This window comes from Paracoccus sp. MC1854 (assembly GCF_014164635.1).
Taxonomy (GTDB): Bacteria; Pseudomonadota; Alphaproteobacteria; order Rhodobacterales; family Rhodobacteraceae; genus Paracoccus.
Genome location: NZ_JACJFU010000006.1, coordinates 1 through 113,152, shown reverse-complemented (window position 1 = coordinate 113,152; position 113,152 = coordinate 1). Strand labels below are relative to the sequence as shown.

Below are 113,152 nucleotides of genomic sequence, written 5' to 3'. Positions count from 1 at the left end.
CGGCTCGACCTGCGCCTCGAGGGCGTCGCGGTCGCGGCCGAAAGCGGGCGCGTGCTGCTGCGCGTGCCGAAGCTGACGCTGCCGGCCGGACAGGCGGTGGCGATCCGCGGCCCTTCGGGCGCCGGAAAGTCCACGCTGCTGATGGTCATGGCCGGGCTGATCCGGCCACGCGCCGGCAGCGCGAGCTGGGGCGCGACCGACCTCGGGCGCCTGGCCGACGCCGCCCGTGGCCGCTTCCGCCGCCGCCATTTCGGCCTGATCTTCCAGGACTTCCACCTGTTCGAGGAACTGACCGCCCTCGACAACGCCGCCGTCTCGGCGGGCTTCGCGCCGCCCGCTCAGCGCGATGCGCTTCGCGCAGGCGCCGCCCGGTGGCTCGACCGGCTCGGCCTCGGCGGCGCGGGCGGGCGGCGCGTGGACAGCTTCTCCGGCGGCGAGCGGCAGCGGATCGCGGTCGCCCGCGCGCTTGCGGCCGACCCGGAGGTGATCCTCGCCGACGAGCCGACCGCCGCGCTCGACCGCGCCAATGCCGACCGGCTGGCCGAGGACCTCATGCGCCTCGCGTGCGAGGACGGGCGCACGCTGGTCGTCGTCACCCATGACCCGGCGCTGTCGGCACAAGTGGACCGCGTCCTGACGCTGGCGGACGGGGAGATCACCGATGACCGCGCTCCATGACCTCTGGGCCGGGCTGCCGGCGGGCGTTCAGGACGCGCTGATCGTCCTGGCGCTGCTGTTGCCCGGGCTTGTCGCCGGCATCATCGTCCTGCGCGGCTTCGCGCCCGGCGGCCTCGTGCGCGCCATGCTGCGCCGCTTCGCCGGGACCAACGCCGCCTTCGTGGCGCTGATCGCGCTGTCGGTCGGCCTCGGCGCCGCGTTGACGGCGCAGGAGCGCGGGTTGCGCGAGGGCAGCGCCCGCGCCGCCGCGCCCTTCGACGTGATCGTGGCCGCTCCCGGCAGCGAGATTACCATGCTGATGGCCGCGGTCTATCTGCAACCGTCGGACGTGCCGCTGCTGACCGGCGCGCAATATGCCGAGGTCTCGCAGGCGCCGGGAGTGGAGCTTGCCGCGCCGCTTGCCTTCGGCGACAGCTACGAGGGCGCGCCGCTGGTCGGGACCACGGCGGATTTCGTGACCCATCTCGCGGGCGACCTCGCCGAGGGCCGCCTGTTCGAGGCGGTGGACGAGGCGGTCGCCGGCGCCTTCGCCCCGGTCGAGGTCGGCGCCAGCTTCACCCCGGTCCACGGCCACGGCCCCGAGGCCGAGAGCCACGAGGGCAGCGCCTATGTCGTCACCGGCCGGATGCGCCCCTCCGGCAGCCCCTGGGATCGCGCTGTCCTCGTGCCGGTCGAGGGCGTCTGGCAGGTCCACGGCCTCCCGGACGGTCATGCCGAGCCCGCGGCCGCTGCCCACGATCACCACGACCATGACCACGCCCATGAAGGCCAGCCGATCGGCCCGCCCTTCGATCCGGCGCTTTTCCCGGGCACTCCCGCCCTGCTCCTCAAGGCCGACAGCGTCGCCGCGGCCTACGCGCTGCAATCGCAGTTCAACCGCCCGGACATGATGGCCTTCTTCCCCGGCACGGTGCTGGCGCAGATGCACGGCCTGATGCGCGATGTGCGCGAGGCGATGTCGCTGATGGCCGGGCTGACGCAGATCCTCGTCACCGTAGCGGTGCTGGCAGGGCTGATGATCCTCGCCCGCGTCTTCGCCCGTGGCTTCGCGCTGCTGCAGGCGATCGGCGCCCCGCGGCGCTTTGTCTTCGCGGTGATGTGGGGCTATTCGGCGGCGCTGATCGTGACGGGGGCGGTGCTTGGCCTCGGCGTCGGTTGGCTCGCCGCCCGCGGACTCTCCGCGGTGGTAACGGCCCGGACCGACATCCTCGTGACCGCCGGCCTCGGCTGGACCGAGGCGAAGCTGGTCGCGGGCTTTGTCAGCGCCACGCTGGTGCTGGCGCTGCTGCCCGCCGCCGCGATTACGCGGCGGCTGAAGCTATCCGACCTGCGCGCCTGACGCTTACGCCCCCGTCGCCGTGTCGCTCTGTGTCAAGCTGATGTGCGTGCCGACACGTCAGCGAGAAGATCCGTTGCACTGCAGCGTCGAAATCCAGCCGTTTCCTCGTTGCGCCTGCACTTCCTGCCTCGACGCCGGGTGAAGTCCTGGGCTCGAAGCCGGTGAAGCAGGAGTTCGCCGCAACAGCATCGTGACCTGAAAAACATGTCCACTGCCCGCGAAACCATCCTCGCCGCGATTCATACGCGGCTCTCGGCGCTGCCGGCCGCCGCGCTGCGCGGGGAAGTGCTGCCCGAGCGCGTTCCGGCCGATGGCCTGCTGATCCTGCGCGACGGTGAGCCCGAGGTCACGTTATCGCCGCTACGCTACCACTACCAGCACCGGGCCGAGATCGAAGCGGTCGTGCAGGACCCGGCGCGGGACAAAGCCGTCGACACGCTCTGCGCCAGCATCGGCGCGGCGCTCGCCACCGACCGGACGCTGGGCAGTCTCTGCGACTGGGCCGAGGCGGAAGCGCCGCGGCCGGTCGATCTGCCGGTCGACGGCGCGGCGAGCCTGAAGGCGGCCGTGATCCCGATCGTCCTGCATTACACCACAGCTGGCCCGCTGGCCTGACCCGACAATCCGAGGAGACCTCCATGGCACGAGCCAAGGGGGCGCGGGAGCTGATGGCGCTTGCCTTCGATACCGTCTATGGCACGCCGCCGGTGAGCGGCTTCACCGGGATTCCCTTTGCCAGCACCACCCTCGGAGCCGAACAGCCGCTGCTGAACTCCGAGCTCCTGGGCTACGGCCGCGATCCGCTGGCGCCCATCAAGGATGCGGTCACGGCACATGGCGATGTCGTCGTGCCGCTCGACGCCGAGGCCTTCTTCTGGCTGAAGGCGGCCTTCGGAACGCCGACGGCCACCGGCATGGAAGCGCCGTACAGCCATGAGTTCCAGTCGGGCGCATGGAGCCTGCCCGGCATGTCGATCGAGACCGGCATGCCGGAGGCACCACGCCACGCCGTGTACTCGGGCTGTGTCCTCGACCAGTTCAGCTGGCAGATGCAACGCTCGGGCCTGCTCACAGCTACCGCGCGACTGGTGGCGCAGGGCGAGACGGTTGCCAGGACCAGCGGCGCGGGAACGCCGGCCGAGCTGAAACTGAAGCGCTTCGGGCATTTCAACGGGGCGATCACGCGCAACGGCTCGGCGCTTGGCAACGTGGTCTCGGCCGAGATCACCTACGCCAACAACCTCGACCGGATAGAGGCCATCCGCTCGGACGGCCGCATCGATGGCGCGGACCCGTCCATGGCGGCGCTGACCGGCCGGATCGAGGTGCGCTTCGCCGACCAGACGCTGGTGACGCAGGCGATGAATGGCGAGGCCTGCGAGTTGGAATTCGCCTACAGCCTGCTCTCGGGCGAGAGTTTCACCTTCACTGTCCACGCCGTCTATCTGCCGCCCCCGCGGATCGAGATTTCCGGACCGCAGCGCATTCAGGCCAGCTTCGACTGGCAGGCCGCCCGCGACGCCACGCTGGGGAGGATGTGCACCGCCGTTCTCGTCAACGACATCGAGGACTACTGACCATGATCCGTCTCGATCTTTTCAGCGCGCCGAAATGGCTCGATCTTGGGGCTGGCCTGCGCCGGCACGTCTTGCCCGTCATCACCGCCACCATGGTCGCCCCGCCGGGCGGCAATCCTGTATCCGGTCCTGAGGGCGGGCCGCGGGCTGGCGCTGAGGCTTCTGAACCGGCGCGGCCTGCGCTGACGAGGGGCAGGCGTGCCGTCGCCCGCCCGGCACGTCTGCGAAGCACCGGATCAATCGTCGTCATCCCCGCGCAGGCCGCGGATGCGACGGCGCCCGTCGTCATCGTCATCATCCCGCCAGACACGGCCCCCGCGGCGGCGGCCATCGTTGTCATCGTCACCGCGGCCGTGGTAAAGACGATGGCGCAGGCGACTGTCATCATCGTCGTCGTCATGGACCTAGCCGGTCTGGGACAGGATGAGGCGGTTCAGGCTCCGTTCGGCCGGATCGGCAAGGGCGGTGGCAGGGACGACAGCGCTTGCCAGCAGCGCGGCAACAATTGCGACTTTCATGATCTGCATGATCTGCATGATCTGCTCCTGTTCCAAGGCGGTGGCTTCGGCGCTGCAGAAGTATCACGCGGCAGGACGGCGGTTATTCCCGGCCCCCGGCCCCTGCCTGCGGAAAGCACGCCGATAGGGCGCCAAGGCAGGACGGCAGGACGGCAGGGATTTCAGCGCCGCTGCGTCAGCAGCGCCGCCTCTTCTTCGGGGCCAAGCGGCGTGCCCGCGCCGCTTTCGGCCAGGAAGGCGTCAAGCGCCTTGATCCCGCCCGAGGCCGGGACATAGCTATCCGCTCCGGTCATGCTCATGGCGAAACGCTGCGACCAGCCGTCGTCTTCGCGGCTGGCGGCCATCGGGGTCGCGGTTCCGCCGGAATGGGTCTCATATTCACGGCAGAACGCGTCGCGCGCCATCATGAACGAGGCGATCATCACGACGCTTTCCCCCCGGCAACTCGCGGCTCTCCCCCAAGGCAAGGTCGTCGAGCGCGGCAAGCTGCGCTTCGGACAGCCCGGGCGCCGGGCCGCCCCACTGCCACAAGCCAAGCCCGATAACCGCCGATGCAAGTGCCGCGGCGGTCTCGCCCAGCGGGCGGCGGTCGAGATTGGTCGGCACGGGGGCGGACCGGGCTTGGGGAAAAGGCGTGGCGGCGGGTACGGTCCCGGCGGCCCGAATGCGCGCGATCGGGGCCGTGTCGTTGGCCGGGGGATGTGGCGCGGCCGCCGCCTCCCGCAGAACGCGCCGGCTTTCGATGAAGACCCGCAGCTGCGCCTGCAACCGGGGGTCCCTTGCCAGCGCGGCCTCGACCTCGCGCGAATAATCGGCTTCCAGTTCATCATCGGCGAAGGCCATAAGGATCTCGACAGTGATCTGCATCCGCGGCTCCTCGGCAAACACTGGGGTCAAATGGGCATACGCATGGGCGCTCATCTTATTCACAGCTTTTCGGCCAGGGGCAGTCGGGCACGGGACAGGCGGCTCATCACCGTGCCGCGCGGGATGCCCGGAACCTCGGCCGCCTCGGCAGAGCTGAGTTCATGGATACCCACGAGTTCCAGCACCTCGCACTGCTCGACCGGCAGTTCCTGCATCGCGGCTGTCCGTCGCCTGCAGCATCAGCCGCCCCTCGATGCCGCTGTCGCCCTGGACGGGCAGGGCCTCGGGGATCTCGAAAACATCGACCTCGGCGCCGCGCGTCCGCCGCCGGCGCGTCAGGTCTGTGAAGGCGTTGCGCATGATGCGGAACAGTCATGGCCCCAGCCGCGCGGCGGGGTCGTAGCGGTCGGCTGCCAGGATCGCGCGCTCGACGGTGGTCTGCACCAGATCGTCGGCTACATCCGCGCGCCGGGCCAGCGACAGTGCATAGAGGGTCGCAGCGGGGGCCGCAGCCGGATCAGCGCTTCGCCGAACGCCGCATCCATCACACTCTCCGAACCGGCCGCTTGAACATCGGGAAGATTTGCCGTCCCCAGCCGTAGTTGCCCGTGAATGCGAGCAAAGAGGCAAGTTCATGCGCATGCTCCTGTTGATGCTGCTGGCCGCGACCATGGCGCTGACGGTTCAGCCGCGTGTGGATGCAGAAGGGCTATGGCTGGTGGCCCCGGCCTTCGCGGACGACGACGACGGGCCGCGCCGGCGTTCGGCGGCACCCGCGCGTCCAATCCCGCTGCCGCAGCGCGCCGAGAACGAAATCCTCGCCCGCGGCCTCTCCGATCAGGGCCTCGCGGCGCTGCAGCATGGGGATTTCGCCCTTCTGGAACAAGGCGTCCTTGGGGGTGGCGACAGTATCGCCCGCCTTCGCAAGCCCACGCGCCTGACCATGGACGAGGCGCTGGCCGCCGTCCGCCAGCTTGTGCCCGCGGGGCGCAGCGACTTCAATCATTTCTACCGCACGGAACAGGCGGAAGCCTGCAAGGGGATCGACTGCCCCGCGCGGCGGGCCGCTGCCGCGCATCGGCATGGTCGATACCGGGCTGAACCCCGGGCACGAGGCGCTGTCGGAGGCCCGCATCCACCTGCACCGGGTCGAGGACGAGAACCCGCCCTCGGACCTGCTGCACGGGCACGGCAGTCGCCTCGCTGCTGATGGGCGACCCGGACAGCCGGACGCCGGGCCTTGTCCCGCAGGTCGAGCTGGCCGCCGTGGACAGCTTTCATCGCGCCGGACAGGACCAGCGCACCGACGCCTTCGCGCTGATCCGGGCGCAGGACTACCTTGAGCAGCAGGAGGCCCGGATCGTCAACCTGTCGCTGGCCGGCCCTGCAAACGCGGCGCTTGAGGCGCAGGTCGCAGGCATGGCGCAGGCTGGCATGGTCCTGATCGCGGCGGCAGGCAACATGGGTCCCTCCGCGCCGCCGATCTATCCCGCGGCCTACCCCCAGGTCATCGCGGTGACGGCCGTGGACCGCGACCGCGGGGTTTGTCGCCGCGCCGACCGCAGCCCGTATATCGACTTTGCCGCGCCCGGCGTGGATGTCTGGACCGCCGCCTCGGTCCGGGGGGCGCACGAAGATCGGCACGTCCTAGGCCGCGCCCTTTGTCAGCGCCGCCGCCGCGCTGCTGCTGCAGGCCGAGCGTTCTCTGACGCGGGCCGAGGTCCGGGCGCGTCTGGTCGGGCAGGCCCGCAACCTGGGCGCCGAGGAACGCGGCGACATCTTCGGCTGGGGCCTGCTCGCGCCGCCGGGGGATGCCCGTGAGGACACCCCCTGCCCCGGATTGGCGGGTAGGCACGGCCCGCCGCCGCGGCTATCGTTCCCTCATCGGCAGGATGAACAGCACAGGAAAGGTCAGGCCATGAGCAAGCGCGCCGTTGTGGTGATCGATATCCAGAACGACTATTTTCCGGACGGGAAATACGAACTCGTCGGTATCGAGAAGGCCGCGTCGAACGCCGCCCGGGTGATCGACGCGGCCCGCAAAAAGGGCGACCGCGTCATCCATGTCCGGCACATCTTCCCCAGCGACGATGCGCCCTTCTTCACCCCCGATTCCGAGGGCAGCGAGATCAACCCCGCAGTCTCGCCGCAGGAGGGCGAGACCGTGGTCGTGAAGAACCATCCCAACCCCTTTCTCAAGACCGATCTCAAGAAGATCCTTGACGACGGCGGGATCGAGGAGGTCGTGGTCGTCGGCGCGATGAGCCATATGTGCATCGACGCCACCACGCGGGCGGCCAGCGACTATGGCTACAGGACAACGGTGGTGCAGGACGCCTGCGCGACGCGGGATCTCGAATTCGGCGATGTGTCGGTCCCGGCGGCCTCGGTCCATGCCGCGATGATGTCCGCGCTCGGCTTCGCCTATGCGACGATCACCGATACCGACAGCTACGTCCGCCAGTAGCTGCGAGGTTGCGGCCGGGTCGAAGGACACCGGAAGCGGCGCAACAGCCGTTCAAGGCCCGGCTCAGGAACCGGCACCCCACGGGCGCAGGTTCCTGACCCTGACCGCGCGAAGGCACGGGCCAGTCCGCCGTTGTCCCGGCGACAGTTGACGGGCAGGCCCGTGCGCAAGGGCTGCGGCCTGCCGCTCAGCGGGCAGCGCGCCGGGCCGCCCGTTCCAGCGCATCAAGGAAGCGCGACCTGTCGGCCTTGGTGAACCCTCGCCCATGCCCCTGCCTGAAGGGATCGGCGGCGCGCAGATCGGCCATCAGGTCGCGCGTGGCAAGGGCATTGCCGATGTTTCCGGAATTCAGCGCCTCTCCATCATGCCTGAGGACCTCTGCCCCCGCGGCCACGCATCTTGACGCCAGCGGGATGTCGCCGGTGATGACCACATCTCCCGGACCGGCACGTTCGGCGATCCACTTGTCGGCCTCGTCCGGGCCTTCCGGCACGATCACGGTTTCCACAAGAGGGTTGGCCGAGGGCCTGATGCCGCCGTTCGAGACGATCAGGACGCGCAGCCTGTGCCGGGTGGCGACACGCTCGATCTCGGCCTTCACCGGGCAGGCGTCGGCATCCACGTAGATCGGCATGGGGAATGACCTTTCCTGAGCTGAGCAGATTCCGGCGTCGCCGGTTCGCGCCCTGATGATGGCAGATGGACCGGGATCCTGCCTGCCGCAAGCGGCGCCACGGCGATCAGGCGATCCGTAGGAGGCTGGGGATGGACTGCTCTGCCATCAGAAACAGGACGGCGTCTTCCATCCGGCTCTGTTCCTTATCCGTTTGATGCAAGTCGCTGCAGAGAAATCCAGCAAGACCGTTCGGCGAATCGTCCTCACGATGCCGTTCCCGCCGGCAGTCGGAATCTCCACGCTGACGGGATGCCAGGCATCCTGACCCGGCGCCTGATAAGGCAAGGGAAGATTGATCTTCGACGGCCTGTTCGCCGTCACGGGCCATCCTGCGGCGCACTCGGCAACCCCCGGAACAAGGATGGCCGCCTGCTTCGCACCGCCCGCTGGCCGCAGCAGGAAATCGCATCCGGCACAGGGCCGCCACCGGATCGCGAGTCCTGTCGCTGGACGGTGGCGTGACCGCACACACCCGCCGTTCCCTGCACCCCCGCGCGGCCAGCGTTCTTCCACCAGCCTGTCGGCTCTGGCAGGCTGGTCATGGGGTTGGCACCCATGGTTCTGTGGCCTTTCTTCGTCATGCCGCCGGGTCGATCCCGCGTCCCGGCCCCCAAAGGAGGATGTGGTGATCAAGACCGAGCCTGCACGCCCGTCGCGCTCTGCCTTTCTGGGCGAGCTGTTCGAGCAGTTGACCGAACGCGGCCGGCGCCTGCTCGGCCGGCGCGATGGGGATCGCGTGGTCGAGGCCCTCGACCTTTCCGAACTGGCCGAACTGCTGCTGTCGCGGCGCGGCGAGGCCTCGGGGGTGGCGCTGGCGCGGGCGCTGCTGTCGGCCTTCGAGCAGGCGGACGAAAACGCGCGGCTTGCCTTCCTGCAGACCCTCGCCCACCGCTTCGGGCCGGACCTGGACGCGGTTCAGGCGGCGCTGGCCGCGGTGCAGGCCGAACCCGCGTCCGCCGAGGCCGTTGAGGCGTTGCATATCGTGGCCGAACCGCGCCGGCAGGAACTGCTGCGGCGGCTGAACCTCGCGCCCGGCGGCACCGCCGCGCTGGTCCGCATGCGCGAGGAACTGCTGCGCCATCTCCGCGACCATCCCGAACTGCGCCGGGTGGACAGCGACTTCGCGCATCTTTTCGCCTCGTGGTTCAACCGCGGCTTCCTGGTGCTGCGCCATATCGACTGGACCACGCCTGCCAATATCCTGGCGAAGATCATCCGCTACGAGGCCGTCCACGAGATCCGCAACTGGGACGACTTGCGCAACCGCCTGGAACCCACCGACCGGCGCTGCTACGCGTTCTTTCACCCGCAACTGGCGGACGAGCCGCTGATCTTCGTCGAGGTGGCGCTGACCGAGGCGATCCCCGACAACGTGGCATCGCTGCTGGCGCTCGACCGCCAACCGATCGAGGCGGAACGGGCCACCACGGCGGTGTTCTATTCGATCTCGAACACCCAGCGGGGCTTGGCGGGCGTGTCCTTCGGCAACCTCCTGATCAAGCAGGTGGTCGAGGACCTCAAGGCCGAGCTGCCCGACATCCGCAGCTTCGTCACCCTGTCGCCTGTTCCGGGCTTTGCGGCTTGGCTCGCGCAGCAGCGCGACGACGCGGCCTCCGACCTGCTGACCCCGGCCCAGCGCGAGGCCTTCGCCCTTCTGAACAGGCCCGGCTGGCATGGGGACGCGCAGGCGGTGGAAAGCCTGCGTGCGCCGCTTCTGGCCGCCGCCGCCACCTATTTCCTGAGCGCGCGCGATGCGAAGGGCCGGATGATCGACCCGGTGGCGCGCTTCCACCTCGGGAATGGGGCGCGGCTGGAACGGCTGAACTTCCTGGGGGACCTTTCCCCCAATGGTCTGCGGCAATCGCACGGGCTGATGGTCAACTACCTTTACGACCTCGACCGGATCGAGGCGAACCACGAGGCCTTTGCCGAACGCAGCACCGTCGCCGCCTCGGGCGCGGTGCAACGCGCCCTGCCCGCCCCATCATCCTGACATCACCTGCCGGAGCCTGCCATGAACCTGTTCGAGACGATCACCCAGCGCGTGGCTGACCCCGCCGCCACCGCCATCGAGACCCCTTCGGGCGAGCACATCGCCTATGCCGACCTGATCGACCGCATCGGACGCATGGCGGATGCGCTGGTCGATCTGGGCGTCGCCCCCGGCGACCGTGTGGCCGTGCAGGTGGAAAAGTCGGTCGAGGCGATCATCCTTTATCTCGCCACCGTGCGGGCGGGCGCGGTCTTCCTGCCGCTGAACACCGGCTACACCCCGGCCGAGGTGGACTACTTCCTGACCGACGCCGAGCCGCGGATCTTCGTCTGCGATCCTGTCCGGGAAGAGGCGCTGCGGCCGCTGGCCGAGACCGCCGGCGCCCGCGTCCTGACGCTGGACGCCGCGGGCCGGGGCAGCCTGGCCGACGCGGCTGCCGGCATGGCCGGGGATTTCGCCACCGTGCCCCGCGCGGACGACGACCTTGCGGCGCTGCTTTACACTTCGGGCACCACGGGGCGGTCCAAGGGGGCGATGCTCAGCCACGGCAACCTCGCCTCGAACTCGCTGGCGCTGGTCGAGGCCTGGCGCTTTTCGGCCAGCGACGTGCTGATCCACGCGCTGCCGATCTTCCACACCCACGGTCTGTTCGTGGCCACCAACGTGGTGCTGCTGTCCGGCGCCTCGATGATCTTCCTGCCGAAGTTCGACCCCGACCGGATCTTCGCGGCGATGCCGCGGGCGACCGTGCTGATGGGGGTGCCGACCTTCTACACCCGCCTTCTGGAAGACCGGCGGCTGGACAGGGAAACGACGCAGGGGATGCGGCTGTTCATTTCCGGCTCGGCTCCCCTGCTGGCCGACACCCACCGCGCATGGCAGGCGCGGATCGGCCACGCCATCCTCGAACGCTACGGCATGACCGAAACGAACATGAACAGCTCGAACCCTTACAACGGCGAGCGGATCGCCGGCACCGTGGGCCAGCCGCTACCGGGGGTCGAGATCATCGTCACCGACCCGGAAACCGGCGCGGAACTGCCGGGGGGCGAGATCGGCATGATCGAGGTGCGCGGCCCCAATGTCTTCCAAGGCTACTGGCGGATGCCTGAAAAGACGGCGGCCGAGTTGCGCCTGAACGGCTTCTTCATCACCGGCGACCTCGGCCGCTTCGACGAGCGCGGCTACCTGCACATCGTCGGGCGCGGCAAGGACCTGATCATCACCGGCGGCTACAACGTCTATCCCAAGGAGATCGAGACCGAGATCGACGCCCTGCCCGGCGTGACCGAATCGGCCGTCATCGGCCTGCCGCACCGCGACTTCGGCGAAGGCGTCACCGCGGTCGTCGTTCCGGCCGGCCTCCCGGCGCTGACCGAGGCCGATGTCCTGCACCCGCTGGAATCGCGGCTGGCGAAGTTCAAGCTGCCCAAGCGCGTGGTCTTTGTCGAGGAACTGCCCCGCAACACCATGGGCAAGGTCCAGAAGAACCTGCTGCGCGACCGCTTCGCGGACCTTTACCGCCCGTGACCGGCGCATCCTGCAACGGCAAGGCAGCGCCCCTGCCTTGCCGCCGCCGTGGCATGGCTTCGCGGGGATTGCAGTATCGCTTTCGGGCGGCAGTCCCCGCGTTCCCCGGCGCGACGCCGCCACGCGCGGATGAAGCCTGCGGAACCTTCGGCCACCTTGCCGCTTTCCGTCCGTGCATCCTTGCCGCATATTCTGGATCAGATGTGCGACAGCAAAAACGGCGACGGTTGGATGGATGAAGAGTTCATGCGGGACGCGGCGAAGCCCATCGACTGGCGCAGCGCCGTCGATCTGCGGCTGGCAGAGATTGCCCGAGGGTTCGGGCGCGCCTCGCCCGATCTGGGGCGGGCGATGTCGGATGCGGTGCTTGCACCCGGCAAGCGCTTCCGCGCGATGGTCCTGCTGATCGCGGGCGAGGCGACCGGCGGCGTCAGGCCAGCGCTGATCGACGCGGCCTGTGCGATCGAGCTGGTGCATACCGCCTCTCTCGTCTTCGACGACCTGCCCTGCATGGATGACGCGCAGGCGCGGCGGGGCCGTCCGACCACGCATCTGGTGCATGGCGAATGCCGTGCGATCCTTGCCGGCATCGCGCTGGTGACCGAGGCGATGCGGCTGCTTGCCACCGCCCGCGATGCCGACGCCGACACGCGCGCCCGCCTTGTGGCGGTGCTTGCCGGCGCGGTCGGCCCGCAGGGGCTTTGCGCCGGGCAGGACCTCGACATCCATGCGTCCAAGGACGTGGCGGGCATCCAGAAGGAACAGGACCTCAAGACCGGGGCACTGTTCGTTGCCGGGTTCGAGATGTTCGGCCTGCTGCAGCGCTTGGGTGCAAGGGACATGGAGACGCTGTCGGCGTTGGGCCGGACCCTTGGTCGCGCCTTCCAGTCCTACGACGATCTTCTTGACGTCCAGGCCGAGGCCGGGGCGCTTGGCAAGGACACCGGCCGCGATGCGCATGGCCATGGACCCGCGCGCGGGGTGCTGGCGGTCCGCAGCCCGGCGCAGGCGCAGGCGCATTACGACGCGCTGCGCGCGGAACTGGACCTGCTGCTGGGAAACTGCGGCTTCAACAGCCTGCCGCTGGCCCGGCATGTCGGGCGCGTCCTGCCGCGCCGCGCCATCCGCGCCGCCTGAGGATCACGCGCGCGGGCGGGTCCACAACCCCTCGCGCAAAGGCTTCGGCGGAAGGACGCGCGATCGGCCCGCATCCCCCAGCGCGCGCAAGGCCAGCCCCGCCTTGGCCGCACCCGAGGTGCCGATGCGCTGGCGGTAGGCTTCCGGCCCGCCCTTGCGGATGCGGGCGCCGATCGCCCGATAGATCCGCGCCGCCGCCGCGATCGACCAGGCGCAGCGGGCGGGCAGCGCCGGAAGGCCCGCGAAGGCCGAGGCATAGTAAGGTTCGGCCGCGTCCAGCAGGCGCAGGATGACGGCGTAAAGCTGGGGTGAGGGAATGTCGCCCTCGATGGTGGCGCCTGCCTCGTCCAGCCAGTCGCCGGGCAGATAGACTCGCCCGATCCGGGCGTCATCGATGACGTCGCGGGCGATGTTGGTCAGTTGGAACGCCAGCCCCAGGTCGCAGGCGCGGTCCAGCACCGCCTGATCCCGCACCCCCATGACGCGGGCCATCATCACACCGACGACCCCCGCGACATGGTAGCTGTAGTCCAGCGTGTCGTTCAGTGTCCGATACGCGCGCCCTTCGACGTCCATGGCGAAGCCGTCGATCAGGTCCATGGGCCAGCGGTCGGGAAAGTCGTGCCGCCGCGCCACCGCCTGCAGCGCAGCGAACGGCGGGGTCATCGGCCCCGTGCCGTGCAGCGCCTCCAGCGTCTCGGCCTTGAGCCGCGCGAGCCGCTCCTCAGGATCGCCGCCCGCCTGAGGCGCGCTGCCAAGCTCCTGCCCGTCCACCACGTCGTCGGCATGGCGGCACCAGGCGTAAAGCATGATCGTATCCTCGCGGATGCCCCTAGGCATCAGCTTCGCGGCCGCCGCGAAGCTTTGCGAGCCAGCCGCGATGGCGGCCTGCGATTCGGCGACCGGCGCCGTCATGCCGCGCCCGCGTCGGCCAGCATCACGCCTGCGGTGGCCTTGGCGGAGCCCACGACCCCGGGGATGCCCGCGCCGGGATGGGTGCCCGCGCCCACGATATAGAAGTTGCGGATGCTGCGGTCGCGATTGTGGGGCCGGAACCACGCGGACTGCCGCAGGATCGGTTCGACCGAGAAGGCGCTGCCGTGATGGGCGTTCAGTTCCGACGCGAAGTCGGCGGGCGAGAAAATGCGCTTCACCCGCAGGTTCGCCCGCAGGTTCGGGATCAGCCGCTCCTCGACGCTGGCAAGGATGCGGTCGGCATAAGCCTCGCCCTCGGCGGCCCAGTCGATCGCCGCGCGGCCGAGATGCGGGACGGGGGCGAGGACGTAATGCGTGGACATCCCCGGCGGCGCAAGGCTGTCGTCGGTCACACTGGGCGAATGGAGGTAGAGCGAGAAATCCTCGGCGAGCTTCGGTCCGCGGAAGATCTCGTTCACCAGCTCGCGGTAGCGGGGGCCGAAGAGGATGGTGTGATGCGCCAGCCCCTCGGGGCGCTGCGACAGGCCGAAGTGGATCACGAACAGCGACATGGACCAGCGCTGGCGTTTCAGCAGCGCGGCCTTGGTCCGCCCGCGCCGGGTGCCGCCCAGAAGATCGCGATAGCTGTGCATCACGTCGGCATTGCTGGCGACCATGTCGGCGGTCAGGCGGGTGCCATCCGCCAGCGTCACGCCGGTGGCGCGAGCGCCTTCGGTCTCGATCCGCGCCACCTTGGCGTTCAGGCGCAGCGTGCCGCCAAGGCGCTGGAACAGCGTGGCCATGCCGGACACCAGCGCATTGGTACCGCCTTGCGCGAACCACACGCCGCCGCGCCGTTCCAGCGCGTGGATCAGCGCGTAAATCGAACTGGTCGAGAATGGATTGCCGCCCACCAGCAGCGTGTGAAAGGAAAACGCCTGCCGCAGATGGGGGTCCTTGATGAAGCGCGCGACGACGCTGTGAACCGAGCGATAGGCCTCCAGCCGCACCAGCGCGGGGGCGGCCTGAAGCATCTGGCCCAGCTTGAGGAAGGGCACGGTGCCGAGCCGCAGGTAGCCTTCCTGATAGACCTGTTCCGCATAATCGTGGAACCGGCGGTAGCCGTCGAGGTCGGCGGGGTTGAAGGCAGCGATCTCGCGCTCCAGCGCGTTGCCGTCGTTGACGTAGTCGAAGCGTTTCCCGTCCGGCCAGAGCAGCCGGTAGAAGGGGTTGACCGGCAGCAGGGTCACGTCGCGGGCCATCTCCTGCCCAGACAGCGCCCAAAGCTCGCGCAGGGAATCGGGATCAGTGATGACGGTGGGACCGGCGTCGAAGACATGGCCTTCCTCGCGCCAGACATAGGCGCGGCCGCCGGGCTTGTCGCGGGCTTCCAGCAGCGTCGTGGCGATGCCCGCCGATTGCAGGCGGATGGCAAGCGCCAGCCCGCCGAAGCCAGCGCCGATGACGATGGCGGTGCGAGGAGAGGTCACGCGGTTTCCTTCAGCAGCGGCGCTTCGCGCAGGCAGGGCAGCGCATCGCGGATGGGAATGGGGGGCTTGCCGCTGACGATCCGCAGCCGGTCCAGCCGGGTCAGCTTTCCGGCGTAGAAGCGTTCGATCAGCGGCTCGGGCAGGCGATAGAAGCGGGACAGGACGCGGTGGCGGCGGTCCGGCGGGCAGCCGCGGAACAGCATCCGATTGAGCAGGCGCAGGAAGCGGTCATCGCCCGCGCGGTCCAGCGCATGGGCGCAGACAGCGGAGAAGACCTCGGCCGTGGTCGGCCCCGCCGCCGCGACCACATCCGCCACCTGCGCGGCGACGGGCAGGGAATAGCCGGTGACGGGATGGAACAGGCCCGCGCGCAGACCCACGGGAGCTGGGCCGCCCTGCGCCTCCGCCCACAGCGCGGCGGCGTCATGGGCCAGCGCGATGGGCAGGACGCCGCGCTCGCGGCGGACCTCGCGGCCGGTCCAGCCCTTGTCGCTGGCATAATCGGCGATGGCGCAGACGATGGCCTCCTCGTCCAGCGTGGCGCCATCGCTGTAGCGAGTGTCCTCAATCAGCAGGCGCGTGGGGGAAAAGGGCAGCAGGTAGACGAAGCGGTAGCCGTCCTGCTGGGGCACCGTCGCGTCCATGATCAGCGGGCGGGTGACGCCATGGGGGGTGTTCATCTCGAACTCCAGCCCCACGAACTTCTGGTAGCCGGTGACGAGATGGCGCGAGGACCGCGCGCCGCGCCCGTCAATGACGCAGGGCGCCTCGATCCGTTCGGATCCGAGGGTCGCGCCGGTAGCGTCCAGCGCCGTGATCCCGGCATTCCAGCGAAGGGTGACGCCGGGCGTGTCCGCCAGCAGCCGCGCCAGCCCTGCGCCGTCAAGCGAGGCATAACCAGCCCGCAACACGCGGGAATGGTCGGGAAAGCGGACCTCCTGCCCCGGCCAGCGGCAGCGGATCGCGGGGGAAAGGCGGCGGTGCCAGGGCAGCCGCAGATCCGGGTCGTGGAAGGACCAGGTATGCGCATCCGACGGACCCGGCGCGCGGTCGAGCATCAGGATGCGCGCGCCGGGCCGCGCCTCGGCCACGGCAAGCGCGATCAGCGCATTGGCAAGGCCCGCACCGGCAAGGATGAGGTCCGGCGTCATGCGGCAAGCCTGCGCTGAAGCTGCGCCTCGACCAGATCGGCGGCCCCAGTGGCACCGCCTGCCGCGCGGATTTCAGCGGCGGGCCGGGCAAGGGCCAAGCGGTGGGACGGGTCGGACAACACCGCCCCCAGCGCCTCGCGGATTGCGGCACGGGTGGCGCGGCGCAGGGGCACCACTCGGGCCGCGCCATGAAAGGCCAGCCGCGCGGCGGTCGCGGGCTGCTCGAATGCCAGGGGGATCGCGACCATCGGCACCTCGGCCCCCGCGCAGTCCAGCACCGTGTTCAGCCCGGCATGGGTCACGCAGGCATCCGCGCGGGCCAGCACTGCCCGCTGCGGAAAGAAGTCGCGCACCAGCGGCGCACCGGGCAACGCCCGCGCCTCGGCCTCGGTCAGCCCGCCGCAATGGGCAAGAACAAGGAACACGCCCAGATCCTCGGCCGCCCCGGCGATGGCAGCCAGAAGTCCCCGCCGGTTCCCTTGCAGCGTGCCGAGCGAGGCGAAAACAAGGGGCCGGCCGCCGGTGTCGATCTCGAACTCGCCTGCCGCATCGTCCCGCAGCGGACCGACCGCCCGTGCGCCCCGCCCCGGCGCATGGGGGAAGTCCAGCGAGGGCACCAATTGCCGCAGGTCCAGATCGGGCGAGATCCATTCGTCGATGCGCCGCCGCAGCGGCAGGCCATGCGCGCGGCAGCCCGCGGCCAGGGCGCGGGACTGCAGCATCATCAACGCGTCGGCCACGCGCCAGCCACCCCGGTTGCGCTTGCGGCCCGCCTTTCCCGCAAGAAAGGGCCAGTCCACGAAGGGCGGCGGGATCGCCTCGTCGCGGTCCAGCGGCAGGGCCGAGGCGAGGGTCACGCGCGGGATGCCCGCCGCTTCGGCGGCAAGGCTGGCGCCCGGTTCGGCCTGATCGGCGACGACCAGATCGGGGGAAAGCCGCCCCAGCGCCTGCGGCCCGCGCCGGACGAAGCTGCGGGTCGCCGCGGCGGTGGCCAGCAGCGTGCGGACCAGCCCCGCGCCGCGCAGGTCAGGGTCGCAGAGCCCGAGGCTGTCAAACCCAAGACCCTCGCGCGCCGCCAGCGGGCCAAGCCCCTCGCCCCCCACCATCCGGCAATCATGTCCCTGCGCCGCCAGCCTGCGGGCCAGCGCGCCATGGACGGCGGCGTGGCTTGACAGGGCGGGAAGGCAGAAGGCGATGCGGGCCATGCAGGCTCAGTCTTCGCCGCGATCCGGGCGCCAGGCGTCCCGGTGCCGGGACTGCCGCCGTGCCAGCACGCCCGAGGTCTTCAGCCGCGCCTTGAGATCGTCCACCGGCGGCGCATAGACAAAGCCGAAGGACACGCAGTCGTCGCGCCCCTCGACCGCGTGATGCAGCCGATGCGCCTGGTAAAGCCTGCGGAAATAGCCGCGCCGGGGAATATAGCGGAATGGCCAGCGCTGATGCACGAGGCCATCGTGGACGACGAAATAGATCACGCCATAGACGCTCATCCCCACGGCGACCCACCACATCCACGGCCACCAGCGGCTGCCGATGACGAACAGCAGGATCGAGAGCGCGGCGAAGATAACGGCGTAAAGGTCGTTCTTCTCGAAGGGGCCGTGGGTTTCCTCGTGGTGCGACTTGTGCCAGCCCCAGCCCAAAGGACCGTGCATGATCCAGCGGTGGACGGAATAGGCCACGCCCTCCATCACCGCGACGGTCAGGACGACGATCAGGATCGGGCCAATGACGCTCATGCCCCGTCCCTTCGAGTCGAGGGCAGCCGCCACCATGGCACTGCGGGGTGCAGGTGGTGTTCATGGTGATAGCCGCCAAAGTGGAAACAGGTCAGCAGCGACACAGGGTCGCTGACAATGGTGGACCGCGCGTTGTGGCGGTCGGGAAAGTCGCCATGGCCCGGCCGGTGCGGCAGCCAGGTTCCGAAAACGAAAAGCTGCATCGACGCAAGGATCGAGGGCACCGACCAGAAGGCCACATAGGGCCAGCGGCTTCCAAGGATCAGGGCGTAAAGCATTACCGTCCCTCCCAGAACCCAGAACTCGCGCCAGCCGAAATAGGTGCGGACAAAATCGGCATACCAGCGGACCGGCCCGCCATAGCCAAAGTCGGGGTCGTCGTCGGTGCCCGCATGACGGTGGTGGGCCATGTGCTTGACGATCAGCTTGCGCCAGGAAAACCCGGCGTAAAGCATCAGCGCCAGCCCGCCGACAGCGGCGTTGAGGCTCGGGCGGCCGGGTGCCACCGCGCCGTGCATGGCGTCATGGGCGACGATGAACAGACCCACGGAAAGCCAGGTCAGTCCGATCAGGCACAAACCCGCCAGCAGCGGGTGGGCCATGGCGTCCAGATGCCAGACGGCAAAGATGTGCAGCGCCAGCCACGCGCCGATCACCCCCGCCGCAAGCGTCAGGCTGACGAGGCTGGTGGCAAGGGGTCGTCGCAACGCCTGTGGCAAGCCGGCTCTTCCTTCTTCATCCTGTAACGCCTGTGCCAAGATATAGCAGCACGAGGGCCGCTTCCACTAGTCACCTGCCGCAGGTCTCACGCAAGGGGCGCGTGGCGCAGTTCCTCAAGATCGCGCGAGCCGGTGCAGAACATGGCAATGCGAAGCTGCTCGATGACCTCGGACAGATGTGCGGCCAGCGCCTCGGCCCCCTGCTGCGCGGCGGGCAGCGCGCCCGCCGCCTGCCCCGCCAGATCCGCGCCCAAGCGGATCGCGCGGGCCACGTCCAGCCCGTGGCGGATGCCGCCCGAGGCGATCAGCACCGTGCCCGGCCACATGATCGGGGCCATCGCTGAAACCGCCTCGGCCGTCGGGATGCCCCAGTCGAAGAAGGGCGCGGCGATGCGGCGCAGGCGGTCGCCGCCGCGCTCGGCCTCGACCCGCGCCCAGCTTGTGCCGCCGACCCCCGCCACGTCGAGGATCGTGACGCCTGCATCCATGAGCCGCCGTCCGACATCGGCCGACAGGCCGGCGCCCACCTCCTTGACGCCAAGGGGCACGGGCAGGGCGCGGGCCAGCGCCTCGATCCTCGGCAGCAGGTCCGAAAAGTCCCGATCGCCGCCGGGCTGGATCGCCTCCTGCAACGGGTTGAGATGCAGCATCAGGGCATCCGCTTCCAGCATCTCGACCGCGCGGCGCGCCTCGTCCGCGCCCATCCCGCGCCGCAGTTGCACCGCCCCCAGATTGCCGAGGATCGGCACATCCGGCGCCCGAGCCCGCAACTCGGGGCCAAGCCCGCCCGCCCCGCGTCCCTCGATGGCGATGCGCTGCGATCCGACCGCAAGCGCCAAGCCCAAGGCGCCGCAGGCCTCGGCGATGGACAGGTTGATGCGGGCGGCCCCGGGCGTGCCGCCGGTCATGGCCGACACCATCAGCGGCGCGGACAGGCGGCGGCCGAGAAAGCGCGTGGCGGTGTCGATGGCGTCATAGTCCAGTTCCGGCAACGCATTGTGCAGGAAATGCACGTTGTCGAAGCCGGTTGCGCGCGAAAGCTGGATACCCTTTCCCGCGCCGACGATCGCCAGATGCTCGGACTTGCGGCCCTTGATCTCGTTCATGGTCCCCCAGCGCCGGCTAGCCTGCGCGATAGGCGCGCAGGAAACCCTCCACCACATGGTTCAGGAACGCCTCGCCGTCCAGCGGATAGTCCCGCGCGCCGCCAAGCTGCCCCTGGTGCAGCGCCCCCAGCAGCAGGGGTGAGGCAAGCGCAAGCGCCGCCATGCGGGTGTCGACCGCACGCATCTGGCCGCGGGCGACATGGGCATCCAGCCGCTCGGTGAGGGCAAGGACGAAAGGCTCGAACATGCTGTGGATGAAGGCGGGGCCGAGCAGATCGTTCCGCATCCCCTCGACCATGCCCATCGCCAGCGCATCCGCCACCCCGTGTTGCGTCAGCGCCCGCCAGGCCATGGCCGCCGCGTCGCGGACCGAGGCGTCAAGCTGGGGCCCCGCCTGCCGGGTAGCCGTGAACTGCCCCTGCCCGCGCCGGCCCGAATCGGCAAAGACCGCCACCACGATGTCGTCGCGCTTGCCGAAGTAATGGTTCAGGGTGGACACGCTGCAGCCTGCAGCCGTCGCGAGTTCGCGCAGCGTTGGCCGGCCCGCGCCGCGCAGCAGCAGGCGTCCCCGCAACCGCGCCAGCAGCTCGCCGCGCCGTTCGTCGAAGCGTGCGTTGCGGACGCCCTTGGACCTCACGTCCCCTCGCTTCCTGCCGCGGATCGCGGCGGTCTTCCATCGGCCCTCAGCGCAATATCATCCTGGCCGTGCCAAGCACAAATCCGTCGTGGATCATCAGGGCGACGGCGATCTCGGCCAGTCCGCCGCCCGCGATGACCAGCCAGCGCGGGAAGTTATGCGCCGCAAGAAAGCCCAAGGCAACAAAGCCCGTGTCGCTCAGGGCGTTCACGATGCTGTCGCCCTGATAGACATCGATACCATCGGGGTCGTTGAACAGTGAAATGACCCAAGGGGTGTTCTCGACGATCTCCCACAGGCCGCTGCAGGCGATCACCAGCAGCAGGCGGGTTCCGACCGGCCAGCCGGGCCGCAGCCGCCGTGCAAGAAAGAACAGCGCCGCCCCCGAGATCGCGTGAAGCGCCGAATAGAAGTCGGTCAGATGCTGCGAGTTGTGGGACAGGGCGGTGCTGGGATTCCACCAGTAGAGCGGCACGTTTTCCGGCAGAAATTCGCGGCCCAGGAACAGCAGCCACAGCACCACTGCGGCATTGATCAGCAGGATGCCCAGTGCCAGCGTCAGCAGCGGCTGCCCGCCACGAAACGCAAGCGAGCCCCCCACGGGCCGGGGCGGGATCATGTCCGCGGGGCGGTTCATGTCATCGAAGTGCAAAGGGGAACGCTCTCCTTGCTGGCTGCGGGGGCTGCGCCTGCCTGTTACTCGGACCGCAGGATCGCGGCGGGTTTGACCGTCAACGCCCGCAGCGCGAAGGCCAGTTCCGCCGCAAGCGTCGCAATCACGCCACCGGCGACCAGAATGACGGCGCTGGACCAGATCACCCGGTGGTCGGTGTCCAGCACAAAATGCGCCACCGCCCATCCCCCCACGGCCCCGGCCGCGATCGCGGCGATGCCGGCGATCAGCCCCAGCAACGCCGCTCGCAGCGCAAAGCTGCGCAGGATCAGCCCCCGGCTGGCCCCCAGCGTCTTGAGGATCGCGGCCTCGTAGCGGCGCGCCCGCGCGGCGGCCAGCGCCGTGCCGATCAGCACGGCGAAGCCGGTGACCAGCGTAGCCGCCGCACCCCAGCGCACGGCCGCGCCGATGCCGGCCAGCAGCCCCGCGACCCGCTCGATGGCCTCGCCCACGGGGATGGCGGTGACATTGGGCCAGCGGTCGCCGATCTCGCGCAGGATGGCGGTCTCGGCCTCCGGCCCGGCATAGACGGTGGCGATCCAGGTGTGCGGCGCGCCCTGCAGCGCGGCGGGGTTCATCGACATGACGAAGCCGATACCCGCGTTCCTGAAATCCACCTGCCGGAACGAGGCGATGGTGCCGGTGATGTCGCGCCCCAGGACATTGACGGTCAGGGTGTCGCCCAGCGACAGGCCGATCTCGGCGGCTTCTTCGGCGGAAAAGCTGATAAGGGGCGGGCCGTCGTAACCGGCGGGCCACCACTCGCCTGCCGTGATCGTCGTGCGCGAGGGCGGGTTGTCGGAATAGGTCAGGCCGCGGTCCCCCCGGACGACCCAGTGATCGCCCGCCACCTCGGTCGCCGGGCGGCCGTTGATCCGGGTGACGACGCCCCGCAGCATCGGCGCGGCCTCGACGCGGCTGACGCCGGGATTGCCGCGGGCAAGGGTGAGGAAGTCCCCGATCTGGTCGGGCTGCACATCGACGAAGAAGAAGGACGGCGCGACGCCCGGCATTTCCGATTCGATCGCGCGGCGCAGGGTGCCGTCGATCTGGCCCACCACCGCCAGCACCGCGAGGCCAAGTCCAAGCGACAGCACGACGCCCGTGGCATCCCCCCGACGCGTCCTGAGCGCCCCCAGCGCCAGCCGCAGGGCCGGGCGCCGGCGGGCAAGCGGCATCAGTCCGCCTGCCAGCGGCGCCGCCAGCAGCGCGACAACCGCCAGCAGCGCCAGCGTGCCGGCAACCCCGCCCAGCGTCCAGAGCGTCAGCCGCCAGTTGCCCGAGAAAGCCGCCGCCGCCAGCAGGAACAGCCCCGCAAGGGCGGTGATCATTGCCAGATACCTGGGCCGCGGCACCCTGCGACCCGCGTCCACAGCCGAGCGGAACAAGACCGCCGCGCGGGTGTCGGCCGCCAGGGCCAGCGGCCACAGCGCAAAGGCAAGGGCGGCCAATGCGCCGTAAAGCGCAGCCTCGGCCAGCGGTCCGGGAAAGACGCCGAAGGTCGCCGGCATCGGCAGGCGCGCTTCGATCACCGGGGCCAGCAGCAGCGGCAGCGCGGCGCCCAGCGCCAGCCCCAGCATGATCCCGAGTGCGGTCATCAACCCAATCTGGATCAGGTAGGTCAGGAATATCACGCGGCGGCTGGCGCCCAGGGACTTGAGCGTGGCGATCACCGGCAGCTTCGCGTCCAGCCATGCGCGGACGGCGGCCGAGACGCCGACCCCGCCAACCGCAAGGCCCGACAGACCGATCAGGATCAGGAAGGCCCCCAGCCGGTCCACGAAGCCCGAAAGCCCCGGCGCCCCGTCCCGCGCATCGCGCCAGCGGGCGCCCGCGCCCTCCAGCGCAGCCATCGCCTGCCCCCGGGCGGTGCCGAGGTCGGTGCCGGGAGGCAGCAGCAGCCGGTATTGCGCCTCGAACAGCGTCCCCGGCCCCAGCAGTCCGCTTTGCGCCAAATCCGACGTGCGGACGATGGTGATGGGACCAAGCGCGAGGCTTTCCCCCGCATTGTCGGGGAAGCTGTCGAGGATCGCCGTCAGCGTGAACGCCTGTTCGCCCAGCCGGAAGCCGTCGCCGGGGGAAAGGCCGAGGCGCTCGGCCAGCACCCGTTCCATCACCGCGCCGGGATCGCCGCCTGAAGAAAGCGCCTGATCCCAAGAGATCGGCGGGGACAGCCGGACAGCGCCGACCAGCGGATAGGCGTCGTCCACCGCCTTCACCTGCGTCAGGGCGCGCTCGCTCTGCCCGTGGCGCAGGACGGTCGCCATGGACCGGAACTCGGCTGTCTCGGACACCGCCGAGGCGATCCGGTCCAGCGCCGCGCGCTCGGCACCGGTGGCGAAGCGGTAGGTCAGCTCGACCTCGGCATCGCCTCCCAGCAGCGCGGCGCCGTTGCGCGCCAGCCCCGCCTCGATCGAGGCGCGCACGGTTCCGACCGCCCCCAGCGCCGCCACCGCCAGCGCAAGGCAGGTCAGGAAGATGCGGAAGCCGGCAAGCCCGCCCCGCATCTCGCGGCGTGCAAGGGTCCAGGCGAGGCGCAGGGTCATGCCGCCTGCTCCAGCCGGCCGTCGCGCAGGCGGATGATGCGGGCGCAGCGCGCGGCGATTTCCGGCGCGTGCGTCACCATCACCAGCGTCGTGCCGCTGTCCCGCACCATCCCGAACAGGAGGTCCGCGATCTGCGCGCCGGTCGTCTCGTCGAGGTTGCCCGTCGGCTCGTCCGCCAGCAGGATCGCGGGACGCGGGGCCAGGGCGCGGGCCAGCGCGACCCGCTGCTGCTCGCCCCCGGAAAGCTGCGAGGGATAATGATGCGCGCGCCCGGCAAGACCCACGGCTGCAAGCCCTTCGCGCGCCCGCGCTGCGGCATCGGGCGCATGGGCAAGCTCAAGCGGGACAGCCACGTTTTCCAGCGCGGTCATGGTCGGGATCAGGTGAAAGCTCTGGAAGACGATGCCCATGTGGTCGCGGCGGAAGCGGGCCAGCGCGTCCTCGCCCATCGCGGTCAGGTCGTGGCCCAGCGCGCGGACCCGCCCGCCCGTCGCCTGTTCCAGCCCGCCCATCAGCATCAGCAGCGACGACTTGCCCGACCCGGACGGCCCGACCAGCCCGACCGTCTCACCCTTTTCCACGGCAAGGGTGATGCCGTGCAGGATCTCGACCGGACCGGCGCTGGAACGCAGGGTCAGGCGCACATCATCAAGGGACAGGACCGGGTCCGGCATCGCGCGTCTCCATTCAAGGGTCCGCGCTGGGGCGGCGAATGTGCAACGTTGTGACCGGCGTGCCGGTGCCATCGCCTCACGGCGACATTATGTCCGGGCGAAACGGAGGACTGCAATGCTTGCACGCATGATCGGGATCACGCTTCTGTCTGCCCTGCCCGCCGCGGCAGAGCCGGTGACGGTAGCCGCCTTGGGGGACAGCCTGACGCAGGGCTACGGCCTGCCGCAACAGGAAGGGCTGGTCCCGCAACTGCAGGCGTGGCTACGGGAACGGGGGGCCGAGGTCACACTGGTCAACGCGGGCGTGTCGGGCGACACCACGGCGGGCGGGCTGTCTCGCGTGGACTGGACGCTGACGCCCGAGGTGGGGGGCATGATCGTGGCGCTGGGCGGCAACGACCTGCTGCGCGGGATCGATCCGGCGGTGAGCCGGAAGAACCTTTCCGGCATCCTCGACGCCGCGCGGAAGGCCGAGGTGCCCGCGATGCTGATCGGCATCGGCGCGCCCGCGAATTACGGGGCCGAGTTCCAGACGGCGTTCAACGGCGTTTATACCGATCTCGCGCAAAGCTACGAGGTGCCGCTGATCCCGTCGATGCTGGACGCCATCGTGGCGGCGCGCGACCCGCTGTCGCTGATGCAGCCGGACGGCATCCACCCGAACGCCGAGGGCGTCCGGGTGATCGTCGAAGGCATCGGCCCGCAGGTGCTGCAGTTCGTGGCCGCCCTTGGCGCCTGCGAACAGGGCTGCACGGACGGCTAGGCCGTCAGAACGGGCTGTCGGGGAAGTAGAAGGCTTCCGCGTTCTCGGGCGTGATGAGCTGGCTGCCGATGATGTAGCGGCCCGCCATCGGCGCGTTCGATACGAAATGCAGCGCCGTCATCTCGATCGCCGAGGAGATCAGCGCCGGAGGATAGGTCACGTTCACCGGCAGTTGCGGGTCCTTGTCCATGATCCGCTTGACGATGTCCTTCATGCCCGCGCCGCCGACGACGACCATCTGGTCCCCACGCCCCGCCTGGGCGATGGCCTCCAGCACGCCCACGGCCATGTCGTCGTCCGCCGCCCAGACCGCGTTGATTTCAGAATATTTGGCCAGGTAGTCCTGCATCACGTTGAAGGCGTCGTCGCGGTTCCAGTTGCCGTGCTGCATGTCGAGGATTTCCTTGTCGGACCCCTCGAGCGCCGCCTGGAAGGCCTCGACCCGCTCGTTGTCGAGCGTGGTCGGGATGCCCCGCAGCACGACGATCTTGGCGCCGGCGGGCAGGTTGTCGCGGAAATATTCGCCCGCGACGCGGCCGAAGGCGGTGTTGTCGCCGGCGACATACAGGTCCTCGATGCCTTCCTCGGACAGCCCCCGGTCCACGACGGTCACGAACTTGCCCGCCGCCTTCACCTGCCGGACCGGGTCGGTCAGCGGCTCGGATTCGAAGGGCAGCACCACCAGCCCGTCGATGTTGCGGGTGGCCAGCATGTCCTCGATGTCGGACACCTGCTTGGCGGCGTCGCCGGCCGTCGCCAGCACGAATTCGAGGTTCGGATAGACCTCGCCCAGCCGCTTGATCGTGTCCTGAGCGTGCCAGTTCAGCCCGCCCATGAAGCCGTGGGTGGCCGAGGGGATCGACACGCCGATCACCCGTTTCTCGGCCTCTTGCGCGAAGGCGGCGCCTGCCGCCAACGACAGCGCCGCGGCCGCCAGCGGCAGTTTCAGCAGATTGCGACGGATCATTCTTTCCTCCCCAGGATGGCCGCTATTCGGCGGACCGTTTCTCTCGCTGCAAGACGACGGCGAGCACGATGATGACGCCTTGGATCGCCCCGTTCAGATAGGGGCTGACCAGGTCCGCCAGATTCAGGATGTTGTCGATGAGCGACAGGATCAGGACGCCGACCACCGTGCCCCAGACCCGGCCGCGCCCGCCCTTCAGCGCGGTGCCGCCGATGATGACGGCAGCGATGGCCTCAAGCTCCCACAGCGTTCCGGTGGACCCCGAGGCCGAGCCGAGGCGCGGGATGTAGAGGATCGTGGCCAGCCCGACCAGCGCGCCCAGCAGGACGTAGGTGGCAAGCCGGACCCGTTCCACGTTGACGTTGGAATAGCGGGCCACCCGGTCGTTCGAGCCGATGGCCTCGACATGGCGGCCGAAGCGGGTGTGGCGCATCGTCCATTCGCCCAGCACCGCGGCGATGGCGAATACGATGATCGGCCATGTCACCCAACCGATGCCGCCGAAATAGACCGGCCGGTACAGCGCCCGCAGGTCCGAGCCGAGGCTGAGCGTGCCTCCGTCCGCAAGCCATGTGACAAGGCTGCGGAAGATGCCCATGGTGCCCAGCGTGACGATGAAGGCCTCGATCCCCCAGCGGGTGACAAGCGTGCCGTTCAGCATCCCCGCCAACACGCCCCCGCCCAGCGCCACGCCCATGCCCATCAGGACCGTGCCCCAGTTCGCCTCGGTGATCGGCACCAGCGCATTCATCGCCATGATCGCGATGCCGGCAAGGAAAGCCGCCATGGACCCCACCGACAGGTCCAGCCCGCCCTGCGTAATCACGAAGGTCATGCCGATGGCGATCAGCCCAGTGAAGGCCGAGCGCGCTGCCACGTTCGACAGGTTCGCGGGCGCAAGGAAGGCCGGGTTCAGCAGCGCGCCGAGGATGAACAGCGCCACCAGCGCCAGAAGCGGCCCGAGGACATGCAGGTCGATGCGTCTCATGCGGCCTTTCCTTCGGCGCCGACGCCCATGGCGAGGCGGACGATGTTTTCCTCGGTGATGGCCTCGCCCGCGACTTCCCCGGCTAGGCGGCCCTGCCGCATGACCAGCACGCGGTCGGCAAGGCCCATGACCTCGGGCAGTTCCGACGAGATCACGATGACGCCCTTTCCCGCCCGCGCGAGTTCGCGGACGAAGCGGTAGATCTGCTGCTTGGTGCCGACGTCGATGCCGCGGGTGGGTTCGTCGATGATGACGATCTCGGGCTCTGTCAGCATGGTCTTGGCGAGCAGCAGCTTTTGCTGGTTGCCTCCTGACAGCGCCCCTGCGGGCATGGCGGCCGAGGCCGCGCGGATATCGAAGCGGCGCGTGGCTTCCTCCATCGCAACCGCCTCGCGCCTGCGGTCGATGCGGAAGCCGAAGCGGTTGAGGGCCGAAAGCGTCAGGTTCTCAGTCAAAGGCTTGTCGAGCAGCAGCCCGGCTTCCTTCCGGTCCTCGGTCAGATAGGCGATGCCTGCCGCCGTGGCGTCCTGCGGGTGGCGGATGGCGACCGGCTGGCCCGCGACATGGATCGTGCCCGTCGAGGCGCGCAGCCCTGCGATTCCCTCGGCCAGTTCGGTGCGGCCCGAGCCGACGAGACCCGCGATCCCCAGCACCTCGCCCCGGCGCAGGGTCAGGCTGGCGTCATGGACAGAGACGGTGCCCGGAACAGACAGGCGTTCCACCCGTAGCAGTTCCTCGCCATGCGCGGTGTCCTTCGGCGGGAAGATGCCGGACAGCTCGCGCCCGACCATCGCATTCGCCATGCCTTCCTCGGTCAGTTCGCCCCGCAGCGCCCGGCGCACCACGCTGCCGTCGCGCAGCACGGTGATGCGATCGGCCAGCCGCGCGACCTCGTCCAGACGGTGCGAGCAGAACATCAGCGCCACGCCTTCCACCCGCAGGCGGTCCACTTGGGCATAAAGCGCATCCACCTCGCGGTGGGTCAGCGCGGCCGAGGGTTCGTCCATGATGAGGACGCGGGCCTGCCGGGACAGCGCCTTCGCGATCTCGACCATCTGCCGGTCTGGAACGGACAGGGTGCGGATCGGCGCGTCGGGGCTGATCGTGGTGTCCAGCCGAACCAGTAGTTCCGCCGCCCGCTCGCGCATCGCCGCGTGGTCAAGCCGAACGCCGCGAGTCAGTTCGCGGCCGAGGAAGATGTTGGCGGCCACCGACAGGTCGGGAACGAGATTGAATTCCTGATGGATCACGACGATGCCCGCGGCCTCGGCCTCGGGTCCGCTGCGGTAGCGGGCGGGTTGGCCGTCCAGAAGCACCTGCCCCGAGGTCGGCGCAAGGAAGCCGCCGAGGATCTTCATGATCGTGGACTTGCCGGCGCCGTTTTCCCCGATCAGGGCGTGGACCTCGCCCGTGCTCAGCGCCAGATCGATGCCGTGCAGAACCTCGACGGGGCCGAAGCTTTTGGTGACGGCTTCAAGCGCAAGGACGGGCGTCACGGCTGCACCCTGATCCATGCGCCGTCCTGAGCGGCAGATTCCTGCGCGGCGGCAATGAAAGCCATGCCGGACAGCCCGTCCGAAAGGCCGGGGATACGGTCCAGATGCGTATCGTCGCCCCGGATCACGGCGGCGATGTCGGTATAAAGATTGGCAAAGGCTTCCAGATAGCCCTCGGGATGTCCCGGCGGCGTGCGGAAGGACCCCGAGCGGTCCCGTGCCCGCGTCAGCACATGGGCCACGCCGTCTGCCGTGGTCATCACCAGCCGCTCGGAGTCGTCCAGCCGCCATTCCAGCGAAGCGTCGGTTCCGAAGACACGCAGCGACAGACCGCCCTCCTGCCCCACGGCGACCTGGCTGCACCACAGCCCGCCCTTGGCGCCCGAGGCATAGCGCAGCGCCACCCGCGCATCGTCATCGACGCGCCGGCCCGGCACCATGCTGGACAGGTCCGCCGAGATGCTGTCCGGCACCTGCCCCGTCACGAAAGCCGCAAGCTGCCAGGCATGGGTGCCGATGTCGCCCAGCGCCCCCGCCCCCGCCTGCGCGGGATCGGTGCGCCAGTCGGCCTGCTTGGAACGCACGTTCTCGGAAAGCCAGCCCTGCAGGAATTCGGCCTGCACCAGCCGCAGCGTGCCGATGCCACCTTCGGCCACGATGGCGCGGGCCTCGCGCACCATCGGATGGGCGCAGTAGTTGTGGGTCAGGAAGAACCGCGCCCGGCTGCGGGCCACTGCCTCGGCGATCTGCCACGCCTGATCCTGCGTGGCGGCCACGGGCTTGTCGCAGATGACGTGGATGCCTGCGTCGAGGAAGGCCACGGCCACCGCCGCGTGCAGGTGGTTGGGCGTGACGATGGCGACGGCATCGATCCCGTCAGGGCGCGCCGCTTCCTCGGCCGCCATCCGCCGGAAATCGGCATAGCTGCGTTCCACCCCAAGCGCCCGCGCCGAAGCTTCGGCCCGCGCGGGATCGGATGACAACGTCCCGGCCACCAGCCGGAACTGCCCGTCCATCCGCGCGGCGATGCGGTGGATGGCGCCGATGAAGGCGCCCTCGCCGCCGCCGACCATGCCGAGGCGGATCGGCTGGCTCATGACAGTCCCAGTGCGGCGGCAATGGCCGCGCGGTCCGTCCCCTGCGCGGCGAAGTCGTCGAAAGCCTGTGGCGTGGTTCGGATGATGTGGCGGCGGACGAACTCCGCCCCTTCCCGCGCCCCGTCCTCGGGGTGCTTCAGCGCGCATTCCCACTCGACCACCGCCCAGCCGGGGAAGTCGTGTTGCGCGAGCTTGGAAAACACCTGCGCAAAATCCACCTGCCCGTCGCCGGGGCTGCGGAAGCGGCCCGCGCGGTCCACCCAAGACTGGTAGCCGCCATAGACGCCCTGCCGGCCGGTCGGGCGGAACTCGGCGTCCTTGACGTGGAACATGCGGATGCGGTCGTGGTAGATGTCGATGTTCTGCAGGTAGTCGAGCTGCTGCAGCACGTAATGCGACGGGTCATAAAGCATGTTCGCCCGAGGATGCTGACCGACCCGGTCAAGGAACATCTCGAACGTCACGCCGTCGTGCAGGTCCTCGCCGGGATGGATCTCGTAGCAGACATCGACGCCGTTTTCCTCGGCGAGGTCCAGCAGGGGTCGCCAGCGCTCGGCCAGCGTGTCGAAGGCGGTTTCCACCAGCCCCGGTGCCCGCTGCGGCCACGGATAGAGATAGGGCCACGCCAGAGCGCCCGAGAAGGTCGCCATTGCATCCAGCCCCAGCAGGCGGCTGGCGCGGATGGTCTTTCCGACCTGATCCACAGCCCATTCCTGCCGCGCCTTGAGGTTGCCGCGCAGCGCCTCGGGCGCGAAGGCGTCGAAAGCGGCGTCATAGGCCGGATGGACGGCGACAAGCTGGCCCTGCGTGTGGCAGGAAAGCTCGGTCACTTCGACGCCGTTCTCGCGGGCGATGCCAAGGAACTCGTCGCGCCAGTCCTGCGATTCGACCGCGCGATCCAGATCGAACAGCCGCATGTCGCCCGAGGGCACCTGCACGCCCTTGTAGCCCAGCGAACCCGCCCAGGCGGTGATGGACCTCCAGTCGTTGAAGGGAGCCTTGTCCGACACGAATTGCGCCAGAAACAGGCCGGGGCCCTTGATCGTCCGCATTCTTCCTCCTCCACCCGAGGGAAAGGCAAGCACGGGATGAAATCGTTTTCAAGAACTATCTGATGGACTTGCGAGACATGGTGAACAGGCCCTAGCCTGCGCTCATGACACAAGATACGCACTCTCAGGTCCGCCTGACTGACGTGGCCCGCCGCGCCGGAGTTTCGCCCGCGACGGTCAGCCGGGTATTGTCGCGCCCGGAACTCGTGTCCCCCGCCATGCGCGAGGCGGTGATGCAGGCCGTCACCGCCACCGGCTACCGGATGAACCAGGCGGCGCGGAACCTTCGCAAGCAGCGGACGGGGGCAGTGGTGGCGCTGGTCCCGAACCTCGGCAATCCGTTCTTCGCCAAGATCCTTGCCGGCATGGGGCAGGAGTTGAACGCGGCGGGATTCGACCTGCTGGTGGGCGACACGATGGACGAGGGCGGGCGGCACCGGGCGCTGGACCGCTTCCTCGACCCCTCGCGGGCCGACGGGATCATCCTGCTGGACGGGCAGGTGACGCAGGCCGACCTTGCCGCGCTGCCGCAGGCGCCGCCGCTGGTCATGGCCTGCGAATGGATCGAGGGCAGCGCGGTGCCCTGCGTCGTGCTGGACAACGCGCTGGGGACGGAACTCGCCGCCCGGCACCTGCGTGAGCTTGGGCACCAGCGGATCGGCTGGATCGGCGGCCCGCCCGGCAATGTGCTGCACAAGGCGCGGCTGGAGGGGCTGGCCCGCGTGCTGGGGAAGGTGCCGCCGGGCTATCCCGGCGACTTCTCTCTGCAATCGGGGACTCGGGCGGCGCAGATCTGGCTTGCAGGGGCCTCTGCCCTGCGCCCCACCGCCATCGTCGCCTTCAGCGACGAATTGGCGGCGGGCTTCATGGGCGAGGTGCAGCGCCACGGGGTCGTGGTGCCGCGCGACGTGTCGGTGATCGGCTTCGATGGGATCGAGTGGGTGGCTCACCTGCCGACCCCCCTGACCACCATCCGCCAGCCCAAGCGCGACCTCGGCCGCACCGCCGCCCGCACCCTGATCCGCCGGATCAACGGGGAGCCCATCGCCGCCCGCGAGGTGCTGAGGCCGGAACTGGTCCTGCGCGCCTCGACCGCGCCGCCGGCCTAGGGCGTCAGCCGCAGCAGCCGCCCGCCGCGTCCGTCCTCGATCAGCCAGACCGCGCCCTCCGGGGACACCGCCACGTCGCGGATGCGGGCGCCCATGTTCCAGCGTTCCGCCTCGGCCGCGCGTCCGTCACGGCCCACGACCGCCCGCACAAGCGCCTGCCCGGACATCGCGCCGATCAGCGCCGAGCCGTTCCAGCCCGGGAACATCGCGCCCTGATGGAAGACCAACCCGGCCGGCGAGATCACGGGCGCCCACGACAGGGACGGCCCCGCGAAGTCGGGCCGCGTCGCATGGTCCGGGATCGGCCGCCCGTCATAATGGTTGCCGTTCGACACAACCGGCCAGCCGTAGTTCGCACCGGGACGGATCAGGTTCAACTCGTCGCCGCCCCGAGGTCCCATCTCGTGCGACCACAGCCTCCCGTCCGGCGCGAAGGCCAGCCCATAGGGATTGCGGTGCCCCGTGGTCCATGTCTGCCCCCGGATGCCGCCCTGTCGCGCCCAAGGATTGTCACGGGGCGTCGAGCCGTCGAGGTTCAGCCGCAGGATCTTGCCACGGCCCTGATCCGGGTCCTGCGCGCTGGCGGGCTGCATCCGGTCGCCCACGGTCAGGAACAGGTGCCGCCCCCGCGGGTCGAAGGCGATGATGCCGCCGGGCTGGCCGCCGCCTCCTCCCGGCGCCTGCCGCCACACCGCGCCGAGATCGGCCAGCGCCGCGCGGTTTCCCGAGACCGTCAGCCGCGCACGTGCCAGCACCAGCCGGCCGCCCTGCGCGGGCTCGACATAGGTGAAGAAGACGCGGGCCGAGCGGCTGAAATCGGGGCTTGCCGCGATGTCCAGCAACCCGTTCTGGCCGGATGCGAGCACGCGCGGGACATTCGCCACCGGAACCTTCTCGCCGCGCTGGCTGACAAGGAAGACGCGGCCGGGCTTTTCCGTCACCAGCATCCAGCCGCCGGGCAGGAAGCCTATGGCCCAAGGACGGTCGAAACGGGCAACCGCCTGCACGGTGAAGGGCTGCCGCGCCTGCGCCATGGCAGGCATGACTCCCATCGCCGCGGGCAGGGTCAGGGCAAGGAAGCTGCGACGGTCCATATCGCCTCCGGTCACGGGGTGCCGTGTGGCCAGGGAAGCCACCCGTGCCACAGGCCAGTGTGACACGGGCCGGCACGGGTGGCGAGGTTTTCGCCCTTCCCGTATGTTCGGCCTCCGATCCGCGAGAGAGCAACAGCGCGGGATGTTCGCGGCTGGCCTGCCGACACGTTGCACGCGCCTTTACAGGAAAGCACCCCGCGGTGCCCCTCTTGTGGTCTGGCGCCAAGCTGGTTGATCCTCGCGGACATGATACCGACCGACCAACCCTCGAGCTTCCCTCCGACCGCTTTGCCGGTGTTGGCATGACCACTCCCGACTGGCCGAGAATCGCGCTGACCGGCATCGACGGAATTGCCGTCACCTTCGCCGCGCGGCTGACCGAGCCCGCGAACCGTGCAGCGCTGGCCCTGCGCGCCGCCGTCGAGGCGGCAGGCTGGCCCGAGGTGCAGGAAACGGCGGCCTCGCTCGTCTCGGCCTACCTGCGGGTCGATCCGCTTTGCGACATGACTCCGCTGGTGGCACGGCTGCGGGCGCTGGTCGCCTCACGCGACTGGACCGCCGCGCCGCTGCCCGAGGACCGCAAGCTTATCCGCATCCCCACCTGCTATGACAGCCTCCATGCCCCGCAGCTTGACGAAGCGGCCGAGCTTGCCGGGCTGACCCGCCCGCAGGCGATCGAGGCGCTGGCGACCTCGTCCCTGCGGGTGCTGACCATCGGCTTCGCCCCGGGCCAGCCCTATATCGGCGAACTGCCGCCCGAATGGGACATCCCCCGCCTGCGCGAACTGACCCCACGGGTTCCGGTAGGGGCGCTGACAGTCGCGATCCGGCAACTGGTGCTGTTCGCGGTCGAGGCGCAGACCGGCTGGCGCCATGTCGGGCAGACCGCCGCGCGGCCTTTCGATCCTGCCGCCCCGCAGCCCTTCCTGCTGCGCCCGGGCGATGCGCTGGCCTTCCCTCCGGTGGATGCCGACCGGCTGGAGGCCCTGATGCGCGATCCGACCGGCGGCATCACCATCGAGACCGCGCCATGAGCCTGCTCGTCCTGTCCTCGAACCCCGGCGTCACCATCCAGGACCGGGGCCGTCCCGGCTGGCTGGCGCAGGGGCTGTCGCGCGGGGGCGCGGCCGACCCGGTGGCGCTGGCCGAGGGCGCGGCGCTGCTGGGGCAGCCGGATAATCTTGCAGTGGTCGAGCTTGCCGGGGCACCCGCCCGCTTCCGCGTGACTGCGCCGGCAAGGTTGGCACTGACGGGCGCTCCCTTCCGCGCCATTCTGAGGGATGGCGAGGAACGCCCGCTTGACTGGAACGCGATCCATCTGCTGCCCGCCGGATCGGAACTGGCGCTGTATCCCATCGAAGGCGGCTTTGCCTATCTTGCGCTTGGCGGGGGGATCGAGACGCCGCTGATCCTCGGCGCGCGTTCGGCGCATCTGGCGGCGGAGATCGGAGGGCCTCTTTCGGTCGGCGGGGAACTGCCGCTCGGCCCCGATTCGGGCGAAGCGGCCGATCTGGCGCTGGACCCCCTGCCCCGCTTCGGCGGCGGCGAGATCCGGGTGGTGGAAAGCCTGCAGACCGCGCTTTACCCGCCCGCCGAGATCGCGCGGTTCCAGCGCAGCACCTTCCGCCGCGACGCACGCGGCAACCGCATGGGCGTGCGGCTGACCCCCGAGGGCGGCGGCTTCGAGCTTGCGGGCGGGCTTTCGGTCGTCTCCGAGATCGTCCAGCCGGGCGACATCCAGATCACCGGCGACGGCACGCCCTTCGTCCTGCTGAGCGAGTGCCAGACGACCGGCGGCTATCCCCGCATCGCCACCGTCCTGCCCTGCGACCTGCCGCGCGTGGCGCAGGCCCCGCCCGGCGCGGCGCTGACCATCCGCTTCGTCACGCGGAACGAAGCCCGCAAGGCAATGGCGGATCACGCGCAGGCGCTGGCGTCGTTGCGCGGGCGGGTGCGGCCGAGGTTGCGAGACCCATGGGCGGTGCCCGACCTGCTGGGCTACAACCTGATCGGCGGCGTCGTCAGCGCCCATGAAGGAGACGGACCATGACCCTTCACGTCGATCTGAATGCCGACATGGGCGAAAGCTTCGGCCCTTGGACGATGGGCGATGACGCGGCGCTGCTGGAGGTGATCTCGTCCGCCAATGTCGCCTGCGGGGTCCATGCGGGCGACTGGGACGTGATGGCGCGGACGATGGAACTGGCCGTCAGGAACGGCGTCGGCATCGGCGCGCATCCGGGCTTTCCCGACCTGCAGGGCTTCGGCCGGCGCGAGATGCAGATGCCTTTGCCCAGTGCCGCAAACCTGATCCGCTGGCAGCTTGGCGCGGCGCAGGCAATGGCGCGGGCGGCGGGCGGAGAAGTCCGTCACCTCAAGCTGCATGGGGCGCTGGCGAACATGGCTTCGCGCGACGAGGCGCTTGCCACGGCCTGTTTCGAGGGCGCGCTGTCGGTGGACCCCGGCATCATTTTGATGGTGCTGGCGGGCACCGCGCAGCAGGCGGCGGCGCAGCGGCTGGGCGCTCGGGTCGCGTGCGAGATCTTCGCCGACCGGGCCTATAGCGCCGATGCGACCCTGCTGGACAGGCGGCTGCCGGGGGCGGTGATCCATGATGCCGCCGAGGCGGCCGCGCGGGTGGTGCGGATGGTCAAGGCGGGCGCGATCCTGCCGGAAGCGGGCGTGTCGATCCCGACCCGCATCGACACGATCTGCCTGCATGGCGACACGCCCGGCGCGATCCACATCGCGCGCAGGGTTCGCGGGGCGCTGGAGGAAGCAGGCATCAGGGTCGCGAGGTTCGAGGGAACTCCACTGCGGTAAGGCTGTTTTTGCGGCTCGGCCGGACCGGGGGCTGTCTGCCCCCATCGTCGCACAGGACGATCCCCGAGGATATCTGCACGAAGAAGATGGGGCTAAGAGGACAGGCGTTCAGCTTTTCCTGATCCGTCGGGCGCGGATCAGGGTGTGCTGGCTGACGATTTCGAAGCCCAGGCGCTCCAGCATCTCGCGGCGCAGGCGGGCGATCTCGTCGCTGGCGATCTCGATGACCTCGCCGGTGTCGATGTCCACCACATGGTCGTGTTCGGCGGCGGGCGTGATCTCGTAGCGCGATGGCTCGCTTTCCAGCGTCAGCTTGCGGATCAGCCCAGCCTCCTCGAGCGCCGACAGGGTGCGATAGACGGTGGCGAGCGAGACCGAATCGTCCACTGCCCGCGCCCGCGCCAGCAACTCGTCGGCATTGGGGTGGTCGGCGGAATCCATCAGGATCGCCAACAGCACCATCCGCTGCTGCGTCACGCGAAGCCCCGCATCGCGCAGCGCCTGGGCGAAGTCTGTCGTATGCGCGCTCATCCCGCCTTTCCTGCAGATGGGCCGAGGTTAGCCCCATCCGGCGATGCCGGCAACAAATGAGAATCGCTCTCATCTGCTTGACAGATGCGAATGCGTTGCATTTACATGGAGGGAGAAAGCGGAAAGGAAGTGGCATGGCTTCGCGCAAGGCACGTCTTCTGGCTGCAACGATGGCGCTGGCGCTGACCGCAGGGGCGGCGCAGGCGCAGGAGCGGATGAAGGTCGCGACCACCTTCACCGTCATCGCCGACATGGCCCGCAACGTCGCGGGCGATGCAGCCGAAGTGGTGTCCATCACCAAGCCCGGCGCCGAGGTCCATGGATACGAGCCGACGCCGCAGGACATCGTGGGGGCACAGGACGCCGACCTGATCCTGTGGAACGGGCTGAACCTCGAACGCTGGTTCGAGCAGTTCCTGGGAAACCTCAGGGACGTGCCCTCGGCCACGGTCAGCGATGGGATCGCGCCGATGCCCATCTCGAGCGGCGACTACGAGGGCAGGCCCAACCCCCATGCCTGGATGAGCCCCGCCAACGCGCTGATCTACGTGGACAACATCGCCGCCGCCATGGCCGGGGTCGATCCGGCGAATGCAACGACCTATGCGGCCAATGCCGAAGGCTACAAGGCCGAACTGACCGCCGCGCTGGAACCCCTGAAGGCGCAGATCGCGGCGATCCCGGAACCGCGGCGGTGGCTGGTGACTTGCGAGGGGGCGTTCAGTTACCTCGCGCGGGACTTCGGGATGAAGGAATTGTATCTCTGGCCGATCAACGCCGACCAGATGGGCACGCCCCGTCAGGTCCGGCAGGTGATCGACGGCGTGCGCGAGAACGACATCCCGGCCGTCTTCTGCGAAAGCACCGTCAGCCAGGCGCCGGCCGAGCAGGTCGCCCGCGAGACCGGCGCCCGGTACGGCGGCGTGCTTTACGTGGACAGCCTGTCGGAACCGGATGGGCCGGTGCCGAGCTATCTGGACCTGATGCGCGTCACCGCGCAGACCATCGCGGACGGGCTGACCGCCGGGATCGCGGAACAGGACTGACAGATGCCCCCCATGTCGCCTGCGAAAGACCCCGGCATCGTCGCGCGTGACGTGACGGTGACCTATCGCAACGGCCACACGGCGCTGCGCCATGCGTCCTTCGAGATCCCGCAGGGGACGGTCACGGCGCTGGTCGGCGTGAACGGCGCCGGCAAATCCACGCTGTTCAAGGCGATCATGGGTTTTGTCCCCGTCGCGTCGGGCGAGATCCGGCTGCTGGGGCTGACCGTGCGCGAGGCGCTGCGGCGCAACCTCGTGGCCTATGTCCCGCAGGCCGAGGAGGTGGACTGGACCTTCCCGGTGCTGGTCGAGGACGTGGTGATGATGGGCCGCTATGGTCACATGGGCTTCCTGCGACGCCCCTCTGCCAAGGACCGCGCGGCGGTGGATGAGGCGCTGGCCCGCGTCGGCATGGCGGACCTGCGCCATCGCCAGATCGGAGAATTGTCGGGCGGGCAGCGGAAGCGCGTCTTCCTTGCCCGCGCACTGGCGCAGGACGGGCGGGTGATCCTGCTGGACGAACCCTTCACCGGCGTGGACGTGGGCACCGAGGACCGGATTATCCAGCTTCTGGGCGAGTTGCGGGACGAGGGGCGCGTGATGCTGGTCTCGACCCACAATCTCGGCTCGGTGCCCGAGTTCTGCGACCGCGTGGTGCTGGTCAAGGGCACCGTGCTGGCGCATGGCCCGACCGAGACGACCTTCACGCGGGAAAACCTCGAACGCGCCTTCGGCGGCGTGCTGCGGCATTTCACGCTGGGCGGCGAGGCGCTGCATGACGACGACGATCCGCGCCACGTCACCATCCTGACGGACGACGAACGCCCGCTGGTGCGCTATGACAACCGCACCCAGATACGCGAAAGGGCCGAGGACGCATGATCCTGCTGGAGCCCTTTGCCTACGGCTACATGACCAACGCCATGTGGGTTTCGGCGCTGGTCGGCGGAGTCTGCGCCTTCCTGTCGGCCTACCTGATGCTGAAAGGCTGGTCGCTGATCGGGGATGCGCTGTCCCATTCCGTCGTGCCGGGAGTCGCCGGGGCCTACATGCTGGGGCTGCCCTTTGCACTTGGGGCGTTCATCTCGGGCGGGCTGGCGGCTGCGGCGATGCTGTTCCTGTCGGACCGCTCGGGGCTGAAGCCCGACGTGGTGATCGGGCTGATCTTCACCGGCTTCTTCGGGCTGGGGCTGTTCATGGTCTCGCTGAACCCTGTCGCGATCTCGGTCCAGACGATCACCATGGGCAATATCCTCGCGATCACGCCCGGCGATACGGTGCAGCTTGCCATCATCGGCTTCGTCTCGCTGGCGGTGCTGCTGGCGAAGTGGAAGGACCTGATGGTGGTCTTCTTCGACGAGGCCCATGCCCGGTCCATCGGCCTGCGTCCCGGTCTGCTGAAGGGCGTGTTCTTCGTGCTGCTGTCGGCCTGCGTGGTGGCGGCGATGCAGACGGTCGGCGCCTTCCTCGTCATCGCCATGGTGGTGACGCCCGGCGCGACCGCCTATCTGCTGACCGACCGCTTTCCGCGCCTGATCGCGCTGTCGGTCGCCATCGGCACGGCCACGAGCTTCCTGGGCGCCTATCTCAGCTATTTCCTTGACGGCGCGACCGGGGGAATCATCGTCTGCCTGCAGACGCTGGTGTTCCTTGCCGCCTTCGTCTGGGCGCCCAAGCACGGGCTGCTGGCCGCCCGCGCCCGCGCAAGGGGCGCATCGTGATCGAGACGCTGCTTGCCCCCTTTCAGTTCGGCTTCATGCAGAACGCCTTCCTGATCGCGCTGATCGTCTCGGTCCCGACGGCGCTGCTGTCCTGCTTTCTGGTGCTGAAGGGCTGGGCGCTGATGGGGGATGCCGTCAGCCATGCGGTGCTGCCGGGGATCGTGCTGGCCTATGTCCTTGGCCTGCCGCTGATCTTGGGCGCCTTCGCGGCGGGAATGCTCACCTCGGTGGCGACCGGCTACTTGGCCGAGAACAGCCGGGTGAAGCAGGACACGGTGATGGGCGTCGTCTTTTCCGGCATGTTCGGACTGGGGATCGTGCTTTACACGGCGATCACCTCGGACGTGCATCTGGATCATATCCTGTTCGGCAACATGCTGGGGGTGCAGCCGGGCGACCTGTGGACGGCGGGGCTGATATCGGTCTTCGTCACGGCGGCGCTGGCGCTGAAGTGGAAGGACCTGATGCTGCACGCCTTCGACCCGGCGCAGGCGAGGGCCTCGGGGCTGAGGGTCGGGCTGCTGCACTACGGGCTGCTCACGATCCTGTCGCTGACCATCGTGGCGACGCTGACGGCGACTGGCCTGATCCTCGCCGTCGGTCTGCTGATCGCGCCGGGGGCCATCGCCTTCCTGCTGGCCCGCAGCTTCGGGCGGATGCTGGTCGTGGCAGTGGCGGTCTGCATGAGCGGGATGCTGGCGGGGGTCTACGCCAGCTTCTTCCTCGACAGCGCCCCCGCCCCGACGATCATCCTGGTCCTGACGGCGGGTTTCATCACGGCCTTCCTGCGCCGGCAATGGCAGATGCGGCGGGCGCAGAACGCTGGCTGAGCGGCTTGTGCCGCTGTCGCCACAGGTCGATGGTGCCTGCCGACAATCACGGACAAGCGGATCATGGCGACGACATCACCCCCGCGTCGGCCGGGCGGTATCCCGCGAGGGCTGGCCGATACCGGGCCGGTGCTGTTCTCCTACGGGTTCCGGCCGTTCTTCCTGGGAGCCGGGCTGTGGGCCGTTGCGGCGATGGCGCTGTGGATCGCGGCCTTGGACGGGGTTGCGGAACCGGGCGGAGCCTACGGGGCCGCGAACTGGCACATGCACGAGATGCTCTTCGGCTTCGCCTCGGCGGTGCTGGCGGGATACCTGATGACGGCGGTGCCGAACTGGACAGGGCGGATGCCGGTTTCGGGTCCGCCGCTGATGGCGCTCGCGGCGCTGTGGCTGGCGGGAAGGCTGATGCTGACCTTTCCGCTGGATGCGCTGTGGCTTTCGGTTGCGGTCGAGGCGCTGTTCCTGCCGGTCATGGCGGCCGTCTTCCTGAGAGAGATCGTCGCAGGTCGCAAATGGCGCGACCTCAAGATCGTCGGGCTGGTGGCGCTGATCGCCCTTGCCAACATCGGCTTTCACGCGGCCGTGCTTGGAGGCGGCGACCCGAGACTTGCCGCAAGGGCCGCGGTGGCGGGCTTCATCGCCCTGATCCTGATCGTCGGCGGGCGGATCACGCCGAGCTTCACCCGCAACTGGCTTGCCCGGATGAAGCGGGCGGCACGGCCCGCGCCCGCCGACCGCTTCGATACGGTGACGGTTGCGGTTTCGCTGGCGGCATTGGTCCTGTGGGTTGGCTGGCCTGAAAACCAGGTCCTCATGCTGGCAGCCCTTGCTGGCGCCGCGCTGAACCTTATGCGGCTTCTCCGCTGGAGGGGCTGGCACGTCACCGAGCCGATGGTTCTGGCGCTGCACGGCGGCTACCTGATGGTCGCCCTAGGCTTTGCCGCCATCAGCGCAGCCGCAGCGGGCTGGATGAGCCATGCCGCAGCCCTGCATGTCTTCGCCATCGGCGCCATCGGGGGCGAGATGCTGGCTGTGATGACCCGCGCCAGCCGCAGCCACACCGGCGCGGAGACCGACGCCGACCTGACTGCCACCCTCAGCTTCATCGCCATCATGCTGGCGGCCGTGGCGCGGGCGGCGGCGGATTTTGCAGCCTACGATGCCCTTGTCATACTGTCGGGCCTGTCATGGATCGCGGCTTTCGGGCTGTTCACCCTCGGCCATGCCCGCCTGCTGGCGGCCACCCGCCGCAGCCGCTAACGCGGCATCCGCCGGTATTCGAAGGCAGGCGCCGGGGCGCTCGTCTCGGCCTCGATCAGCGCGTCGAGTGCCGCGCGATGGGGCGAGCGGCGGCACACAGGGTCCGTCGCCCGCGCGTCGCCGGCAATCGCCATCGCCTGACAGCGGCAGCCGCCGAAGTCGATGTCGCGGCGCTCGCAGGTCTGGCAGAGGTCCGGCATCCAGTCGGTGCCGCGGAAGGCGTTGAAGGCGGGGCCGTCGTTCCAGATCTCGGCCAGCGGAGTCGTCAGGACGTTCTGGAAGGTCAGCCCCAGAATGATCTCGGCCGCGTGGCAGGGCAGCACCTTGCCCTCGGGCGTGACGTTCAGCCCGGTCGAGCCCCAGCCGTTCATGCAGGCCTTTGGGAAATCCGCGAAGTAATCCGGTGGCACGAAGTCGATGGCGAGCCTGCCCGCATAATCCACCCTCGCCTGCGCGACCACGCGCTTGGCCTCGTCCACCTGTTCCCGCGTGGGCTGCAGGGCCGAGCGGTTCTTCAGCGCCCAGCCCTGGAACTGGACGCAGGCGATCTCGATCCGCCGGGCGCCAAGATCATGCGCCAGCGCGATGGTCTGCGGCAGGTCGCCAAGGTTATGACGATGCATCACTGCGTTGATCGTCAGCGGAAAGCCGATCCGGGCGATTTCCGCCGCGACCATCATCTTGCGGTCAAAGCCGCCCTTGTAGCCGCCGACCGTGTCGGCGATTCCGGCGTTCACCCCCTGAACGGACAACTGCACATGGTCCAGCCCGGCGGCGTCGAGTTCGTCCAGTCGCCTGCCCGTCAGCCCGATCCCCGAGGTGATGAGGTTCGTGTAAAGCCCCGCCTCGCGCGCCGCCGCGACGATCTGGACGAGGTCGGGACGCGAGGCCGGTTCCCCGCCCGAGATATGAAGTTGCAGGACGCCCATGTCGGCCGCCTGCCGGAAGACCCCGGCCCATTGGTCCGTCGTCAGTTCCCGTTCCCGCGCGGTCAGTTCCAGCGGGTTCGAGCAATAGGGGCAGGACAGCGGGCAGCGATGGGTCAGTTCCGCCAGCATCGCCAGCGGCGGATCGGGGCGCGGCCGGACCTGCCGGACGGGGACGGGTATGGGATGCACTACGGTCATGTCGCCTCCACCAGCCGGCGCGCGGCCATATCGTCGAGGAACTCGATCACGTCGGCCTCGATCATCTCGACCGGCGCGGCATAGCGTTCCGCAAGGGCTGCGCTGATTGTGGCGATGTCGCGCGTCCCGTCAACCTCGGCCAGCACCGCCTGCCCCACCTGATCGAGCATCAGCGCGGTTTCAGGGCCCAGCAGGACCGGCATGTCGCGCACGCGGTCATGGTGCAACCGCACTCCCCGGGGCAGGAAAGGACGGTCGGCGGGTGTCATCCGGCGTCCTCCAGCAGCCCCTCACCGGGCTGCCAGCCGCCCGGCGGGATGCGGCCGGGCGCGACATAGGCCGAATGCAGCGCGTCGAGTTGCGCCCACAGCACGTCCGTCTTGAAGGTCAGGGCGGCGGCGGCCATCTCCTGCTGCTCTTCGGTGCGGGCATGGTCCAGCACCCAAGCAAGCCCGAAGGCCACGTCCTTGGGCGCCTCGGTCAGCCGGTGCTGGAAGTAGCTGATCGTCTGCGGATTGGCGAAATCGTAATGCGCGAGCAGCCCACTGATGCGCTGTTCGTGGATCGCGGGCGCGAACAATTCCGTCAGAGACGAGGCCACCGCCGCCAGCAGCGGCTGTTCGCGGACATAGCGGACATAGGCATCCACGGCAAAGCGCGTCGCGGGCAGCACGCCGCGGGTCGAAGCCACGTAATCGGGGTCAAGCCCCACGCCTTCGGCCAGCCGCAGCCAGCGCCAGATGCCGCCCGGCTGTTCGGCGGTGCCGTCGTGATCCTCGATCCGCGAGCGCCAGGCGCGGCGCAGGTCATGGTCCTCGACGCGGCTCATGAAGGCTGCGTCCTTCATCGGGATGCGCGACTGATAGTAATAGCGGTTGATGACCCAGGCCCGGACCTGATCGATGGTGCAGCCGCCTGAATGCAGCAGCGTGTGGAAGGGGTGCTTGTCGTGATACCGCTCGGCCCCGATGCGGCGCAGGCGGGATTCAAAGGCGGAACGGTTGGGCGTGACATCGTTCATAGCGTGATCTCCATCCCGTCATGGGCGAGTTCCCAGCCGGCCTTCCCGATCTCGGCCCGTTCAGCCGATCCGGGCTGCAGCACGGGGTTGGTGTTGTTGATATGGACGAAGATGCGGCGGGTGCCGGTCAGGCCCGCCAGCCGGGCGATGCTGCCGCCCTCGCCCGACATCGGCAGATGGCCCATGCGGGCGCCGGTCTTGGCGCCGGTGCCGGTGCGCGACATCTCGTCATTCGCCCAGACGGTGCCGTCGAACAGCAGCAGGTCCGCGCCCTGCAGGCGCGCCAGAAGCTCGTCCGTCACCTGCGCGCAGCCGGGGATGTAGAAGAGGCGTCGGCCTACGGCCTCAAGCATGAGGCCGACGGTCTGCTCGCCCATCAGCGCGGTGTCAGGCTCGCCTTCCTCAAGATACAGCGCCACCTTGCCGGGCACGGCGAAGGCGGTGACGGTCAGGCCGCAGAGGGGGGCAAAGGGCTTTTCAAGCTCGATGGTCGAGCGGTCCACATGGTCCGGGTTCAGCACCCGGAAGATCGGCTGGTCGAGAATCTGCAGCGTCTCGGAGGTCGCATGGACGGTGAAGGGCGTGCTTTCCCGCAGATTCAGCAGGCCCGCGACGTGATCCACGTCGCCATTGGTCAGCACCACTGCCTTCACCGGACTGCCGCGCAAATCCGGGGGATGCAGGCCGCAGGCGTCAAGCTGCGCCCGGATGTCCGGCGAGGCGTTCAGGACCACGCTCTGCCCACCCGAGGACAGTGCGACCGAGGATTGCGTCATCGCCGCGATGCGTCCGGTTCGCGCGTCGTTGCAGTTCGTGCAGCCACAATTCCATTGGGGCAGCCCCCCTCCGGCGGCTGCCCCAAGTATTCTCAGCTTCATCCCTTGGCGGGCGTCAGAGAACGTCGCGGGCGTCGCGGTCGTCCTCGGCCGGACCGTACATGTTGATTTCCATCCCGCACTTCACTTCGCGCGCCTTGGGCTTTGACCAGATCATACGTCATCTCCTCGGTAGGTGGCATATGAGTCAAAACGTGGGCGCGCGAAGGGCCTGTGTCAACCGGGGCGAAGAATGATCAGCCTTAGGTCGCAGGAACGTCAGGCTGCGTGAGCGGCGGGGAAAGACCCTGGAAGCCGCTGCCGCATAAGGGTTATGCATGGGCAGGAGCCATCAGGAATGGAAAAACCGGAACTTGCGGCACAGGTCCGAAAGGCATCCATCCCGACCGCACGCGGATAGCCGGCCTCTGCCATGGAAAGGGCCGGCTCCGAAGAACCGGCCCTGTCAGCCATGAGGAAAGCTCAGGCGCCCTTGAGGGTCTTGGCGACCTCGGCGGCGAAGTCTTCCTCTTTCTTCTCGATGCCCTCGCCCACGGCGACGCGGGCGTAAGCCGACACTTCGACGCCCGCGTCCTTGGCGGCCTGTTCGACCGTGACCTCGGGGTTGATGACGAAGGACTGGCCCAGCAGGGTGTTTTCCGCCACGAACTTCTTCATCCGGCCTGGGATGATGTTGTTCTGGATCACTGCTTCGGGCTTCGGCTTGGCCGAAGCGGCATTTTCTTCCATCGCCTTGGCGGTCTGGACTTCAAGCTCGCGCGCCAGCAGCGTCTGGTCCATGGTCGATTCGGACAGCGACAGCGGATTGGTCGCGGCGATGTGCATGGCGATCTGCTTGCCGATCTCCTGCGCCTTGGCGGCATCGCCCTTCAACGCGACCAGAACGCCGATCTTGCCCATGTTCGGGGCAGCGGCATTGTGGACGTAAGAGACGACGTTCTCGCCCGAAACCGTGACCATGCGGCGCAGGGTCAGGTTCTCACCGATACGCGAGATGGCCTCGGTCACGACCTCGCCGACGGGCGTGCCGTTCAGTTGTGCCGCCGCCAGTGCTTCGGTCGAATCCACGGTCAGGCCGGTCTGCGCGATGTCGCGGACCATCGACTGGAACGCTTCGTTCTTGGCGACGAAGTCGGTTTCCGAGTTCACCTCGACCGCCACGCCCTTGCCGCCTTCGACGGCGACGGCGACCAGCCCTTCGGCAGCGATGCGGCCGGATTTCTTGGCGGCCTTTGCCAAGCCCTTGGTGCGCAACCAGTCAACCGCGGCTTCCATGTCGCCCGAGGTTTCCTGAAGCGCCTTCTTGGCGTCCATCATACCCGCGCCGGTCGTCTCGCGCAGCTCTTTCACCATCGCGGCCGAGATAGCCATGTGGGTGTCTCCCTTGATCTTGGAACAGGTCAGGCGGGGCATATCCCCGCCTGATGAAAGTCTGGTGATGACGGGCCGATCAGGCGTCGGCGGTCTGCTCGGCCGCGGGCTCTTCCGCCTCGATGCCGTCGAACTCCTCGACCGGGGCGTCGGTCAGCGCGCCGAGATCGACGCCGGCAGCGCCCATCTGCGCGGTCATCCCGTCCAGCGCCGCGCGGGCAACCAGGTCGCAATACAGCGCGATGGCTCGGGCCGCGTCGTCGTTGCCGGGGATCACGTGTTCGATGCCCTTGGGCGAGCAGTTGGTGTCCACGATGGCCACAACCGGGATGCCCAGCTTGTTGGCTTCCTGAACGGCCAGGTCTTCCTTGTTCACGTCGATCACGAACAGCAGGTCCGGCAGGCCGCCCATGTCGCGGATGCCGCCCAGGCTTGCCTGCAGCTTGGCCTGCTCACGCTCCATCCCCAAGCGTTCCTTCTTGGTCAGCCCTTCAGCACCGGCGGCCATCGCCTCGTCCAGCTGCTTGAGGCGCTGGATCGACTGGGAAACCGTCTTCCAGTTGGTCAGCGTGCCGCCCAGCCAGCGGTGGTTCATGTAGAACTGCGCCGATTTCTCGGCCGCATCCGCCACCGAGCGCTGCGCCTGCCGCTTGGTGCCGACGAACAGCACCCGGCCGCCCTTGGCCACGGTGTCGCGGATCACCTGCAGAGCGCGGTCCAGCATCGGGACGGTCTGCGTCAGGTCGAGGATGTGGATGCCGTTGCGGTCGCCGTAGATGTATTCGGCCATCCGCGGGTTCCAGCGCTGGGTCTGGTGACCGTAGTGAACGCCAGCTTCCAAGAGCTGACGCATGGAGTATTCGGGAAGCGCCATATCGTTTCCTTTCCGGTTTGCGCCTGGGACGAGGGATCAGGGGTTTCCCCCAACCGGTGGACCTTGGCGGATGTCTCCCGCCCAAGGCCCGCCCTCGCCTGTGAAGTGCGCGCCAGATAGGCGCAAAGCGGCCCGATTGCAAGCCTTGATGGCCCTGCCCTTCATCGGGGCTTGCGAGGCGGCGGGCCTTGCACTAAACGGACCCGACTGCACCCGTAGCTCAGCTGGATAGAGTGCTGCCCTCCGAAGGCAGAGGTCACAGGTTCGAATCCTGTCGGGTGCGCCACCATTCCCTGTTTGCCCTGCCCTGCGGAACCCGCGCCTGTCCGGCGCCGTTGGCGTTTCCGAAAGCAGGTCTCTCGTAAGCAAGGGAATATCGGACATGAACTCCATCATCTATCTGGTCGGCCTGGTCGTCGTCGTCCTGTTCATCCTCTCGTTGCTCGGGCTGCGCTGATGGACCGGGAAGAGCAGCGCATCCGCGCCGCCGGTGCGCCCGCGGTCGCGTCCGACAGGTCTTATGTCGATTGGGGCGCGATCCTGGCAGGCGCCGTTGTCGCGGCCGCCCTTTCGGTTGTCTTCGCCGCATTCGGCGCAGGAGTAGGTCTGGGCTCGATCTCGGCCCGGGCCGGTGAGGGGCTGGGCTTCGGCTCGGTCATCCTGACCGGACTGTTCGTTGTCGTGACAATGGTGCTGTCCTACATGGCCGGCGGCTATATCGCCGGGCGGATGCGCCGCCGCGTGGATGGTGCGTCGCCCGAGGAATCGGCGGCGCGCGACGGCATCCACGGGCTGGCCGTCTGGGGCATCGGCACCATCTTCGGGGCGATCATGCTGGCCAGCGCCATCGGCAGCGCGCTGAACGCGGCCGGTTCCGCTGCGGCCACTGCGGTCGAGGCGACCGGCTCGGCTGTCGGCGGCATTGCGCAGGGCGTCGGCGCCGTCGCGGGTGGGGCGGTGCAAGGCGCGGGCCAACTGGTCGGCGGCGCGGCGCAGGCGCTGGGCGGCGCTGCGGCCGGCACAGGGGCAACGGCGGCTGCCAGCGGTGACGGCGAGATCCTGCCGGGACTGCCGAACCCCATCGACTATGTCACCGACAACCTGCTGCGCAGCGAGGCGGCGGCGCCCGACCAGTTCTCGAACGAGGCGATCCGCAGCGAGGTCGGCAACATCATGGCCAATGTTGTCCGCACGGGCGAAATCACGGATCAGGATCGCGCCTATCTGGAAAGCGCCATCGCCGCGCGCACGACGCTGAGCCAGCCCGAGGTCAGCGCCCGAATCGATCAGGCGGTGGGGTCTGTCCAGCAGTTACGGGCCGATGCCCAGCAGGCGGTCGATCAGGCGCAGGCCGAAGCGCAGCGGCTGCGCGACGAGGCGGCGGCACAGGCCGAGCAGTTGCGCCAGCAGGCCGTCGAGGCGGCCGAGACCGCACGTCGCGCGGGCGTGCTGTCGGCCTTCGCGCTGGCGGCCTCGGCCCTGATCGCGGCGGCCGCGGCCTTCATCGGCGCGCAGAAGGGCGGCAAGGCGCGGGACGAAGGCCGCATCTGGGGCGGGCTGACCCACCGGCCCCTGCGGCCCCGCTGAGACCGGCAACAGCACCGGAACGGGCCGCCATTGCGCGGCCCGTCCATATTTTTGCGGGTGGCGCTTGAGGGCTGCGTGGGTTAGTCCGCGCCCGAAATCGCATCAAGGCCCCCGACATGGACATCCGCAACATCGCCATCATCGCCCACGTCGACCACGGCAAGACGACGCTGGTGGACCAGCTTCTGAAACAGTCGGGCAGCTTCCGCGAGAACCAGGCCGTCGCCGAACGGGCGATGGATTCCAACGACATCGAACGCGAACGCGGCATCACCATCCTTGCCAAGGCGACCTCGGTCGAATGGAAGGGCACCCGCATCAACATCGTGGACACCCCCGGCCACGCCGATTTCGGCGGCGAGGTGGAACGCATCCTGTCGATGGTGGACGGCGTCTGCCTGCTGGTGGACGCGGCCGAGGGGCCGATGCCCCAGACCAAGTTCGTGACCTCGAAGGCGCTGGCGCTGGGGCTGCGTCCCATTGTCGTGCTGAACAAGGTGGACAAGCCCGCGGCCGAGCCCGACCAGACCCTGAACGAAGTCTTCGACCTGTTCGCCAACCTTGGGGCGTCCGACGAGCAACTGGACTTCCCGCATGTCTATGCCTCGGGCGTGAACGGTTGGGCCGACGACAGCATGGACGGGCCGAAGAAGGACATGGGTGCCCTTTTCGACCTGATCCTGCGCCATGTCCCTGCCCCTTCGCAGCTTGCCCGCAAGGACGAGCCGTTCCAGATGCTGGCGGTGACGCTGGGCGCGGACCCCTTCCTCGGGCGCCTGCTGACCGGCCGGGTCGAAGCGGGCACCGCCCGCGCGGGCGACACGCTGAAGGCGCTGTCGCGCGACGGCGAACGGATCGAGCAGTTCCGCGTGTCCAAGATCCTCGCCTTCCGCGGCTTGACCCAGACCGCCATTAGCGAAGCCGTGGCCGGCGACATCGTGACCCTCGCCGGGATGTCCAAGGCCACCGTCGCCGACACGCTGGCCGCGCCCGAGGTGGAAACGCCGCTGCAGGCCAAGCCCATCGACCCGCCCACGATCAGCGTGACCTTTGGCATCAACGACTCGCCCCTTGCCGGCCGGGACGGCAACAAGGTCCAGTCCCGCGTCATTCGCGAGCGGCTGATGCGCGAGGGCGAGACCAACGTCGCCATCCGCGTCGAGGACACGCCGGGCGGCGAGGCCTTCGTCGTCTCGGGCCGGGGCGAGTTGCAGATGGGCGTCCTGATCGAGAACATGCGCCGCGAAGGCTTCGAGCTGTCGATCAGCCGCCCCCGCGTGATCTTCCGCGACGAAAACGGCGAGCGGCTGGAGCCGGTCGAGGAAGTCATCATCGACGTGGACGACGACTACACCGGCGTCGTGATCGAGAAGCTGACCGGCGACCGCAAGGGCGATCTGGTGGAAATGCGCCCGGCGGGCCACGGCAAGACCCGGATCGTGGCCCATGTGCCCTCCCGCGGGCTGATCGGCTATCAAGGCGAGTTCATGACCGATACGCGCGGCAACGGCGTGCTGAACCGCATCTTCCACGACTGGGCGCCTTACAAGGGTCCGATCCAGGGGCGGCGGCAGGGCGTGCTGATCTCGATGGAGGACGGCGTGTCTGTGGCTTACGCGCTGTGGAACCTCGAGGAACGCGGCCGCCTGTTCATCGGGGCGCAGGAACAAGTCTATCAAGGCATGATCATCGGCGAACATTCCCGCGACAACGATCTCGAGGTGAACCCGCTGAAGGGCAAGAAGCTGACCAACGTCCGCGCCTCGGGCACGGACGAGGCGGTGCGGCTGACACCCCCCGTGCGCATGAGCCTCGAAGAAGCGATCGCCTATGTCGACGACGACGAACTGGTCGAGGTCACACCCAAGATCGTGCGGCTGCGAAAGCGCCACTTGGACCCACATGAACGCAAACGTCAGGCGCGTACCGAAAGCTGATTGTCATCGGAACAGTTCACGTCCAAGTTGACGCATACTGATCTGTGTCACTTGCGGGGAAAGCTCCGGTGAAACCCGGCGAATCGGCCATGGACGTCCTTCTGCGGGCTGCCTGCGAGCGGCTGGTGACGGCCGATCCGCCCTGCTGCGAGCCTGACAGCCTGGCGTCGGAAGCCGGCATCGACCCCGCGGTGGCCCGCAGCCTGCTTCCCTCGACCGAAGCCGTCCTGCAGAATATCGCGGAAAGCGCGCTGCGCCGGCAGCTTGACCACCTGACCCGGCGGCTGAGCGGCCTGTCGGACCAGACGCCCGCGCATCAATTGGTGGAACTGGGCCGCGCCTACATCGAATGGGCGATCGAGAACCGCAACGATTTCCAGGTGCTGAACTCACGGATGATCCGCGGCACATTGGACAAGGAAGAGGTCAACCGTTACCACAACGCGCTGCAGCACCTGACCCTCTCGATGCTGACGCGCGCCCGCGATCAGGGCCAGTTGCGCCCGGACATGGACCCGATGCTGCTGTCGCTTGTGTCGCGCGCATTCAGCTATGGGCTCGCCCGGCTTTACGTGGACCGGCAGCTTGCGCTGTGGGAAGTGGGCGACCCCGACGAGGATGAATACACCAAGGCCACGGCCGCCCTGGAAGGCTTCGCCGACCTGCTGCTGACCAACTGGCGGAGGGATCAGCCCGCAGCTTCCAAGGCATAGCGGCCGGGGCTTGCCGAGAACACGAACGCTTGGCTGCCGTTCAGGAAGACGTGGCGGCTCGTTTCATCTTCAGACTGCTCCCGGCCGGTGAGGTTGCAGCCGTTCTCGGCAAGAAGCCCGGCGATGGCGGCGGCAGGTTCAGGCGGCGGTCAGAACGAAGCCGCAGCCCTCGCCCGGCTCAGATCTGCTTCTCGGGCATCTGCACGACAAGCCCGTCCAGTTCCGGCGTGACCTTGATCTGGCAGGTCAGGCGCGAGCGGTCTGGGTCGGGCTGCCAGGCGAAATCGAGCATGTCGGCCTCCATCGGATCGCGGGGCGGCAGGCGGTCCACCCATTCGGGGGCGACATAGACGTGGCAGGTGGAACAGGCGCAGGCACCGCCGCAATCGGCCTCGATGCCCGGAATGCCGTTGTCGCGGGCGCCTTCCATCACGGTCATGCCGGGACGCACCTCGACCTCGTGCCGGGTGCCGTTCCATTCGATATAGGTGATCCTGGCCATCAGCGGGGTCCTTTGTCTGCAGCCATGGGGATAAGCGATGACCGCGCGGATGAAAAGACGCGAGCTTGCGCCCTCGTCACGGCCGCATGGGTATTTGACCCAGAAAGAAGCCTCTTAACCTGATCTCAGGATTTCTGCCGCATCTTCCGAATCGCGGTACAGGCTGGGGAGCCGATGACCGCCCAGAGAGAAGTCGCCCCGGCCATCGTGGTGAGACATCCCGTTCCCGTCAGACCGGCGGGGGTGGCCGGGGCGCAACCCCGTGGCTTCTTTCTGGGTCAAATACCCATGCGAGGTTTCGACCGGGCGCAGGTCATGCCCGTTTGAGCGCGATCACTGCGTTCAGCCCGCCGAAAGCGAAGGCATTCGACAGAACCGCGCCCACCTTCTCCTCGCGGGCGACATTTGGGACGACATTCAGCGCGCATTCGGGGTCCGGTTCCTCATAGCCGATGGTGGGGGCGATGATGCCCTCGCGCAAGGCCATGACGCAGGCCAGAAGCTCGATCGCGCCGGTGCCGCCGATGACATGGCCGTGCATGGCCTTGGTGGAAGAGATCATCAGCTTGTCGGCATGGTGGCCGAAGGCATGGGCCACCGCGGCGCATTCGGTCTTGTCATTGGCCGCCGTGCCGGTGCCATGGGCATTGATGTAGCCGATATCTTCGGCGTTCAGGCCCGCGTCCCGCATCGCGCCCAGGATGGCGCGTTCCGCCCCTTGCGCGGATGGCATCACGATGTCCTGCGCGTCCGCCGACATGGCGAAGCCCACGACCTCGGCCAGGATGTCGGCGCCGCGGGCGGCCGCGTGGTCCCAGTCCTCGAAGACGAAGACGCCCGCGCCCTCGCCCTGCACCATGCCGTTGCGGTTGGCCGAAAACGGGCGGCAGGCATCGCGGGACATCACGCGCAGCCCCTCCCAGGCCTTGATGCCGCCAAAGCACAGCATCGCCTCGGACCCGCCCGACAGCATCACCCGCGCCGCGCCCGAGCGGACCATCTGGAAGGCAAGGCCCATCGCGTGGTTCGAGCTTGCGCAGGCCGTCGCCACCGTGAAGGCCGGGCCGCGCAGGCTGAATTCCATGCTGACATGGCTGGCGGCCGCGTTGTTCATCAGCTTCGGCACCACGAAGGGATGGACGCGGTTCTTTCCCTCCTCATAGACGGCGCGGTAATTTTTGTCCCAAGTGTTCAGCCCGCCGCCCGCGGTGCCCAGAACCACGCCGGAACAGAGGCCGAGTTCCCCCTGGAAGTTCAGCCTGGACTGGGCCACCGCCTCTTTCGCGGCCAGCAGCGTGAACTGGGTGAATCTGTCGTAAAGCGAGATCTGCTGGCGGTTGAAACAGGCCTCGGGGTTCCAGCCACGGACCTGGGCGCCGATGCGGACGGAAAGCCGCTCGACATCCTGGAAGTCCAGTGCACCGATGCCGCAGCGGCCTTCGCGCATGGCCTCCAGCGTCTCGGGCACGTTGCGGCCCAGCGCATTGATCGTGCCCATGCCGGTGATTGCCACCCGGCGCGGACCCTGGGGCGCCGCCATGGTTGGCGCACTCATTCCTTTTCGGCCACCAGCCTCTCGACGGCGGCGATGATCGAGCCCAGCGACGAGACGTCGAAGTCCGACTGGTCGGGTTCGTTGGCATTGAAGGGGATGACGATGTCGAAGGCTTCCTCGATGGCGAAGATCGACTCGACCAGGCCGAGGCTGTCGATGCCGAGGTCCACCGGCGTCGCCTGAAGGGTGATCTGTTCGGGGTCGAGCATCGTCTGCTCGGCGATGATGGCGACGATGCGGTCGTGAATGCTTTGGGTCATGGGCGCTTTCTTCAATCCTTCTGCATCAGCCGTGTGACGGTCTTCTGCAGTTCGGCGAATTGCGCGGCCATCCGCGGCAACCGGCGCATGGCCTTGTTGATCTCGATCTGGGTTTCCATCTTCACCGCCGGCGATCCGAGGATCACCCGCCCGGCCGGGACATTGGTGAAGATGTTGCTGGCGCCGCCCGCGATCACGTCGTCGCCGACGAAGATGTTGTCGTTCACCGCCGCCTTTCCCGCCAGCACGACCCGGTCGCCGATCCGGGCAGAACCGGCGACCCCCGCCATTCCGCAAAGCAGGCAGTCGCGGCCGATGCGGACGTTGTGGCCGATCTGCACGAGGCTGTCGATCTTGGTGCCCGAGCCGATCGAGGTCGCCCGGATCGTGCCCCGGTCGATGGTCGAGTTCGCGCCGATTTCCACGTCATCGCCCAGGGTTACGCCGCCCAGCGAATGAATGCGCACCCAATGCTGCTCGCGCAACTCGCCCCGGTGGCCGAGGGTGTGCCGGATTTCCTCGACGCCCGAAACTTCGGGGGTGACGAAGGAAAAGCCGTCCCCGCCGATCACGGCGCCGGGCTGAACGATCAGCCGCGCGCCTGCGGTCACGCCATGGGCGATGCGGACGCCCGCGTGCAGCAGGGCGTCATCGCCCAGCACCGCATCCGCGCCGATGGTCACATGGGCGTCGATCCGCGCCCGCGCGCCCAGCCGCACGCCGGGGCCGATGACGACGAAGGGACCGATGGCCGCGCCCTCGCCGATCTCGGCCGAGGGGTCGATCACGGCGCTTGGGTGGATGCCGGGCGCGATCCGGGGGCCGCGGTCCAGCGCCTGGGTCAGCCCCGCCATCGCCAGCCGGGGGCGCGCCACGATCACCGCGCCGGCGAGGCCCATCGCCTCGGGGTCCATGCCTTCCGAGATCAGCGCCGCCGCGCCCCGCGCCAGCGCAGAGGCATATTGCGGCGCCATCGCCGTCGCGATCACCGCGCTGCCGTCCGCAGCCGGCCCGGCCTGAGCAGGCTCGGCCGCCCCGGTGATCCGCAGCGCGCCGTCGCCCCAAAACCGCGCGCCAAGGGCCTCGGCCAGTTCCGCCAGGGTTATGGTCATCGGACGTCCTCCTTGCGCAACAGTCCTATTCGGCAAGCGCCGCCGTTTCCACCCCGGCGGGCGCCCGCGCCTTCAGCGCGGCCCAGACCGCCGCGTCACGGCCGTAGACATCCGGGAAATGGCGGACCGCGCCATCCTCGTCCGCGATGGTGGTGAAATAGACGATATGCACCGGCAGCGGCAGGGTCTTGAGGAACCGCTCGTTCCCCGATTGCCGGGCGCGGGCATAGGTCGCGGCGGGATCATCGACCGCGCCTTCCAGCAGCACATGCGCCAGGTCCACCGGCTTCTGCACCCGGATGCAGCCGTTGGAGAAGGCGCGGGTGCGTTCCCCGAACAGCCCTTTCGAGGGCGTGTCGTGCAGGTAGATGTTCATCGGGTTCGGGAAGATGAACTTGACCTCGCCCAGCGCATTGTCGTCGCTGGGCTTCTGCCGCAGCCGATAGGGGAAGGTCTTTGCCGTGAAGCGGGAAAAGTCGATGCCGTCGCGGGCGACCACCCTGCCCCGGCTGTCCACCACGTCCAGATGCGCGACCGCATGGCGGTTCTGCTGCAGGCGCGGCAGGTAGTCGCGGATCGCCATGGAGCGCGGGACGTTCCAGCTCGGGTTCACGACGACGTTCTGCAGGATGTCCGAGAACTCGGGCGTGCGCCAGTCGTCCTTGTCCTTGCCGATCACCGCGCGGCTTTCATAGATGGTATGGCCCCCCTCCATCACGCGGACGTTGAACTCGGGCAGGTTCACCCAGATCATGCGGGCGTTCAGGTCATGGCCGTTCAGCCAGCGCATCCGTTCAAGTGCCACCAGCAGGTCACGGGGCGCGCTGCCGCCGTTCATGCGGTCGACCGTGCGGGGGCCGGCGATGCCGTCGGAATGCAGGCCGACGCGGGTCTGATAGGCGGCGACCTGCGCGACAAGGCCGCTGTCGAAAAGCTCGGGGTCAGGACTGTCCGCAGCAAAGCCCAGGGCGGCGAGACGGGCCCGCAGCCGGCTGATCGCCGCGTCGCGCATCCCTTCCCGCCAGAGGCCCGGCGGAACGTGCGGCACATCCGCGCCCACCACGGGTCCCATCTGCGCGGCAAGCGCCGCCTGCAGGGCCCGGTATTGCGCGCCTTGCGGCGGCACCCCGGCCAGCATCGCGGCAGGGTCCGACGCGGCGACGAAGCGGGCGAGAAGCTCGTCCGTGGGGACGCGGATCACCTCTCGCCGGTTCTCGGAATCGACACGGCGAGGGTCGAGGACGCCGCCGCCCACATCATGGGTCCAGTCCGCGAAGACCTGCGCGAATGCGATCTCGGCCACCGGGTCGGTGCGGTTTTCAAGCGCAAGCAGCCGGTCGGCGCCATAGGTGTCGGGCAGGCCATGGGCGGCGGCCTGCCCCACGGCCGCGACCAGCGCGGCGCGGCGCGGCGCGGCATCGGCAGAGGTGAACATCGGGGCGAGCCCGGTCGAGCCGTACCATGCCGCCAGTTCCGGCTGGCGCGCGACCCCGCGAGCCAAGTCCCATTCTGCCGGCGTGAACTCCAGCCGTGGCGATGGAGCAACCTGCGCGTGTGCTGCCACGGGCAGCAGGGCGGGAAGAAGAATCGCCCGGACAATCCGCGCGAGACAGGACATGGATGGCAGCAACCGATTCAATCCTCGCATGAAATGCACCTTATCCTACCGGGCGGGAGTGCCCGGATTGAACCGCAATAGCGCGGCATTTCTGCCGATCCCGTTGCACCGACGCGACACCCAGCCCCGTATTTCCCTGGTTCAGTTTGGGTCATAGGCGATTTTTCGCCTATACTGGCGCGGAATCGCCGTCACAAGGAACTCACAGTTCCGCAACCGACGGCACGGTGACATATTCTCAACCAATCCGGGAGAAACCCGGACATGCCAAACGATGGCACGCACAACGCAGGACAGGCGGATCTGAACATGAGTTTCGAATTCTCGCGTCGCGGCCTTCTCGGCGTGTTCGCAGCGACGACGGTCGCTGCGGCCCCGGTGATGGCCAATGCCTTTGGTGTCGTCCGTGGCGCCGGCGATTACCGACGGGTGCGGATGTATTCGGGCCGGACGGGCGAAAGCATCGACGCCGTGTATTGGGCGGATGGCAGGTATATCCGCGACGCCCTGAATGAAATCAACATCTTCATGCGCGACTGGCGCACGGGGCAGGTGATCGGGATCGACCCGCGCATGGTGGACATCGCAGCCGCCAGCGCCCGGCTGATGCAGACCAACGAACCCTACATGATGCTGTCGGGCTACCGCTCGCCCAAGACCAACGCGATGCTGCGCTCGCGCGGCGGCGGGGTGGCCCGGAACTCGCTGCACATGACCGGCAAGGCCGCCGACCTGCGGCTCAAGTCGCGCTCGGTCAACCAGATGTACAAGGCGGCGGCGGCGTGCCGGGCAGGCGGCGTCGGCAAGTATTCCAGCTCGAACTTCGTGCACATGGATTGCGGCCCGCTGCGCACCTGGGGCGGCTGAGCCATTCCCCTACGGCCCGCTGAAAGCCCGCATCCCTGCGGGCTTTTGCTTTTCCGAGGGACGGTGGCGCTTTCTTGCGCATCGCCTAGGCTTGCCCCTGCGATTCGCAATTTCATTCCAAGGACCATCCATGACCCGCGTGATTCCCGTCCTTCTGTCCGGTGGCTCGGGAACGCGGCTGTGGCCGGTGTCGCGCAAGTCCTTCCCCAAGCAATTCGCCCCGCTGATCGGGGCACGGTCGCTGTTCCAGGCCTCGGCGCAACGTCTCTCCGGTCCCCGCTATGCCGACCCGCTGGTGCTGACCAACGCCGACTTCCGCTTCATCGTGACCGAGCAACTGGCCGAGGTGGCAATCACCCCTGCCGACATCCTGATCGAGCCTGCGGGGCGCAACACCGCACCGGCGATCCTTGCAGCGGCCCTGCATCTGGGGGCGAACGATCCTTATGCGCTGATGCTGGTCGCGCCCTCGGACCATGTCGTTCCCGACGCCGAAGCTTTCGGCCGTGCCGTCGATCAGGGGGTGCCGCTGGCACGGGATGGACGAATCGTGACCTTTGGAATCGCGCCAACCCGGCCCGAAACCGGCTACGGCTATCTCGAACTCGACGGCGACAGCGGCGACAGCCCCGCCCCCCTGCGCCGCTTCGTCGAAAAGCCGGATGCCGAAACCGCCCGCGCGATGCTGGCCGAGGGCCGGTTCCTCTGGAACGCGGGCATCTTCCTGTTCACCGCTCGCAGCATGATCGCGGCCTTCCGCGCCCATGCGCCCGAGTTCCTGCAGCCCGTCGAGGCGGCGCTGGCAGGGGCGAAGAAGGACCTCGGCTTCCTGCGGCTTGCACCCGAGCCGTGGGAGACGCTGCCGGATCTCTCCATCGACTATGCGGTGATGGAGAAGGCCGGCAACCTTTCGGTCGTGCGCTTTGCGGAACACTGGTCCGACCTTGGCGGCTGGGACGCGATCTGGCGCGAGGCGCAGGCGGACGCCCCCGCGTGGCGGGGCGTCATCGCCGACGCCCGCTCGACCGCGATCGACTGCGACAACGTCCTGCTGCGTTCCGACGACGAGGCCATGCAGGTCGTCGGCATCGGCCTGAAGGACATGATGGTGGTCGCCACCGGCGACGCCGTGCTGGTGGCCGGCATGGACCGCGCGCAGGACGTGCGCCAGGCCGTCACCGCGCTGAAGTCCAAGGGCGCGCGGCAGGCGGAAAGCTTCCTGCGCGATCACCGACCCTGGGGCTGGTTCGAGACGCTGGTGATGGGCGAGCGCTTCCAGGTCAAGCGCATCGTCGTCCACCCCGGCGCCGCGCTGTCGCTGCAAAGCCATGTCCATCGGTCCGAACACTGGATCGTCGTCAGCGGCACGGCCAAGGTCACGGTGGACGACAAGGTGTCGCTGGTGACGGAAAACCAGTCGATCTACGTCCCTCTGGGCGCCGTTCACCGGATGGAGAACCCCGGCAAGGTGCCCATGGTCCTGATCGAGGTCCAGACCGGCGTCTATCTGGGCGAGGACGACATCATCCGCTACGACGACGTTTACGCGCGGATCTGAGCGGACGGGCCTAGATGTTCAGCTGCTGGCCCAGTTCCACCACCCGGTTCGTCGGCAGCCGGTAGAAGTTCGTGGGCTCGGAGGCCGAGCGATACATTCCCGCATAAAGCCGCGAGGCCCATACCGGCATCATCCGCCCCTTGCCGACCTTCAGCGAGCGGCGGTTGAGGAAATAGGACGTGCTCATCACTTCGAACCGGTGGCCCTGCGCCCGGCCCAGCGCCAGCGCGCGGGGAACGTTCGGCTGCTCCATGTAGCCGAAGCGCAGCCGCAGCCGCCAGAATCGGGGCGTCACCGCCTCGATGCGGAAGCGATCCGCGTCAGGCACGGTGGGGGTGGTCGCGGTCTCGACCTTCACGATGTAGTTGCGTTCATGCAGGACGCGGTTGTGCTTGAGGTTGTGCATCAAGGCGGGCGGCGCGAAGGAGGGGTCCGCGGTCAGGAACACCGCCGTGCCGGGCACGATGGTGGGCGGGCTGGCTTCCAGCTTGGCGGCGAGGAAATCCAGCGCGATGGCCTCGGCCGACAGCCGGTGCTGGATGATCTGCGTCCCGCGCATCCAGACGCCCATGAAGGTGATGACCACGGCGGCGAACAGCAGCGGGATATAGCCCCCGTCGGGCACCTTCAGCAGGTTCGCGTAAAGGAAGACCAGCTCGATCCCCAGGATCGGCAGCATGATCGCCAGCACCACCGGCCAGCGCCAGCCCCAGGCATAGCGGAAGACGACGATCGCCAGGACCGAGGTGATGACCATGTCCCCCGTCACCGCGATGCCATAGGCGCTGGCCAGCCGCGACGATGATCCGAAGGCCAGCACCAGCGCGCAGACCCCGACCATCAGGATCGTGTTGACGCGCGGCAGGTAGATCTGTCCCGCCTGCCGGTCCGAGGTGTGCTGGATTTCCAGCCGCGGCACCAGCCCAAGCTGCACCGCCTGCTGCGCGACCGAGAAGGCGCCCGAGATCACCGCCTGGCTGGCGATCACCGTGGCCGCGGTCGCCAGCAGCACCAAGGGCAGCAGGAACCAGTTTGGCGCCATCAGGAAGAAGGGGTTCGCCGCCCGTTCCGGGTGCGACAGCACCATCGCGCCCTGCCCGGCATAGGCCAGCGTCAGCGCCGGCAGCACGATCCACAGCCACGAGATCCTGACCGGACGGCGCCCGAAATGCCCCATGTCCGCGTAAAGCGCCTCGGCCCCCGTCACCGCCAGGAAGACCGAACCCATGACCGGCAGCGCCCCGTATCCGTTGTCGGCGATGAAGCCAGCCGCGCGCAGCGGGTTCAGCGCCTGCAGGATTCGCGCGTCGTCCAGGATGTGCGAGGCGCCCAGCACGCCCATCACCCCGAACCACAGCAACATCACCGGGCCGAACAGCCGCGCCACTGCCTCGGTCCCGGACCGCTGCACCCAGAACAGCGCGATCACGATCACCAGCGTGACCGGCACCACCCAATCCGAGGCATGGGGGACGACCAGCTCCATCCCCTCGATCGCGGCCATCACCGACATGGCAGGCGTGATCATCGCATCGCCGAAGAACAGCGAGACGCCGACGATGCCGGTCAGATACAGCCACCAGGCCCGCCGCCCGCCCAGCGCGCCCTGCGCCTTGGCGACCAGCGACAGGGTGCCGCCCTCGCCGTTGTTGTCGGCGCGCAGGATAAGGGTGACGTATTTCAGCGTCACGATCAGCATCACCGTCCAGAACAGCATCGACACGATGCCGATCACCGCCGTTTCCGCCATGCCATGTTCATGCGCGTGGACCAGCGACTCGCGCAGGGCGTAAAGCGGCGAGGTGCCGATGTCGCCGAAAACGACGCCAAGGCAGGCCAGCACCAGCCCCGCGCCAAGCGCATCGGACGGGGGGTGAGTGTCGGAAGGTTCGGGGTCGCGCAGGTCGGCGGCGGCAGGCTCGGACATCGAATCGCCCTCATGAGCAGCGGCGCGATATTTGGTGCGGGCCGAATGGATTGGCAAGCCCGCGCTTGACTGCACCCTGCCCCGTGCTAGCGTCCTGCGACCCCCATCCGAACGAGCATGCCCATGGCCTTGGACCGCAATCCCGCCCCGAACGACCTCAACGCCTTCTGGATGCCCTTCACGGCGAACCGCCAGTTCAAGCAGGCGCCCCGGATGCTGGTGGCCGCCAAGGACATGCACTACACCGCCGCCGACGGGCGGCAGGTGCTGGACGGCACGGCGGGCCTGTGGTGCTGCAACGCAGGCCATACGCGGCCCCGGATCACCCAGGCGATCAGCGACATGGCCGGGACGCTGGACTATGCGCCGGCCTTCCAGATGGGCCACCCGACGGCCTTCGAACTGGCCAACCGCCTTGTGGACATCGCCCCCGAGGGGATGGAGCATGTCTTCTACACCAACTCGGGTTCCGAGGCGGTGGACACGGCGCTGAAGATCGCGCTGGCCTATCACCGCGCGCGGGGCGAGGGCAGCCGGACCCGCCTGATCGGGCGCGAGCGCGGCTATCACGGCGTGGGCTTCGGCGGGATTTCCGTGGGCGGGATCGTGAACAACCGCCGCGTCTTCGGCTCGCTTCTGGCGGGGGTGGACCACCTGCCGCACACGCATCTGCCGGAAAACCGCATGACGCGGGGGCAGCCCGAACATGGCGCGCATCTGGCGGACGAACTGGAACGCATCGTCGCCCTGCACGGCGCCGACACCATTGCGGCGGTGATCGTGGAACCGATGGCGGGGTCCACCGGCGTCCTGCTGCCGCCCAGGGGCTACCTGGAACGCCTGCGCGAAATCACCCGAAAGCACGGCATCCTGCTGATCTTCGACGAGGTCATCACCGGCTTCGGCCGCCTGGGTTCCCCCTTCGCGGCGCAGCATTTCGGGGTGGTGCCGGACATGATCACCTGCGCCAAGGGGCTGACGAACGGCGTGATCCCGATGGGGGCGGTGCTGACCTCGGGGTCGATCCACGACGCCTTCATGCAGGGGCCGGAGCATGTGATCGAACTGTTTCACGGCTACACCTATTCCGGCAACCCCATCGCCTCGGCGGCAGCCATTGCGACGCTGGAAACCTATGCGGAAGACGGGCTGCTGACGCGGGCCGCGTCACTGGAGGCGTATTGGGAGCAGGCGCTGCACGGGCTGGCCGACCACCCCCATGTCGTGGACATCCGCAACATGGGCCTGATCGGCGCCGTCGAGCTTGCGCCCGTCGAGGGCCAGCCCGGCAAGCGCGCCTTCGACGCCTTCCTGCGCGCCTTCGAGGCCGGCATCCTGATCCGTGTGACCGGCGACATCATCGCCCTGTCCCCGCCGCTGATCATCACCGAGGCGGAGATCGACGAGCTGATCGGCACGCTGGGCGAGGTGCTGCGGGCCGGTGCCTGAGGCGCCCCGGCGGCCATGGCCCTCAACCCGCCAAGCTGCGGGAACGGCAGGACGACCGGCGCGCTTTGGAAATAACGGACGATCCGGTCATCGCCGATCCTTCTTTCCGGCCCTGCGCCCCGGCGCATTCTCCTCTCCGGCGGCGATGCGGGTGCAGCCACGGCCGGCGTGCTTGGCGGCATAAAGCGCGGCGTCGGCGTCGGCCTCCATCCGTGCCCAGGTGATCCGCTGATAACGGGATGAAATCGCGACTCCCAGGCTGGTCGATACGCGGCTGAGCGTTCCGGCGATCTCCACCGGCGTTTCGATCCGCTGGATGATGCGGCGGCCCATCGCCTCAAGCACGGCGGGATCGCACAAGCCCGGCAGCAGCAGAACGAACTCGTCGCCTCCGGTCCGCGCGACCGTGTCGACCTCGCGGACGATGGCCCGCAGGCTGGCCGCGACCTGCCGCAGCATCTCGTCCCCCGCAGCATGACCCAAGCTGTCGTTCAGGGGCTTGAAATGGTCGAGGTCCATGACGATCAGCGCGAAGTGGTGCGGATCGCTGTGCATGGCCCCTTGCCGCAGCGCCTCGAAGGCCAGTTGCAGGCCGCGGCGATTGTAAAGCCCGGTCAACGGATCGGTGAAAGCCTCGGCTTCGGCGCGGGTCCGGGCGGCGACCAGGCGGCTGTTGGCACGCGACAGTTCCTGCGTCATGGCGCCGTTGGCCTCGTGCAGGAACAGGAACTCCATCGCCAGATCCGACGGGGCGAAATCGCGGTCGGTCAGGTCATGGCGGCGGATGGCATCGACAAGGCCGATGCCCAGCCCGAGGTTCAGCAGCAGCCCACCTCCCGCAATTCCTACCGCACGCCCGCGCAGGATCTGGCCCGGCGAGGACCGGACGCGCAGGAACACCCGCTCGGCCTCGGCCAGCCCGGAAAGCGGGGTCGAGGCGTCGGCGCCGACAGGCTCGAACGCCGCGTCAAAGGTTTCCGCCGCGCCGACGATTCGCCGCAGGGTCGGGCCTGCCGACAGGATCTGCCCATGCGCATCCAGATGCAGGTGCATCGGCATCAGCATCAGCGCAGCCTCTGCCAGCGTCATGCGGCCCCCACGGTCGGATCGCTGATCGAGAAGGGCCGGCCGGCGTTGAAATCGACCACCGGAACATCGACCAAGACCCGCCCGCCTGCCACCTCGATAACCGCGAGCACCCCGTAATCGTCGGCCATGGCATGCAGCATCCCGGCCACGGCATGCAGCCACAAGGGATCGCACGAAGACCGGATCTCCCACCCAGAAGCAGTGGGCATGACCGACAGCACCGGCAGCCTGAGCCGATGGACCACCATCTGGCCGCGCTCCCGTATCTCCTCAAGGCTCATCATGAAGGCGGCGAAGTCGCTGCCGGCGAAACGCAGAAGCCGTCGCATCGGCGCGAGTTGCGCCATCCAGGCGCCCAGATCCTCGGCCAGTTCAGGCGGCGAACGGTCGAGCTGCCCCGCAAGAGCCGCGATCAGCCGGCCGGTGATCTCGGCCTCGGTGCTGTCCATGATCTCGAATCCACACGGATCGACCCCGACCGCCCGTGCCGTCGCCGTCCAGACCGCCTCGCCATAGGTGGCGCGGGCGAATTCCTCGACCGCGCGGTTGACCAGCCCGTGCATCCCACTCTCCTGCCTTCCGGCCAGCTTGCACGGCAGAGTTTAAGATCCGGTAAAGATCAGCGCAGGATGCCCGCGGCAAGCGCCTCGCGGGTGTGGGCGACCGTCGCCTCGGGCCAGCCGGACGCCGCCGCAAAGGCGGCAAGCCGGTCGTCGCTGGCGCAGATGAAGTCCACCAGGGCCGAGGCGAAATCCGTCGACGGCGTGGCCGCAAGGGCCCGCAGGTCGGCCGGATCAAGGCCGGTTTCCGTGCAAAGCGCTTCGACCAGGTCGGGGCATCCGGCAAGATGGCCGAGGATCGATTCGGCAAGGGCGTCAAGGGAACTGCGCGAGATCATGACGCGTCTCATGCCCTTGCGCCGCGCCATCCGCAAGCACGCTATGGTGATGGCGGGGAAGGGAAACGGTTTGTTAATCAGTTCCACGCAGATTGTCCCCACAAGCGCAACCCGCAAGGAGCAGGCATGGAAGGGCAAATCCTGGTGGTCGATGGCACGGCCACGAACCGGATCACGCTCAAGGTGCGTCTTTCCGCGGCATGCTACGACCCCCTGACGGCCCGCACGGGCGCCGAGGCCTTGGCGGTCCTGGCGCGCTGCCGGCCCGGCATCGTGCTGATCGGCGGTCCTCCCGACGACATGGAGCCGGTCGAGCTTTGCGGGCGTATCGCCCGTGCAGAACCGGGCCTTCCCGTGGTGATGATGGTTCCGCAGAACCAGCGCATCGCCGCCCTGAAGGCGGGCGCCGCGGCCGTCCTGGAACTGCCCCTGGATGAAGGTGGCCTGTTCGCGCGCATCCGGGCGCTGATGCGGGATCGGCATCATGCCGTCGCGGCAGTTGCCGTTCCGGGAATGGCCGAGGAACAGCAGGCGTTTCTGCCCGCCCCTGCCACCGCGGCGCGGTCGGTCCTGCTGATCGCGGGTGACACAGGGGTCGCGATGGGATGGCGGCACGCGCTGGCGCCGCGGCTTGCGGCGCAGTTGCGGATCGCCGACCCCGAACGGGCTCTGGCCGAGGCGGCGGTGGGGCTGGTGCCCGACCTTTACCTGATCGCCACGGACATGGCGCAACCCGGCGACGGGCTGCGGCTGCTGTCCGAACTGCGCTCTCGCCGGTCGTCCCGTGACGCGGCTTTCGCGATGGTGCTGGAACCGCAGCGGCGCGACATGATGCCGGTCGCGCTCGACCTTGGAGCGGGGGATGCGCTCTTGTCGACGCTGGTGACGACCGGGATGGCCGACGAGGCGGCGCTGCGGCTGGATGCGCTGATTCGGCGCAAGCTGTCCGCCGATGGACGCCGTGCCGCCGAGGAACGTGAACGCGCGCTTGCCTGGATCGATCCGCTGACCGCCCTGCCGAACCGGCGATACGCACTGCAGCGTTTGGTCGGGCTTTGCAGCCGCGACGCCGGCATCTGCACGATCATCGCCATCGACATTGACCGTTTCAAGGAGGTCAACGACCGCCATGGCCATGCCGCCGGCGATGCCGTTCTGGCCGATGTGGCCGCGCGGCTTGATCGCGCGGTGCCGGCACCCGGCTTCGTCGCCCGCGTCGGCGGAGAGGAATTCCTGGCCATCCTGCCCGACACCTCGAAAACCGAGGCCGCCGCCGTGGCCCGCCGGATGCGCGCCCTCGTGTCCGATGAATGGATACGCCTGCCCGGCCGTGATGAGGGTGTCGCCCTGCGCATCACCATCTCGGCAGGAATTGCAAGCGTCGGCTCGGGTCCGCATGACCCACGCGGCCGCGCGAGGGCGCTGATGGAGCAGGCCGACGACGCGCTGCTGCGGGCCAAGCGCAGCGGCCGGGACCGGCTGATGATCTCGGGGGTCAATGCGGCGGCCTGAGGCGCGGCCGCTGCCTGTCCGCTTGCGGCGACGGTGCTTCTTGCCGGGCCAGCCTGCCGCTGCTAAGGCGTTCGTCATGAACGGGCGCCCGACCATCTGCTGCATTACCGTCTGACACAAGGCCAGGCGGGACGTTCACGCGCGACTTGAACCCCGCCCAAGGGGGAATTCATGGTCCAGATCAAGCTGACCAACACGCGCACTCGTCGCAAGGAGCCATTCGAGCCCATCAATCCTGCCAATGTGCGGATGTATCTCTGCGGACCCACGGTCTATGACCGCGCACATCTGGGCAACGCACGGCCGGTGGTGGTCTTCGACGTACTTTACCGCCTGCTGCGCCATGTCTACGGCGAGGATCACGTCACCTATGTCCGCAACTTCACCGACGTGGACGACAAGATCAACGCGGCGGCGCTGGCCCGCCAGCAGGCCGGCGACCCGCGTCCGCTTGAGGAGCTGATCCGCGAGCGCACCGAAGAGACGATCGGTTGGTATCACGCCGACATGGACGCGCTGGGCGCCCTGCGCCCCGACCACGAGCCGCGGGCGACCGACTATATCCCCCAGATGATCGCGATGATCGAGGCGCTGATCGTCAAGGGCCACGCCTACGCGGCCGAGGGACATGTGCTGTTCGACGTCCGGTCCTTCCCGGCCTATGGCAAGCTTTCCGGGCGGTCGGTCGATGACATGATCGCCGGCGCGCGTGTCGAGGTCGCACCCTTCAAGCGCGATCCGATGGATTTCGTGCTGTGGAAGCCCTCGTCGGATGAGGAGCCGGGCTGGGACAGCCCTTGGGGCCGCGGCCGGCCGGGCTGGCATATCGAGTGCTCGGCCATGTCGGCGGCGCTGTTGGGGGAAAGCTTCGACATCCACGGCGGCGGCATCGACCTGCAGTTTCCCCACCACGAGAACGAGATCGCCCAAAGCTGCTGCGCCCATCCGCAGGAGGACTTCGCCCGCGTCTGGCTGCATAACGAGATGCTGCAGGTCGAGGGGAAGAAGATGTCGAAGTCGCTGGGCAATTTCTTCACCGTGCGGGACCTGCTGGATCAGGGAATACCGGGAGAGGTGATCCGGTATGTCTTCCTGATGACGCATTACCGCAAGCCGATGGACTGGACGATTGAGAAGGTGCGCGAGGCGGAGGCAACGCTGCATCGCTGGCGGGAGATCGTGGCCAGTGTCGAGCCAGCGCAACAACCATCGGAAACGGTTATCTCGGCATTGGCGGATGACCTCGGCACCCCCGCCGCTTTGGCAGCACTGCATGATCTTGCCACACGGCGCGAGGCTGCTGCTCTCAAAGCATCCGCAGTATTCCTTGGATTGCTCGAGAACGATGTTGTTACAGAGGCTATTCCTGAGGAGGCACGTCGCTTGTTTCTCGCCCGCGTGGCGGCTCGCGAACAAGGAGACTACGTGCTCTCCGATGCCCTTCGCGCTTGGCTGAATATTTCCGGGTTCAATGTAGAGGATCGAAAGCCGCACTCTGCCTCTATCCTGCGGAGAGACATACATGCAGAGTTCGAGGGCTGGATGCGATTGGGCCACATGTTGTCCCAAGGGCATTGGCTTGCCCCAAAAGCGCCGGTTACTTCTTTAGGCGCTACACGTGGCGTGGTTTTTGAGGAAGGGTCTGGTGCAGTGCTTCAGGTGGGAACGGGCGTTCCAACCGCTCCAAGTGAGCAGGCATTGTATCTTGCGCTAGACCTGCTCGAGAAACGTGCACAATGACCTCCCGCCTCACCCTCTACGACACCACCCTGCGCGACGGGCAGCAGACCCAGGGCGTGCAGTTCTCGGCCGCCGAGAAGGCCGAGATCGCGGCGATGCTCGACGCGCTCGGGGTGGACTACATCGAGGGCGGCTGGCCGGGCGCGAACCCGACCGACAGCGAGTTCTTCACCTCGGCGCCGGCCACCCGCGCCACCATGACCGCCTTCGGCATGACCAGGCGCGCAGGCCGGTCCGCCGGAAACGACGACGTGCTGGCCGCTGTGCTGGATGCCGGGACGAAGGCGGTGTGCCTCGTCGGCAAGACGCATGATTATCATGTGACCGAGGCGCTGGGCATCCCGCTTGAGGAGAACCTCGCCTGCATCGCGGACTCGATTGCCCATGTCACGGCGCAAGGCCGCGAGGCGATCTTCGATGCCGAGCATTTCTTCGACGGCCATGCGGCGAACCCCGGCTATGCGCTCGACTGCCTGCGCGCCGCGCTGGACGCAGGCGCCCGCTGGATCGTTCTCTGCGACACCAACGGCGGCACCCTGCCCGAGCGCGTGGGCCAGATCACCCGCGCCGTGATCGCCTCGGGCATCCCCGGCGAGCGCCTCGGCATCCATGCCCATGACGACACCGGCAATGCGGTGGCCTGCTCGCTGGCCGCGATCGCGGCGGGTGCGCGGCAGGTGCAGGGAACGCTGAACGGCCTCGGCGAGCGCTGCGGCAACGCCAGCCTCACCAGCCTGATCCCGACGCTGCTGCTGAAGGAACCGTTCCGCTCGACCCTGACCACCGGCGTCACGCCCGAGGCGCTGGCCAGCCTCACCCGCATCTCGCGCCGGCTGGACGAGATCCTGAACCGCTCGCCCCTGCGCGCCGCGCCTTACGTCGGCGCCTCGGCCTTTGCCCACAAGGCCGGGCTGCACGCCAGCGCGATCCTGAAGGCGCCGCAGACCTATGAGCATGTGGCCCCCGCGACCGTGGGGAACGAGCGCGTCATCCCGATGTCGAACCAGGCCGGCCAGTCGAACCTGCGCGCCCGCCTTGCCGGCGCGGGGATCGAGGTGCAGCCCGGCGACCCGGCGCTGTCGCGCATCCTTGCTGCGGTAAAGGACCGCGAGGACCAGGGCTACGCCTACGACTCGGCCCAGGCCTCGTTCGAGCTGCTGGCACGAGAGGAACTCGGCGCCCTGCCCTCGTTCTTCGAGATCGAGCGTTACCGTGTCACCGTCGAGCGTCGTCTGAACGCCATCGGCCGCCGCATCTCGGTCAGCGAGGCGGTGGTGGTGGCGCAGGTCGGCGGCCAGCGGGTGATGTCGGCCAGCGACAGCATCGGCGCGAATGGCGAGGACGCGGGCCCGGTCAACGCGCTGTGGCGCGCGATCGGCAAGGACCTCGGGCCATGGCAGGGCTCCATCGACGAGATGACGCTGGCCGACTTCCGGGTGCGGATCATCGGTGCAGGCACCGACGCGGTGACGCGCGTCATCATCGACTTCACCGATGGGCAGGGCGCGGCATGGTCCACCGTGGGGGTGTCCCCCAACATCGTAGACGCCAGCTTCGAGGCGCTGGTCGATGCGATCCGCTGGAAGCTGATCCGCGACGGCGCCGCATGAGCGCCAAGCTCTCCCCCCCGGTGGCCTTGCTGGCCGAGCGGCTGCGGCGCGAGGACCCCGACCGCTTTGCCATGGCGATGCTGGCGCCTGCAGAGGCCCAGGCGCGGCTGGTCACGCTTTATGCCCTGAACGCCGAGCTTGCCCGCACGGCACTCGCCGCCCGCGACCCGCTGATCGCCGGGATGCGGGTGCAATGGTGGGTGGACCGGCTCGAGGCGCTGCACGAGGTCCCGCCCCCGCACGAGCTTCTGTCGCCGCTCTGGTCCGCATGGGGCAGCAAGGCGGCCGGTTTCGCCGGCCTTGCCGAAGCGCGCAGGCATGACGCGGCACGAGAGCCCTTTCAGGACACGGCCGCCGTGGTGGCCTATGCCGACGCGACCGGAGGCGCGCTGATGTCGCATGCCGCCCGGACGCTGGGCGCCCCGGATGTGCCCGCCCTGCAGGCCCAGGGCCGGGGCACGGCGCTGACCGCCTGGCTGCGCGCCGAACCCGCGCTGCAGCCGCTTGGCCTCGGCCTTTTCTGCGCGGATCCGCAAGGGCTGGCTGCCTTGGCGCGCATCGCCGTGGAAGCGTTCGGCAAGGCCGCCGAGACCCGCCGCACCCTGCCCCGCGCCGCGGCCCCGGCGCTGTTTCCGGGTCCATCGCCGCTGCGCTTCCTTGACGCGCTGATCCTGAACCGGACGCCGCCTGGTCCGTCCGATTTCACCCGTCGTGCCGCATTGGCCCGGCTTGCCCTCACCGGACGCTGGTGGGTCTGATCAGCGGCCCGGTTCCGGGTGGTCATGCGGCCTTACCCTTTTTCATGCCGCCTGAGGTGCTGCGAAGCTGCTTGAGCGACGGCGGTATGGCTGTCATGCGGGCTGTCCTGGATGGCCTGGGTGGCTGTGCCGCCGTCGCCCCTGATCGACCGCGGATCACACGATGCCCTTGAGGGCTTTGCAAGGCGATGCCGGCGTGACGGAGCGTGCGGGACAGCGGCCGAAGAGAGGCAGGAGCATGCGAATTTGTATCGGGATCGAGGCGGCCAAGGTGATCCCCTGGGCCACGGGTATCGATGAGAGTGGCCGGATCGTTCCCGACTGCCCGGTCGAGCGCGATCCCAGATCCAACGACGGCCCCGTGGCCTGCCCCCTGTTGGTCCCTTTGTCATAACGAGCGTCTGCGGGCTTGAGATTGGTGGTCTGCGGGTTGCTTCCGGGCAGGCGCGCCGGGCGCGGCGCCATCAGGCAGTGCAGGCGTCCGGCGCGCTTCGCGCGGCGTGAGATTGCCCAGGGACGAGTGCGGCCGGACGGCATTGCAGTCTTGGCGCCGGAAGGCGGGCTTGCGCCGGGCGTTGTCCAGGCTGTCGAAGATCTCCTTGTTCAGCAGTTCGTCGCGGAGGCTGCGGCTTGCCGGGATCGAGGCAGTGCCAGGCAACGTCGTTCTGCCCGGCCCGTTTCCAGGATGGCCCGGCTTGTGAACCCGGTCCCGCAGCATGTCGGGAAGGACGCGCTGGAGAAGGCTGTGGCCGCACGCGAAGCCAGCCATTCGCGCGCGCCCGGCGGCCAGAGCCGGGGCTCAGGTCTCCATGGTGGTTGTGCGAACCACACCCCGGAGGAGACCCGGCCATGACCAGGGCCCATGATACGACGGCTGCCCGCGTTCTGGCCGGCATCGACATCTCGAAGCACCGCCATGAGGTGCTGATCGCCGCGCCCGGCAAGACGCGTCGGCGACGGATGACGGTGATGAATGCCGCGGCCGATCACCAGCGCCTGATCGAGGCTCTGCGAAGCTTCGGCCTGCCCGTCACGATCGGGTCCGAGGGTCAAGGCACCGGCTTGACGGCAATTATCACCGCGCGCTGATGTCTGCCCTCAGGGTATCCGGTCGCTCGGATGCCCCGTGATCTGACGCCTCAAGCGGCAAGTCCTTCCCGACACAGGACGTTGTCGCTGACAAGGCCGGCAGGCTTTGCGCAGATCCGCACCAGCGCGTCCAGTTCGCGCGCCACCCTTGCCGCCCGGGATGCTGGTGTCGGCGATCAGGCACAGGTTCTCCCGGCAGCAGTCATCGATCACCGCCAGGATGCGGAACCTGCGGGCGGCGCCGAACCTGTCGGCCACGAAGTCGAGCGACCAACGCTGGTCGGGCGCGGGCGCCACCGGCATCGGCGTGCGGGTGCCCCGGGCGCGCTTGCGGCCACGCCGCCGCGTCGCCAGGCCTTCCTCACGATAAAGCCGATACGGCTTCTTGGGGTTCATCAGCATGCCCCTGCGCGCCAGCAGCAGACCGATCCGCCGAGAGCCGAACCTGCGGCGCAGTGCGGCGATCTCATGCAGGGCCGTGCGGATCTTGGGGTTGTCAGGCGGACGTTCGCGCCGCACCGTCCTGTGGCGCGGCACCGACCAGAACGCAGGCCCGGCGCTGCGAGATGTCGTGATCCCGCAGGCCCCGCAGCACCGCGTCCCGACGCGCGTTCGGTGTCGTCAGCCCTCAGCCATGGTCCTCGGACCAGTGGCGTCCCATGGCTTCGATCCCGGCAGATCTTTCAGCACAATGTTGTCGAGCAGCGCGTCCGCCAGCCGTCGCTTCCGTCGGCCGTTCTCCTCCTCGAGCGCTTTCAGCCTCCGGGCATCAGAAACGTCCATGCCGCCATGCCTGGCCTTCAGTTCGTGAGACACCGGGCCGGACTCAGCCCAAGGCGCCGACAACCCCCCGCTGTCGCCAGTCCGTCAACGCAGTGCGTTGACCCTGCTCCCCGATCATGCCGATGACCTGCGCCCCGGTGAAGAAGCTTTTCCTCATCGCGTCCGATCCGTCAGCGTGAAGCAAAATCCACATCAAATCAAGAAACGTTCCAAGGGGCAGGTCACTTCATCGGCGAACTGCGGGCGCTTGGTGGCAAATCAGGCGTTTTCGTTGAAGATGACCTCGCCCCGCGCTGCCTGCTGAAGATCGACATCCCCGAAGGGCTAGGGCTCGGGCGGCAGCCCCATCAGGTAATCGCCGGTGATAGCGGTGTTCTGAAGGTCATTGCGCCTGGGTCGCCAACGATCGGCAGTTGGGCTGCAATATTGCGCCAGAACGGCGCAAGTACGCTGCCGTCCCATTGACCGAGTGATCGGCTCGCCTGACTCCAGACCGAGGGTGCATCCGTGGGTGACGCCAAACTCGGCAGTTCGTCGGGTGGGGGCGCCGCCAGCGCTTGACCGCCTCCTGCGCGGGCGGCCGCGTCAGCGAGCAGATCGGCAAGAAGGTCGCCGCTGCCGTCGGACTGGCCCGCGCTATGGCCCGCAAGAGCCGGTGATCGATCGCCATGGCCATAGCTTGATCCGCGACCGGTTTGCAGTGCGACGGCCGCCTCGCGCACCGCCGTGTCCCGGGCGAAGCGGGACAGGATCGCGACCGCATTCTGAGAGAAGGCGGCACGTTGCATCGCATCGACGCGCGGGATCGAGGGCCTGGCGGATCGCGCTCTTGAGGCTGCCGGTGCTCAACGCCTCGCCGTGCCTGGTGAGGCTGTGACGGCCGAGCTGATCCGTGGAAATAGCCTCCCAAGCTTTGGAGACGCGCGAAAAGCTGGCTCGCCTTGAGCGTGACCTCGAGACATTGATGGCAGACCACCCTGACAACGCCCTCATCCACTCGCTGCCGGGGATGGGGGCGATCCTGACGGAAGAGTTCATCGCCTGCACTGGTGATATCCGCCGCTTCGCCTCGGCCGACGCGCTGGCCTGCGCGGCGGCGCTGGTGCCGGTCCAACGCCAGTCCGGCAAGCGTGCTGGCTGGCGCCGTGCCTATGGTGGCGACAAGGCCCTCAAGCGAATCCTCTATCAGGGCGCTTTCTGCGCTGTCGCCACCGGCCACCCGCTTTCCAAGGGCTGTCTATGATCGCAAACGTCGCGACGGGAAACATCATACCAAGCCGTCATCGCCCTCGCCCGGTGGCCCGTGACGGTCCTTTGGACCATGCTCAACCGCCGCCAGGCCTTCGATCCGAGCAGAAGCGCAGCTTGACTTGTCCATTAAGAGCATCTAACAAAACCTTCTGATCTGGTTGAGGCAGATGAGGGCGCAGCCGAGGATTACGAAGGCCTCGTGAATGTCGGCGCGTCGCTCATAGCGGATAGTCAGACGGCGGAAGCAGATACTATCCATCTGACGTATTGGACCGGCCATCATTCTTCCGCAGTCGCCAGAAATGCAGTTTTACCAAGCATTGCACCACGCGCCAACCTTTACAACTTTTGATATTGCCCTTTCGATAGTTCCCTCTCCTGATCGGCAATCTCTTCTTCGCGGATTGCCTCGACCCTTCTGCTCGCAGAAAAACAGGACATGGCGCCGATTTTCAGGTCGCGTTGCCTTTCCTTCTGAAGGGAAAATCCTATGCCTGCAGTCGACGGTTCGCTCAACGAATGGTCGCGCGCATTCCGCCTTGATGCGCCTGCGACCGGGGCCGCAGGCTTTGGCCTCTGGGGCTTTGCGGATTCAGCCTTCTTTTATTTCGGGATCGGCGCTGACTCGGTTCCGATCGGCGAAAGCACTACCCTGTGGCTTGATGCCGATCTCGACCGCTCGACGGGGCACCAGATCTGGGGCTGGGCCGGGGGCGCCGAGTATCACATCGAGGTGGCCGCCGACGGCAGCGCGAGACTTTACACCGGCGGTCCCAGCCAGACGCTGGTTGCCGGGATCGAGACCGCGCGCAGCGGCGACGGCCGGATACTCGAGATGCGTGTAGACCGCAGCCTTCTCGGCGGCGCTTCCGAGCGGGTCCGGGTCTTTGCCGACGTGAACGACACGGCCTTCCTTCCCAACAGCTATGCGAATGTCGATCTCGTCATCGGCGGACCCATGCTCGACATGGATGCGGGCACCCGCCTGGATGCGCCCGGCAAGGGCGCCGCGGGCTATGCCTTCTACGGCGACCTGGTCGCGGGCACCTATGTCTTTGCGATCACCTCGGACGGCACGGCGATCGGCGCGGGGACGACCATCTGGATCGACGCCGACCTCGACCGGACGACGGGCCACCAGATCTGGGGCTGGGCCGGAGGCGCGGAATACAACATCAACATCGGGGCGGATGGGGTTGCGCGGCTTTATACCGGCAACGCGGGAGAGACCCATATCGCCGACCTGATCTATCGGCTGAGTTCCGACAGGACGGTTCTCGAACTCGCGGCGCCGCGCGATCTTCTTGCGGGCGATCCTTCCCGCATCCGCGTCTTTGCCGACGTCAACGACAACGTGTTCCTGCCCAACGACTATGCCAATGCCGACATCTTCGTGGGCGAGCCGGTCCCTGTTTCCGTGGGTGGCAAGACCCTTGACGGGCTGCTCACGGACTGGCTTGCGGGCACCCGGCTTGACACCGCAGCCACAGGTGCGCCGGGCCATGCCTTCTACGGCGATCTTCAGCAGGGCGCCTATACCTTCGCCATTGCGACGGGCGGCACCAGCATCGGCGCCAACACGACGATCTGGCTCGACACGGATCTTTCCGGCAGCACGGGCTATCAGGTCTGGGGCTGGGCGGTCGGTGCGGAATACAACGTCAACATCGGATCGGACGGCGTCGCACGCCTTTACAGCGGCGCCGCCGGAGGAACCTTTGTCGCCAACATCGACCATGTCCTGAGCAGCAACGGCACGGTTCTGGAACTCGCCATCGACCAGGCGCTGCTGGGCAACGCCTCGTCCGTACGGGTCTTTGCAGACGTCAACGACAACGTCTTCATCCCCAACGCCTATGCGACTGCCAACTTTGTCGTCGGCACCCCGCCCGTCCAGATCGGCGCGATCACGCTTGACGGCAACCTTTCCGACTGGGCGCCCGACAGCCTGCTTCACGAGGGCGGGGGCTACCAGCTTCGCGGCGACGTCGTCCAGGACGCGCAGGGGGCAGGGCATTTCGTTCTTGCCATCGCCTCGAACGGGACGGCGATCGGCCAGAACACCACCATCTGGATCGACAGCGACCGCGACAGCAGCACGGGCTATCAGATCTGGGGCCAGACCGGCGGGGCGGAATACAACATCAACATCAGCGCGGACGGCAAGGCGCGGCTTTACAACGGCGCCGCGGGGGGCACCTTCGTCGCCGAGCTTGAAGGGGCCTTCAGCGCGGACCGCTCGCGCTTCGAGGTTGCCCTGCCGCAGTCGATCCTGACCGGAAGCCCTTCGGCGATCCGTGTCCTTGCGGACGTGAACGACAGCGTCTTCCTGCCCGGCAACTATTTCGGCGCGAACCTGGTCGTGGGCACGCCCCCGCCGCCGCCCGATCCCGTCAACGCGCCCGAGGCGCGTGTCGCGATCGTCTATTCCGCCACCACGGCCGCCAATTTCTATGACGTGACGGCTTACGGGCAGCTGTTCATGGCCGCCCAGAACCAGGCGATGCAGGCCGGCATCCCCTTCGACCTGCTGAACGAGGCCGACCTTCTCGACCCCGCGAACCTCGCGGGTTACGACGCCATCATCTTCCCCGGCTTCTCGCATGCGCAGTCAGGCCAGGTCGCGGCCATCACCGCCTCGCTGACGACGGCGGTGCAGCAGTACGGGGTCGGGCTGATTGCGGCCGGGAACTTCCTGACCAACGACCAGACCGGCGGGGCGATCGCGGGGAACGCCTATTCCCGGATGAGCGCGCTTCTGGGCGTCACGCTGGAAGGCTATGGCGAGACGAACGGCATCCGCCTGCAGGCGACCGATGCCGGAAATCCCATCCTCGACGGCTATGGCAGCGGCGAGGTCGTCGGGAATTACGGCAATGTCTCTTACCTGTATTTCAAGGACACGACCGGGACCGGGCAGGTTCTCTTCGACCAGGTCGTCGGCACCGGCGGCAGCACCGTCGCGCGCGATGCGGTGATTGCGACCCAGACGGGCGGACGCAACGTCCATTTCGCCACGGATGCGATCCTCGGGAACAACAACATCCTGGGCGAGGCCATCGACTGGATCGTGCAGAAGAACGCGCCCGACGTCTCGTTGCTGATGACGCGGGGCTCGTCGCTCTTTTACTCGCGCAACGACATGGACCAATCGCAGGAGGTCTGGGACGTCAGCGCCCAGGACCCGGGCATCTACGACCAGATGCTTCCGATCATCCAGAACTGGTACGACCGTTACGGCTTCGTCGGCTCGTATTACATCAACGTGGGCGCGAACCCGCCCGACCAGACCACCGACTGGGCCATCTCGAAGCCCTATTACCAGGCGATCCTTGCGCTCGAAAGCGAGATCGGATCGCATTCCTACACCCACCCGCATGACACCAATGCCCTGCTTGCGGATACGGCGCAGATCCTCGCGCTGATCAACCGTGTCGATCCGCGGAATGCGAATGCCGTCGATCCATGGACGCTGACCCAGGCGGAACAGGATCTGCTGTTCTCATCCTACCGTTTCCAGTTCGAAACCTCGAAGCTGATCATCGAGCAGAAACTCGGCATTGAAATCACCGGGGCCGCCGTGCCGGGAGCGCCGGAACGGATCGGCGCCACCCGCGAGATGATCAAGTTCTTCGATTATCTCAGCGGCGGCTATTCGGGGATCGGCGCGGGCTATCCCGGGGCCTTCGGCTACCTGACGCCGGGCGAGACCGAGCATGTCTACATCGCCCCCAACATGTCCTTCGATTTCTCGCTGATCGGCTGGTACGGCATGACGCCGCAGCAGGCCGAGGCGGCCTGGCTGGCCGAATACGACAAGCTGGTCGGCGGGGCCACGACCCCGATCCTGGCCTTCCCCTGGCACGATTACGGACCCACGAACTGGAACATCGGCGATCCCGCGCAGGTCTATTCCCTGCAGATGTTCGAGTCGCTGCTGGCCCGCGCCGCCGCGGGGGGCGCCGAGTTCGTCACCGGCCAGGATCTCGCTGACCGGATCGACAGCTTCGCGCATAGCCGCCTGACGACGAGCCGCGCGGGCGATGTCCTGACGGTCAAGGTCGAATCTACCGACGCGGGCAACTTCGCGCTGGATGTCGGGAAAGAGGGCAAGATCGCCTCGGTCGCGAACTGGTATGCCTGGGACGATGATTCCGTCTTCCTGCCGAAGCAGGGCGGCACCTTCCAGATCACCCTGGGACCGCAGGCGGCGGATGTCACCCATGTCGCGGCCCTGCCGATGCGGGGCGACCTGATCTCGGTTTCCGGCAACGGGACCGATCTGGACTTCACCTTCATCGGTCGGGGCAATGTCCTGGTCGAACTGGCGTCGCAGGGGGCAAGGCCCATCCATATCAAAGGCGCGGATGGTGCGAGCCTGCCCTCCGCGGGCGCCGTCTCGCTCGGCTTCGACGCTGTCGGCCAGCATAGCGCCTCGATCGATTTCCTTGCCGCGGGAAGCCGGCTGATCGGCGCGGCGGGCAAGGATGTCCTTCTGGGCGGCAGCGCGGCCGACATCCTGAACGGAGGCGCCGGCAACGACGTGCTTCATGGCGGCGCCGGCGCGGACCGCTTCGTCTTCACCGCCGGGTCCGCCTCGGATGTCATCCTCGACTTCCAGAGCGGCCTCGACAGGCTCGACCTGCAGGGCCTTGGCTTCGCAACCGCCTCGGTCGCCCATGCCGCCTTCCAGGCCGTCGCAGAAGGGCTTGCGCTGGCGGTCGGAAGCTCTGACCGCCTTTTGCTTGCCGGTCTCGATTTCAGCGAACTCTCAGTCTCCGACATTTCGGTAAGCCCCTTCGCGATTGCCTGACCGCAGTGCAGTCGCAGGATTGAAAGGAAAACCCATATGCCCGACAGATTTTCTGGAACCGACGGCATCAGGGACGCGCGAATATTTGGCCCATCCCGCCCGGGATCATGTTGCACCCTGACGAGACAGCCGGCCGCCACCGCGCTGTCAGCCATCCGCAAGGCCGAGCGATCCGCCTCCGAGATCCTGAACCGCTTCGAGCCCCTGCCGCAGGCGAAGCGCAACGTGTCCGTCAAGCGGGGCCGGGCGCCCATGGAAAGGCCCGCGACCCTCCGCGTCATCCGGCAGATGACTACCCGTCCGGGCAGAAGCGGTCGTCTTGTCGTGCGGCCCTCGGACACCGAGCCGCTGGTCCGCGTCATGGCCGAGGGCGAGGACATGATCCACCGGGCCGTCGACGAGGTCAGCGACGTCATGCGCCGCGATGCCATGCCCGGCGCCGAAAGCACCGCCGCCGACCGGCTGCCGATCCTGATGCCGATTTCCCGAGGAGACCTTTGAGATGTGTGGAATTGTAGGGGTCCTGGCCAATCGGCCCGCAGCCCCGATCCTGATGGATTCGCTGAGCCGCCTTGAATATCGCGGCTATGATTCCGCCGGCATCGCCTCGGTCGAGGCGGGCCTTCTGAACCGGCGCCGGGCCGAGGGGAAGCTGAGCGCCCTCGCCCGCCTGCTGGAGGAAAGCCCGCTGGGGGGCAGCACCGGCATCGGTCATACCCGCTGGGCGACCCACGGCCGGCCCAGCGAGGCCAATGCCCATCCCCATCGCTCGGGCCCGGTCGCCGTCGTCCATAACGGCATCATCGAGAACTACGTTGAACTGAAGGCCGAGCTTGCCGCCCAAGGCTACGGCTTTGAATCCCAGACGGATACAGAGGTCATCGCCGTGCTCTGCGCCTCAATGATCGCGCGGGGCCTGGGCTACGAAGATGCCGCCGCGGCCACCGTGTCGCGCCTGCGGGGCGCCTACGCGCTGTGCTTCCTGTTCGAGGGCAAGGACGATCTTCTGGTCTGCGCCCGCCGCGGCTCTCCGCTGGTGATCGGCTTCGGCGAGGGCGAGAGCTTCGTCGGATCGGACGCCATCGCGCTTGCCCCCATGACCAACCGCATCGCCTATCTCGAGGAAGGCGACTGGGCCATCGTCACCCGCGGCGCGGTCCGCATCCATGATGCCGCCGGGATGCCGGTCGAGCGCAAGGTCCATGTCGTCGCCCTTGACACCATCATCGCCGACAAGGGCCAGCATCGCCATTTCATGGCCAAGGAGATCCACGAGCAGCCCTCGGTCATCGCCCGGGCACTGGGCACCTGGATTTCCCCCGGCCGGGACCGGGTGGAATGCGCGGCCGAGGCGATCGACTGGGCCGTGGTCCCGCGCCTGACCATCGTCGCCTGCGGCACCGCCTATTACGCGGCCCATCTCGGCAAGGTCTGGATGGAGAAGATCGCCCGCATCCCCGTCGAGATCGAGATCGCCTCCGAGTTCCGCTATCGCGAGCCGCCGCTTTCCAAGGGGGGCATCACCATGGTCGTCAGCCAGTCCGGCGAGACCGCGGACACGCTCGCGGCGCTGCGCTATGCCAAGGCCGCGGGCCAGACCACGCTCGGGCTTGTCAACGTCACCACCTCGACCATCGCGCGCGAGGCGGACATCGTGCTGCCGATCCATGCCGGGCCCGAGATCGGCGTCGCCTCGACCAAGGCCTTTACCGCCATGGCTTTCTGCCTTGTCGCCTTGGTCGCGATGATCGCCCGCAAGCGCGGCACCATGGATGCCGAGGCCGAGCGCGCCCATGTCGAGACGCTTTCGACCGTGCCGCGCATCATGGGGGAATGCATCGCCCTGGAACCCGAGTTCGAGGCCCTGGCAGCCGAATTGTCGCAGGCGAGCGATGCGCTCTTCCTGGGGCGGGGGCTGATGTATCCGCTGGCGCTGGAAGGGGCCCTGAAGCTCAAGGAAATCACCTACATGCATGTCGAGGGCTATGCGGCCGGAGAGATCAAGCATGGCCCCATCGCGCTGGTCGACGAGACGACCCCCATCATCGCGCTCGCGCCGCATGACGGGCTGTTCGAGAAGCTGTCGTCGAATCTGCGCGAGGTGATCGCCCGCAAGGGGCGCGTGGCGGTCCTGGGCGACGAGGCCGCCTGCGCCGACCTGCAGGGAGAGGCCTGGCGCGTGGTGACGATGCCCAGCGTCGATCCCCTGATCGCGCCCTTCGTCTATGCGGTCGCGGTGCAGTTCATCGCCTATCACACCGCGCTCGCCAAGGGCACGGACGTAGATCAGCCCCGCAATCTCGCGAAAGCCGTAACGGTCGAATAGAAGCGGACATCATCATGAAGAAATGCATTCTTGCGACTGGCGGCGCCGGATATATCGGCTCTCATGTCGTGGTTGAACTGCTTGAGGCAGGGCACCGCGTCGTCATTCTGGACAATTTCGAGAACTCGGACCGGGGCACCGTCGAGCGCATCTCACGGATCGTTAGGGGCGAGGTCGAACTGGTCGAGGGCGATGTCCGCGACCCGGACCTGGTCGTGGAGGTTCTGCGTCTGCATCGCGTCGATGCGGTGATCCACCTGGCCGGCAAGAAGGCCGTGGGCGAATCCGTGGCCGATCCCCTTCTTTATTTCCATGACAACCTGCTCGGCGCAGTCTCGTTGCTGCAGGCGAGGTGTGCGGCCGGTGTGCAGAAGCTCGTCTTCTCGTCTTCCGCAACCGTCTACGGCTTTCCCAAGACGCTGCCGATCCCCGAAACCGCGCCGACGGGCGTCACCAACCCTTACGGCCGCACCAAACTGATGATCGAGGAGATCATTGACGACCTGACCGTCGCCGAGCCCGATTTCCAGGCGATCTCGCTGCGCTACTTCAATCCCGTCGGCGCCCATCCCAGCGGACTGATCGGAGAAAACCCGCGCGGCACGCCCAACAACCTTTTCCCCTATGTGGCGCAGACGGCGGCGGGTCTTCGCAAGGCGGTGCAGGTCTTCGGGTCCGACTACGACACGATCGACGGCACGGGGACAAGAGACTACATCCACGTCCTCGATCTGGCCCGCGGGCATGTCGCGGCGATCAACCATCTCTTCGGAAACTCGAAGGAACGGCATCTGCGGATCAATCTCGGGACCGGCACGGGCTACAGCGTCCTGCAGATCCTCGACGCCTTCTCGGACGCCTGCGGCCATCGCATTCCCCGCGAGATCGTAGCACGTCGCCCCGGCGACGCGGCCGCCTCGCTCGCGGACCCCACGCTCGCCCACCGTCTGCTTGGCTGGCACGCGACCCACGACCTCAGGGCGATGTGCGCGGATCACTGGGCCTTCCAGAAAGGGCTGGCGGCTGCCGAAGGCGAGAACCCGGTCGCCGCCCATGCGCCGCAGCGCCATCTCGAAAGGTCGGCCGGAAGATTCGGCCCGAGATTGCGGCATTGAACATAAATAGTTCTTGAGAAGCCGTTTTCATCCAAGCTAGCTTGCTTCTCTGCCCTGCGCCGGGGATTGGCGCGTCCTTGTCACAGTATCGCAATTGCACATCATCTCCGCCCTCCGCTCCACCATCCTTTCCGGCCTTCTGGGTCTTGTCGCCCTGCCCCATGCCATCTGGGCGCAAGGCGCCTCCCTGTCGACAGAACCGCCGGTTCAGGATTGCACCATGGCCTCGCCGCGTTCCCGCGCCGTTTCTCTCACCTCTGCGCTTCGGCAGGGTTTCGGCGTGCAATATTGGGGCGACACCTATTCGGCCGAAAAGCTGGCGGCGCAGCCCCACGGGCTTCTCATCATCGAGATCACGAAGATCGGGGCGCCCTACAGCGACACCGGCCGTGAACTGCCCTTCACCCCCGAGGAAATCGCCACGATCCGCCGGGACGGGGAACGCCCCGTCCTAGGATACCTGAACGTCAGCGAGATCGAGACCTACCGGGACTACTGGATCGACCTTGCGGTTCCGGCCGAGGGTGGCGACCCGCAGCCGCTTCCCCCCTGGCACGGCCCGCACACCGCCCATGGCGACCATCTCGCGGCCTACTGGACGCAGGAGTGGAAGGACATCCTTCTGGCAAGGGTCGACCGGCTGATGGGAACGGGGGCCGACGGTCTCTTTCTCGATGACGTGCTGCATTACTACAGCCACGCCATGGACGAGACGCTGCGCTGGCCGGACGGCGAACAGCCTGCAAGGCCCTCCGACGCGCAAGGCTTCGCCATGGGGATGATGCATCTGGTCGAAGCCCTGGCGGCACGCGCCCGCCAGTGGGACTGCGACGCCCTGGTCATCGTCAACAACGGCGTCTTCATCGGACGCGATGCCGCGGGCGCCAGCGCGGCGCCGGAAAGCAAGGCGGCCTTCGCCGGCTACCTGGACGCGATCGACGCGATCATGGTCGAGAACCTCTCCGCCTCCGATACCCATCCCCATACGCTGGAGGCGCTGAAGGAGGACTTTCAGGCCAAGGGCGCCGCCGTGCTGGCCCTCGACATCGCGACGCAGTTCCCCGGTGTCGAACCCGAGCAGCTTCGCAAGACGGTGGCGGAGGAAGCTGCCCGGACCGGCATTTTCCCCTATGTCGCCCTGGACAGCGCCTACAGCCAGCTCACCCCGCCGATCACCCTTTCGTCACAAGCTCTGGCCGCGCTGGAATGACGCTGTCGCGCAGTCGGCGCTGCAGGTCCGCGTTCGAGGCCCCGCCCGCCAGCAGGGCGCGGTGAAACAGGCTGCCGCGCAGCCCGTCCGAGATGAACATCCAGATGGACTGGTCCCATTCCGAAAGCGGCGCCTGCGCCGCCTTCAGCAGAAAATCATAGGAGGCCCGGCGATCCCCGGTCCAGCCGGTCCAGGCTGCCGCGACAAGCGGCGCGGCCTCCTGGACCTCGGGCGACAGAAGGCGCCGATAGGGGACCAGGGCCCCGGCCCCGCGATAGCGCAGGAATTGCGTCAGGGCGCGGCCGATCACCGCCGGCTCGGCCAGCGCCGCCTGGTGCGATGCCAGAACCGACCTCAGGGCGCGCAGGTCCCCGCTCGTCTCGGCCATGAACAGCAGGGTGTCCCACTCGGGGGAACTCAGAACCGTCCGGCCCGCCAGCCACTCTGATTGCAGGATGCGGGCAACGCCCCCATGCCCGCTTTTCGCGAAGACCGGCAGGACCAGGTGACTGTCCTGCGGTGCCGCGGCAAAGCCGTTGCGGGCGACGATGATCGCCGGATCCAGCGCGCCCCTGCCGATGAGGGACCTGACCGAGACTTCCAGCACTGCGCCCGCATCCGGGTCGGATTCCAGCCATGCCGACGCATGCTGCACCGCCGCAGCCATCTGCCCCGTCTCGGCCAGATGCTCCAGCAGGCGCTTCTTGAATGTCAGCCCTTCCTCGCCGCTCTTTCCGGCCAGCTCGACAAGAAGCTGCTCATAGACGCCGCGGTCCCCGGCCATCAGCAGCTTGCTCAGGCGCCGCGCCTCCCAGGCCGTCAGTCTGGAGGGCTCGACCGACTGAAGAACCCCGCGTTCCGCATCCGCCATCCGCAGGGACCTGTACCACAACCCAAGCCGCTCGCGCCGCTCGGGGGTGGGGAACAGGTCATAGGCCTGCTGAAGATAGGCGGCGGCAAGGCCGAGATCCCCGGCCACGATCTCGATCCCGGCGAGCGCCTCGAGCACCTCCTCGGACGGCCGCGCACCCGACAGGACGCGCAGGAACGACCGCCGCGCGGACGGAAGATCCCCGTCTGCCAGCGACAACCGACCGTAAAGCAATTCCAGGTTGTCATGAAAGGCGAACTTCCCTTCTGCCTCCCGCAGCCGGAACAGGGCATCTTCCGGTTCAAGCCGCGACAGTTCGGCCTCGAACCGGACGCCGGGGTCCGGCCTCAGCATGACAAGCGCAGCAATCGCGAAGCCGCACAATGTCAGGAATACCGCTGCATAGTTCCGCATCTCACGCCCTTTCCGCGCAAGCCGCCAGAATGGAGGCCCGCCCCTGCCCCGAAGCGCCGACCGGCACATAAACGGACATCCTGCCTTCGGCGTCGGGGATGACCGTTTCCTCCGGGCCCGGTGTGTCGCCGGTCACTGTCACCCGGTAGGCACCTCCGGGCTCGCCCACCAGGTCGAGTTCGCCCCCGATGATCCCCGACACCTGGACATGCAGGGCGCAGCCCTCGCGCTGCCAGAGGTCGATCACGACCCGGCTGGACTGAAGACCCGGCGCCGCTGTCCCGCGGGCGATGCCGGTCGGATCGCCGCCCCCGGCCAGGACGACCAGCGGCGCTTCCGTGTTCGGGTCCAGGGCCACGTAAAGACTGTCGCCCTTGCGCCGCGCCCCCATCACCCCGCTGCTTCGATCTAGGTCCAGCACCCGCTCGGGCACCCGGTCGAAGCGGACGGTCTGAAGGCTTCCCCGGTCCAGTATCCGCCATGCGTCCTGTCCTTCCGGAAGAACCCGCATCGACTGGAACCCCCGGACCATTCTTGCATAGCGGGCGGCGTGCACCGGGATGACGTCACCCATCCTCGCGTCCTCGAAATACCGCTCGACCGCGCGGCGCGTTTCGAAGAACATCGCCGAGCGCGCGGCAAAGGCCAGTTCGAAGGGCTTCAGCCGGCGCGGGTTTTCCGTCCGCTGCAGGGTTTCGCCGAAAGCATGGAAACCGTGGATCGGCGTGGTCCAGAAGCCGGTATATGCCGCATCGCCGCTCAGCGCATCATAGACCTGCAGGTGCTCTCCGACCGGGGCGGAAAAGGGCCAGAGGCCGGTAAGGGACAGGTTTCCCGCGTAATAGGTTCCGCCGCCGCCACCGATGCTCTCGACCCCGGCGTCCTCCACGGCCACGAGCGCGGCCTCGAAGGGGCGCGCGTCCCCGCTCCATACGAAAGCGCCCGCGGGGCCTTCCCTTCCGGCGAGATCCTGGACCTCCTCCAGGGCGCTCCCGACTTCCGTGTCCAGGTTGAACGGCTCGGAGGCGTATTTCCGCGGCGCGTTCGGTGCCTTCGAGAAGGTCGAGGCACCGGGATTGGCGAAGGCATCACCAAGCGTCTGCACAGCCGAGACCACCAGGGCGTTCTGCTGGTCCGGGTCCTCCGCCTGCTGCAGGATCTCCGCCTCGCGGCTCTGGTCGTAGCTCACGAAGAAATCCCAGTCCGTGACGTAGCTGTACCCTTGGGTTCCGCTTTCCACATTGGGACGGGACAAGGCACGCACCGCCGCCTGCCGCCCCCGCAGGGCCGCCTTTCCGCCCAGGCTTTCCTCGAGGTCGCCGGTCAGCGCCGCCACGGTGATCGGCAGATCCGCGAAGGGCTCGATCAGCTTCTCGACAAGAACCTCCGAGGCAAGCTGCTCGGGCTCGCCGAAGTCCCTTGCGGGCATCACGTCAAGCCAGCCTTCCTCGGTGATCGTCGAAAAGAAGATCCTTTTTCCCCCAAGCGTCGTCGGGTCGGGTATCGGCCACGGCGCTGTCCCGAGCACATGATCGAAGAAGGCGAAGGGATCGACGATCCAGAAGGTCCCGCCCCGCCCGTCCCCGTCGACCACGGCGCTTCCATGCAGATAGCCTCCGGCCGGGCCAAGGGACCCCAGGTCGACTTCCACGCCCTCATTCGCTATTCTCAGCAGCGATTGACCTTCGGGGCTCACATGAATGCCCGCGTAATCCCCGGGCTTGAGCAGGAAATCCACCTCGAAACCCAGCATCCCGTTCATTTCGACGACCGTTGCAGCGGCGCCTATCGCTTGGGTTGATCCGTCCTCCTCGATTCCCATGGCTTTCCTGACAAGAATGGCCGTTTCCGGCCTTGTGCCCTCATCAAGCCCGATCTCGCCGAATGCGACGATCTTCGGCGCCTCGCCACAGAAATCGTTTCCTGCCTTGAACCACTCCCATACAGCGCCTGTCCCTGCGGGAGTCTCGTCGAACCAGGACAGCACCATCCTGACAGAGCCGGCCTCTATCTCGGGTGCGAGGCCCGTCGAGACGTCATGATAGACAACCCGCTGCCCGAGGTGATTCAGGACGATCTCGGCGAACCTGTGAATCCGGGTATCACGCGGCGTCCGCTCGCGCGCACCGTCATAGAGTGCAAGCGTTGTTCTGGGAATGGAATCGCAGGCCCATGTATCAAAGGAGGTAATCCATAAGGATAGCATCGCGACGAACCCAAGGCGGATCGCTGCGAGGAGCTTTCCACAAGCTGCGAAAATAGCGTCATAAATCAAGAAGAATGCCCGCCTCTGCGTCCCGCCTGCCCGCAAATACATCCTGAATCCGCCATACGCCATTTGGTGAAATCCGCTCTCCCGATTTTCTCTCCTGCACGCAGTATAATCCGTTGAGAGGATTCAGCACTTACCGTAACTTTGGATGGCATCAAAGGGATTTGGCGCGCCGATCGCTGCAGGAAGATTACACGGGAGATTTTTAATGCGGGGCGGATTTCGGGAATTTCTTCTCAGCGCGGCAGTTGTCGGGGCGGGTCTTGCCGGCCTCTGGGTCTGGCCCATCGTCACGGACGGGGGCGGCGCTGCAGTGGTCACGCGGATCGTGGAAATCTACCACAAGTCCAATGCCCGCCTCGGTCCGGCAATGGCGGTCCTGACGGGCCCGGCGCAGGATGCCCTGCCCCCCGTTCTTCAGCCTGCGGCGGATGAACCCCAGGCTCCTGCAGCTAGGATCGAGCCTGTGCGCCTTGCCGCGGCAGAGCCGGTCGTGTCGGCGCAATGCGCTGCCACGAGCCCCGACATCGACGCCGCCGTGATCGGGGACAGGCTGCAACTGCGCATCTTCGAGGCCTCGGTCCTCGCCGGAGTCGCGGGAACGCAAGGTGCTGAGGCATTGACAACCGACATCGTCTTCGAGCGGCTGGACCTTTCGGGCAGCTACGACGTCACCGGCACCGGCGCGATCTCGCTGCCCGCCATCGGCCGCGTCGATGTTCTCGGGCGCTCGCTTCCCTGCATCGAGGCAATCGTGGCAAAGCGGGTCTTCGAGCTGTTCCGCACGGCCAGCACGGTCAGCGCAGCCCATGCCGCCCGCCCTCCGATCCTGGTCCGGGGGGCGGTGCGTTCGCCCGGAGCGCATGCCCACAGCCCCGGCCTGACCGTGGAACGCGTGCTTGCCCAGGCCGGAGCGACCCAGGCACATGATCCCGCAAGCACCGTCCGCATGGTCGCGCTCGACTCGCGCCGCCGCGAGCTGGAAAGGGCCCGCGCTGGTCTGGAACTGGAACGGATGCGCCTTGAAGCCGCCATGGCCGGCAAGGAGCTTTTCCCCGAAAACGCGCTGACCGCGACGACGGTCCTGCTGGGCGCGGATCGCGTGGACAGCGAACGCGCCGCGCTTGCGGCCGAGACGATCACCCAGCTCATGCGCCAGGTGCACACCGCCGAGCATCTCCGGGACCTCGACGCCCGTATCGAAGCGGCGGAGCGCCAGTTCGAGATCGCGCAGACCCATTTCGACTATTTCGATCATCGCCGCCAGCAGCAGGCGGAGTTCCTCAAGAGCCGCACGATCACCGAGGCCCACCTGGACAGCACCACGATCAAGGCCATGCAGGCCGAGCAGGTCCTGCTGGAAAAGCAGGAAGCGCTTCTGCGGCTGCAGACCGAACGCCATCTTGCCGTGAACGGCGCGGCCCTTGCGGATGCCCAGCGCCAGAACGCGCTGGCGTCCGAGCTTCGCAACCTCACCGCGCGATCCGACGCGCTGGAAAGCGAATACCAGACGCTCGAGGCCGAGCTTGATGTCCTTCGCGACGGCGGCGCCCGGCTCGAGGTCACGATCGAACGGCAGGACGGCCCGGAAAGCACCCGGACCATCGCGGCCTCTCCTGCCACGCTTGTGCGGCCCGGCGATCTCGTCACCGTTTCACCGATGATGGAGGGGACGAAGAAATCGGCGCGGCTCGATGTCCGGAATCTTCCCCTTCCCGTGCGGAGCGCGCAGTCACAATGACCTCTCCATCAGAAGCGCCGGCCCGCGACGCCGGCTTCGAACCCGGCACCTCCCAGACCGAAAGCGCCGCCTTCCTGCGGGGCTTTCTCGGCAGCGCCGTCCTGCTGCTGATCATCAGGGCCGCAGAACCCCTGTTCTTCGGAGAGGACTACTTCTCGACCCTGACCTATCATCCGTTCTGGATCGTCGTGCTGCTTGCCGCCGTCCAGCACGGCCTGTTCGTGGGCGTAGCCACCGTGGGCCTTGCGACCCTCATGATGGGCTGGCCCCCCCGGTCGGTCGGCGTGGACATCACCGCCTATTACGCGGACATGGCGGCGACGCCCACGCAATGGCTGATCGTGGCGGTCATCATCGGCCTGTATCGCCAGGGGCAGATCCGCCGCGACCAGCGCGTGCGGCGTGGCAATGCGCGCCTGATCGAGATGAACGACGCGCTGGCTAAGGAAATCTACAGGCTCGATGCCGCACTTGCCCGGGCAGAGCTTGCCGCGGCGACACGGCCCGACGGCGCGGCCCCGGCCTCTCCGGGCCCGGCTCTTGATGCGCTCCTGCACCTGTCCGACCCTGCCGCGGACCGCAATGACGCCTTCATCGCCGCGGCCCGCGCCTGCAGCGATGCGGACATTGCTCTGCTCGAGCGTTCCGCCGCGGGGGACATCGTCCTGACAGCAGCCACCGTCCCGGGGTTGGAGGCGTCTGTGCCCGTCGCGGCCAGAGAGTTGGCCGCTGCGATCAGAGGGGCAGATCCCTCCCTTCCGGCGCAGGTCCTGACGCCTGATGATCGGCACGCTCTCGCCGTTCCGATCATCATGGCCGGTGCGAGCGAACCGGTCGGTGCGATCGTGGGTTTCGTCGATTCCCCGGATGAACTTTCCGCGCTGAACTCTACGCTCGTCCATCTGGCGCGTGCTGTCGAAGCGTCGCACGTCCCGGTCCCCTCGCCTCGTGCCACCGCCCCAGCCACGGCAGGCCGGTTGCATGCCTGATGCCCTGTCCGTCCCTGTTCCAGCCGCGCGGCCGCAGTTCGGCCTCGGCCTGTTTGCCGGCATCGCCTGCCTGATGGACATCGTGCTGCTGCAAGGATGGCTTCAGGGGCGCCATGCCATGCTGGAAGTGATCGCCCTTCACACCGGCCTCGCGATCGGCCTCGGGGCGCTTGCCATGCTGGCGAGGCGCCGCTTCTCGCAACCCATCCTCGTCCGGGTCATCCTTCTCATCCTCTTCGGTCCCCTGGGCGGGCCGGCCCTCATGATCGCCGCGCCCGCCGCGCCGGCTTCGCGCAGAAAAGAGGCCGGACCGGCCCCGGCGACCGCCTCTCGGACGGCAGGCCCGGTCAGCGCCGACGACATCTTCGACAGGATCGTGCAGGGCCGGCGGCACCCGCTTCCCCGATCGCCGCTGTGCAGCTTGCTGAAGACCTTTACGGCGGGCAGCTTCCCCCAGCAGCAGGAGGCCATCGCGGCGATGTCCCGCGCCTATCATCCCGACATGCGTCCTGCCCTGTCGGCCGCGCTTGCATCCGCGACCCCTGCGATCCGGGTCCAGGCGGCCGCGGTCTATGCGAAGCTGCGCCGCACCTACGAGACGCGCGCCAAGGAATTGCTCGGGTCAGGCCGGTCCGCCGATCCGCCATGCGGCCCCGGACTTGCCGCCGAGTGCCTGACCGTCGCGGAATCCGGCTTCGTCGACCCGGAAACCGTGCGCGCCCTCAAGGATGTCTCGGCGCGGCTCGCGGTTTCCTCCCGCAGCCTTGCCCTGCCTGCGGCGCAGGGACCCGAGGCCCCGGCGCCCTGGCCCGCCCTGCGGCCCTTGCCGCGCCTCAAGCGACATGCCTGCGGAGGGCTGGGATGACCGCGTCATCACCGATGGCCGACGTCTGCATTGTCGTCGAGGGCTGCTATCCCTTCATATCGGGCGGCGTCTCATCCTGGATCGACTGGCTGATCAGGAACCAGCCGGGCACCAGCTTTTCGGTAGTGGCCATCGTGGCCGATGAACGCCCGCGCGAGATCAGGTACGAGATGCCCGCGAACCTGCTGGATTTCCAGGTGCTGGCCCTTGCGCCGCGGGTGCGCAAACCGGGCCTGCGCCAGCCCGACATCGATCCTGAGCGCCTGGCCGGTCTCATGTTCCGCGTGCTCAGAGAGGGCGATCTCGCGGCATTCGACGGCCTGCTCTCGCTTGTCGCGGAACCCGTCTGCAGCCGTCCCTTTCCCCGGTTCGGTGCGCCGCAGCCGCCCCTTTACAGCGATCTGACCGCATCGCGTGTCGCCTGGCACGCGATCGTCACCTGCTACGAACGCATCGCGCCGCATTCCGCCTTCAGCGACTTCTTCTGGGCCTGGCGAAATCTCGCAGGCAGCCTTCTTGCCGTTTCCACCGCCAGAATACCGCCCGCGCGCACCTACCACGCCATCTCGACGGGTTATGCCGGGTTGTTCGCCGTGCGAGCCGCGCGGACAACGGGCCGCACCGCCGCGATCACCGAACATGGCATCTATACCAACGAACGCCGCATCGACCTCGTCATGGCCGACTGGATCACCGATACCATCGACAGCGGCCTGTCGGGCCGGGACGGGCGGACGGACGTCCGGCGCTTCTGGATCGACGCCTTCGAATCCTTTGCCCGGATCGCCTATGACGGCGCCCATCGGATCACCACGCTTTACGGGGCCAACCAGTCCTTCCAGCGCGCGCTGGGCGCCCGTGAAGACAAGCTTTCCGTCATCCCGAACGGCATCGAGCTGAAGAAGTTCGCCGCGATCGTCCCCCAGCGCTCGGGCCGCCGCCCCACGGTGGCCCTTATCGGCCGCGTCGTGCCGATCAAGGACATCGAGGCCTATGTCGCCTCTGCCGCCATCGTCCGCCGCGCCATTCCCGACGTCCAGATCCTGGTGATCGGCCCGACCGACGAAGACGAGGACTACCATGCCCTGTGCCGGCGGCGGGTTGCCGAACTGGGGCTGGAGGACACGGTGACATTCACGGGCAAGGTCAACATCATCGATTACCTTCCCCGCATCGACGTCCTTGTCCTGACCAGCATCAGCGAGGCGCAGCCTCTGGTGCTTCTCGAAGCGGGCGCGGCGGGCATCCCTTGCGTCACGACGGACGTGGGCTCCTGCCGCGAGATCATCGAAGGCGCCGCGGACGAGCACCCCAACCTCGGTCCGGGCGGCAGGGTTGCCCCCGCCATGGACGCGGATGCCATCGGCGCCGGGATCGTGGAACTGATGACGAACGAGGCCCTGCGCCTTGCCTGTGGCGAAAACCTCCGCCGCCGCGTCGAACTCTATTTCACGTCGGAAATCTCGGCCGCACGCTATGCGCGACTGTATCACGATCTGGTGGCCTGATGGGTCGGGACCTGCCCCGTCGCGCCGTGGTCCGCAGATGGCACGGTGAATTCCGGTGGTGGCTGTCGGACCCCCTGCTGAAGCCTGGCCAGCGTTTTGCCGCGGCCATCATCGTCGCAGCCGGGCCATGGCTCGTCTCGGTCTTCGCGCTGGCCATCATCTCGGTCACCATGACGCCCGCGATGGGCCTTGCCGCGGTCGAGGATTTCCGCCTGACCGTGGTCTACGCCTTCTGCATCGCCCCCCTTGCGACCGGTCCGATCGGCGCGATCGCGGCGCGGCGCGTGGTGGTCGAGGTCCAGGCCGGCAACCATGCCCGCGTGCCGGAACTGTTCATTGCCGCGGGCGCCTGTTCCGCGCTTGTCGCCCAGATCATCGCGGTCCTGGCCTGCCTGCTTCTGGGCGTCCGGCCCATCGGGGTCGCGACGGGACTGGTCTCGCTGACGGCCGCCGCCGCGCTGCTCTGGACCAGCTTCGCCATCCTTTCAGCGGTCAGCGCCTATGGTTTCCTGATCGCGGCCCTCACGGGGGGGATGGTCTTCTCGGTGCTCTGCACGCTGGTGGCTGCCAGCATCACGCCGACGACCGAGATGCTCATCTGGTGCTTCATCGCGGGGGTGCTGTTCTGCGTGACCCTGTGCCTGCGGCATGTCCAGCTGCATTTCCCCAGCCGCTACGACGCGTTCCTGCCGACGGCACACGGCCTGCTTGCAGATCTGCGCGACAATGCCGTGCTGTGCGCCGGCGTCCTGTTTGCCATCTGCGGCGTCTGGATCGACAAATGGACCTTCTGGTTCGGCCCGCACAGCGTCCGTTCAGAGGCCGGGCTGCTTCATTACAGCCTTTACGACAGCGTCATGTTTCTTGCCCACCTGTCGGTGATCCCCAGTTACGCCGCGCTTCTGGTCTTCCATCACGGAGACCTGGTTGCGGCCACCGAACGCTTCAAGGCCGCACTTGCGGCCCGCGCGACCCATGGCGTGATACGCGCGCGCATCGACGATCTCGAGCGCACCGTCTGGAGCGGGATGTTCACCATCGCCTTCGTTCAGGGGGCGATCACTGCCGGCCTTATTCTCATGGCGCCGCTGATGGCCCGGTTCCTCGACTTCAGCTTCAACCAGTTCCTCATGCTGCGGATCGCTCTTATCGGCGTATGCCTGCATGGCGTCATGTTCCTGTGCTGCGCGATGCTGCTGGTTGCCAACCGCGCCCGCCATTTCATGCTGATCCAGGCGGGCTTCCTGGTACTCAACCTTGCGATGAGCCTTCTGTTCTATGCTTTCGTCGGCATATCCGCCTATGCCTTCTTCATCAGCTCGCTTCTGGGCGCCCTGGCGGCCTTTTACTGCGCCTACCGGGCCATCCACGATTATGATTATCTCACCTTGCTCGGCGAGAATGACTCGCTTTACACACAGTGATTCGTCGGCCGCTTCGTTTTCTCGTGCAAAAGTTGCATCGGCCCACATAATTATCTGAATAGTTGTGTGAAATCTTGAAATAACTGCTACGTGATGCTTGCATTTGCAGAGATCTCCCTATCCTCATAAATAAAAGCATTAACTTTCAGTAGCTTGCTTTCTGCTGCGGAGATGAGGCAGGACAATCAGGATTTGCCTGTTTAATTTGTGGGACAGGGTTGCACCAACGTAGGGGCAACTCTCCGTCTGGTTACCGGACCTCAAGAAAGGAGGCAAAAAGGATGAATCCTTGCGCAATCTTCATTCTTGACACGAACGAACTTCGTGCCGCAGGATATGCCACTCTTCTCATGCCGCTCGCCTCTCGTTCGGACGCCGAACTGCACGTCGCGCTGCGGCTTGCCGATTTCCAGGATCTTTCGAACTGCGAATGCCTTGCCTGCCTCTACTGTGTCGGCGGCCGTTCGTTGAAGGATGAAGAGGTGGCCGGCACGATCTCCGGCTTGCACGAAATTTTCGCCCATCTTCCCGTGATCGTCCTTTCGGATCTGTCCGGGCCCGAGGAAATCGCTGCTGCCATGCAGGCGGGATTGCGCGGCTTCCTTCCCACGACGATGCCGACCCATGTGGCGATCGCGGCCATCCAGTTCATCCTGGCCGGTGGGACCTATGTGCCCCACGCGACCGAAGCGTCGCCGCGCCCCGTAGCTGCTGCGCCGACGGCGACCCGCGTTTCCCATGCCGGGTTCCCGCGGCTGGTGCGCTCTCCTGCACAGCCATGGGCCACCGTGCCCGAACCGCAAGCCGCACGAAGCGAAAAGCAGGCACCCGAGGAAACCGCTTCGACCGCTCCGCTGCGACAGCGCCATGTCGAGGTCCTCACTTCCCTGAGCAAAGGGCATCCCAACAAGGTCATTGCCCGACAGCTCAACCTCACCGAAGCCACCGTCAAGCTGTACGTCCGGCAACTGATGAAGATCTTCCATGCGGAAAATCGCACCCAGCTAGCGCTTCATGCATCCAACCATCCGCAGGTCAGGAAACTTGCCGCGTCAGGTTGAAGCAGCGAATCGCGCAGAACTTGCCGGAGGATGGTGTCACTGACAGCACACCCGAAGGCACGAGAGCTAGCCGCCGCTGCGCCGACCACTCCAAGCCCCACTTCACTCCGTTTGAACCAGAGTCTCCGCCTCTCCCCGCGCGCGCTCGATCTCGCGCCAGCGGGCGACGTTGGCGTTGTGCTCCTCCAGCGTCCGGGCAAAGGCATGGCCGCCGGTGCCGTCGGCCACGAAGAACAGGTAGTCGCTGTCGGCCGGGTTCAGCGCGGCCTCGATCGCGGCGCGGCCGGGGTTGGCGATGGGCGTCGGCGGCAGGCCGTCCACCTGATAGGTGTTGTAGGGCGTCCGCCGGTCCAGTTCCGACCGCCGCAATCCCCGGTCCAGAACTTCGCGCCCGTTCGTCACGCCGTAGATCACCGTCGGGTCGGTCTGCAGCCGCATCCCTTCGCGCAGGCGGTTGACGAAGACCGCCGCCACCGTCGGCCGCTCGGCGGCGATGCCGGTTTCCTTTTCCACGATCGAGGCCATGGTCAGCGCCTCCTCGGGCGAGCCATAGGGCAGGCCGAAGGGCCGGCTTTCCCATGCGGCGGTCAGGGCCGCATCCTGCGCCACCCGCATCCGGTCGATCAGTTCGCGCCGGCTGCCGCCCCGCGTGACCTCGTAGGTGTCGGGCGCCAGCGTCCCCTCGGGCGGCAGCGGCCCAACCGGGCCTTCCAGGAACGGCGCCTGCCGGATGCCCTCGACCACCTGCCAGGCGGTCGTGCCCTCGGCCACGGCCACCCGCAGCCGCGCGCCCGGACGGTCCACCGCCTGCACGATGGCCTCGGGCGGCTCGCCCGCCAAGGGGTCGTGGCGGACGCGGTCCTCGTAGCGGCCGTTTTCCGGATTCAGGTCGCGCAGAACCAGCGCGTTGTCGCGCACGCCGACGCGGAAGATCACCTCGGTCCCGCAGGTGGACGGCCCGCCCGCCGTGATCGTGTCCACCACCTCGGCCATGCTGGCATGCGGCGGGACGAGGTAACTGCCGAACTTCAACTGCCCGGCCTTGCCCGCGTAATCCGCCCCGGTTCGCAGGATATAGGGAGAGGTGATGACGCCCTGCGCTTCAAGCTGCTTGCTGACCTCGTTCAGCCGCGCGCCCTGCGGGATTTCCACGCATTGCGCGGCGGCACTCGGCCCCGGCGCAACATACTGGTTCCGCCCCCATGCGACCGCGACCGCCACCCCGATCAGGATGACGACCAGCAGCGTCAGGAAGTTGGAGGCGATGGAGCGCCACATCAGTCGCGGACCCTGCCCACGACCAGCGTCGCATTGGTGCCGCCGAAGCCGAAGCTGTTGGACAGCGCCACGTCGACCCTGCGCCTCACGGCGGCGTTGGCGGCCAGGTCGATGGGGGTCTCGCGCGCCGGATTGTCCAGGTTCAGCGTCGGCGGCGCGATCTGGTCGCGGATCGAGAGGATGCAGAAGATCGCCTCGACCGCGCCCGCAGCCCCCAGCAGGTGCCCGATAGACGACTTGGTCGAGGACATGGTGACGTTCTTCGCGTGATCGCCCAGCAGGCGTTCCACCGCCCCAAGCTCGATCACGTCGGCCATGGTCGAGGTCCCATGCGCGTTGATGTAGTCGATGGAGGACGCCTTTAACCCCGCCCGCTTCAGCGCCGCCGCCATGGACCGGAAGCCGCCGTCGCCGTCCTCGCTGGGCGCGGTGATGTGATAAGCGTCGCCCGACAGGCCGTAGCCCAGCACCTCGGCATAGACCTTAGCGCCGCGCGCCTTGGCGTGTTCATATTCCTCCAGCACGACGACGCCCGCGCCCTCGCCCATGACGAAGCCGTCGCGGTCGTTGTCCCACGGGCGGCTGGCCGCCTTCGGATCGTTGTCGCGCTTGGTCGACAGCGCCTTGCAGGCGTTGAACCCCGCGATGCCGATTTCAGATATGGGCGATTCGGCCCCGCCCGCCACCATCACGTCGGCGTCGCCCACCGCGATCAGCCGCGCCGCGTCGCCGATGGCGTGCGCCCCGGTGGAACAGGCCGTCACCACCGCATGGTTCGGCCCCTTGAAGCCGAAGCGGATCGACACCTGCCCGCTGACAAGGTTGATGAGCGAGCCGGGGATGAAGAAGGGCGATACCCGCTTCGGCCCGCGTTCCTTGATGAGAACCGCCGTCTCGGCGATGGTCGAAAGCCCGCCGATGCCCGAGCCGATCATCACGCCGGTGCGCTCGCGCTCGTCCTCGGTCGCGGGCTCCCAGCCGGAATCCTTCACCGCCTGCTGGGCGGCGGCCATCCCGTAAAGGATGAAGTCATCGACCTTGCGCCGGTCCTTGGGGTCCATCCAGTCATCGGGGTTGAAGCTGCCGTCGCGGCCATCCCCGAAGGGGATCTCGCAGGCATATTTCGTCACCACGTCCGAGGCGTCGAAGCGCGTGATCGCCCCCGCCCCCGACTGCCCTGCCAGCAGCCGCGACCAGGTTTCCTCGAACCCGCACGCCAGCGGCGTGACCATCCCCAGCCCGGTGACGACGACCCTTCGCATCGATCTTCCTTCCCATCGCTTGAACTTCGGCTGAATACACGCGGGCCGTGCGCCGCGCAACGCGCGCGTGGCAGCCTTCCGCGCGCCCGCGCCGATCCGTCTTCACATTGCATTGTCGGAACTTTACCGATGCTGCCTTGTTGAACGCGCGCCGATCCGGCCTAATCTGGCGCAAGCCCCCCGATTGGGCCGCCGTCGATCAACCGCCGACCGAAGGAACCGCAAGATGAGCACCGAAACCCAGGCCCGCGCCCAGGCCGCGCTGCCCGAATTGCAGGCCGTGACCTCGGTCGTGCTGCCCGAACCTGCCGGAGAGGTCGTGCCGCTGGAACGCGCCGACACGCCCGTGGCCCACGCCATCCGCCAGCGCATGGACGAGATCGACCTGAAGGACACGACCTCGATCGTGCATTTCGGATCGCGCGCGCAGGCGGGGTTGCAGGAAATCAGCCAGTCGATGCTGGCGGATGTCAAGAACAAGGACATCGGCCCGGCGGGCGATTCTCTGCGCGACATCGTGTCCACCATCCGCGGCTTCTCGGTCAGCGAGCTTGACGTGCGGCGCAAGCGGTCGTGGTGGGAAAGGCTGCTGGGCCGCGCCGCGCCCTTTGCCAAGTTCGTGGCCAATTACGAAGAGGTGCAGGGCCAGATCGACAAGATCACCACCGATCTGGAAAGCCACCAGCACACGCTGCTCAAGGACATCAAGTCGCTGGACGTGCTCTATGAACGCACACTCGATTTCTACGATGAACTCGCGCTGTATATCGCGGCGGGCGAGGAAAAGCTGCGCGAACTCGACCGGGACGTGATCCCCGCCAAGGAACGCGAGGTTCAGGCCGCCCCCAACGACGGCGCCATCCTTGAGGCGCAGGAACTGCGCGACCTGCGCGCCACCCGCGACGACCTGGAACGGCGGGTCCATGACCTCAAGCTGACGCGGCAGGTCACGATGCAGTCGCTGCCCTCGATCCGGCTGGTGCAGGAAAACGACAAGTCGCTGGTGACGAAGATCAGCTCGACGCTGGTGAACACCGTGCCGTTGTGGGAAACCCAGTTGGCGCAGGCGGTGACGATCCAGCGGTCGTCGCAGGCCGCGGCCTCGGTCAAGCAGGCCACCGATCTGACCAACGACCTGCTGACATCGAACGCGAAGAACCTGCGCGATGCCAATGTCCGCATCCGCACCGAAATGGAACGCGGTGTCTTCGACATCGAATCGGTCCGCACTGCCAATGCCGAACTGATCGCCACCATCGAGGACTCCTTGCGCATCGCCGACGAGGGCAAGGCCCGTCGCGCCGCCGCGGAAATGGACTTGCAGAAGATGGAATCCGAACTGCGTCAGACCCTTTCCGCCTCGCGCGCGCGCCCGCAGGCTCTCGCCACCAAGGGCGCCGCGACGATCACGCCCCGGGCGTGAGCGCCGATGCCCCAGCCAGACCGGACCCTCTTGTGACCGATCTTTTCAGCACCCATCGCGCCGTCCCTTTCGGGGGGCGGCGTTTCGCCATGCTGGCGCTGCTGGCGCTGACCGCCTGCGCCCCCCGGCCCGACCCCGTCCCACCGCCGACGCCTGCCCAGCGCCCTGCCGTGATCCCTGCCCCGTCGCCCCGGCCCGAGATCTCGCAGGAACAGTTGCGCCGCGAACGCGCCGAGGCAGCCCGGATGGCAGCGGCCCGCGCCGCCACCCCGGCCAGCGCGACAATGGCCCAGTATCTTTCCGGCGTGCAGGACAGCCTGCTGTCCCGGGGCCTGCTGCGCGCCGACGCGGGCACGCCCCCCGATGCGGCGCGTCTTGCCGAGGATTTCATCCAGATCGCGCTGCGCGACGAATATGTGATGCAGGACGGCCGGCTGGTCCCGCAATCCCGCCCTGCTCCCCTGCGCCGCTGGGAACGACCCGTCCGCATCTCTGTCGTTTTCGGCGATTCGGTCCTGCCCGCCGCCCGGACCCGCGACCGCGCCCTAGTGGCGGACTTCGCCGCGCGCCTGCAGCGGATCACCGGCCACCCGGTCGGCCTGACCGGATCGGGCGGCAACTTCGTCGTCCTGTTCGTGAACGAGGACGAGCGCCGCGCCATCGCCCCCCGCCTCGCCGCGCTGGTCCCCGGCATCCCGCCTTCCGACATCCGCGCGATCGAGGGGCTGTCGCCGCAGAATTACTGCACCGTCTTCGCCTATTCCCCCGGCGCGGGCGCGGCCTATTCCAACGCTGTCGCCGTGATCCGGGCCGAACTGCCCGAGCGCCTGCGCCTCAGCTGCATCCACGAGGAACTGGCACAGGGCATGGGCCTTGCCAACGACAGCCCGGACGCCCGCCCCTCGATCTTCAACGACGACGAGGAATTCGCTTATCTGACCGCCCATGACGAGCGCCTGCTGAAGATGCTCTACGACCGCCGCCTGCGCCCCGGCATGACCGAGGCCGAAGCGCGCCCCATCGTCGCCCGTATCGCCGCCGAGCTTGCGCCGGAACCCGCGCCCCGCCCCGGCGCTTGATGCCCGAAAGGAGGAAACCATGGTCCTCGACTTCCTGACCGGAGAGTTCATCGACGTCATCGAATGGGTGGACGACACCCGCGACACGATGGTCTGGCGCTATGAAACCCGCGGCCGCGCGATCAAGTACGGCGCCAAGCTGACCGTGCGCGAAGGCCAGGCCGCCGTCTTCGTCCACGAGGGGCAGTTGGCCGACACCTTCGGCCCCGGCCTCTACATGCTGGAAACCAACAACATGCCGGTGCTGACGCGGCTTCAGCACTGGCATCACGGCTTCCGCAGCCCGTTCAAGTCGGAAATCTACTTCGTCAACACGACGCGCTTCAACGACCAGAAATGGGGCACCCGCAACCCCATCATCGCCCGCGATCCCGAATTCGGCCCCGTCCGCCTGCGCGCCTTCGGCACCTATTCGATGCGCGTGACCGACCCCGCCCGCTTCATGTCCGAAATCGTGGGCACCGACGGAGAGTTCACCGCAGACGAGATCAGCTACCAGCTTCGCAACGTGATCGTGCAGGAATTCTCGCGCGTGATCGCCTCCTCGGGCATCCCGGTCCTCGACATGGCCGCGAACACGCAGGATCTGGGGAAGATCGTCGCCACCGCCATCGAGCCTACCGTCGCCCAATACGGCCTCACGATCCCCGAATTCTATATCGAGAACATCAGCCTCCCCGACGAGGTCGAGCGGATGCTCGACAAGCGCACCTCGATGGGGATCGTGGGCGATCTCAGCCGCTTTGGCCATTACGCTCAGGCGGAATCCATGCTGAACGCCTCGACCCGCGATACCAGCATGGGCGCGGGCATCGGTGCCGGGATGGGTGCGGCCCTCGGCATGGGCATGGCTGGCGGGATGCTGCGCGGCCCTTGGGGTCCGGCTTCGCCGCAGCCGCCGCAGGTTCCGGCGCAACAGCCCAACATGATCGCGCCCCCGCCGATCCCCTCGGAACCGGTCTGGCACGTCGCGCTGGATGGCCAGCCCGGCGGCCCCTATGGCAAGGCCGACCTCGGCCGCCTGATGAACGAGGGCCGCTTCACCCGCGACACGCTGGTCTGGACCCCTGGTCAGGACGGCTGGAAGGAAGCCGACGACGTTCCCGCCCTCGCCCAGCTCTTCACCATGCTGCCTCCGCCGCTGCCGCAGAAATAGCCCTGCTTTTTCTTCTTTGCCCAAATATCCCGGGGGTCCGGGGGCTGGCCCCCGGTCCTGTGTCTCCGCCAGCGGACCCGAGCCGATGCCCACACCGCAGATCGAACACCGCTACCCTTGCGAAAGCTGCGGCGGCAGCCTGCAGTTCGCGCCCGGCCAGGACGCGCTGGCCTGCCCCTATTGCGGCCACCTGCAGCGCATCTCTCCCGGCGCCGACCGCGCCCCCGCCCGCCAGCCCGAAGAACAGGACCTGCTCCTGCGCGATCCGGCCACTGGCCGCGCGATCCAGTGGGACGCGGGCCACAAATCGCCGCAACTGCAGGAAATCCCGCTGGAGCGGGGTCTCCGCCTCGACGATCGCAGTGACCTGACGGAAACCGTCCGCACCCTCTCCTGCCCCAACTGCGGCGCGAAGATCGAGCGTGGCACCGACACCCATGCCGGCCGCTGCCCTTTCTGCGCCACCCCGGTCGTCACCGACACCGGCACCACCCGCCTCATCAAACCGCAGGGAGTCCTTCCCTTCGTTCTCACGCAGGACCAGGCACGCGGGGCGCTGGATACCTGGCTCAAGGGCCTCTGGTTCGCACCGAACGGCCTTCAGCAATACGCCCGCAAGGGGCGCAGGATGCAGGGCGTCTATTCGCCCTTCTGGACCTTCGACGCCGACACCCGCACCGCCTATCACGGCCAGCGCGGCGACCACTATTACGAAACCGTCTACATCACCCAAGAGGTGAACGGCCGCACGCAGCGCGTTCCCCAGCAGGTCCAGCGCACCCGCTGGTCCCGCGCCGCGGGCCGGGTCGCGCGGTCCTTCAACGACGTGCTGATCCTCGCCTCGACCTCGCTGCCCCGCCGCTACACCGACGCGCTGGCCCCCTGGGACCTGTCGCACCTCGCCGCCTACGATCCCCGCTATCTTTCGGGCTTCCAGGCCGAGGGTTACACGGTTCCCCTGACCGACGGCCACGCCATCGCCCGGCAGGAGATGGCGGGCGTGATCGCCATGGACGTGCGCCGCGACATCGGCGGCGACGTCCAGCGGATCGAGGCGATGGACACCGACCACAGCAACGAGACCTTCAAGCACGTCCTGTTGCCGGTCTGGCTCGCGGCCTACAAATACAACGGTAAAAGCTATCGCTTCGTCGTCAACGGCCAGTCCGGGCGGGTGCAGGGCGACCGCCCCTGGTCGGTCTGGAAGATCGCGCTTGCCGTCATCGTGGCGCTGCTGGCGGCGGCGATCCTGCTGGTCGCCAGCGAAGGCGGCGGCATCCGTCTCGGCGCAGCAGGATCTGCGCCGGGCATCTTCGCGCCGGTCCGCCATGCATCGGCTCAGGCGCCCCCTGAGGCGCCTTGGCTCGCAGATCCCGCAGTGCAGGCGCTTTCCCTACCGCTTCAGACCGCATGACGGCACCATCGGGGACGGGCCGATGATCCTTTGCACGGGCGAAGCGCTGATCGACATGGTTCCGCAGCCGGACAGAGCCTTTCGGCCGCTGCCCGGCGGCTCGGTCTACAACACTGCCCTTGCCCTCGGCCGCCTTGGCGCAAGCGCGGGATTCCTGTGGCCGATCTCACGCGACGGCTTCGCCAATCTCCTGCTGCGCCCGCTGGCCGAGGCGGGCGTGGATACCTCCGCCTGCCCCCGCAGCGACCGTCCGACGACCCTCGCCCTCGTCAGCCTTGCGAGGGGCGAGGCGCGCTACACCTTCCACGACGAAGGCTCGGCGGGCCGGATGTTCTCCGCAGGCGACCTGCCGTCCCTGCCCCCGGACCTGCAGGCGCTGTTCATCGGCGGAATCAGCCTGGCCGCCGAGCCGTGCGGCGCGACCGTGGAAACATTCGCCGAACGTGCGGCCGCTAGCGGCGTACCGGTCATGCTCGACCCGAACCTGCGCCCGTTTTTCATCACCGACGAACCCGCTCTCCGCGCCCGGCTCGACCGACTCTTCGGCCTTGCCGCGATCATCAAGCTCTCCGCCGACGACTGCGGCTGTCTCTGGCCCGGAACGAACCACGAGGCAATCGCCCGCGACCTGCTCGCCCGCGGCACCCGCCTGGTCCTGATGACCAGGGGCGCGCAGGGCGCCGCCGCAATCACCCCCCGCCACAGGGTCGAAGTGCCAGCCATTCCCGTCACCGTGGCCGACACCATCGGCGCAGGCGACACCTTCAACGCCGGCATCCTCGACGCGCTTTCCCGCGCAGGCGCCCTGCACAGGCTGGATGACCTCGACGCGCCGACCCTAACCGCAGCCCTGTCCCACGCCGCGCGGGCCGCCGCCGTCACCGTCTCGCGCCCCGGCGCGAACCCGCCCTGGCGCCACGAACTCGCCTGAGCTTCTTCTTTGCCCAAATATCCGGGGGGGACGGGGGCAAAGCCCCCGCACGCATGGCGCAGGGGCAAAGCCCCTTCCGCCTCATCCCTCCAGCGAAGCCGCCGCGCGGTGCAGCCGCGCCACCGCTTCGGAAATCTCCTCGTCGGAAATGTTCAAGGGCGGCAGCAGCCGCACCACATTGTCCGCCGCGGGCACCGTCAGCAGATGCTCGTCATAGGCGGCGCTGACCACCTCGGTCGGGGCGAGCTTGCAGCGCAGGCCCAGCATCAGCCCGACCCCGCGCACGCCCTCGAAGACATCGGGATGGGCCGCCACAAGCCCTTCCAGCTTCTGCCGGAAGAGCGCCCCCTTGCGGTTCACCTCGGCCAGAAAAGCCTCGTCCGCGATGATCTCCATCACCCGGATGCCCACCGCGCAGGCCAGCGGGTTGCCGCCATAGGTGGACCCGTGGCTGCCGACGCCCATGCCGCTGGCGGCTTCTTCGGTGGCCAGCACCGCGCCCAGCGGAAAGCCCCCCCCGATGCCCTTGGCGACCATCATGATGTCGGGCGTGATCCCCGCCCATTCATGCGCGAACAGCCGCCCCGTCCGGCCCATGCCGCATTGCACCTCGTCCAGCACCAGCAGCGCGCCCGTCTGGTCGCACAGCGCGCGGACCCGGCGCAGCTCCTCGTCCGCCATCGGGCGGATGCCGCCCTCGCCCTGCAGCGGCTCCAGCATCACCGCCGCCGTCCGGTCGGAAATCGCCGCCTCCAGCGCCGCCATGTCCCCCCAGGGCAACGTGCGGAATCCCGGCATCAGGGGGCCGTAGCCCCTCGTCATCTTCTCGGACCCGGCGGCCGCGATGGCGCCAGTGGACCGGCCGTGGAAGGCGCCCTCGAAGGTCAGGATCTCGATCCGGTCAGGCTGGCCATTCTCGGACCAGTATTTGCGGACCATCTTGATCGCCAGTTCCGCCGCCTCGGTGCCCGAGTTCGTCACGAAGACCGTATCGGCGAAGGTTCTGTCCACCAGCAACTCGGCCAGCCGCTGCTGCTGGGGGATCTGGTAAAGGTTGGAAACGTGCCAGATCCGGCCCGCCTGCTCGGTCAGTGCCGTGACCAGATCGGGATTCGCATGGCCCAGCGCGTTGACCGCGATGCCCGCGCCGAGGTCGAGGTATCGGGTGCCGTCCACGGCAATGGCCCAGGCGCCCTCGCCCCGGTCAAAGGCGAGGGGCGCGCGGTTGTAGGTCGGCAGGACGGCGTCGATCATGGGTCGGTCCCTTGGCTTTTGCTGGATTTCAGACGAACGAACGGCCCTGTCAGGCAAGGCGCGCGGCGGGACGCATCAGCGTCGCAGATCAGGTCGAATCGTCGTCATGCGGGCAGCGTTACCAAGCGACGCTGCCAGCTTCAACGCCACGTTACGCTTTCATGCGGAAACCGGTGCGCAGCCACCACCATGCCAGCCCGTTGACCGCCACCACCGTCAGCAGGCAGACCAGCAGCCCCCGGGCCATGGGCGCATCGCTGACGCCGGCAAAGCCATGGCGCGCGCCGTCGATCAGGTAGAATATCGGGTTCCAGTGGGACAGGCTGCGGAAGGGTTCGGGCAGCGCCTGCACGGAATAGAAGGTGCCCGACAGGAAGGACAGCGGCGTCACCACGAAGTTCGTCAGCGCCGCCATCTGGTCGAACTTCTGCGCGATGATCCCGCCAAGGATGCCCAAGCCCCCCAGCATCAGCGCCCCTAGCAGGATGAAGGCCAGCGCCGCCCACGGATGCGCGGGCGGATGGCCGACCAGCAGCGCCAGCCCGATCCCGATCACCGTTGCGACTAGCAGCGCCCGGACCAGGCTGCCGGTCAGGTAGCCCGCCAGGATCTCGGCCGCCGACAGGGGCGGCATCAGCGTGTCCACGATATTGCCCTGCATCTTGGCCGAGATGATGGACGACGAGCTGTTGGCGAAAGCCGTCTGGATCACCGTCATCATCAGGATGCCGGGGCCGAGGAACTCGACAAAGGGCAGGCCCATGACCTCGCCCCGGCCGCGCCCCAGCGCCACGACGAAGACCACAACGAACAGCCCCGCCGTCATCAGCGGCGCCAGCACCGTCTGCTGCCAGACGGTCATGAAGCGCTGGATCTCGCGCGCGGCCAGCGTGGCCGTTCCCAGCCAGTTGATCCGGCCGAAGCGGCGGACGGGCATGGCGCCATAGTCGGCAGGGGCGGGACGAGGCATGACGGCGATCCTTGAAACTGCGGGCGCGGGGCGCTATTTCCGGGCATTCCCGGTTAGAACCGCGCGCCGCGGCTTGTGCAAGCCCGACAGCCGCCAAGGAGCAACCCATGTCCTGGACCGACGACCGCGTCGAGACGCTGAAACGCATGTGGGCAGAAGGCCAGTCGGCCAGCCAGATCGCCAAGGAGCTTGGCGGCGTCACCCGCAACGCCGTGATCGGCAAGGTCCACCGCCTGGGCCTGTCGAACCGCACCGAGAGCGAGGAGCAGCCCGCCGCCCCTGCCCCCGAGCCAACGCCCGAGCCCGTCGTCGCCCCTGTGGCCGAGGCACCCCCTGCCGAGCGCCCCGCGCCCCCCCAGCCCGAGCCCGAGGCGGAAGCCCCCCCGCAGCCCGAGCCCGCGCCGCAGCCGGTCTTCATCCCTCGCCGTCCGATCGTGCCCGCGGGCCAGCCGCTGCCGCCGCAGCCCTCGGCCAACGAGATCTCGCCCGAGACGCTGGCCTCGGTTCGCGAGGTCGAGAAGCGCGCCCTGAAGCTATCGCTGATGGAACTGACCGAGCGCACCTGCAAATGGCCGATCGGCGACCCGGCGACCGACAAGTTCTGGTTCTGCGGCCTGCCCAGCCAGGCCGGCAAGCCCTATTGCGACGCCCATGTCGGTGTGGCCTTCCAGCCGATGAGCGCCCGGCGGGACCGCCGGCGGTAAGGGCAAGCCCTTCCGCGTCGGCGCCACGGTTCCTGGCTGGGGCTCCCTGCCCCATCAATGGGACCATGCGCCCATCACTTCCCGAGAAGATTTCCGTTTGACCCAAGCGATTTAGGGATTTCTTAATCCTCCAGTGGGAAAGTCGGAGTCGCGGTACAGGCGGGGACGCCGATGACCGCTCCGGACCGAGGCGCCCTTGTTCCCTGCTTCACCGCCGGAACGGGGCGTCCTTTTACCCGGACAAGCGCAATGACTCCACAACCGCCCGTCATCATTTCTCCAGCCTTCAGCCGCTGCGCCTCCTGATCCAAGGGCCTCGCCATGGCTGAAATGCGCCCGCGACGCGCTTCGATCAGCCAAAGCCACCTTTCGACCAGCGAGTTCTGGACCATTTTCCTGCTGCTCGGGCCGGATAAAAATATCCCGGGGAAGCCGTGCAACGCATGGCAGGGGCAGCGCCCCATCTGATCGGATGCCATCGCCGGCAGCGACCTGATCCCTCAACCCGGACAGCGAGTTCCCGAGAAGCTCCGGCCTTCTCCGAACCGTATGTCGATCCGTGCCTCCGTGATCCGCAGGTCGACCTGCTCTTGCCCACATTCCTCACCCTCGGACATGCAGGCCCAGGTCGCGCGTTGCCAGCCATCGGCAAGCCCCTGCCGCCCGGTGACGCGCTCGTAATGGTTTTCGGTGATGCTGAACCTGCCCGCGCCGACAGAGATGATGCCCTCGCCCCCCGCCTCCATCGGGCAGTTGTTGCGATAACCCTCGATGTAATAGAGATCGTCGGCCCGTGCGGCGACTGTTGCCGCAGCCAGCGCAAGCGCGGCGGAAATCAGAAAGCGGATCATGGAAAACTCTCCTTGAAATAACCTGTTGCCCCATCATGGACACGTATCGCTGCCCTGCCCAGACCCGAACTACCGCGCATTCGAAACAACGACCTGCCGCTGGCAATGACTGCGCCCCTTGGGTAAACAGCCCCCGACCTGCCTTCAGGAGCCCCAATGGCCCGCCATCTCATCACCTCCGCCATCCCCTATATCAACGGCATCAAACACCTGGGGAACCTCGTTGGCAGCCAGTTGCCTGCAGACCTCTTCGCCCGCTACCAGCGCGGGCGCGGGTGCGAGGTGATGTTCCTTTGTGCCACGGACGAGCATGGCACCCCCGCGGAACTCGCCGCCGCCATGGCGGGCAAGCCGATCGAGGTCTTCTGCGCCGAGATGCATCAGGTGCAGGCCGACATCGCCCGCCGCTTCGGCCTGTCCTTCGACCATTTCGGGCGCTCCTCCAGTCCCCAGAACCACCGCCTGACCCAGCATTTCGCGGGCAAGCTGGATCAGAACGGCCTGATCGCCGAGGTTTCCGAACGGCAGGTCTATTCCAACGCCGACGGCCGCTTCCTGCCCGACCGCTACATCGAGGGCACCTGCCCCAATTGCGGCTATGACAAGGCCCGCGGCGACCAGTGTGAAAACTGCACCAAGCAGCTCGATCCGACCGACCTGATCGAGCCGCGCTCGGCGATCAGCGGCTCGACCGACCTGGAAATTCGCGAGACCAAGCACCTCTACCTGCGCCAGTCGGCCTTGCGGCAGGAGCTTTCGGACTGGATCGACAGCAAGACCGACTGGCCGATCCTGACGACCTCGATCGCCCGGAAATGGCTGAACGACGGCGACGGCCTGCAGGACCGGGGCATCACCCGCGACCTCGACTGGGGCATTCCCGTCCGCAAGGGCGACCAGCCCTGGCCGGGGATGGAGGGCAAGGTCTTCTACGTCTGGTTCGACGCCCCCATCGAATACATTGCGGCCACTGCCGAATGGGCTGATGCGCACGGCAAGCCCGCCGGGGAATGGCGCCGCTGGTGGCGTCTGGACGAGGGCGCCGAGGACGTGCGCTACACCCAGTTCATGGGCAAGGACAACGTGCCCTTCCACACGCTGTCCTTCCCCGCGACGATCATCGGCTCGAGCGAGCCATGGAAGCTGGTCGATTACATCAAGTCCTTCAACTACCTGACCTATGACGGCGGGCAGTTCTCGACCTCGCAGGGGCGCGGGGTATTCCAAGACCAGGCGCTGTCGATCCTGCCCGCCGATTACTGGCGCTGGTGGCTGTTGTCCCACGCGCCCGAGGGTTCGGACGCCGAGTTCACTTGGGAAAACTTCCAGGTCTCGGTGAACAAGGATCTCGCGGACATTCTGGGCAACTTCGTCAGCCGCATCACCAAGTTCTGCCGGTCCAAGTTCGGCGAGACGATCCCTGAGGGCGGCGCCCACGGTCCCGAGGAACAGGCGCTGATCAAGGCCCTGACCAGCCGCATCCGCGCCTACGAGGGCTTCATGGAGGCGATGGAGGTCCGCAAGGCCGCGAACGAGCTGCGCGCGATCTGGGGCTTGGGCAACGAATACCTGCAATCGGCTGCGCCCTGGTCCAGCTTCAAGACCGACCCTGAAAGGGCCGCAATGCAGGTGCGGCTGGGCATCAACCTGATCCGCTTTTACGCGGTGCTGTCCGCGCCCTTCATCCCCTTCGCCGCCGACTCGATGCTGGCCGCGATGCGGACGCAAGACCGCAGTTGGCCCGACAACGTGACTGCCGCGCTGGACACCTTGACCGCCGGCCATGCCTTCGAGGTGCCCGAGGTGCTGTTCGCCAAGATCACCGACGAGCAGCGCGACGAATGGCAGGAGCGGTTCCAAGGCGTCCGTGACTGAGGTCGGCTGGACCGCGCTGCTGGCCTTCTGGGGGCTGGCGGCGCTCGGCGCGTGGTCCCAGACTCTGACCGGCTTCGCGCTGGGGTTGATCGTGATGAGCGGGACGACGCTGTTCGGCCTGTTGCCGGTGCCGGTGACGGCGCAGATCATCTCGGTCCTGGTGCTGCTGAACGGAGCGATGGTGCTGTGGCGCGACCACCACCATGCCGACCGCAAGGCGGTGATCGCGGCCGTCGTCGGCGCGGTGCCGATGATCGCGCTGGGCTACTGGCTGCTGCAATGGATGGTGGGCTCGGCGCTGGAATGGCTGCGGCTGATCCTGGGTGTCTTCATCGCGGCGGCGGCGCTGCAACTGGTGCACCGGCCGCAGCCTTGGGACGACCGCTCGCCCACCCCGGCCTTCGGCATCGCGGGGGCGACCGGCGGGATCATGGGGGGGCTGTTCGCGACCTCGGGGCCGCCGCTGATCTGGCTCTTGTATCGCCAGCCGCTGGCGCTGGACACGATCCGAGTGACGCTGGTGAGCTATTTCGTCATCACCCAGGCCTTCCGGCTGGTGCTGACGGTGGCGGACCGCAGCTTCGACCGACTGACGGCGGTGGCGCTGGCCGGCGCGCTGCTGGCGGTGGCTTTCGGAACATGGGCGGCGCGGCGGTTTCCGCCGCCGGTGTCCCCGCTGGCGATCCGGCGGGCGGCGCTGGTGCTGCTGTTCCTGTCGGGCGTGGGGCTGATCGCGACGGCGGGGGTCGCGCTGGCGCGCGGTTGACCTTGGGGCCGCGCGCCCCCACCCTCGCCCCGGTACATCCGCGAGGCCTCCATGACCCATTGCATCCTGATCGGCGCCCCCGTGGACAGCGGCCAGCAGCGGCCCGGTTGCCTGATGGGACCGGCGGCCTTTCGCGTCGCCGGGATCGGGCGGACGCTGCAGGCCTTGGGCCACAGGGTCGAGGACCGGGGCGACCTGGCGCTCGGGCCGCTGGGGACCGAGACCACGTCGAACACTGCGGTTCGCGGGTTGCCCGAGACGCTCGCCTGGACCCGCGCGCTGGCCCATGCGGGCGAGGGGGCAATGGCCGAGGGGATGCCGATCTTCATGGGGGGCGACCATTCGCTGTCGCTGGGATCGGTCGCGGGCGTGGCGGCCCATGCCAGGGCGCGGGGGCGGCCCCTGTTCGTGCTGTGGCTGGACGCGCATTCCGACATCCACAGCGTCGAGACGACCGAGTCAGGGAATCTGCACGGGACTCCGCTGGCCTATCTGACAGGGCGGCCGGGATTCGGCGCCTTCCCCCCCTTCCCGGCCCCGGTCCCCGAGGAGAACATCTGCCTGTTCGGCATCCGCAGCGTCGATCCGGCAGAGCACGCGGCGCTGGAAGCCTCCGAGATCGTGGTCAACGACATGCGGGTGCTGGACGAGTTCGGCTTTGCCGTGCCGATGCGGGCTTTTCTTGAGAAGGTCCGCGCCGCGAACGGGATGCTGCATGTCAGCCTCGACGTGGATTTCCTTGACCCGTCCGTCGCGCCGGCGGTGGGCACAACGGTTCCCGGCGGGGCGACCTTCCGCGAGGCGCATCTGGTCTGCGAGCTGATTCACGAAAGCGGGCTGATGACTTCGCTGGATCTTGTGGAACTCAATCCTTTCCTCGACGAGCGGGGCAAGACGGCGCGGATGATGGTGGATCTTATCGGCAGCCTGATGGGGCGCAAGGTCTTCGACCGACCGACGCGGTCGGGGTAGGCTACCAGTTGCGCCGCCACCTCGGTTGGGGGGATGACGCCCCGTTTCCCAAGGATCGGCAGCGGCTGACGGGATGCGCATCATTTTAGATGCTTCATCGTTGAGCCGGGGCCGGTCCCCGTCCTATCCTTTCCTTGCTCATGGTGCGTGGTCTCACTCCGGGCAAGGGCCAGCCCCCCAAGGGGCTGGCCTGACTTGTTCCGGCCAAAGGGCAAGGGGCGCCGGCTGGGAACGACATGCCTTCGGGGGGTTGACCTCGCGGGGCCGGCCCGGTGAAGTGCCGCGATCATGCCCAAGCCGATCACGCTGTTCGCCCCGAGCCTTCGTTCCGTTCCGATCCCCTGGTCTGCCGGGCGCCGACGATAGCGCCCCGCGACTGCCGGACGGAACGGAACAGGACACCCATGATGAACAGCTTTCTCGACATTCACACCACGCCCAAGGACGACCTGCGCGGCATCATCGACAATGCGCGGCGGATAAAGGACGCGCGCAACGGGGCGCCGAAGGGCACGCCCGACGCCGAGCAGCCGCTGAAGAACCGCATGGTGGCGCTGATCTTCGAGAAGCCCTCGACCCGCACCCGCGTCAGCTTCGACCTGGGCGTGCGGCAGATGGGCGGGCAGACGATGGTGCTGTCGGGGCAGGAAATGCAGTTGGGCCACGGCGAGACCATCGCCGACACCGCCCGCGTGCTGTCCCGCTATGTCGATCTCATCATGATTCGCACCTTCGAAGAGGCGACGCTGCTGGAGATGGCGGAATACGCGAGCGTTCCCGTCATCAACGGGCTGACGAACCGCACCCATCCCTGCCAGATCATGGCCGACGTGATGACCTTCGAGGAACATCGCGGCCCCATCGCCGGGCGCAAGGTGGTCTGGTCAGGCGACGGCAACAACGTCTGCGCCTCGCTGATCCAGGCGGCGGGGCAATTCGGCTTCGACTTCACCTTCACCGGACCGCAGCCGCTGGACCCGGAACGCGAATGGCTGGACTTCGCCCGCGGCCAAGGGGTGAAAGCCGAGATCGTGCGCGATCCCATGAAGGCCGTCGAAGGCGCCGATCTGGTCGTCACCGATACCTGGGTGTCCATGCACGACCCGCAATCCGCCAGAGAGCGGCGGCACAACCAATTGCGCGGCTATCAGGTGAACGAGGCGCTGATGGGCCGCGCAAAGCCCGGCGCGCTGTTCATGCACTGCCTGCCCGCTCATCGCGAGGACGAGGTGACCTCCGCCGTCATGGACGGGCCGAACAGCGTCGTCTGGGACGAGGCCGAGAACCGCCTGCACGCGCAGAAGGCGATCATGCGCTGGTGCCTCGGGGCCTGACACGAGCGGAAAATCAGCGGCGGCGGGTTGGCTTTCCGTTGGAAAGTCCGTCAACATCGGCGGAACCCAAGCGCAGGAAGGACCTTTCCATGCCCCCCAGAACCATTCTCGTGACTGGTGCGTCGAGCGGTCTGGGGGCGCATTTTGCTTCTGTTCTTGCGGGTGACGGGGCGCGGGTTGTTCTGGCCGCCCGCAGCGAGGGGAAGATCGCGGCGCAGGTCGATGCGATCCGGGCTTCGGGCGGGGATGCGCAGGCGGTGGCGCTGGACGTGGCGGATGCGGCGTCTGTCGCGGCCGCTTTCGCGCAGGTCGCCGGACGCATCGACGTGGTGGTGAACAACGCCGGCATCACCGCGACAGCGCCCGCGATCGACACCGACCCGGAGGAGTTCGGCGCCGTGCTGGACACCAACGTCAAGGGTGTCTTCCACGTGGCGCAGGCGGCGGCGCGGCGGATGCGCGACACGGGCGGCGGCGCCATCGTCAACGTAGCCTCGATCCTCGGCTTCCGGGTGGCGGGCAATGTCGCGGCCTATGCCGCCTCCAAGGCCGCCGTGGTGCAGTTGACGCAGGCGCTGGCGCTGGAATGGGCGCGCTACGGCATCCGTGTGAACGCGCTCTGCCCCGGTTATATCGAGACGGCCCTGAACCGCGACTTCTTCGCGACCGAACCGGGCCAGGCGCTGATCCGGCGCATCCCGCAACGCAGGCTCGGGCAGCTTGGCGACCTCGACGCGCCCCTGCGGCTGCTTTGCTCCGACGGGGCGCGCTACATGACCGGATCGTCCATCGTCGTCGATGGCGGCCATCTCTGTTCCAGCCTGTGAGGGTTCCCCATGGATTTCACCATTCCGCCGCGCATCGAGGATTACCGCCGCCGCATCGCCCGCTTCGTCGAGGACGAGCTGCTGCCGCTGGAGGAGGACCGCGCGAACTACGACGCGCACGAGAACATCCGCCTTGATGTGCTTGAGGTGATGCGGGACAAGGCGAAAGCCGAGGGGCTGTGGTGCCTGCAACTCAAGCAGGAAACCGGCGGGCAGGGTCTTGGCAAGATCGGCATGGCGGTCTGCTACGAGGAGATGAACCGCTCGATCTTCGGCCCCGTGGTGTTCAACTCGGCCGCGCCCGACGACGGCAACATGATGGTGCTGGAAAAGGCCGGCACGCCCGAACAGAAGGCGCGCTGGCTGCAGCCCATTGTGGATGGCCGCGTCCGGTCGGCCTTCGTGATGACCGAACCCCATCCCGGCTCGGGCTCGGACCCCGGCGGCATGATGCTGACGACTGCCACGCGGCAGGGCGACAGCTATGTGATCCGCGGCCGCAAGTGGTTCATCACCGGGGCCGAGGACGCGGGGCATTTCATGCTGATCGCGCGCACCTCGGAGGACCCGCGCAAGGGGCTGAGCGCCTTCCTGTTCCACCGCGACACCCCCGGCTGGCGGATCGAGCGGCGCATCCCGATCATGGGGCCCGAGGAACACGGCGGCCATTGCGAGCTGGTTTTCGAGGACATGGAGATCCCCGCCGAGAACCTTCTGCTGAACGAGGGCGACGGTCTGAAGCTGACGCAGATGCGGCTGGGGCCGGCGCGGCTGACCCACTGCATGCGCTGGCTGGGGCTGTCGAAGCGCTGCGTCGAGATCGCCACCACCTATGCCCATGAACGCTTCGCCTTCGGCGAGCGGCTGTCGAACCGCGAAAGCATCCGCATCATGCTGGGCGATCTCGCCATGCAGATCGAGGTGGGCCGCCTGCTGGTGATGAAGGCCGCCTGGGCGCTGGATCAGGGAAGCTATGCCCGGAAAGAGGTCTCGATGGCCAAGGTCCATGTGGCGAACCTGCTGCACAAGGCCGCCGACACCGCGATCCAGATCAACGGGGCGCGCGGCTATTCCAAGGACACGCCGCTGGAATGGATCTACCGCTACGCCCGCCAGGCGCGGCTGGTCGATGGCGCGGACGAGGTCCACAAGATGGTTCTCAGCCGCAACCTCGATGCCGAGGGGCGGGGGTTCTGGTCCTGGCCGGTCGAGGGGGATGAGGCATGAGCGAGGTCACGCCCGAACGGCTCAATCCCTTCCTGGCCCAGCACTTCGGCCCCGGCGAGACGCACCTTTCGCGCATCGGCGGGGGCCAGTCGAACCCGACCTTCATCGTCGATCACGGCGCCCGCCGCATGGTGCTGCGCAAGCAGCCCGCGGGGGAAATCCTCAAGGGCGCCCATGCCATCGACCGCGAGTTCCGGGTGATGCGGGCGCTTGAGGACACCGATGTGCCGGTGCCCCGCGCGCTGCTGTTCCACGAGGACGCCGCGCTGCTGGGCACACCCTTCTACCTGATGGACTTCGTCGAGGGCCGGGTCTTCTCCGACGGCCGCCTGCCTGACCTCTCCCCGGCCGAACGGCGCGAGGTCTACCTGTCGATGGTCCGCACTCTTGCCCGGCTTCACCGGGTCCGGCCGGACGAGATCGGCCTGTCGGACTTCGGCCGCCCCGGCGACTACTTCGCCCGCCAGATCCACCGCTGGACCAGCCAGCTCGAGGCCTCCTCCTTCGCGGAGGACAGGGTGCTGCTGGCGCTGTCGGAACGGCTGGCCGAACTGCAGCCGCCCGACGACGGGCTGTCCTCCATCGCCCATGGCGACTTCCGGCTGGGCAACATGCTCATTCACCCGACCGAGCCCCGCGTGATCGCCGTCCTCGACTGGGAACTGTCCACCATCGGCCATCCGCTGGCCGACCTCGGCTTCGCCGCCATGCCCTTCCACACCGCGCCCGAGGAATACGGCGGCATCCTCGGCGCCGAAACCGAGGGCATCCCCACCGAGGCCGGGTTCTTCGAAGCCTACCGCGAGGTCCACCCCGAGGTTCCCCCGCCCCAAGCCTTCCACATCGCCTTCGCGCTCTTCCGCTTCGCGGTGATCTTCACGGGCATCGCCGACCGCGCCGCCCAGGGCACCGCCGCCGACCCCGAGGCCGCCCGCTACGCCCCGCTGGCGGGCCGCTTCGCCCAAAG

At 67.9% G+C, this 113,152-nt stretch carries 103 protein-coding genes, 1 tRNA gene and 5 pseudogenes (1 of these 109 cut by a window edge); 59 read left to right on the top strand and 50 right to left on the bottom strand.

The window, feature by feature from the left end; all coding sequences use genetic code 11:
* From H5395_RS07225 to H5395_RS07210, 4 genes are all read left to right on the top strand, one after another.
* Positions 1-678, top strand: partial view of an ABC transporter ATP-binding protein gene (locus H5395_RS07225; protein ID WP_182791894.1) — the 3' portion only. 24 nt of this gene lie to the left of the window's left edge; 678 of the gene's 702 nt are visible here — the last part of the coding sequence; its start codon lies off the left edge, out of view; its stop codon occupies positions 676-678.
* Positions 662-2,017 carry an ABC transporter permease gene (locus H5395_RS07220; RefSeq protein WP_182791893.1) on the top strand — a complete coding sequence of 452 codons (1,356 nt, stop codon included), beginning with the start codon at positions 662-664 and terminating at the stop codon, positions 2,015-2,017. Before H5395_RS07225 ends, H5395_RS07220 begins: the two co-directional genes overlap by 17 nt.
* Before the next feature lie 204 nt (positions 2,018-2,221).
* Entirely contained in the window at positions 2,222-2,632 is a 411-nt protein-coding gene (locus H5395_RS07215; protein WP_182791892.1) for an acyl-CoA transferase, read from the top strand.
* Between the two features lie 23 nt (positions 2,633-2,655).
* The gene (locus H5395_RS07210) at positions 2,656-3,594 is read left to right on the top strand and encodes a phage tail tube protein (protein ID WP_182791891.1); all 939 of its coding nucleotides are present in this window, start codon (positions 2,656-2,658) and stop codon (positions 3,592-3,594) included.
* A gap of 404 nt (positions 3,595-3,998) precedes the next feature.
* On the opposite strand, the gene H5395_RS18825 is transcribed toward H5395_RS07210, so the two are convergent.
* The 4 genes from H5395_RS18825 to H5395_RS18820 all read right to left on the bottom strand — a co-directional run bounded on the left by H5395_RS18825 (position 3,999) and on the right by H5395_RS18820 (position 5,194).
* Positions 3,999-4,130, bottom strand: a complete 132-nt coding sequence (locus tag H5395_RS18825) for a hypothetical protein (RefSeq protein WP_255434838.1) — start codon at positions 4,128-4,130, stop codon at positions 3,999-4,001.
* A gap of 143 nt (positions 4,131-4,273) precedes the next feature.
* Positions 4,274-4,534, bottom strand: coding sequence for a hypothetical protein (locus tag H5395_RS07205; protein ID WP_182791890.1), 261 nt, complete (start codon positions 4,532-4,534; stop codon positions 4,274-4,276).
* Complete coding sequence (locus H5395_RS07200; RefSeq protein ID WP_182791889.1) at positions 4,491-4,979, bottom strand: hypothetical protein; 489 nt, start codon at positions 4,977-4,979, stop codon at positions 4,491-4,493. The genes H5395_RS07205 and H5395_RS07200 overlap by 44 nt, the downstream gene beginning before the upstream one ends.
* A gap of 59 nt (positions 4,980-5,038) precedes the next feature.
* The gene (locus H5395_RS18820) at positions 5,039-5,194 is read right to left on the bottom strand and encodes a sigma factor-like helix-turn-helix DNA-binding protein (protein WP_234450919.1); all 156 of its coding nucleotides are present in this window, start codon (positions 5,192-5,194) and stop codon (positions 5,039-5,041) included.
* A gap of 419 nt (positions 5,195-5,613) precedes the next feature.
* Here H5395_RS18820 and H5395_RS07190 point away from each other — a divergent pair, with 419 nt between their 5' ends.
* The 4 genes and pseudogenes from H5395_RS07190 to H5395_RS07180 all read left to right on the top strand — a co-directional run bounded on the left by H5395_RS07190 (position 5,614) and on the right by H5395_RS07180 (position 7,446).
* On the top strand, positions 5,614-6,189 hold the full coding sequence (locus H5395_RS07190; protein ID WP_182791888.1) for a hypothetical protein: 576 nt from the start codon (positions 5,614-5,616) through the stop codon (positions 6,187-6,189).
* Positions 6,189-6,533, top strand: a pseudogene (locus H5395_RS19440) (S8 family serine peptidase); the annotation flags it as partial. The gene H5395_RS07190 and the pseudogene H5395_RS19440, both read left to right, overlap by 1 nt.
* 127 nt (positions 6,534-6,660) lie before the next feature.
* A pseudogene (locus H5395_RS19435) lies at positions 6,661-6,711 on the top strand (hypothetical protein); the annotation flags it as partial.
* A gap of 186 nt (positions 6,712-6,897) precedes the next feature.
* Positions 6,898-7,446 (top strand): cysteine hydrolase family protein, encoded by a 549-nt coding sequence (locus H5395_RS07180; protein WP_182791886.1) that lies wholly within the window; start codon positions 6,898-6,900, stop codon positions 7,444-7,446.
* Between the two features lie 187 nt (positions 7,447-7,633).
* Here the strand turns inward: H5395_RS07180 and H5395_RS07175 are convergent, their stop codons facing one another.
* Positions 7,634-8,080, bottom strand: coding sequence for a YaiI/YqxD family protein (locus tag H5395_RS07175; RefSeq protein ID WP_182791885.1), 447 nt, complete (start codon positions 8,078-8,080; stop codon positions 7,634-7,636).
* Between the two features lie 667 nt (positions 8,081-8,747).
* Between H5395_RS07175 and H5395_RS07170 the strand changes: the two genes are divergently transcribed.
* From H5395_RS07170 to H5395_RS07160, 3 genes are all read left to right on the top strand, one after another.
* Complete coding sequence (locus H5395_RS07170; RefSeq protein ID WP_182791884.1) at positions 8,748-10,115, top strand: malonyl-CoA decarboxylase; 1,368 nt, start codon at positions 8,748-8,750, stop codon at positions 10,113-10,115.
* A 21-nt stretch (positions 10,116-10,136) separates the two neighbouring features.
* Positions 10,137-11,645: a malonyl-CoA synthase gene (locus H5395_RS07165; protein ID WP_182791883.1), complete on the top strand. Its 1,509-nt coding sequence runs from the start codon at positions 10,137-10,139 to the stop codon at positions 11,643-11,645.
* Between the two features lie 231 nt (positions 11,646-11,876).
* Positions 11,877-12,782, top strand: coding sequence for a polyprenyl synthetase family protein (locus H5395_RS07160; protein ID WP_182791882.1), 906 nt, complete (start codon positions 11,877-11,879; stop codon positions 12,780-12,782).
* Positions 12,783-12,785: 3 nt separating this feature from the next.
* Here the strand turns inward: H5395_RS07160 and H5395_RS07155 are convergent, their stop codons facing one another.
* The 11 genes from H5395_RS07155 to H5395_RS07105 form a co-directional block, all read right to left on the bottom strand.
* Positions 12,786-13,697: a phytoene/squalene synthase family protein gene (locus H5395_RS07155; protein ID WP_182791881.1), complete on the bottom strand. Its 912-nt coding sequence runs from the start codon at positions 13,695-13,697 to the stop codon at positions 12,786-12,788.
* Positions 13,694-15,187, bottom strand: coding sequence for a phytoene desaturase (locus H5395_RS07150; protein WP_182791880.1), 1,494 nt, complete (start codon positions 15,185-15,187; stop codon positions 13,694-13,696). The genes H5395_RS07155 and H5395_RS07150 overlap by 4 nt, the downstream gene beginning before the upstream one ends.
* On the bottom strand, positions 15,184-16,338 hold the full coding sequence (crtY, locus tag H5395_RS07145) for a lycopene beta-cyclase CrtY (protein WP_182791879.1): 1,155 nt from the start codon (positions 16,336-16,338) through the stop codon (positions 15,184-15,186). The genes H5395_RS07150 and crtY overlap by 4 nt, the downstream gene beginning before the upstream one ends.
* Positions 16,335-17,543 (bottom strand): glycosyltransferase, encoded by a 1,209-nt coding sequence (locus H5395_RS07140; protein ID WP_182791878.1) that lies wholly within the window; start codon positions 17,541-17,543, stop codon positions 16,335-16,337. The genes crtY and H5395_RS07140 overlap by 4 nt, the downstream gene beginning before the upstream one ends.
* Before the next feature lie 6 nt (positions 17,544-17,549).
* Complete coding sequence (locus tag H5395_RS07135; protein WP_182791877.1) at positions 17,550-18,077, bottom strand: sterol desaturase family protein; 528 nt, start codon at positions 18,075-18,077, stop codon at positions 17,550-17,552.
* Positions 18,074-18,784, bottom strand: coding sequence for a fatty acid desaturase (locus H5395_RS07130; protein ID WP_220494879.1), 711 nt, complete (start codon positions 18,782-18,784; stop codon positions 18,074-18,076). The genes H5395_RS07135 and H5395_RS07130 overlap by 4 nt, the downstream gene beginning before the upstream one ends.
* Before the next feature lie 98 nt (positions 18,785-18,882).
* Positions 18,883-19,902 carry a type 2 isopentenyl-diphosphate Delta-isomerase gene (gene fni, locus H5395_RS07125; protein ID WP_182791876.1) on the bottom strand — a complete coding sequence of 340 codons (1,020 nt, stop codon included), beginning with the start codon at positions 19,900-19,902 and terminating at the stop codon, positions 18,883-18,885.
* Positions 19,903-19,918: 16 nt separating this feature from the next.
* The gene (locus H5395_RS07120) at positions 19,919-20,539 is read right to left on the bottom strand and encodes a TetR/AcrR family transcriptional regulator (protein ID WP_182791875.1); all 621 of its coding nucleotides are present in this window, start codon (positions 20,537-20,539) and stop codon (positions 19,919-19,921) included.
* Positions 20,540-20,585: 46 nt separating this feature from the next.
* Positions 20,586-21,176 (bottom strand): DUF2585 family protein, encoded by a 591-nt coding sequence (locus H5395_RS07115; protein WP_182791874.1) that lies wholly within the window; start codon positions 21,174-21,176, stop codon positions 20,586-20,588.
* 59 nt (positions 21,177-21,235) lie between these two features.
* Entirely contained in the window at positions 21,236-23,758 is a 2,523-nt protein-coding gene (locus tag H5395_RS07110; protein ID WP_182791873.1) for an ABC transporter permease, read from the bottom strand.
* Positions 23,755-24,432: an ABC transporter ATP-binding protein gene (locus tag H5395_RS07105; RefSeq protein ID WP_182791872.1), complete on the bottom strand. Its 678-nt coding sequence runs from the start codon at positions 24,430-24,432 to the stop codon at positions 23,755-23,757. Before H5395_RS07105 ends, H5395_RS07110 begins: the two co-directional genes overlap by 4 nt.
* 115 nt (positions 24,433-24,547) lie before the next feature.
* On the opposite strand from H5395_RS07105, the gene H5395_RS07100 reads away from it, so the two are divergent.
* Positions 24,548-25,195, top strand: a complete 648-nt coding sequence (locus H5395_RS07100; protein ID WP_182791871.1) for an arylesterase — start codon at positions 24,548-24,550, stop codon at positions 25,193-25,195.
* A 4-nt stretch (positions 25,196-25,199) separates the two neighbouring features.
* On the opposite strand, the gene H5395_RS07095 is transcribed toward H5395_RS07100, so the two are convergent.
* The 5 genes from H5395_RS07095 to H5395_RS07075 are packed head-to-tail and all read right to left on the bottom strand — an operon-like array spanning position 25,200 to position 30,795.
* A complete protein-coding gene (locus H5395_RS07095) occupies positions 25,200-26,162 on the bottom strand; it encodes an ABC transporter substrate-binding protein (RefSeq protein WP_182791870.1) in 963 nt (320 codons plus the stop codon).
* Positions 26,163-26,184: 22 nt separating this feature from the next.
* Positions 26,185-27,150, bottom strand: a complete 966-nt coding sequence (locus H5395_RS07090; RefSeq protein ID WP_182791869.1) for an ABC transporter permease — start codon at positions 27,148-27,150, stop codon at positions 26,185-26,187.
* Positions 27,147-28,664: a sugar ABC transporter ATP-binding protein gene (locus H5395_RS07085; protein ID WP_182791868.1), complete on the bottom strand. Its 1,518-nt coding sequence runs from the start codon at positions 28,662-28,664 to the stop codon at positions 27,147-27,149. Before H5395_RS07085 ends, H5395_RS07090 begins: the two co-directional genes overlap by 4 nt.
* On the bottom strand, positions 28,643-29,743 hold the full coding sequence (locus H5395_RS07080; RefSeq protein WP_255440555.1) for a Gfo/Idh/MocA family protein: 1,101 nt from the start codon (positions 29,741-29,743) through the stop codon (positions 28,643-28,645). The genes H5395_RS07085 and H5395_RS07080 overlap by 22 nt, the downstream gene beginning before the upstream one ends.
* A complete protein-coding gene (locus H5395_RS07075) occupies positions 29,740-30,795 on the bottom strand; it encodes a sugar phosphate isomerase/epimerase (protein ID WP_182791867.1) in 1,056 nt (351 codons plus the stop codon). The genes H5395_RS07080 and H5395_RS07075 overlap by 4 nt, the downstream gene beginning before the upstream one ends.
* Positions 30,796-30,899: 104 nt before the next feature.
* Here H5395_RS07075 and H5395_RS07070 point away from each other — a divergent pair, with 104 nt between their 5' ends.
* Positions 30,900-31,904, top strand: a complete 1,005-nt coding sequence (locus H5395_RS07070; protein WP_182791866.1) for a LacI family DNA-binding transcriptional regulator — start codon at positions 30,900-30,902, stop codon at positions 31,902-31,904.
* Here the strand turns inward: H5395_RS07070 and H5395_RS07065 are convergent.
* Positions 31,901-32,998, bottom strand: coding sequence for a PQQ-dependent sugar dehydrogenase (locus H5395_RS07065; protein WP_182791865.1), 1,098 nt, complete (start codon positions 32,996-32,998; stop codon positions 31,901-31,903). The genes H5395_RS07070 and H5395_RS07065 overlap by 4 nt on opposite strands.
* A gap of 302 nt (positions 32,999-33,300) precedes the next feature.
* On the opposite strand from H5395_RS07065, the gene H5395_RS07060 reads away from it, so the two are divergent.
* The 3 genes from H5395_RS07060 to H5395_RS07050 are packed head-to-tail and all read left to right on the top strand — an operon-like array spanning position 33,301 to position 35,821.
* The gene (locus tag H5395_RS07060; RefSeq protein WP_182791864.1) at positions 33,301-34,032 is read left to right on the top strand and encodes an allophanate hydrolase subunit 1; all 732 of its coding nucleotides are present in this window, start codon (positions 33,301-33,303) and stop codon (positions 34,030-34,032) included.
* Complete coding sequence (locus H5395_RS07055; RefSeq protein ID WP_182791863.1) at positions 34,029-35,048, top strand: biotin-dependent carboxyltransferase family protein; 1,020 nt, start codon at positions 34,029-34,031, stop codon at positions 35,046-35,048. The genes H5395_RS07060 and H5395_RS07055 overlap by 4 nt, the downstream gene beginning before the upstream one ends.
* The gene (locus tag H5395_RS07050; protein WP_182791862.1) at positions 35,045-35,821 is read left to right on the top strand and encodes a LamB/YcsF family protein; all 777 of its coding nucleotides are present in this window, start codon (positions 35,045-35,047) and stop codon (positions 35,819-35,821) included. Before H5395_RS07055 ends, H5395_RS07050 begins: the two co-directional genes overlap by 4 nt.
* Positions 35,822-35,929: 108 nt before the next feature.
* Here the strand turns inward: H5395_RS07050 and H5395_RS07045 are convergent, their stop codons facing one another.
* Positions 35,930-36,352 carry a Fur family transcriptional regulator gene (locus H5395_RS07045; protein WP_182791861.1) on the bottom strand — a complete coding sequence of 141 codons (423 nt, stop codon included), beginning with the start codon at positions 36,350-36,352 and terminating at the stop codon, positions 35,930-35,932.
* Positions 36,353-36,486: 134 nt separating this feature from the next.
* Between H5395_RS07045 and H5395_RS07040 the strand changes: the two genes are divergently transcribed.
* From H5395_RS07040 to H5395_RS07020, 5 genes are all read left to right on the top strand, one after another.
* A complete protein-coding gene (locus H5395_RS07040; RefSeq protein ID WP_182791860.1) occupies positions 36,487-37,398 on the top strand; it encodes a metal ABC transporter substrate-binding protein in 912 nt (303 codons plus the stop codon).
* A 3-nt stretch (positions 37,399-37,401) separates the two neighbouring features.
* Complete coding sequence (locus H5395_RS07035; RefSeq protein ID WP_370576405.1) at positions 37,402-38,280, top strand: manganese/iron ABC transporter ATP-binding protein; 879 nt, start codon at positions 37,402-37,404, stop codon at positions 38,278-38,280.
* Entirely contained in the window at positions 38,277-39,119 is an 843-nt protein-coding gene (locus tag H5395_RS07030) for a metal ABC transporter permease (protein ID WP_182791859.1), read from the top strand. Before H5395_RS07035 ends, H5395_RS07030 begins: the two co-directional genes overlap by 4 nt.
* Positions 39,116-39,949: a metal ABC transporter permease gene (locus H5395_RS07025; protein ID WP_370576404.1), complete on the top strand. Its 834-nt coding sequence runs from the start codon at positions 39,116-39,118 to the stop codon at positions 39,947-39,949. Before H5395_RS07030 ends, H5395_RS07025 begins: the two co-directional genes overlap by 4 nt.
* Positions 39,950-40,012: 63 nt before the next feature.
* Positions 40,013-41,209, top strand: coding sequence for an NnrS family protein (locus tag H5395_RS07020; RefSeq protein WP_182791858.1), 1,197 nt, complete (start codon positions 40,013-40,015; stop codon positions 41,207-41,209).
* Here the strand turns inward: H5395_RS07020 and pqqE are convergent.
* The 7 genes from pqqE to rpsB form a co-directional block, all read right to left on the bottom strand.
* Complete coding sequence (pqqE, locus tag H5395_RS07015) at positions 41,206-42,336, bottom strand: pyrroloquinoline quinone biosynthesis protein PqqE (protein WP_182791857.1); 1,131 nt, start codon at positions 42,334-42,336, stop codon at positions 41,206-41,208. The genes H5395_RS07020 and pqqE overlap by 4 nt on opposite strands.
* Positions 42,333-42,605 carry a pyrroloquinoline quinone biosynthesis peptide chaperone PqqD gene (gene pqqD, locus H5395_RS07010; protein WP_182791856.1) on the bottom strand — a complete coding sequence of 91 codons (273 nt, stop codon included), beginning with the start codon at positions 42,603-42,605 and terminating at the stop codon, positions 42,333-42,335. Before pqqD ends, pqqE begins: the two co-directional genes overlap by 4 nt.
* Positions 42,602-43,357, bottom strand: a complete 756-nt coding sequence (pqqC, locus tag H5395_RS07005) for a pyrroloquinoline-quinone synthase PqqC (RefSeq protein ID WP_182791855.1) — start codon at positions 43,355-43,357, stop codon at positions 42,602-42,604. Before pqqC ends, pqqD begins: the two co-directional genes overlap by 4 nt.
* On the bottom strand, positions 43,354-44,235 hold the full coding sequence (pqqB, locus tag H5395_RS07000) for a pyrroloquinoline quinone biosynthesis protein PqqB (protein ID WP_182791854.1): 882 nt from the start codon (positions 44,233-44,235) through the stop codon (positions 43,354-43,356). The genes pqqC and pqqB overlap by 4 nt, the downstream gene beginning before the upstream one ends.
* 13 nt (positions 44,236-44,248) lie before the next feature.
* Positions 44,249-44,350, bottom strand: a complete 102-nt coding sequence (pqqA, locus tag H5395_RS06995) for a pyrroloquinoline quinone precursor peptide PqqA (protein WP_182791853.1) — start codon at positions 44,348-44,350, stop codon at positions 44,249-44,251.
* Between the two features lie 305 nt (positions 44,351-44,655).
* Complete coding sequence (gene tsf, locus H5395_RS06990; RefSeq protein ID WP_182791983.1) at positions 44,656-45,564, bottom strand: translation elongation factor Ts; 909 nt, start codon at positions 45,562-45,564, stop codon at positions 44,656-44,658.
* A 79-nt stretch (positions 45,565-45,643) separates the two neighbouring features.
* A complete protein-coding gene (rpsB, locus tag H5395_RS06985) occupies positions 45,644-46,438 on the bottom strand; it encodes a 30S ribosomal protein S2 (protein ID WP_182791852.1) in 795 nt (264 codons plus the stop codon).
* Between the two features lie 209 nt (positions 46,439-46,647).
* On the opposite strand from rpsB, the gene H5395_RS06980 reads away from it, so the two are divergent.
* The 4 genes from H5395_RS06980 (at position 46,648) to H5395_RS06965 (ending at position 50,675) form a co-directional block, all read left to right on the top strand.
* Positions 46,648-46,724, top strand: a tRNA-Arg gene (locus H5395_RS06980).
* A gap of 170 nt (positions 46,725-46,894) precedes the next feature.
* Positions 46,895-48,025: a hypothetical protein gene (locus H5395_RS06975; RefSeq protein ID WP_182791851.1), complete on the top strand. Its 1,131-nt coding sequence runs from the start codon at positions 46,895-46,897 to the stop codon at positions 48,023-48,025.
* 116 nt (positions 48,026-48,141) lie between these two features.
* The gene (gene typA, locus H5395_RS06970; RefSeq protein ID WP_182791850.1) at positions 48,142-49,962 is read left to right on the top strand and encodes a translational GTPase TypA; all 1,821 of its coding nucleotides are present in this window, start codon (positions 48,142-48,144) and stop codon (positions 49,960-49,962) included.
* A 68-nt stretch (positions 49,963-50,030) separates the two neighbouring features.
* On the top strand, positions 50,031-50,675 hold the full coding sequence (locus H5395_RS06965; protein WP_182791849.1) for a TetR-like C-terminal domain-containing protein: 645 nt from the start codon (positions 50,031-50,033) through the stop codon (positions 50,673-50,675).
* Between the two features lie 178 nt (positions 50,676-50,853).
* Here H5395_RS06965 and H5395_RS06960 read toward each other — a convergent pair whose 3' ends face one another.
* The 5 genes from H5395_RS06960 to H5395_RS06940 form a co-directional block, all read right to left on the bottom strand.
* The gene (locus H5395_RS06960; RefSeq protein WP_182791848.1) at positions 50,854-51,177 is read right to left on the bottom strand and encodes a 2Fe-2S iron-sulfur cluster-binding protein; all 324 of its coding nucleotides are present in this window, start codon (positions 51,175-51,177) and stop codon (positions 50,854-50,856) included.
* Between the two features lie 313 nt (positions 51,178-51,490).
* Complete coding sequence (locus H5395_RS06955; protein WP_182791847.1) at positions 51,491-52,717, bottom strand: beta-ketoacyl synthase; 1,227 nt, start codon at positions 52,715-52,717, stop codon at positions 51,491-51,493.
* A gap of 11 nt (positions 52,718-52,728) precedes the next feature.
* Positions 52,729-52,992 (bottom strand): acyl carrier protein, encoded by a 264-nt coding sequence (locus tag H5395_RS06950; protein WP_182791846.1) that lies wholly within the window; start codon positions 52,990-52,992, stop codon positions 52,729-52,731.
* 11 nt (positions 52,993-53,003) lie between these two features.
* Positions 53,004-54,104, bottom strand: coding sequence for a UDP-3-O-(3-hydroxymyristoyl)glucosamine N-acyltransferase (lpxD, locus tag H5395_RS06945; RefSeq protein WP_182791845.1), 1,101 nt, complete (start codon positions 54,102-54,104; stop codon positions 53,004-53,006).
* Positions 54,105-54,129: 25 nt separating this feature from the next.
* Positions 54,130-55,605 carry a murein L,D-transpeptidase gene (locus H5395_RS06940; protein ID WP_255440553.1) on the bottom strand — a complete coding sequence of 492 codons (1,476 nt, stop codon included), beginning with the start codon at positions 55,603-55,605 and terminating at the stop codon, positions 54,130-54,132.
* A gap of 426 nt (positions 55,606-56,031) precedes the next feature.
* On the opposite strand from H5395_RS06940, the gene H5395_RS06935 reads away from it, so the two are divergent.
* On the top strand, positions 56,032-56,589 hold the full coding sequence (locus H5395_RS06935) for a DUF882 domain-containing protein (RefSeq protein WP_182791844.1): 558 nt from the start codon (positions 56,032-56,034) through the stop codon (positions 56,587-56,589).
* Positions 56,590-56,719: 130 nt separating this feature from the next.
* Positions 56,720-58,147: a mannose-1-phosphate guanylyltransferase/mannose-6-phosphate isomerase gene (locus H5395_RS06930; protein ID WP_182791843.1), complete on the top strand. Its 1,428-nt coding sequence runs from the start codon at positions 56,720-56,722 to the stop codon at positions 58,145-58,147.
* Positions 58,148-58,157: 10 nt separating this feature from the next.
* Here the strand turns inward: H5395_RS06930 and H5395_RS06925 are convergent, their stop codons facing one another.
* On the bottom strand, positions 58,158-60,074 hold the full coding sequence (locus H5395_RS06925) for a potassium transporter Kup (protein WP_182791842.1): 1,917 nt from the start codon (positions 60,072-60,074) through the stop codon (positions 58,158-58,160).
* 123 nt (positions 60,075-60,197) lie between these two features.
* On the opposite strand from H5395_RS06925, the gene H5395_RS06920 reads away from it, so the two are divergent.
* Positions 60,198-61,523: an aspartate aminotransferase family protein gene (locus H5395_RS06920; protein WP_182791841.1), complete on the top strand. Its 1,326-nt coding sequence runs from the start codon at positions 60,198-60,200 to the stop codon at positions 61,521-61,523.
* 87 nt (positions 61,524-61,610) lie between these two features.
* Here the strand turns inward: H5395_RS06920 and H5395_RS06915 are convergent, their stop codons facing one another.
* The 3 genes from H5395_RS06915 to H5395_RS06905 are packed head-to-tail and all read right to left on the bottom strand — an operon-like array spanning position 61,611 to position 63,522.
* A complete protein-coding gene (locus tag H5395_RS06915; RefSeq protein WP_182791840.1) occupies positions 61,611-62,612 on the bottom strand; it encodes a diguanylate cyclase in 1,002 nt (333 codons plus the stop codon).
* On the bottom strand, positions 62,609-63,175 hold the full coding sequence (locus tag H5395_RS06910) for a heme NO-binding domain-containing protein (RefSeq protein ID WP_182791839.1): 567 nt from the start codon (positions 63,173-63,175) through the stop codon (positions 62,609-62,611). Before H5395_RS06910 ends, H5395_RS06915 begins: the two co-directional genes overlap by 4 nt.
* Before the next feature lie 56 nt (positions 63,176-63,231).
* Positions 63,232-63,522, bottom strand: coding sequence for a DUF3572 family protein (locus tag H5395_RS06905; RefSeq protein WP_182791838.1), 291 nt, complete (start codon positions 63,520-63,522; stop codon positions 63,232-63,234).
* A gap of 114 nt (positions 63,523-63,636) precedes the next feature.
* Between H5395_RS06905 and H5395_RS06900 the strand changes: the two genes are divergently transcribed.
* The 4 genes from H5395_RS06900 (at position 63,637) to H5395_RS06885 (ending at position 69,130) form a co-directional block, all read left to right on the top strand.
* Positions 63,637-65,022 (top strand): diguanylate cyclase, encoded by a 1,386-nt coding sequence (locus H5395_RS06900; protein WP_182791837.1) that lies wholly within the window; start codon positions 63,637-63,639, stop codon positions 65,020-65,022.
* 171 nt (positions 65,023-65,193) lie between these two features.
* The gene (gene cysS, locus H5395_RS06895) at positions 65,194-66,762 is read left to right on the top strand and encodes a cysteine--tRNA ligase (RefSeq protein ID WP_234450684.1); all 1,569 of its coding nucleotides are present in this window, start codon (positions 65,194-65,196) and stop codon (positions 66,760-66,762) included.
* On the top strand, positions 66,759-68,372 hold the full coding sequence (gene cimA / locus H5395_RS06890; protein WP_182791836.1) for a citramalate synthase: 1,614 nt from the start codon (positions 66,759-66,761) through the stop codon (positions 68,370-68,372). The genes cysS and cimA overlap by 4 nt, the downstream gene beginning before the upstream one ends.
* Complete coding sequence (locus H5395_RS06885; protein ID WP_182791835.1) at positions 68,369-69,130, top strand: squalene/phytoene synthase family protein; 762 nt, start codon at positions 68,369-68,371, stop codon at positions 69,128-69,130. Before cimA ends, H5395_RS06885 begins: the two co-directional genes overlap by 4 nt.
* Before the next feature lie 388 nt (positions 69,131-69,518).
* Here the strand turns inward: H5395_RS06885 and H5395_RS06880 are convergent.
* Positions 69,519-69,841: pseudogene (locus H5395_RS06880) on the bottom strand (integrase core domain-containing protein); the annotation flags it as partial.
* 138 nt (positions 69,842-69,979) lie between these two features.
* Between H5395_RS06880 and H5395_RS06875 the strand changes: the two are divergent.
* Complete coding sequence (locus tag H5395_RS06875; RefSeq protein WP_370576402.1) at positions 69,980-70,219, top strand: hypothetical protein; 240 nt, start codon at positions 69,980-69,982, stop codon at positions 70,217-70,219.
* An 80-nt stretch (positions 70,220-70,299) separates the two neighbouring features.
* Here the strand turns inward: H5395_RS06875 and H5395_RS06870 are convergent.
* Together H5395_RS06870 and H5395_RS06860 are read right to left on the bottom strand one after the other, a co-directional pair.
* Positions 70,300-71,159, bottom strand: a pseudogene (locus H5395_RS06870) (transposase); the annotation flags it as partial.
* 190 nt (positions 71,160-71,349) lie between these two features.
* Complete coding sequence (locus tag H5395_RS06860; protein ID WP_182791832.1) at positions 71,350-71,790, bottom strand: hypothetical protein; 441 nt, start codon at positions 71,788-71,790, stop codon at positions 71,350-71,352.
* A gap of 104 nt (positions 71,791-71,894) precedes the next feature.
* Between H5395_RS06860 and H5395_RS06855 the strand changes: the two genes are divergently transcribed.
* On the top strand, positions 71,895-72,245 hold the full coding sequence (locus H5395_RS06855; protein ID WP_182791831.1) for a transposase: 351 nt from the start codon (positions 71,895-71,897) through the stop codon (positions 72,243-72,245).
* A 144-nt stretch (positions 72,246-72,389) separates the two neighbouring features.
* Here the strand turns inward: H5395_RS06855 and H5395_RS06850 are convergent.
* Positions 72,390-72,497: pseudogene (locus H5395_RS06850) on the bottom strand (IS5/IS1182 family transposase); the annotation flags it as partial.
* A gap of 246 nt (positions 72,498-72,743) precedes the next feature.
* Here H5395_RS06850 and H5395_RS06845 point away from each other — a divergent pair.
* From H5395_RS06845 to H5395_RS06825, 5 genes are all read left to right on the top strand, one after another.
* Positions 72,744-77,066 carry a hypothetical protein gene (locus H5395_RS06845; protein WP_182791830.1) on the top strand — a complete coding sequence of 1,441 codons (4,323 nt, stop codon included), beginning with the start codon at positions 72,744-72,746 and terminating at the stop codon, positions 77,064-77,066.
* 36 nt (positions 77,067-77,102) lie between these two features.
* Positions 77,103-77,567, top strand: coding sequence for a hypothetical protein (locus tag H5395_RS06840; protein WP_182791829.1), 465 nt, complete (start codon positions 77,103-77,105; stop codon positions 77,565-77,567).
* A gap of 1 nt (position 77,568) precedes the next feature.
* Positions 77,569-79,392, top strand: coding sequence for a glutamine--fructose-6-phosphate transaminase (isomerizing) (gene glmS, locus H5395_RS06835; RefSeq protein WP_182791828.1), 1,824 nt, complete (start codon positions 77,569-77,571; stop codon positions 79,390-79,392).
* A 14-nt stretch (positions 79,393-79,406) separates the two neighbouring features.
* The gene (gene galE / locus H5395_RS06830) at positions 79,407-80,507 is read left to right on the top strand and encodes a UDP-glucose 4-epimerase GalE (RefSeq protein ID WP_182791827.1); all 1,101 of its coding nucleotides are present in this window, start codon (positions 79,407-79,409) and stop codon (positions 80,505-80,507) included.
* 220 nt (positions 80,508-80,727) lie between these two features.
* On the top strand, positions 80,728-81,717 hold the full coding sequence (locus H5395_RS06825) for an endo alpha-1,4 polygalactosaminidase (protein WP_182791826.1): 990 nt from the start codon (positions 80,728-80,730) through the stop codon (positions 81,715-81,717).
* On the opposite strand, the gene H5395_RS06820 is transcribed toward H5395_RS06825, so the two are convergent.
* Both H5395_RS06820 and H5395_RS06815 read right to left on the bottom strand, forming a co-directional pair.
* Positions 81,680-83,002, bottom strand: a complete 1,323-nt coding sequence (locus H5395_RS06820) for a hypothetical protein (RefSeq protein ID WP_182791825.1) — start codon at positions 83,000-83,002, stop codon at positions 81,680-81,682. The two genes, H5395_RS06825 and H5395_RS06820, sit on opposite strands and share 38 nt — an antisense overlap.
* A 1-nt stretch (position 83,003) precedes the next feature.
* Entirely contained in the window at positions 83,004-84,992 is a 1,989-nt protein-coding gene (locus tag H5395_RS06815; RefSeq protein ID WP_182791824.1) for a hypothetical protein, read from the bottom strand.
* Between the two features lie 490 nt (positions 84,993-85,482).
* Here H5395_RS06815 and H5395_RS06810 point away from each other — a divergent pair, with 490 nt between their 5' ends.
* The 6 genes from H5395_RS06810 (at position 85,483) to H5395_RS06785 (ending at position 92,862) form a co-directional block, all read left to right on the top strand.
* Complete coding sequence (locus H5395_RS06810) at positions 85,483-87,015, top strand: polysaccharide biosynthesis/export family protein (RefSeq protein ID WP_182791823.1); 1,533 nt, start codon at positions 85,483-85,485, stop codon at positions 87,013-87,015.
* The gene (locus tag H5395_RS06805; protein WP_182791822.1) at positions 87,012-88,004 is read left to right on the top strand and encodes a hypothetical protein; all 993 of its coding nucleotides are present in this window, start codon (positions 87,012-87,014) and stop codon (positions 88,002-88,004) included. Before H5395_RS06810 ends, H5395_RS06805 begins: the two co-directional genes overlap by 4 nt.
* Positions 87,997-88,869 carry a hypothetical protein gene (locus H5395_RS06800; protein ID WP_182791821.1) on the top strand — a complete coding sequence of 291 codons (873 nt, stop codon included), beginning with the start codon at positions 87,997-87,999 and terminating at the stop codon, positions 88,867-88,869. The genes H5395_RS06805 and H5395_RS06800 overlap by 8 nt, the downstream gene beginning before the upstream one ends.
* Positions 88,866-90,377, top strand: a complete 1,512-nt coding sequence (gene pelF / locus H5395_RS06795; RefSeq protein WP_182791820.1) for a GT4 family glycosyltransferase PelF — start codon at positions 88,866-88,868, stop codon at positions 90,375-90,377. Before H5395_RS06800 ends, pelF begins: the two co-directional genes overlap by 4 nt.
* Positions 90,377-91,801, top strand: a complete 1,425-nt coding sequence (pelG, locus tag H5395_RS06790; protein ID WP_182791819.1) for an exopolysaccharide Pel transporter PelG — start codon at positions 90,377-90,379, stop codon at positions 91,799-91,801. The genes pelF and pelG overlap by 1 nt, the downstream gene beginning before the upstream one ends.
* Positions 91,802-92,082: 281 nt before the next feature.
* Positions 92,083-92,862, top strand: a complete 780-nt coding sequence (locus H5395_RS06785) for a response regulator transcription factor (protein WP_182791818.1) — start codon at positions 92,083-92,085, stop codon at positions 92,860-92,862.
* A 102-nt stretch (positions 92,863-92,964) separates the two neighbouring features.
* Here H5395_RS06785 and mltG read toward each other — a convergent pair whose 3' ends face one another.
* On the bottom strand, positions 92,965-94,140 hold the full coding sequence (gene mltG, locus H5395_RS06780; protein ID WP_182791817.1) for an endolytic transglycosylase MltG: 1,176 nt from the start codon (positions 94,138-94,140) through the stop codon (positions 92,965-92,967).
* Positions 94,140-95,402, bottom strand: a complete 1,263-nt coding sequence (gene fabF, locus H5395_RS06775; protein WP_182791816.1) for a beta-ketoacyl-ACP synthase II — start codon at positions 95,400-95,402, stop codon at positions 94,140-94,142. The genes mltG and fabF overlap by 1 nt, the downstream gene beginning before the upstream one ends.
* Before the next feature lie 226 nt (positions 95,403-95,628).
* Here fabF and H5395_RS06770 point away from each other — a divergent pair, with 226 nt between their 5' ends.
* The 5 genes from H5395_RS06770 to H5395_RS06750 all read left to right on the top strand — a co-directional run bounded on the left by H5395_RS06770 (position 95,629) and on the right by H5395_RS06750 (position 101,405).
* Positions 95,629-96,825, top strand: coding sequence for a toxic anion resistance protein (locus H5395_RS06770; RefSeq protein ID WP_182791815.1), 1,197 nt, complete (start codon positions 95,629-95,631; stop codon positions 96,823-96,825).
* An 89-nt stretch (positions 96,826-96,914) separates the two neighbouring features.
* Positions 96,915-97,904 (top strand): DUF2927 domain-containing protein, encoded by a 990-nt coding sequence (locus tag H5395_RS06765; RefSeq protein ID WP_182791981.1) that lies wholly within the window; start codon positions 96,915-96,917, stop codon positions 97,902-97,904.
* A 19-nt stretch (positions 97,905-97,923) separates the two neighbouring features.
* On the top strand, positions 97,924-99,060 hold the full coding sequence (locus H5395_RS06760) for an SPFH domain-containing protein (RefSeq protein ID WP_182791814.1): 1,137 nt from the start codon (positions 97,924-97,926) through the stop codon (positions 99,058-99,060).
* Positions 99,061-99,145: 85 nt separating this feature from the next.
* Positions 99,146-100,474: a zinc ribbon domain-containing protein gene (locus tag H5395_RS06755; RefSeq protein ID WP_234450689.1), complete on the top strand. Its 1,329-nt coding sequence runs from the start codon at positions 99,146-99,148 to the stop codon at positions 100,472-100,474.
* A gap of 22 nt (positions 100,475-100,496) precedes the next feature.
* Positions 100,497-101,405 (top strand): carbohydrate kinase, encoded by a 909-nt coding sequence (locus H5395_RS06750; RefSeq protein WP_182791813.1) that lies wholly within the window; start codon positions 100,497-100,499, stop codon positions 101,403-101,405.
* Between the two features lie 81 nt (positions 101,406-101,486).
* On the opposite strand, the gene H5395_RS06745 is transcribed toward H5395_RS06750, so the two are convergent.
* Both H5395_RS06745 and H5395_RS06740 read right to left on the bottom strand, forming a co-directional pair.
* The gene (locus H5395_RS06745; RefSeq protein ID WP_182791812.1) at positions 101,487-102,659 is read right to left on the bottom strand and encodes an aspartate aminotransferase family protein; all 1,173 of its coding nucleotides are present in this window, start codon (positions 102,657-102,659) and stop codon (positions 101,487-101,489) included.
* Between the two features lie 151 nt (positions 102,660-102,810).
* A complete protein-coding gene (locus H5395_RS06740; protein ID WP_255440551.1) occupies positions 102,811-103,629 on the bottom strand; it encodes an ABC transporter permease in 819 nt (272 codons plus the stop codon).
* A 107-nt stretch (positions 103,630-103,736) separates the two neighbouring features.
* Between H5395_RS06740 and H5395_RS06735 the strand changes: the two genes are divergently transcribed.
* Both H5395_RS06735 and H5395_RS06730 read left to right on the top strand, forming a co-directional pair.
* Positions 103,737-104,333, top strand: coding sequence for a GcrA family cell cycle regulator (locus H5395_RS06735; protein WP_182791811.1), 597 nt, complete (start codon positions 103,737-103,739; stop codon positions 104,331-104,333).
* Between the two features lie 321 nt (positions 104,334-104,654).
* Positions 104,655-104,801, top strand: coding sequence for a hypothetical protein (locus H5395_RS06730; RefSeq protein ID WP_182791810.1), 147 nt, complete (start codon positions 104,655-104,657; stop codon positions 104,799-104,801).
* A 32-nt stretch (positions 104,802-104,833) separates the two neighbouring features.
* On the opposite strand, the gene H5395_RS06725 is transcribed toward H5395_RS06730, so the two are convergent.
* Positions 104,834-105,184: a hypothetical protein gene (locus tag H5395_RS06725; protein WP_182791809.1), complete on the bottom strand. Its 351-nt coding sequence runs from the start codon at positions 105,182-105,184 to the stop codon at positions 104,834-104,836.
* A 156-nt stretch (positions 105,185-105,340) separates the two neighbouring features.
* On the opposite strand from H5395_RS06725, the gene metG reads away from it, so the two are divergent.
* The 7 genes from metG to H5395_RS06690 form a co-directional block, all read left to right on the top strand.
* A complete protein-coding gene (gene metG, locus H5395_RS06720) occupies positions 105,341-107,059 on the top strand; it encodes a methionine--tRNA ligase (protein ID WP_182791808.1) in 1,719 nt (572 codons plus the stop codon).
* Positions 107,052-107,825 carry a sulfite exporter TauE/SafE family protein gene (locus H5395_RS06715; RefSeq protein WP_182791807.1) on the top strand — a complete coding sequence of 258 codons (774 nt, stop codon included), beginning with the start codon at positions 107,052-107,054 and terminating at the stop codon, positions 107,823-107,825. Before metG ends, H5395_RS06715 begins: the two co-directional genes overlap by 8 nt.
* 51 nt (positions 107,826-107,876) lie before the next feature.
* Entirely contained in the window at positions 107,877-108,797 is a 921-nt protein-coding gene (gene rocF / locus H5395_RS06710; RefSeq protein WP_182791806.1) for an arginase, read from the top strand.
* 407 nt (positions 108,798-109,204) lie between these two features.
* A complete protein-coding gene (argF, locus tag H5395_RS06705) occupies positions 109,205-110,131 on the top strand; it encodes an ornithine carbamoyltransferase (protein ID WP_182791979.1) in 927 nt (308 codons plus the stop codon).
* An 89-nt stretch (positions 110,132-110,220) separates the two neighbouring features.
* Positions 110,221-110,958, top strand: coding sequence for an SDR family NAD(P)-dependent oxidoreductase (locus H5395_RS06700; RefSeq protein WP_182791805.1), 738 nt, complete (start codon positions 110,221-110,223; stop codon positions 110,956-110,958).
* A gap of 9 nt (positions 110,959-110,967) precedes the next feature.
* Positions 110,968-112,185 carry an acyl-CoA dehydrogenase family protein gene (locus H5395_RS06695; protein ID WP_182791804.1) on the top strand — a complete coding sequence of 406 codons (1,218 nt, stop codon included), beginning with the start codon at positions 110,968-110,970 and terminating at the stop codon, positions 112,183-112,185.
* Positions 112,182-113,152, top strand: a 971-nt coding sequence (locus tag H5395_RS06690; protein WP_182791803.1) for a phosphotransferase family protein, incomplete at its 3' end; no start/stop codon positions are given. The genes H5395_RS06695 and H5395_RS06690, both read left to right, overlap by 4 nt.

Coding starts and splice junctions, on each gene's coding strand:
- H5395_RS07220 (WP_182791893.1), top strand. CDS start 662: ATGACCGCGCTCCATGACCTCTGGGCCGGGCTGCCGGCGGGCGTTCAG.
- H5395_RS07215 (WP_182791892.1), top strand. CDS start 2,222: ATGTCCACTGCCCGCGAAACCATCCTCGCCGCGATTCATACGCGGCTC.
- H5395_RS07210 (WP_182791891.1), top strand. CDS start 2,656: ATGGCACGAGCCAAGGGGGCGCGGGAGCTGATGGCGCTTGCCTTCGAT.
- H5395_RS18825 (WP_255434838.1), bottom strand. CDS start 4,130: ATGCAGATCATGCAGATCATGAAAGTCGCAATTGTTGCCGCGCTGCTG.
- H5395_RS07205 (WP_182791890.1), bottom strand. CDS start 4,534: ATGATCGCCTCGTTCATGATGGCGCGCGACGCGTTCTGCCGTGAATAT.
- H5395_RS07200 (WP_182791889.1), bottom strand. CDS start 4,979: ATGCAGATCACTGTCGAGATCCTTATGGCCTTCGCCGATGATGAACTG.
- H5395_RS18820 (WP_234450919.1), bottom strand. CDS start 5,194: ATGCAGGAACTGCCGGTCGAGCAGTGCGAGGTGCTGGAACTCGTGGGT.
- H5395_RS07190 (WP_182791888.1), top strand. CDS start 5,614: ATGCGCATGCTCCTGTTGATGCTGCTGGCCGCGACCATGGCGCTGACG.
- H5395_RS07180 (WP_182791886.1), top strand. CDS start 6,898: ATGAGCAAGCGCGCCGTTGTGGTGATCGATATCCAGAACGACTATTTT.
- H5395_RS07175 (WP_182791885.1), bottom strand. CDS start 8,080: ATGCCGATCTACGTGGATGCCGACGCCTGCCCGGTGAAGGCCGAGATC.
- H5395_RS07165 (WP_182791883.1), top strand. CDS start 10,137: ATGAACCTGTTCGAGACGATCACCCAGCGCGTGGCTGACCCCGCCGCC.
- H5395_RS07160 (WP_182791882.1), top strand. CDS start 11,877: ATGGATGAAGAGTTCATGCGGGACGCGGCGAAGCCCATCGACTGGCGC.
- H5395_RS07155 (WP_182791881.1), bottom strand. CDS start 13,697: ATGACGGCGCCGGTCGCCGAATCGCAGGCCGCCATCGCGGCTGGCTCG.
- crtY (WP_182791879.1), bottom strand. CDS start 16,338: ATGACGCCGGACCTCATCCTTGCCGGTGCGGGCCTTGCCAATGCGCTG.
- H5395_RS07140 (WP_182791878.1), bottom strand. CDS start 17,543: ATGGCCCGCATCGCCTTCTGCCTTCCCGCCCTGTCAAGCCACGCCGCC.
- H5395_RS07135 (WP_182791877.1), bottom strand. CDS start 18,077: ATGAGCGTCATTGGCCCGATCCTGATCGTCGTCCTGACCGTCGCGGTG.
- fni (WP_182791876.1), bottom strand. CDS start 19,902: ATGAACGAGATCAAGGGCCGCAAGTCCGAGCATCTGGCGATCGTCGGC.
- H5395_RS07115 (WP_182791874.1), bottom strand. CDS start 21,176: ATGAACCGCCCCGCGGACATGATCCCGCCCCGGCCCGTGGGGGGCTCG.
- H5395_RS07110 (WP_182791873.1), bottom strand. CDS start 23,758: ATGACCCTGCGCCTCGCCTGGACCCTTGCACGCCGCGAGATGCGGGGC.
- H5395_RS07105 (WP_182791872.1), bottom strand. CDS start 24,432: ATGCCGGACCCGGTCCTGTCCCTTGATGATGTGCGCCTGACCCTGCGT.
- H5395_RS07100 (WP_182791871.1), top strand. CDS start 24,548: ATGCTTGCACGCATGATCGGGATCACGCTTCTGTCTGCCCTGCCCGCC.
- H5395_RS07095 (WP_182791870.1), bottom strand. CDS start 26,162: ATGATCCGTCGCAATCTGCTGAAACTGCCGCTGGCGGCCGCGGCGCTG.
- H5395_RS07090 (WP_182791869.1), bottom strand. CDS start 27,150: ATGAGACGCATCGACCTGCATGTCCTCGGGCCGCTTCTGGCGCTGGTG.
- H5395_RS07085 (WP_182791868.1), bottom strand. CDS start 28,664: ATGGATCAGGGTGCAGCCGTGACGCCCGTCCTTGCGCTTGAAGCCGTC.
- H5395_RS07080 (WP_255440555.1), bottom strand. CDS start 29,743: ATGAGCCAGCCGATCCGCCTCGGCATGGTCGGCGGCGGCGAGGGCGCC.
- H5395_RS07075 (WP_182791867.1), bottom strand. CDS start 30,795: ATGCGGACGATCAAGGGCCCCGGCCTGTTTCTGGCGCAATTCGTGTCG.
- H5395_RS07070 (WP_182791866.1), top strand. CDS start 30,900: ATGACACAAGATACGCACTCTCAGGTCCGCCTGACTGACGTGGCCCGC.
- H5395_RS07065 (WP_182791865.1), bottom strand. CDS start 32,998: ATGGACCGTCGCAGCTTCCTTGCCCTGACCCTGCCCGCGGCGATGGGA.
- H5395_RS07060 (WP_182791864.1), top strand. CDS start 33,301: ATGACCACTCCCGACTGGCCGAGAATCGCGCTGACCGGCATCGACGGA.
- H5395_RS07055 (WP_182791863.1), top strand. CDS start 34,029: ATGAGCCTGCTCGTCCTGTCCTCGAACCCCGGCGTCACCATCCAGGAC.
- H5395_RS07050 (WP_182791862.1), top strand. CDS start 35,045: ATGACCCTTCACGTCGATCTGAATGCCGACATGGGCGAAAGCTTCGGC.
- H5395_RS07045 (WP_182791861.1), bottom strand. CDS start 36,352: ATGAGCGCGCATACGACAGACTTCGCCCAGGCGCTGCGCGATGCGGGG.
- H5395_RS07040 (WP_182791860.1), top strand. CDS start 36,487: ATGGCTTCGCGCAAGGCACGTCTTCTGGCTGCAACGATGGCGCTGGCG.
- H5395_RS07035 (WP_370576405.1), top strand. CDS start 37,402: ATGCCCCCCATGTCGCCTGCGAAAGACCCCGGCATCGTCGCGCGTGAC.
- H5395_RS07030 (WP_182791859.1), top strand. CDS start 38,277: ATGATCCTGCTGGAGCCCTTTGCCTACGGCTACATGACCAACGCCATG.
- H5395_RS07020 (WP_182791858.1), top strand. CDS start 40,013: ATGGCGACGACATCACCCCCGCGTCGGCCGGGCGGTATCCCGCGAGGG.
- pqqE (WP_182791857.1), bottom strand. CDS start 42,336: ATGACCGTAGTGCATCCCATACCCGTCCCCGTCCGGCAGGTCCGGCCG.
- pqqD (WP_182791856.1), bottom strand. CDS start 42,605: ATGACACCCGCCGACCGTCCTTTCCTGCCCCGGGGAGTGCGGTTGCAC.
- pqqC (WP_182791855.1), bottom strand. CDS start 43,357: ATGAACGATGTCACGCCCAACCGTTCCGCCTTTGAATCCCGCCTGCGC.
- pqqB (WP_182791854.1), bottom strand. CDS start 44,235: ATGAAGCTGAGAATACTTGGGGCAGCCGCCGGAGGGGGGCTGCCCCAA.
- pqqA (WP_182791853.1), bottom strand. CDS start 44,350: ATGATCTGGTCAAAGCCCAAGGCGCGCGAAGTGAAGTGCGGGATGGAA.
- tsf (WP_182791983.1), bottom strand. CDS start 45,564: ATGGCTATCTCGGCCGCGATGGTGAAAGAGCTGCGCGAGACGACCGGC.
- rpsB (WP_182791852.1), bottom strand. CDS start 46,438: ATGGCGCTTCCCGAATACTCCATGCGTCAGCTCTTGGAAGCTGGCGTT.
- H5395_RS06975 (WP_182791851.1), top strand. CDS start 46,895: ATGGACCGGGAAGAGCAGCGCATCCGCGCCGCCGGTGCGCCCGCGGTC.
- typA (WP_182791850.1), top strand. CDS start 48,142: ATGGACATCCGCAACATCGCCATCATCGCCCACGTCGACCACGGCAAG.
- H5395_RS06960 (WP_182791848.1), bottom strand. CDS start 51,177: ATGGCCAGGATCACCTATATCGAATGGAACGGCACCCGGCACGAGGTC.
- H5395_RS06955 (WP_182791847.1), bottom strand. CDS start 52,717: ATGGCGGCGCCCCAGGGTCCGCGCCGGGTGGCAATCACCGGCATGGGC.
- H5395_RS06950 (WP_182791846.1), bottom strand. CDS start 52,992: ATGACCCAAAGCATTCACGACCGCATCGTCGCCATCATCGCCGAGCAG.
- lpxD (WP_182791845.1), bottom strand. CDS start 54,104: ATGACCATAACCCTGGCGGAACTGGCCGAGGCCCTTGGCGCGCGGTTT.
- H5395_RS06935 (WP_182791844.1), top strand. CDS start 56,032: ATGAGTTTCGAATTCTCGCGTCGCGGCCTTCTCGGCGTGTTCGCAGCG.
- H5395_RS06930 (WP_182791843.1), top strand. CDS start 56,720: ATGACCCGCGTGATTCCCGTCCTTCTGTCCGGTGGCTCGGGAACGCGG.
- H5395_RS06925 (WP_182791842.1), bottom strand. CDS start 60,074: ATGTCCGAGCCTGCCGCCGCCGACCTGCGCGACCCCGAACCTTCCGAC.
- H5395_RS06920 (WP_182791841.1), top strand. CDS start 60,198: ATGGCCTTGGACCGCAATCCCGCCCCGAACGACCTCAACGCCTTCTGG.
- H5395_RS06915 (WP_182791840.1), bottom strand. CDS start 62,612: ATGACGCTGGCAGAGGCTGCGCTGATGCTGATGCCGATGCACCTGCAT.
- H5395_RS06910 (WP_182791839.1), bottom strand. CDS start 63,175: ATGCACGGGCTGGTCAACCGCGCGGTCGAGGAATTCGCCCGCGCCACC.
- H5395_RS06905 (WP_182791838.1), bottom strand. CDS start 63,522: ATGAGACGCGTCATGATCTCGCGCAGTTCCCTTGACGCCCTTGCCGAA.
- H5395_RS06900 (WP_182791837.1), top strand. CDS start 63,637: ATGGAAGGGCAAATCCTGGTGGTCGATGGCACGGCCACGAACCGGATC.
- cysS (WP_234450684.1), top strand. CDS start 65,194: ATGGTCCAGATCAAGCTGACCAACACGCGCACTCGTCGCAAGGAGCCA.
- cimA (WP_182791836.1), top strand. CDS start 66,759: ATGACCTCCCGCCTCACCCTCTACGACACCACCCTGCGCGACGGGCAG.
- H5395_RS06885 (WP_182791835.1), top strand. CDS start 68,369: ATGAGCGCCAAGCTCTCCCCCCCGGTGGCCTTGCTGGCCGAGCGGCTG.
- H5395_RS06875 (WP_370576402.1), top strand. CDS start 69,980: ATGACCAGGGCCCATGATACGACGGCTGCCCGCGTTCTGGCCGGCATC.
- H5395_RS06860 (WP_182791832.1), bottom strand. CDS start 71,790: ATGCAACGTGCCGCCTTCTCTCAGAATGCGGTCGCGATCCTGTCCCGC.
- H5395_RS06845 (WP_182791830.1), top strand. CDS start 72,744: ATGCCTGCAGTCGACGGTTCGCTCAACGAATGGTCGCGCGCATTCCGC.
- H5395_RS06840 (WP_182791829.1), top strand. CDS start 77,103: ATGCCCGACAGATTTTCTGGAACCGACGGCATCAGGGACGCGCGAATA.
- glmS (WP_182791828.1), top strand. CDS start 77,569: ATGTGTGGAATTGTAGGGGTCCTGGCCAATCGGCCCGCAGCCCCGATC.
- galE (WP_182791827.1), top strand. CDS start 79,407: ATGAAGAAATGCATTCTTGCGACTGGCGGCGCCGGATATATCGGCTCT.
- H5395_RS06825 (WP_182791826.1), top strand. CDS start 80,728: ATGGCCTCGCCGCGTTCCCGCGCCGTTTCTCTCACCTCTGCGCTTCGG.
- H5395_RS06820 (WP_182791825.1), bottom strand. CDS start 83,002: ATGCGGAACTATGCAGCGGTATTCCTGACATTGTGCGGCTTCGCGATT.
- H5395_RS06815 (WP_182791824.1), bottom strand. CDS start 84,992: ATGGTGCTGTCCTGGTTCGACGAGACTCCCGCAGGGACAGGCGCTGTA.
- H5395_RS06810 (WP_182791823.1), top strand. CDS start 85,483: ATGCGGGGCGGATTTCGGGAATTTCTTCTCAGCGCGGCAGTTGTCGGG.
- H5395_RS06805 (WP_182791822.1), top strand. CDS start 87,012: ATGACCTCTCCATCAGAAGCGCCGGCCCGCGACGCCGGCTTCGAACCC.
- H5395_RS06800 (WP_182791821.1), top strand. CDS start 87,997: ATGCCTGATGCCCTGTCCGTCCCTGTTCCAGCCGCGCGGCCGCAGTTC.
- pelF (WP_182791820.1), top strand. CDS start 88,866: ATGACCGCGTCATCACCGATGGCCGACGTCTGCATTGTCGTCGAGGGC.
- pelG (WP_182791819.1), top strand. CDS start 90,377: ATGGGTCGGGACCTGCCCCGTCGCGCCGTGGTCCGCAGATGGCACGGT.
- H5395_RS06785 (WP_182791818.1), top strand. CDS start 92,083: ATGAATCCTTGCGCAATCTTCATTCTTGACACGAACGAACTTCGTGCC.
- mltG (WP_182791817.1), bottom strand. CDS start 94,140: ATGTGGCGCTCCATCGCCTCCAACTTCCTGACGCTGCTGGTCGTCATC.
- fabF (WP_182791816.1), bottom strand. CDS start 95,402: ATGCGAAGGGTCGTCGTCACCGGGCTGGGGATGGTCACGCCGCTGGCG.
- H5395_RS06770 (WP_182791815.1), top strand. CDS start 95,629: ATGAGCACCGAAACCCAGGCCCGCGCCCAGGCCGCGCTGCCCGAATTG.
- H5395_RS06765 (WP_182791981.1), top strand. CDS start 96,915: ATGCTGGCGCTGCTGGCGCTGACCGCCTGCGCCCCCCGGCCCGACCCC.
- H5395_RS06760 (WP_182791814.1), top strand. CDS start 97,924: ATGGTCCTCGACTTCCTGACCGGAGAGTTCATCGACGTCATCGAATGG.
- H5395_RS06755 (WP_234450689.1), top strand. CDS start 99,146: ATGCCCACACCGCAGATCGAACACCGCTACCCTTGCGAAAGCTGCGGC.
- H5395_RS06750 (WP_182791813.1), top strand. CDS start 100,497: ATGATCCTTTGCACGGGCGAAGCGCTGATCGACATGGTTCCGCAGCCG.
- H5395_RS06745 (WP_182791812.1), bottom strand. CDS start 102,659: ATGATCGACGCCGTCCTGCCGACCTACAACCGCGCGCCCCTCGCCTTT.
- H5395_RS06740 (WP_255440551.1), bottom strand. CDS start 103,629: ATGCCTCGTCCCGCCCCTGCCGACTATGGCGCCATGCCCGTCCGCCGC.
- H5395_RS06735 (WP_182791811.1), top strand. CDS start 103,737: ATGTCCTGGACCGACGACCGCGTCGAGACGCTGAAACGCATGTGGGCA.
- H5395_RS06730 (WP_182791810.1), top strand. CDS start 104,655: ATGGCTGAAATGCGCCCGCGACGCGCTTCGATCAGCCAAAGCCACCTT.
- H5395_RS06725 (WP_182791809.1), bottom strand. CDS start 105,184: ATGATCCGCTTTCTGATTTCCGCCGCGCTTGCGCTGGCTGCGGCAACA.
- metG (WP_182791808.1), top strand. CDS start 105,341: ATGGCCCGCCATCTCATCACCTCCGCCATCCCCTATATCAACGGCATC.
- rocF (WP_182791806.1), top strand. CDS start 107,877: ATGACCCATTGCATCCTGATCGGCGCCCCCGTGGACAGCGGCCAGCAG.
- argF (WP_182791979.1), top strand. CDS start 109,205: ATGAACAGCTTTCTCGACATTCACACCACGCCCAAGGACGACCTGCGC.
- H5395_RS06700 (WP_182791805.1), top strand. CDS start 110,221: ATGCCCCCCAGAACCATTCTCGTGACTGGTGCGTCGAGCGGTCTGGGG.
- H5395_RS06695 (WP_182791804.1), top strand. CDS start 110,968: ATGGATTTCACCATTCCGCCGCGCATCGAGGATTACCGCCGCCGCATC.